Genomic DNA, 112900 nt, shown 5'->3' on the forward strand with positions numbered 1-112900 from the left:
ATGATGCGCGGCAGGAGGCGCGCCTGCTGCTCGGCGCTGCCGTACTTCATCAGGACCGGGCCGATCATGGACAGGCCAAAAGGCAACAGGCGCGGGGCGCCGGCCTTGAAGCATTCCACCTCGAAGATCAGCCGCTGCAATGCGTTCCAGCCGGTGCCGCCGTGCTCGACCGGCCAGTTCGGCGCGCCCCAGCCCTGGTCCGCCAGGATGTTGTGCCAGCGCACGTAGTCCTCGCGCTCCAGCCGCTGGTGGCGCAGCACCTTGTCGCGTATGTCCTGCGGCAGCTTGTCCGTGGCGAATGCGCGCACTTCTTCGCGGAATAGCCGCTCCTGCGGCGTCCAGGTCAGGTTCATGGTCGGGCTCCTTTTGCGGTATCTAGCCACGGTCCTGCACGCCGGACAATCTGCCTCTTCCGAAGACGGGCTTCGCGCAGGACATAGGGCGTCCCACTACGGGCCGGCGGAAGGCCAGCTTCAGCAATGAAGAATGGCCGAAGCCGCCGCCAGTGCGGACACTTGCAAGCGTCATCCACTGGAACCCGTAGGCATCATGACCGTTCCCGATCTGCAGGCCGGCACGCCGCAAGGCGTAGAGGCGCAGTACCGCCAGGCGCTGGACCAAGGCCGCTTCCTCATCCAGCATTGCGCCGGCTGCGACCGCGCCGTGTTCTACCCCCGCATGATCTGCCCGCATTGCGGCGCGGACAAACTCGCCTGGACCGCGCCCGACGGGCGCGGCGAGGTCTATTCCACCACCGTGGTGCGCCGCAAGCCCGAGGCGGGCGGCGACTACAACGTGGCGCTGATCGATCTGCGGGAGGGCGTCAGGCTGATGAGCCGGGTGGAGGGCGTCGCGCCCGATGCTGTGCGCATCGGCATGGCGGTGCGCGCGCAGGTGGCGCAGCAGGATGGCCGCGGCCTCCTGGTCTTCGTACCCAACAAGGAGGCGCAATGACGCTGAACGATCTGCGCGGCGCCGTGGCGGTGGCCGGCGTGGGCCACGCGGGCCTGGGCCAGGCCGCGGGCTACACCGAAATGGAAATCCTGGTGCAGGCGGCGCAGCGCGCGGTGGCGGACGCCGGCCTCACCATGCGCGACATCGACGGCATCTGCACCGCCAGCGTGGCCGCGCCGATGTGGGCCATGCCGGTGATCGAACACCTGGGCATCCGCCCCAGCTTCATCGACAGCACCATGCTGGGCGGCTCCAGCTTCGTCGCGCACCTGCTGCCCGCGCTGCACGCGCTGGCTTCCGGCCAGTGCAACGCGGTGCTGGTCTGCTATGGCAGCACGCAACGCACCTCTAGCTTGAGCCGCGCCGAGATCGGCCGGGTGCGCAAGCAGTTCGATCCGCAGCCGTACGAAACGCCCTACGAGCCGCTGAGCCCCCTGTCGTCCTACGCGCTGGCGGCTGCGCGCCACATGCATCAGTACGGCACGCGCCGCGAACACCTGGCGCAGGTGGCGCTGGCCGCCAACCAATGGGCCCAGCTCAATCCCGAAGCGCAATTGCGCGAACCCGCCACGCTGGAGCAGATCCTCTCGGCGCGCATGGTGTCCGACCCCTTGAGCGTGCGCGACTGCTGCCTGGTCACCGATGGCGCCGGCGCCTACGTGCTGGTGCGCGCCGAGCGCGCCCGCGACCTGCCGCGCCCGCCCGTCTATGTGCTGGGCAACGCCACCGCGGTCTGGAACCGGCAGATCTCATCCATGGAAGACCTGACCGTGACCGCCGCGGCCGAATCCGGCAAGCGGGCCTTCGAGATGGCGGGTGTTGCGCCCCGGGACATCGACGTGGTGGAGCTGTACGACGCCTTCACCATCAACACCCTGCTGTTCCTGGAAGACCTGGGTTTCTGCGCCAAGGGCGAAAGCAAGGACTTCATCGCCAATGGCGCCATCGCGCCGGGCGGCACTCTGCCAGTCAACACCAACGGCGGCGGGCTGTGCTGCGTACATCCCGGCATGTACGGCGTCTTCATCATGATCGAAGCCGTCCGCCAGCTGCGCGGCGAATGCGGCGTGCGCCAGATCGCCGACGCGCACCTGGCCCTGGTGCACGGCAACGGCGGCACCCTGTCCAGCCAATCCACCGCCATCCTGGGAACCCAGGCCACGCTTTGAACGACGCAACCATGTCCCCGGCAGCCCCTCTTACCCGCATCCATCAATTGCTGGCGCAGCAAGCCGGCCAGCGGCCCGACGCCACCTTTCTATACGAGGAGGGCGGCGGCAGACTGAGCTACGCGCAGTTCTGGCGGCGCGTACAGGCCGCGGCCGCATGGCTCGAAGAACAGGGCGTGCGTCCAGGGCATCGCGTGCTGATCGCGGGTGAAAACTGCGCGGCCATGATCGCAGCGCTGTTTGCCTGCAGCGCGGCCGGGGCCTGGCCCGTGGGCGTGAACGCACGCCTGTCCACGCGCGAGATCGACGCCATCCGTCTTCATGCGCAACCCGAACTGCTGCTCTACACCAGCGGCGTCTCGCACGCCGCCGCAGCCCATGCCGAGCATGCCGGCGCCACCGACGCCGATCCCGACGTCTGGGGACCCGGCGTGCAGGCTGCGCGTGCGGACAGCCCCACGCAAGCCGAGACCGGCGATTCCGCCGCCTTAGTGGCCACCGTGATCTATACGTCCGGCACCACGGGCGCCCCCAAGGGGGTCCTCGTGCCGCATCGCGGCCTGCTGCATTTTGCCCGCGTGTCAGCCGCCTCGCGCCGCCTGACGCCGCAGGACATCGGCTACGCCGCGCTGCCCATGTCGCACATCTTCGGCATCGCCACCGTGCTGATGGCCACGGTGCACGCCGGCGCCAGCCTGGTGCTGCGCAGCCGCTTCGACGCCACCGACGCCTTCAAGGCCCTGGCGCATCCGGGCGTCAGCATCCTGCAGGGCGTGCCCACCATGTTCAGCCGCATGATGGCGGTGGCGCCCCCACGCGCGGAACTGCGAGCGCCGGCCCTGCGCTACCTGTACACGGGCGGCGCGGCGCTGGACCCCACGCTCAAGCGCGATGCCGAGCGCTATTTCGGCGTCGCCATGCACCACGGCTACGGCATCACCGAATACGCGGGCTCCATGTTCGTCACCCGCATCGATGCGCCGCGCAGCGACTGCTCGGCCGGCCACGCCGTCGAAGGCGTGGAAATGCGCATCGGCAGCCCCGACGGCGGCAAGCCCGCGCCGGGAGAGCGCGGCGACATCCTGATCCGCGGTCCGGGCGTCATGCTGGGCTACTACCGCAATCCCGAACAAACCGCGCAGGCGCTGCTGCCCGGCGGCTGGCTCAACACCGGCGACATCGGCTACGTCGACGAACAGGGCGCGCTGTACATCGCGGGCCGCTCCAAGGACCTGATCATCCGCTCCGGCTTCAACGTCTATCCGCTGGAAGTCGAGTCCGTCATCAACGCGTTCCCCGGCGTGCGCCTGTCGGCCGTGGTCGGCCGCCCCACCGCCGATCAAAACGAAGAAGTCATCGCCTTCGTCGAGCCCTTGCCCGGCGCCACCGTGGACACCAACCTGCTGATGCTGCATCTGCGCGCGCAGCTGGCGCCGTACAAGCGGCCCGCCCGCATCATCCCCATCGACACCATTCCCACCACCGTCAGCGGCAAGATCCTCAAGCAGCCGCTGAAAGAAAGGCTGGCGTAGCCGCGGACCCGCTGTTCCGCTGCACGACCCGCCACTTACCCACAAGGAGACTACAGCGTGAACATCAAGACCCTGCTCGCCGCGGCCGCCGCCACGGCGACGCTCGCCACGGCTTCTAACGCCTGGGCCGACGCCTATCCCGAACGCCCCATCCGGCTGCTGGTCGGCTACGCCCCCGGCGGCCCCGTCGACACCACCGCCCGCGTCTTCGCCAAGTACTTGGGCGACAAGCTGGGCCAGTCCGTGGTGGTGGAAAACCGCGCCGGCGCCAGCGGCATGATCGCCTCTGACGCCACCGCCAAGGCTGCGCCCGACGGCTACATGCTGGGCTTCGCCGCCAGCCCCTCCCTCACCATGTCGCCGCTGGTCCAGCGCAGCACGCTGTTCGATCCGCGCAAGGACTTCTCGCTGATCGGACTGGTGGTGGACTACGCCAACGTTTTGCTGATCGGCCCGCAGATCCCCGCCAAGAACGTCGGCGAACTGGTCACCTACGCCCGCGCCCATCCCGACGCCGTGTCCTTCGGTTCCGCCGGCATCGGCGCGTCCAACCACCTGTCGGCCGAGCTGCTGAAGAAGCAGGCGGGCGTGCCCATGCTGCACGTGCCCTACCGCGGCAACTCGCCCGCCATGGTGGACGTGATCAGCGGCAAGATCACCTTCATGTTCGACATCACCAGCACCGCCATCCCCTTCGTCAAGAGCGGCAAGGCGCGCGCCCTGGCGGTCACCTCCAAGACCCGCAACCCCGAGCTGCCCGACGTGCCCACCATGGTCGAAGCCGGCATGAAGGACTACGAGGTGGTCGGCTGGTACGCGCTGGTGGGGCCGAAGAAGCTGCCCGACGCCGTCGCGGCCCGCCTGACCCGCGCGTTGAACGAAGTCTCCAGCGATCCGGCCTTCCGCCAGGCCATGACCGATGGCGGCTACACCATCAACACCGGCGACTCCAAGGCGCTGCAATCACGCATCGACCGTGAGTACGCCCTGTGGTCCGACGTCATCCAGAGCGCCAACATCCAGGCCAATTGAGTACTACCGGAGCATCCAGATGAATCCCCCGCTCGCGCTGCACGCCCAGACCCGCCTGCCCCTCATCGGCGCCCCCATGTTCCTGGTCTCCGGACCGGACCTGGTGGTGGCGCAATGCGCGGCGGGGATCATCGGCACCTTTCCATCGCTCAACGCCCGCCCGCAGGAACAGCTGCACGACTGGCTCACCCGCATCGAACTAGGCCTGGCCGCGAAACGCCAGGCTGCGCCAGACGCCACGATCGCGCCCTACGGCGTCAACCTGATCGTCCACCCCAGCAATCCGCGCTGGCAGGGCGACCTGGCCATCTGCGCCGAGCGGCGCGTGCCGCTCATCATCACCTCGCTGCATGCCCCCGAAGCCGTGGTGGCCGCCGCGCACGGCTACGGCGGGCTGGTGTTCCACGACGTCACCAACGTGCGGCATGCCAAGCGCGCGCTGGACGCCGGCGTTGACGGCCTTATCCTGGTGGCGGCGGGCGCGGGCGGCCATGCGGGACAGCTAAGTCCATTCGCGCTGGTCAACGAGATCCGCGCCTTCTACGACGGCCCGCTGGCGCTGTCCGGCTGTATCAGCCACGGCAAGGACATCCTGGCCGCGCAGGTGCTGGGCTGCGACTTCGCCTACATGGGTACGCGCTTCATCGCCACGCGGGAATCGCTGGCCGGCGACGCCTATCGCGAAATGGTGCTGCAGGCGCAGGCGGCGGACGTGACCTACACGCCTTATTTCTCGGGCGTGCCCGCGAACTACCTGTCGGCCAGCATCCAGGCGGCAGGGCTGGATCCGTTGGAACTTGCCAGGAACGGCGTGGCCCCGCCCGCGAACATGGACAAGAGCTCGCGTCCCAAGGCCTGGAAGGATGTGTGGAGCGCAGGCCAGGGCGTGGGCGCGGCGCAGGAAATCCTGCCCGCCGCGATGCTGGTGGATCAGCTGGAATCCGAATATCTCGCCGCGCGCGACGCCCTGCGCCGGTTCTAGTCCAGCTTGATGTTGGCCGTCTTGATGACGTCGCGCCATTTGGCGATTTCATCACGCACGAATTCGCCGAATTGCTCTGGAGTGCCGGGCTTGGGCTCGGCGCCCGCTGCGATCATGCTCTGCGCGGTGGCCTGATCCGACAGCACCTTCACCAAATCCGCATTCACGCGTTTGACGATGTCGGGCGGCGTTCCTTTGGGCGCCATCACGCCGCTCCACGAGTACGCCTCGTAGCCCGGCAGGCCGGACTCGGCGATCGTCGCCACGTCGGGCAGCATGCTGGAACGCGTGGGGTTTCCCACGCCCAGCGCGCGCACCTTGCCGCCCTTCAGATGCGGCACGGCGGAAGGCCCATCGGCGAACATCACCTGCACCTGTCCACCCAGCAGGTCCTGCATGGCGGGCGCGCTGCCGCGGTAGGGTACGTGCTGGATGCGCACGCCGGCCATGGCGTTGAACAATTCGCCGGCCAGGTGCGTGCCGCCGCCCGTGCCTGACGAGCTGAACGACAGCTTGCCCGGGTTGGCCTTGGCATAGGCGATCAGCTCGCTGACCGAATTCACGGGCAGCGTCGCGTTCACCACCAGCACGATGGGAAACACCGCCGCCATGCCGACCGGCACGAAGTCCCGCGTAATGTCGTAGCTCAGATTGCCGCGCAGGCTGGGCAGCACCGCATGGTGGATGGAGGCGAAAAAATAGTTGTAGCCGTCGGGCTCGGACTTGGCCGCGAACTGCGCGCCCACGATGCCGCCGGCGCCCGACTTGTTGTCCACCACCGTGGGTACCGACCACAGCTGTCCCAGCGGCTGCGTGGTGAAGCGCGCGGTCGTGTCCACGGGACCGCCCGCAGGAAACGGCACGATGAAATTCACGGCATGCGCAGGCCAGGCGGCGGCGCGGGCCAGCCTGGGGAACAGCGCGGGCACCGCGGCGGCAGCGCATGCGGCGCCCAGCCGCGCAACGGCGCGGCGGCGTAGTAGATCGGTCACGGCAGTCTCCTGGTTCTCGGTTTTATGGGCGGCCAAGCTCTAGGACTGCTGCCTGACGCCTTTTTTATTATTTGCCGAACCTGCGGAGCCGCCGCTACACATTTGCAAAAGCCCCTCTTCGGGAGGCGCTACAGGCCGCGCGCCGCGCGCTGCACGTGTTCGATGAAGCATTCCGCGAAACTGGGCAGATCGCGTCCACGCTGACGGCACAGCAGGCGGTCGCGCAACGCCCAGGGATCGTCCAGCTTGAGCACATGCAGCGCGTCCGGACGGCTGTAGCGCGCCGCGCAGGCGCGCGGCACCACCGCGATCCCCGCGCCCGCCTCCACCATGCGGCACACGGCTTCGAAGCTGCCCACGTGCACGCGCTGGCAGATGCGCTTGCCCAGGCCGCTGGCGATGTCTTCCAGGAAGGTCTGGATGGCGCTGTCCGGATGGATGCCGACGAACTGATACGCGTCCAGCAGGTCGGCGAAATGCGCGGACTCCGACGCGGCCAGCGGATGGTCCAGCGACGTCACCACGGTGAGTTCATCGCGGAACAACGGCGTGACGTCCAGGCCCGACACGTCGATATTGCCCGCCACCAGCCCCAGGTCTCCCTGACCTGCGCGTATGGCAATGACGATATCGCCGGAAATCTTTTCTTCCAGCTCCACATCCACATCCGGGTTTTCCGCAAGAAACGTGGACAGCGCGTCGGCCAGAAAGGAATTGGTGGCCGTGGTGTTGGCCAATAGGCGCAAGCGGCCCTTCAAGCCGCTGGCGTAGGGTTGCAGGTCCGCATTCAAGCATTCCAGCTGCCGGAACACGGCGTTCGCATGCTTGAGCAGCACTTCACCCGCCGGCGTCAGCGCCACGCCCGTGGCCATGCGCACCAACAGCCTGGCCTTGAAGGCCTCTTCCATGTTCTTCACCCGCGCGCTTGCCGCCGGCAGGGACAGGAAGGTGCGTTCCGCAGCCCGGGTCAGATTGAGTGTTTCCCCCACGTTCAGAAACAAACGCAGGTCCGTCAGATCGTGTCTCATGTTCCACCACGCAGAAGGGGGGCATATCTAATTTTGAATTCTTCGCATGCCTCGTCGAATCTACCATGGTGCATCCCCTCAAACCAGGGCGTTTGATGCGGAACTGTTTTCCACACGGCGCGCGCGCCGCAGCACAGGAGTCAGCTTCAATGAGCGGCATAGTTTCCGGAAAAGTGGTGATCGTGACGGGCGCGGGCGGCGGCATCGGCCGCAGCATTGCGCTGGCCATGGCGCAGGCTGGCGCCAAGGTGGTGGTGAACGACATCGGCGTCTCGCTCACCGGCGAAGGCGGCGCGGAGGGTCCCGCGCAAGCGGTCGTCAAGGAGATCGTCGCGGCCGGCGGCCAGGCCGTCGCCAACACCGACAGCGTGGCCGCGTACGACAGCGCCAGCCGCTGCGTGCAGACGGCGATAGACGCCTTTGGCTGCATCGATGCCGTGGTCAACAACGCCGGCAATCTGCGCGACCGGGTTTTCCACAAGATGAGCGAAGAGGAATGGAGCCAGGTGCTGGGCGTGCACCTCAACGGCTCCTTCTTCATGAGCCGCGCGGCTGCGCCCTACTTCCGCGAACAGGAGTCCGGCGCCTTCGTGCACATGACCTCCACGTCCGGACTGATCGGAAACTTTGGGCAGGCCAACTACGCGGCGGCCAAGCTCGGCATCGTGGCCTTGTCGAAATCCATCGCCCTGGACATGGCGCGCTACAACGTGCGCTCCAACTGCATCGCGCCGTTCGCATGGAGCCGCATGACCAGCTCCATTCCCGCAGAGACCGACGAAGAAAAGGCCCGCGTCGAAAAGCTGAAGAAAATGGAAGCCGGCAAGGTCGCGCCCATGGCCGTCTACCTGGCCAGCGACGCCGCCAGCGAGGTCACCGCGCAGATCTTCGCGGTGCGCGCCAACGAGATCATGCTGATGAGCCAACCGCGCCCGCTGCGCACCGTGCACCACGGCGAAGGCTGGACGCCCGAGCGCATCGCCGAGATCGCCGTGCCCGCCATGCGCAAGCACTTCTACGCGTTGGAGCGCTCGCCCGACGTCATCGACTGGGATCCCATCTGAGGCCGCCATGCCCCTGGACTACGCAACCGTGAAGAATTGGCGCTTCGACGAGGTGCGCCAGCGCTACGACGAAAAAGACACCATGCTGTACGCCCTGGGCATAGGCCTGGGGCAAGACCCCGAAGACACCGGACAGTTGCGCTACGTGTACGAAAAGGGCTTGCAGTCTTTTCCCACCATGAGCGTGGTGCTGGGCTATCCGGGCTTCTGGGTCCAGGACCCGCGCACCGGCATCGACTGGGTACGCGTGGTCCACGGCGAGCAGCGGCTGACCATGCATGCGCCCCTGCCCGCAGCCGGCGTGGTCACCGGCAGGAGCCGCAACACGCACGTGATCGACAAGGGCGCCGACAAGGGCGCCATCATCATCACCGAGCGCACCCTGCATGGCGAAGACGGCGCCTGCCTCGCCACCTTGCGCCAAAGCACCTTCTGCCGCGGCGACGGCGGCTTCGGCCAGGGAGACGACAGCCCTGCCGCCCTGCCCGCGGCGCCCGACGGCGAACCGGACCTGCGCTGCGAGATCCGCATTCCCGCCAGCGCCGCCCTGCTGTACCGGCTGAACGCCGACCGCAACCCGCTGCACGCAGACCCCGAAGTCGCACGCGCGGCCGGCTACCCCAAACCCATCCTGCACGGACTGTGCTCCTACGGCGTAGTCGCGCACGCCATCGTCAAAAGCTGCTGCGGCTACGACGCCTCACGCCTGGTCAGCCTGAACACGCGCTTCTCGGCGCCGGTGTATCCCGGCGAAACCCTGCAGTGCGACATCTGGCGCCTGCCCGGCGGCCAGCTCCGCTTCCAGGCCCGCGCGCAAGAACGCGGCGTGATGGTCATGAGCCACGGCACCGCGGAGCTGAAGCCATGACTCGCGCGCCCGCATTGACCGGCATCCGCGTACTGGATCTATCGCGCATCCTGGCCGGCCCCTGGTGCACGCAGAACCTGGCCGACCTGGGCGCCGACGTCATCAAGATCGAACGCCCCCGCGTGGGCGACGACACCCGCGCCTGGGGTCCGCCGTTCCTCAAGGACGGCAACGGCCAGGACACCGAGGAATCCGCCTATTACCTCAGCGCCAACCGCAACAAGCGCTCGGTGGAAGCCGATATGGCCACGCCCACAGGCGCCGCGCTGATCCGCGAACTGGCGGCCGCCAGCGACATCCTGGTCGAGAACTTCAAGGTCGGCGGGCTGGCCAAGTACGGCCTGGACTACGACAGCCTGAAGCAGATCAACCCGCGCCTGATCTATTGCTCGGTCACCGGCTTCGGCCAGGACGGCCCCTATGCGCAGCATCCTGGCTACGACTTCATGATCCAGGGCATGGGCGGCCTCATGAGCATCACCGGGGAACGCGACGACCTGCCCGGCGGCGGGCCGCAGAAGGCCGGCGTGGCGGTGACCGACATCATTACCGGCATGTATGCCACCGTCGCGATCCTGGCCGCCTTGCAGGAACGCCACAACAGCGGCCTGGGCCAACACCTGGACATCGCCCTGCTGGACAGCCACGTCGCCCTGCTGGCCAACCAGAACTCGAACTACTTCAACTCCGGCGTGGCACCCCAGCGCGCCGGCAACGCCCACCAGAACGTCGTGCCCTACCAGGTGTTCGCCGCCAGCGACGGCCACCTGATCGTGGCCACGGGCAATGAATCGCAGTACCGCGCATACTGCCGCGCCATCGGCGCACCCGAACTGGGCGACGACCCGCGCTTCGCCACCAACCGCATGCGCCTGGCCAACCGCGAACTGCTGGTCGGCCTGCTGACCGAGATCATGCGCCAGGGCAAACGCGACGACTGGATCGCCAGGCTGGAGGCCGTGGGCGTGCCTTGCGGGCCGATCAACGATATCGCGCAGGCCCAGGCGCATCCGCAAGCGCAGGCGCGGCAGCTGCGCCGCGACATGCCGCATCCGGCGGGCGGCGTGGCGGCGGTGACGGCAAGCCCGCTGCGGCTGTCGGCCTCGCCGGTCGAGTACCGCCGCGCGCCGCCGCTGCTTGGGGAGCATACGGAGGAAGTGCTGCGGGAGGTGTTGGGGAAGACGCCAGAAGCGATCGCGGCGTTTTGCGCGGGATTGAGGAAGGAGGGATGAGCAGGTTGCGCGCGGGGTGAGGCGGAGATTTGGCTGCCGTGTAGCGGAGGCTGGAGATGTGGGCGTTCGCGCAAGCGAACACCATCACAATCAAATAAATCACGTATGTCTTTATCGGCCGCCCGGGCGGCCTACGAAGCACCAGGCACTAAAGCCAAAAAAAAACGGCCGCCAGTCCCCTGGCAGCCGTTTTTCTCCCAACCTACGGAATCAAGCCACAGCGACAGGAATCTTCCCGATCTTGGCCTGCCATTCCTTGGGCCCCGTGGTATGGACAGAGGTACCCTGAGCATCAACCGCCACGGTCACCGGCATGTCCTTCACGTCGAACTCATAGATGGCTTCCATGCCCAGGTCCGCAAAACCCAGCACCTTGGCGCCACGGATAGCCTTCGACACCAGGTAGGCCGCGCCGCCCACCGCCATCAGGTAAGCCGAGTTGTGCTTCTTGATGGATTCGATCGCCACCGGACCGCGTTCCGACTTGCCGATCATCGCGATCAAGCCCGTCTGCTCCAGCATCATGTCGGTGAACTTGTCCATGCGCGTAGCGGTCGTGGGACCCGCCGGGCCGACCACTTCGTCGCGCACCGGATCCACCGGACCCACGTAGTAAATGACGCGATTCTTGAAATCCACCGGCAGCGGCTCGCCCTTGGCCAGCATGTCCTGGATGCGCTTGTGCGCCGCATCGCGGCCCGTCAACATCTTGCCCGACAGCAGCAGCGTCTGACCCGGCTTCCAGCTGGCCACTTCTTCCTTGGTCAGCGTATTCAGGTCCACCTGCTTGGACTTGTTGTAGTCCGGCGCCCAATGCACTTCCGGCCACTCCGACAGCGACGGCGGATCCAGGCGCGCCGGACCCGAGCCGTCCAGCTCGAAGTGCGCATGACGCGTCGCCGCGCAGTTCGGGATCATCGCCACCGGCTTGGAAGCCGCGTGCGTGGGGAACGTGCTGATCTTCACGTCCAGCACCGTCGTCAGGCCGCCCAGGCCCTGCGCGCCGATACCCAGCGCATTGACCTTCTCATACAGCTCGATACGCAGCTCTTCCAGCTTGTTCTGCGGACCGCGGGCCAGCAGCTCGTACATGTCGATGTCTTCCATCAACGACTGCTTGGCCATCAGCATGGCCTTCTCGGCCGTGCCGCCGACGCCAATGCCCAGCATGCCCGGCGGGCACCAGCCCGCGCCCATCGTCGGCACCGTCTTGAGCACCCAGTCCACCAGCGAATCGCTCGGATTCAGCATCGCGAACTTCGACTTGTTTTCCGAACCGCCGCCCTTCGAAGCGACTTGCACGTCGACCTTGTCGCCCGGGACAAGCTCGACGTGCAGGATACAGGGCGTGTTGTCGCGCGTGTTCTTGCGCGCGAACAGCGGATCGTCCAGCACCGAAGCGCGCAGCGGATTGTCCGGGTTCAGATAACCGCGGCGCACGCCTTCGTCACAGAGTTCCTGCAGGGTGCGCTTGGTCTCGAAGCGCACGCCCATGCCGACCTTCAGGAAGACGTTGACGATGCCCGTGTCCTGGCACAGCGGACGCTTACCCTCGGCGCACATGCGCGAGTTGGTCAGGATCTGCGCCATCGCGTCGCGCGCGGCGGGGCTTTCCTCGCGCTCATAGGCGCGGGCCAGGTGGCGGATGTAGTCGACGGGATGGTAGTAGCTGATGAACTGGATGCCATCGGCTATCGACTGGATGAAGTCTTCTTCTTTAATGATGACTGACATGGCGATATGCGGGTGTAGATGATGAAAACGTGAAAACGCGGCCGGCAGGACTAGCGCGGCGCAATGGAGAAAGAACTATTTTGCCGCCGGGCCGCCCCAAGGCAAAATGCGCCCCCCTCGGGGGGCAGCAAGCCCCGCAGGGGCGCGGCGTGGGGGCATTTCCTATTTGCCTTGCCACACGGGCTTGCGCTTCTCGGCGAAGGCGGTCGCGCCTTCCTTCGCGTCGGCCGACGAAAAGATGTGGGCGATCAGCGGACGCTGCTGGTCGAACATGCTGGCCTGGTCCCAATCGCCCGACTGCGCCACGATGCTCTTGGCGGTCTGTACCGCCAGCGGGCCGTTCTCGACGATGGCGCGGGCCAGTTCCAGCGCGCCAGCCAGGGCGGCGCCCGGCTCGGTGATGCGGTTGACCAGGCCGAAGGAGTAGGCGCGCTCGGCCGTCAACATTTCGCCCGTCAGGATCACTTCCATGGCGATGTGGTACGGCAGACGGCGCGGCAGGCGCAGCATGCCGCCGGCGCCGGCCACCAGGCCGCGCTTGACTTCAGGCAGGCCGAACTTGGCGTTGCTGGCGGCCACGATCAGGTCGGAAGCCAGCGCCATTTCGCAGCCGCCAGCCAGTGCGTAGCCTTCCACCGCCGCGATCAGCGGCTTCTTGGGCGGCCGCTCGTTCAGGCCGGCGAAGCCGCGGCCTTCCACGTAGGGACGCTGCCCCGACTTGGCGAAGGCCTTCAGGTCCATGCCCGAGGAGAACGTGCCGCCGCCGCCCGTCAGGATGCCGATGCGGATGTCGTCGCGGCTGTCCAGCTGGTCCAGCGCCGCGGCCATGGCCTGCGCGGTTTCCAGGTTGATGGCGTTCTTGGCCTCGGGACGGTTGATCGTGATGATCTGGATGCCGTCGGTGACTTCTACCTTGATCAGGTCTGACATGGGACTGCTCCTTCCGGGAATTCTCGGAATCGGGTTCCGGGTTTTATATAAGACTTGGTACGCAACCTGGAATCATACGATCATTGGTTTCCAGGCGCAGCGACAGGCCCGCGCGGCGTCCACCAGCGGCACACTGTCCCCCTTGTGAACCGCCCAGAAGTCCTAGATGTAACCGTCCGCCCGGCATTCGGGAACCGGACCGCCCCGGGCCAGTTAAAATGTCGGGTTTCCCACGCCCAGGGCAAGCCTTGCCCGGCGGCCGAATTCCAAGAATCCTATGCTCACCTTTCAGCAAATCATCCTTACGCTCCAGGAATACTGGGACAAGCAGGGTTGCGCCCTGCTGCAGCCCTACGACATGGAAGTCGGCGCCGGCACCTCGCATACCGCCACATTCCTGCGCGCGATCGGTCCGGAGCCCTGGCGCGCCGCCTACGTGCAGCCCTCGCGCCGCCCCAAGGACGGCCGCTACGGCGAAAACCCCAACCGCCTGCAGCACTACTACCAATACCAGGTGGTGCTGAAGCCCGCGCCCCCGGAAATCCTGGACCTGTACATCGGCTCGCTCAAGGCGCTGGGCATCGACCCGGCCCAGCATGACATCCGCTTCGTCGAGGACGACTGGGAAAACCCCACCCTCGGCGCCTGGGGCCTGGGCTGGGAAGTCTGGCTGAACGGCATGGAAGTCACCCAGTTCACCTACTTCCAGCAAGTGGGCGGCCTGGACTGCACGCCGACCACCGGCGAAATCACCTACGGCCTGGAGCGCCTGGCCATGTACCTGCAGGACGTGCAAAGCGTGTACGACCTGGTCTGGACCGAAGGCGCCAACGGCAACCGCGTGCTGTATCGCGACGTGTTTCACCAGAACGAGGTGGAGCAGTCGACCTACAACTTCGAGCATTCGTCGGCCGAGATGCTGTTCTCGCACTTCAACGACTATGAAGCCGAGGCCAAGCGCCTGATGGACGTGCCGCTGGCGCTGCCCGCCTACGAGGCCGCGCTGAAGGCCGCGCATACGTTCAACATGCTGGACGCGCGCGGCGCGATCAGCGTCACCGAGCGCGCCGCCTACATCGGCCGCATCCGCAACCTGTCGCGCGCCGTCGCGCAGGCCTATTACGATTCCCGCGAACGACTGGGCTTTCCCATGCTGGGCCGCGACAAGGCCGCCGGGGAGGCTGCATAAATGACGACGAACATCCGCCCGCTGCTGGTCGAACTGCTGACCGAAGAACTTCCGCCCAAGGCCCTGCAGAAGCTGGGCCAGGCCTTCGCCGAAGGCGTGCGCGCCACGCTGGAGCGCCACGGCCTGCTGGCCGCCGGCTGCGCCGCCACCGCGTATTCCACGCCGCGGCGCCTAGCCGTGCACCTGTCCGCCGTGCTGGCGCAGGCGCCCGACCAGCCCTATGCCGAAAAGCTGATGCCGGTAAAGATCGGCCTGACCGAAGACGGCAAGGCTACCCCCGCGCTGCAAAAGAAGCTGGCCGCCAAGGGCCTGGAAAACATCGATCTGGCTACCCTGGAGCGCGAATCCGACGGCAAGCAGGACTACCTGGTCGCCCGCGGCACCGCTCCCGGCGCCCAACTGGCAGCCGGCCTGCAGGAAGGCATCGACGCCGCCATCAACGGCCTGCCCATTCCCAAGGTCATGCGCTACCAATTGGCCGACGGCGTCACCACCGTCAAGTTCGTGCGCCCGGCGCACGGCCTGGTCGCGCTGTTCGGCGCCGACGTGGTGCCGGTATCCGCGCTGGGCCTGGCCGCCGGCCGCGACACGCTGGGCCACCGCTTCATGAGCGCGGGTCCCGTGTCCATCGCCGACGCCGACGCCTATGCCGCCACCCTGGCCGAAAAGGGCCGCGTGATGGCCTCGTTCGAAGGCCGCCGCGACGAGGTCCAGCGCCAGCTGCTCGACCATGCCGGCCGCCTGAACGCCGCCCTGGGCGACGATCCCGAAGTGGCCGCGCTGCTGGACGAAGTCACGGCCCTGGTCGAACACCCCACCGTCTACGTGGGCCAGTTCGAAGAGCAGTTCCTGCAAGTGCCGCAGGAATGCCTGATCCTGACCATGCGGCTGAACCAGAAGTACTTCCCGCTGTTCGATCCGGCCAGTGGCCGCCTGACGCACCGCTTCCTGATCGTCAGCAACATGCACACCGACAATCCGGTGAACATCGTCGAAGGCAACCAGCGCGTGGTGCGCCCGCGCCTGGCGGACGCGCAGTTCTTCTTTGAAACCGACCGCAAGACCCCGCTGGCGGCGCGCGTCGAACAACTGGGCTCGATCGTCTACCACAACAAGCTGGGCACCCAGCTCGAACGCGTGGAGCGCGTGCGCGCCATCGCCCGCGGCGTGGCCGAACAACTGGGCGGCGACGTATCCGCCGCCGACCGCGCAGCCATGCTGGCCAAGGCCGACCTGGGCTCGAACATGGTGGGCGAATTCCCCGAGCTGCAAGGCGTCATGGGCGCCTATTACGCGGCCGGAGACGGCGAACCCGACAGCGTGGTGCAGGCCCTGCGCACGCAGTACCGCAACCGCTACGACGCGCCCGTCACCGCTGAATCGCTGACCGCCGCCATCCTGTTCATCGCCGAGCGCGTGGAAACCATGGTCGGCATCTGGGCCATCGGCCTGGCGCCCACCGGCGAACGCGACCCCTTCGGCCTGCGCCGCGCCGCGCTGGGCCTGATCAGCGCGTTCGAGCAATTGGCCGCAGGCGGCTGGCTCAAGATCAGCTCGGCCGGCCCCCTGTCGCTGGACGGCCTGCTGCAACTGGCCGCAGGGACCTTCCCCGCCGGCAAGATTCCCGCCGACACGCTGGCCGAGGTCCGCGCCTTCATCTACGAACGCTACCGTAACCAGCTGATCAACGACTTCGACCGCAACGCCGTCGAAGCCGTGATCGCGCTGACCCCGCCGCTGCACCAGGTGGCCGAGCGCGTGCGCGCTGCCGCCGCCTTCGCGCTGCTGCCCGAGGCCGCCAGCCTGGCCGCCGCCAACAAGCGCATCGGCAACCTGCTCAAGAAGGCCGAAGGCGAGATCGGCGCGGTGAACGACGCCGCGCTGGTGGAACCGGCCGAAAAGGCGCTGGCCGCCGCCGTGTCCGCGCTGCGCCCCAAGGCCGAGGCGCAACTGGCCGCGGGCGACTTCGCCGGCAGCCTGAGCACGCTGGCCCAGGTCCGCGAACCCGTGGACGCCTTCTTTGCCGACGTCATGGTCATGGCCGAGGACCCGGCCGTGCGCGCCAACCGGCTGGCCCTGCTGGGCCAGTTGCATGGCCTGATGAACCAGGTCGCTGACATCTCCAGGCTGGCACAGTGAAGCTCATCATCCTAGACCGCGACGGCGTCATCAACCAGGACAGCGATTCGTTCGTCAAGAATCCCGACGAATGGATCGCCCTGCCCGGCAGCCTGCACGCCATCGCCCGGCTGACGCAGGCGGGCTGGAAGGTGGTGGTCGCCACCAACCAGTCGGGTCTGGCGCGCGGCCTGTTCGACATGGACACGCTGACGGCCATCCATACCAAGATGCGCCGCGAACTGGCCGCCGCAGGCGGCAGTATCGACGCGGTCTTCATGTGCCCGCACGGCCCCGATGACAACTGCGCCTGCCGCAAGCCCAAGCCCGGCATGTTCGAACAGATCGGGCACCGCTACGACGTCGACCTGGCCGGCGTGCCGGCGGTGGGCGATTCGCTGCGCGACCTGCAGGCCTCGTCGTCGGTCGGCTGCTCGCCCTGGCTGGTGCTGAGCGGCAATGGCAAGAAGACGCTGGCCAAGGGCGGCTTGCCGGACAATACCCGCGTCTGCGACGACCTGTCGGCCGTGGTCGACGCGCTGCTGCAGGACCATTGATCCGATGGCCCGCCTACGTTCGCTGCTGTACTTCCTGTTCCTGGCCGTCACGGTCATCCCCTACGCGTTCGCTTGCATCCTGTGGGCGCCGCTGCCGCTGCACTGGCGCTATAAGTTGACCGTGGGCTGGCCGCGCCTGGCCATCTGGGGCGCGCGCTTCTTCTGCGGCATCCGCTGGCAGGTCAAGGGCTGGGAAAATCTGCCCGACGGCCCGGCGGTGCTGCTGTCCAAGCATCAATCGGCCTGGGAAACGCTGTTCTTCCCCGCCCACATGCCGCGCGAAGTCTGCTTCGTCTACAAGAAGGAACTGCACATGGTGCCGTTCTTCGGCTGGGGCCTGGCGCTGCTGCGCATGATCCCGATCGACCGCGCCAAGGGTCGCGATGCCTTCGACCAGGTGGTCAAGCAAGGCCAGACCCGCCTGGACGAAGGCCGCTGGCCCCTGCTGTTTCCCGAGGGCACCCGCGTGCCGCCCGGCAAGACCGGCCGCTTCAAGATGGGCGGCGCGCTGCTGGCCTCGCGCACCGGCGCCGCCGTCATCCCGGTGGCGCACAATGCCGGCGAATGCTGGCGCCGCAACGCCTTTGTGAAGTATCCGGGCATGGTTACCGTGTCCATCGGTCCCGCGATAGAATCCAAGGGACTCTCCCCCGAGGAACTGAACAAAAAGGTTCAGGACTGGATCGAAGGGGAAATGCGGCGTCTCAATCCAGAAAGGTATGGCCAGCACTGATCAGCTCGAACTCCTGTTCGACGAACAGCAGCACGACGCGCCCACGGGCGCGCCGCCGCTGAACGCCGCGCCGAAGGCTCCGGCCGCACCTAAGCCGGCCGCGCCCAAGCCGGCCGCGCCCAAGCCCCTCTTCCCCGATCTGCCCCCGGCTGCCGCCCCTGCGGGCGAACCGCTGCTGACGCTGTCGCCCAACGCGGCCTCGCTCGTCCCCACGCCCTGCCCCGACCCGCTGCCGCCCGGCGCGCGCTGGCGCGAAGTCTCGACCGAGCAGCAGCCCATCGGCTTCGTGCTGCTGCGCTCGCGCCGCCGCAGCATCGGCTTCGTGATCACCGACGACGGCTTGCGCGTCACCGCCCCGAACTGGGTCACGCTGACGCAGGTGGACGACGCCGTGCGCGAGAAAGCCCGCTGGATCCTCACCAAGCTGCGCGAATGGCACGCCCGCAAGCAGCAGCTTGCCATGGCGCACACGCGCTGGCAGGCGGGCGGCGAACTGCCCTACCTGGGCAAGCGCATTGTGATCGGCGTAGGCGGCGACAGCCGCCAGGCCAACCTGTCGGGCGACGCCGACGCCCCGCAGGATGGCGACACCTTGTGGCTGGCGCTGCCATCCTCGGCGGACCAGGGCCGCATCCGCGATTCGGCCCAGGCCTGGCTGCAACAGCGCGCCGGCGCCTGGTTCGGCGCGCGCCTGGCCCACTTCCTGCAGGTCAGCGGCCTGAAGATCCAACGCTGGCGCCTATCCTCGGCCGCCACCCGCTGGGGCTCCTGCACCAGCGACGGCAACATCATGCTGAACTGGCGCCTGATCCATTTCGCGCCCGCCATCATCGACTACGTCATCGCGCACGAGCTTGCCCATTTGCGCGAAATGAACCACAGTCAGGACTTCTGGCGCGAAGTGGGGCAGATCCTGCCCGACTTCGAAGACGCCAAGAACATCCTGCGGCGTCACGACCCCGCATCCTTGCCTCAGTTCTGAGGCATTCTGGAGACACGAAAATGTTGCTGCTGATTCCGGGCCCGGTCACGACCGACGCGCGGGTGAAGGCCGCCATGGCGCAAGACTATGCGCCGTGGGACAACGATTTCCGCCAGACCTACCGGCAGGTCTGCGATGGCGTGCTGCGCGCGGCGCTGGCGTCGCCCGACGAGCACGCCGCGCTGGCGCTGCCGGGCTGCGGCCACTTCGCGGTGGAAGCCGCGATCCGCAGCTTCATCCCCGCCGGCGGTCGCCTGCTGGCCCCCTCCACCGGCGCCTACGCCGCCCGCCTGCAAAAGCTGGCCGGCGATGCCGGCCGCGTCGCCGTGCCGCTGCCCGTCGGCCCCACCGAGCGGATCGATCCGCTGGCGGTCGCCCACGCCCTGGAACAGGATCCCACGCTCACGCACCTGGCGCTGGTCTACAGCGAAACCGGCAGCGGCATCTGCCATGACGTGCCTGAACTCGCGCGCATCGCGCACGGACTCGGCCGCCGCGTCATCGTCGACGCCGTGTCCGCCTTCGGCGCGCTGCCCCTGGAGCTGCGCGCCCTGCCCGCCGTGGAAGCGGTGGTGCTGACCGCCAACAAGTGCCTGGAAGGCATGCCCGGCGCCGCCTTCGTGGTGGCGCGGCGCGACAGCCTGGAAGCGGCGCGCGGCGTCGCCGGCAGCTGGTCGCTGGACCTGGCCGACATCTACCAGCAAAGCCTGCAGCCCAATGCCGGCCCGCGTTTCACGCCGCCCGCCCCCACGCTGGCGGCGCTGGCCGTGGCGCTGGAACTGCACCGCGAAGAAGGCCGCGAGGCCCGCCTGGCACGCTACACCGCCAACATGCGCACGCTATATGATGGCGTCAGGGAGCTGGGCCTGGCGCCTTACCTGACGCCTGCCCTGCAGGGCCCCATCGTCGTCAACGTCCGCGCCCCTGACGCGCCGACCTGGAACCTGCAATTGTTCGTGGACGCCCTCAAGCGCCGCGGCTACGTGCTCAGCAACTTCTACAACACCGAACAACCTTCGTTCCGGGTCGGCTGCATCGGCGCCTTCGGGCCCGACCAGATGCGGCAGGCAGTCGACGCCATGGGCGGCGCGCTGCGCGACATCGGCATCACCCGGGAAGCCGCCGGCAGCGGCGGATTCTTCCCGCTCCCCCTCACCGCTTAAGGAAAACATCCCATGCGTATGCTCCACACCATGCTGCGAGTCGGCAACCTCGACAAGTCCATCGACTTCTACACCAACGTGCTCGGCATGCGCGTGCTGCGCCGCAATGACTACCCCGAGGGCAAGTTCACGCTGGCCTTCGTCGGCTACCAGGACGAATCCGAAGGCGCCGTCATCGAACTGACCCACAACTGGGACACGGACAAGTACGACCTGGGCACCGGCTACGGCCACATCGCCCTGGAAGTCGACAACGCCTACGAGGCCTGTGACAAGGTCAAGGAAAAAGGCGGCAAGGTCACGCGCGAAGCCGGCCCGATGAAGCACGGCAAGACCGTCATCGCCTTTGTCGAAGACCCCGATGGCTACAAGATCGAGTTCATCCAGAAAAAGGGCCGCCAGGACTGAGCCCCCCGCGCGGCCGACGCCAGGAAGACATTCCATGATCCACACCATCCTGAAAATGGGCGATCCGCGGCTGTTGCGCGTGGCCGCGCCCGTGGAACGCTACGACACGCCCGAGCTGCACGCGCTGATCGACGACATGTTCGAAACCATGGCCGCCGCGCAAGGGGTGGGCCTGGCCGCGCCGCAGATCGGCGTGGACCTGCAGCTGGTGATCTTCGGCTTCGACCGCAACGAGCGCTATCCGGACGCGCCCGCCGTCCCGCAGACCATTCTGTGCAATCCGGTCATCACGCCGCTGTCTGACGAAATGGAAGACGGCTGGGAAGGCTGCCTGTCGGTGCCGGGCCTGCGCGGCGTGGTGCCGCGCTACCGCCACATCCGCTACAGCGGGCGCGATCCCTACGGCCAGCTCATCGAGCGCGAGGCCGAGGGGTTTCACGCCCGGGTGGTGCAGCACGAATGCGACCACCTGATCGGCCGGCTCTACCCGTCGCGCATCCAGGACTTCAGCAAATTCGGGTTCACTGAAATCCTGTTCCCCGACATGGATCCGAACCAGGACGACTAAGGCCTTGCTCCCGCCTTGCGGGAGCTTGCGTCTCTTCCCTACGCCTCTCCCGAACCCGCCTTGGCGGCCTGCGGCGACAGCTCTTCAGGCGCGAAATCGTCCACCTGCAACACCCGCGACACCAGCGCTTCGGCCTCTTGCAGCGAGGCCGCCTGCGCGTCGGTAATGGCGCCGCGCTGGTGGGCTTCACGCCAATCGCGCACGCCGGACTGGCGCAGGCGGTCGCGCAGCGGCTGCACCGCGTCCGCCAGCGCGAAGGCGCGGGTCAGGAGACCCACCGGATCGTCGCCGGCGGCGCCGGCCTCGCGATGCAGGTCGGCCGCCAGGCGCACATGCGTGGGCGAAGGCTTGAGCAGCAGTTCCGCGCATTCCCGCGTCAAGGCGTCGCTCGGCCCCTTGGCCAGGCGCAACGGCAGGATGGCTGTGCGCAGCCCCCATGACAACACGCGGCCCGGCAGGTTGCGCAAGACCTGGTCCATGCCTTTCTCGATGCTGGCGTAGCCCTGCTCCAGGCACCAATGCACCAGCGGCAGGTCGTCGTGCTTGCGGCCCTCGTCTTCCCAGCGTTTGAGCACCGCCGACTGCAGATACAGCTCGGACAGGATGTCGCCCAGACGGGCGGAGATCATCTCGCGGCGCTTCAGCCCCCCGCCCAGTTGCGCCAGCGTGGCATCGGCCAGCAGCGCGAAGCCCGAGGCATAGCGGCCCAGCCGCCGGTAGTGGCCGGCCACGGGGCCGGATGAAGGCGCAGGCGCCAGCACTCCGCCAGTCCAGGCGCGGCCGATGGCCCGCAGCGCGTTGATGCCCGTGTGGCGCAGATGGCGCCAGAACACGTCGTGGAAGACCTCCATGCCGCGGTCTTCGTCGGGGTTGCCCAGCGCCAGGATTTCCGGCATCAGGTAAGGGTGGGCGCGGATCGCGCCCTGGCCGAAGATGATCAGGTTGCGCGTCAGGATGTTGGCGCCCTCGACCGTGATGGCGATGGGCACGGCGCGGTACAGCGCGCCCAGGTAGTTGCTGGGACCGTCGATGACGGCGCGGCCGGCATGGATGTCCATCGCGTCGTTGACCGAGCCGCGCATGCGCTCGGTGGCGTGGTACTTCATGATGCCCGAGACCACCGCCGGCTTGACGCCCTGGTTCAGCGCGGCGCAGGTCAGGCGCCGGGCGGCTTCGACCAGATAGGCATTGCCAGCCAGCCGGGCCAGCCCTTCCTGCACGCCTTCGAACTTGCCCACGGGAATGCCGAACTGTTCGCGCACTCGGGCATACATGCCCGTGGTGTGCGCGCACATCGCGGCGGCGGCGGCCGATAGCGAAGGCAGGGAAATGCCCCGCCCCGCCGCCAGCGCGCTCATCAGCATCTGCCAGCCATGGCCGGCGCGTTCTGCGCCGCCGATCAGCGCATCCAGCGGCACGAACACGTCGCGTCCGCGGTTGGGGCCGTTCTGGAAGACCTGCATGGCGGGCAGGTGGCGGCGCCCGATCTCCACGCCGGGCGCTTCGGTCGGCACCAGCGCGACCGATATGCCGATGTCCTTGGCGCCGCCCAGGATGCCGTCGGGGTCCGACAGCTTGAAAGCCAGGCCCAGCACGGTCGCCACCGGCCCCAGCGTGATGTAGCGCTTGTGCCAGTTGAGCCGGATTCCGATCAGTTCGCGCCCGTCGACCACCTGGCGGCAGACCACGCCCGTGTCCACCATGGACGCGGCGTCCGAGCCGGCCTCGGGACTGGTCAGGCCGAAGCAAGGCACCTCGCGCCCGTCCGCCAGCCGCGGCAGCCAGTAGTCGCGCTGCGCCGGGGTGCCGAACTGCATCAGCAGTTCGCCCGGCCCCAGCGAGTTGGGCACCATCACGGTAACGCCCGCGGTAATGGAATAGGCCGAGATGCGCCGCACGACCTCGGAGTGCGCGTAGGGTGAAAAGCCCAGGCCGCCGTAGCGCCGCGGAATGATCATGCCGAAGAAGCGTTCGGCCTTCAGGAAGTCCCATACCTCGGGCGGCAGGTCGCGCCGGTTCCAGGTGATGTCCCATTCGTCCAGCATGGCGCAAAGCCGTGCCAGCGGGCCATCTATGAAGCGCTGCTCGTCCGCGGTCAACGTGGCTGCCGGCACGTCCAGCAGCTTGCGCCAGTCGGGATTGCCGGTGAACAGATCCGCATCCCACCAGGTGTCTCCGGCCTCGATGGCTTCGCGCTCCGTCGCCGACATGGCGGGCAGCGCGTTGCGCGCCCAGCGGTAAGCAGGTTCCGAGATGCGGCGCCGGCGCCACGCGTTGAAGTCCATGAGTGTTCCTCACTGTTATGGCCCCAGGCTCCAGGGCGTATCAGGTCAAAGTACCAGAATTGGCGGCGCCGGGCCAAGCTGCGGCCTGCCGACTCTGCGACAATGGGCCTCGGCGCGCAGCGCGCAATCCATCGCTATCCGGGCAGTCTCCGCATGCTGAACAAACTCTGGCTGGGCTTTTTCCTTACCGCGGCCGCGGCGGCGCTGTACCGCTGGCTGGTCATCGGCGATCCCGAAGTCTTCCGCATGATGGTCGCCAGCCTGTTCGACATGGCCCGCGTGTCCGTGGAAGTGATGGTGCTGCTGTTCGGCACGCTGACGCTGTGGCTGGGCTTTCTGCGCATCGCCGAAGGCGCGGGCCTGGTGGAAAAGCTGGCGCACGTGCTGGGACCGCTGTTCGCGCGCCTGATGCCGGGCGTGCCGCGCAACCACCCGGCCATCGGCTTGATCACGCTGAACTTCGCCGCCAACGGACTGGGCCTGGACAACGCCGCCACGCCCATCGGGCTGCGCGCCATGCGCGAATTGCAGTCGCTCAATCCCACGCCCGAAACCGCCAGCAACGCGCAGATCCTGTTCCTGGTGCTGAATGCCTCATCGCTGACCCTGCTGCCGGTGACGCTGTTCATGTTCCGCGCGCAGCAAGGCGCGCCGGACCCGACGCTGGTGTTCCTGCCCATTCTGCTGGCCACCAGCGCATCGACCCTGGCCGGGTTCCTGGCCGTGGCGGCCTGCCAGCGGCTGCGCCTCATCGATCCCGTGGTCATGCTTTGGCTGGGCGGCGCGGCGCTGCTCATGGGCGGATTCATGGCCTTGCTGGCCAGCATGTCGGCGGCGGCCATCGCCTCGCTGTCGTCGCTGCTGGGCAACCTGGTCCTGTTCGGCATCCTGATCGCCTTCCTGGTGGCGGGCGCCTGGAAGAAGGTGCCGGTCTACGAGGCCTTCATCGAAGGCGCCAAGGAAGGCTTCGACATTGCCAAGAGCCTGCTGCCCTATCTGGTCGCGATGCTGTGCGCGGTGGGCGTGCTGCGCGCCTCGGGCGCGCTGGATTTCCTGCTGGACGGCATCCGCTGGCTGGCGGTGCAGGCCGGCTGGGACACGCGCTTCGTGGACGCCTTGCCGACGGCCCTGGTCAAGCCCTTCTCGGGCAGCGCGGCGCGCGCCATGATGCTGGAAACCATGACGCATTTCGGCGTGGACAGCTTCCCCGCGCTGCTGGCCGCGGTGGTGCAAGGCAGCACCGAAACCACCTTCTACGTGCTGGCGGTGTATTTCGGATCGGTGGGCATATTGCGGGCGCGCCACGCGGTGGGCTGCGCCCTGATCGCCGATCTGGCCGGCGTGCTGGCGGCCATCGGCGTGTGCTACTGGTTCTTCGGCTGAAAGCCGCCGCGCGGCGGCGGGAAGCGCCAGGGTGGCGCTCCCCGCCCCGCCGTATCAATCCACCAGCAGGATCTTCATGCCGTTGGTGCCGCCGCTGTCGCGGTAGAAGTCGCCCTTGGTCAGGATCACCCAGTCGCCGGTCTGCACCAGGTTGCGCTTGCGCAGTTCATCGATGGCGGCGTTGCTCAAATCGGCAGGCTCGTAGTCCGACGGCGCGAACGGAATCGTGTAGACGCCGCGGAACATGGCCACGCGGTTTTGCGTGATGCTGTGCGGGCTGTAGCAGTAGATCGGCACGCCCGAGCGGATGCGCGACATGATCAGCGGCGTGTGGCCGCTTTCGGTCAGCGAGATGATGGCCTTGACGCCGGGGAAATGGTTGGCCGCGTACATGGCCGCCAGCGCGATGGTCTCGTCGCAGCGCGTGAAGGTCTCGCCCAGGCGGTGATGCGACTTGGTCGAGGTCGGGTGCTTTTCCGCGCCCAGGCAGACGCGGGCCATGGCCTGCACGGTTTCCACGGGATACTGGCCCGACGCGCTTTCCGCCGACAGCATGACGGCGTCGGTGTAGTCCAGCACCGCGTTGGCCACGTCGGACACTTCGGCGCGCGTGGGCATGGGGCTGGAGATCATCGACTCCATCATCTGCGTCGCGGTGATGACGACCTTGTTCAGGGTGCGCGCGTGCTGGATGATGCGCTTCTGGATGCCGACGAGTTCGGCATCGCCCACTTCCACGCCCAGGTCGCCGCGCGCCACCATCACGCCGTCGCTGGCGCGGATCAGCGCGTCCAGCGCTTCGTCGTCGGCCACGGCTTCGGCGCGTTCGATCTTGGCGATGATCCAGGCCTGGCTGCCGGCGGCCGCCAGCAGCGTGCGCGCCTCGTCGATATCGCTGCCATAGCGCGGAAACGACACGGCCACGTAGTCAAGTTCCATCTCGGCGGCCAGCTTGATGTCGACACGGTCCTTGTCGGTCAGGCTGGGCGCGGACAGGCCGCCGCCGCGGCGGTTGATGCCCTTGTTGTTCGACAGCGGACCGCCCACCGTCACGGTGGTGTGGACCTCGTCGCCTTCGACGCTGTCCACCACCAGCACCACGCGGCCGTCATCCAGCAGCAGCTCGTCGCCGACGCGGCAGTCCTGCACCAGTTCGGGGTAATCGATGCCCACGATGCTGGCCGTGCCCTCTTCCTTGGGATGCACGCGCGACAGCGTGAACGGCTGGCCGATCTGCAGCTGGACCAGTTTGTCCTTGAAGCGCGCGATACGGATCTTGGGGCCTTGCAGGTCGCCCATGATGGCGACGAAGCGGCCCTGCTTGGCGGCGATCTCGCGCACCATGCGGGCGCGCTCGCGATGGTCGTCCGCGCTGCCGTGCGAGAAGTTCAGGCGGGCCACGTCCAGGCCCGCGCGGATCAGCGCTTCTATGCGTTCAGGCGTCGAAGTCGAAGGTCCCAGGGTGGCGACAATTTTGGTGCGGCGCAATACGGGCATGACGATCCACTCTCGCTAAAACAACAAAAACGCTATGGTACGCCGGCCGCGCCCGCGCAGGTATCATGGGCATCACCTCAACCGAAAAACGAGCTCGACTGAACCCGTGAAAATCGTCATCGCCCCCGACTCTTTCAAAGAAAGCGTGTCCGCTCCCGATGCCGCAGCAGCGATTGCCCGCGGCGTGAAGGCCGCTGTTCCCGGCGCCCACACGGTATGCATTCCGATGGCCGACGGCGGCGAAGGCACGGTCGAAGCCGTGCTCGCTGCGACCGGCGGCAAGGAATGCCAGCTGACGGTGAACGATGCCTTGGGCTACAAGGTCGACGCCGTCTGGGGCTTGCTGGAGGACGGCACGGCGGTGATCGAGATGGCTGCGGCAGCGGGTCTGGAACTGATCGCGCCTTCCAGGCGCGATCCCATGCGCGCCAGCAGCCACGGCGTGGGCGAACTGATGCTGGCCGCCCTGAACGCGGGCGCCACGCGCATCATCCTGGGCCTGGGCGGCTCTGCCACCAACGACGCGGGCGCAGGCATGCTGACGGCCCTGGGCGTGCGCCTGCTGGACGCGGATGGCCGCAGCCTGCCGCCCGGCGGCGGCGCGCTGGGCAAGCTGGCCAGCATCGACACCCGCGGCCTCGACCCGCGCCTGACCGGGATCCGCATCGACATCGCCTCCGACGTGGACAACCCTTTGTGCGGTCCGCAGGGCGCCTCGCATGTATTCGGCCCGCAAAAGGGCGCGACGCCTGAACAGGTGCTGGTCCTGGATCAGATGCTGACGAATTTCGCCGACGTGTGCGCCAGGCACCTGGGGGCCGATCACCGCGACCACCCGGGCGCGGGCGCGGCGGGCGGTCTGGGGTTCGCGGCCAAGGCTTTCCTCAATGCGCAATTCCGGCCCGGCGTGGAGATCGTGGCGGAACTGGGCGGCCTGGCCCAGGCGATCGAGGGTGCGACCCTGGTGTTCACGGGCGAAGGCCGCATGGACGCGCAGACCCTGCGCGGCAAGACCCCTGCCGGCGTGGCAAAAATCGCGCAGCGCGCCGGCGTGCCCGTGGTGGCGCTGGCCGGCTCGCTCGGCGAAGGCTACGAAGCGCTGCACGCCTGCGGCATCAGCGCCGCCTTCAGCCTGGCGCCGGGCCCCATCACGCTGCAGCAGGCGCTCACCGACGCCGAAAAATTGCTGGCCGACCGCGCCCGCGACGTCATGCAGCTATGGATGAGCGCGCAGAAACGCATGCTGTAGGCATCCACGTAAAAAAGCCCGCTTGCGCGGGCTTTTTGATTTCGGGGTCCGACGTCACTCGGCCTGCAGCACGCCGGCCGCCACCAGCGCATCTGCCAGGCGGATATACCGGTCCACCGAAATATCCTCGGCGCGCGCCGTGGGCGCGATGTCCAGCGCTTCCCAGGGCACTTGCGGCGCCCAGTCCGCCAGCACCCGGCGCAGCATCTTGCGCCGCTGCGAGAATGCCCGCGCCACCACCGTTTCGAAGGCCCGCTCGCTGACCGGACGCAAACGATCCGCCGGCAAGGGCACCATGCGCACGATCGCCGACACCACCTTGGGCGGCGGATCGAAGGCTTCCGGCGGCACGTCGAACAGCTTGTGCATGCGGTAGCGCGACTGCAGCATCACCGACAGGCGGCTGAAGTCGCCCGAACCGGGCTGCGCGACCATCCGGTCGATCACTTCCCGCTGCAGCATGAAATGCTGGTCGCGGACGTGATCGGCCCAGGTCATCAGATGGAACAGCAGCGGGCTGGAGATGTTGTAGGGCAGGTTTCCCACCACGCGCAGCGCGGGTCCGAACTGGGAAAAATCCACCGTCAGCGCGTCGGCCTCGACCACGGTCAGGCGGCTGGCGTCGAACTGCTTGCGCAGGCGCGCCGCCAGGTCGCGGTCGATCTCGACCGCCGTCAAGTGATCCAGGCGTTCGAGCAACGGCCGGGTAAGCGCGGACAAGCCCGGGCCGATCTCGACCACGGTATCGTCGCGGGCGGGCGAAACCGCCCGGACGATGGACTCGACCACGCTCTCGTCGGTCAGGAAGTTCTGGCCAAAGCGCTTGCGCGCCTGGTGCTGGGACATGTAAAGCCTGTAATGCGTTTAGCGGTTGTTCTGCTGGATCTTCTGCTGCTTTTCCAGACGATTGTCGATGTACGCCTGGGCACGCAGCTGCTCCAGCCAATCCTCGAAAGCGGGCTGGGCACGGCGTTCGAACAGAATCTGGCGTGCCTTCATGCGGGCCATGTCGTCGGTGGCGTCGTGCTGGCGGCGCTCTTCCACTTCGATCAGGTGCCAGCCGAAAGGCGATTGCACCGGCTGGCTGATTTCACCCGGCTTCAGGGCGTTCATGGCAGCCTCGAACGGCGGCACAGTTTCGCCCGGGTTCAACCAGCCCAGCTCGCCACCTTGCGGAGCGGTCGCGTCCTGCGAATACTGCCGCGCCATGTCCTCGAACTTGGCGCCGCCGCTCACCAGGCGCTGGCGCACCTGCTCCAGGCGCTGACGCGCCATTTCGTCGCTCATGACGGTGGAGGTCTTGATCAGGATGTGGCGTGCGCGGGTCTGCATCACTTCCACCGGACCTTGATGCGCAGGCGCCTGCGCCGGCGCGGCGGCAGGTTGCGGCGCCTGGGCCGGCGCCGGGGCGCGGGCCGTGCGGGCGGGCGCCGGCTGGGCGGTGCCGCGGTCCATCACCTTGATGATGTGGAAACCGTTGCCGCTCTGGATCAGGCCGCTGACCTGGCCTTTCTGCAAGTTGCCGACGGCCTGTACGAACAGGTCGGGCCAGCCGTCCAGCGGGCGCACGCCCATGACGCCGCCTTGCAGGGCTTCCGGGCCGTCCGAGGCCGCGGCAGCCAGGCTGGCGAAGTCGTCGCCGCGCTTGGCTTGCGCCAGCAGGCCTTCGGCCTTCTTGCGCAGCGCGGCCAGTTGCTCGGGCGACGAACCTTCAGGCACGCGCACCAGGATCTGGGCCAGGGCATAGAGCATCGGGCCCGAGGGCGCGGCTGCCTGCTGCGGTTCTGGCTGCGGCTGAGCCTGCGGTTGCGGGGCCGCCTGCGGTGCCGCGCCGAATGCCGGATTGCGGCGCTGATCCTTCAGGAAGGCGTCGACTTCGGCATCCGAAATCACGATGGTGGAATCCACCGCGCGTTGGCGCAGACGATCCGTGCGGATCTCATCGCGCAGCGCCTTGCGGTAGCCGTCCCAGCTGGTGCCGGATTTTTCGATTTCCTGGCGCAACTGAGCCACGGTAATCTTATTGCGGGACGCAATGGTCTGGATCGCTTGGTCGATTTGCGCGTCATCCACGCGTATGCCCAGGCGATCCGCTTCATGGCGCTGCACGCGCTCCATGATCAGACGTTGCAACACCTGGTGTTGCAGGGTCTGGTCATCGGGCACCTGGATGCCGCGGGACTTCAATTCGCCTGAAATGCGCAAGGACGCATCGCGCAGTTCGCGCAGCGTGATCACGTCCTTGTCCACGACTGCGGCAATCCCGTCGACGAACTGCTCGCGCTGCGGCGCGGGCGCGGCGTTTTTTTGCGCAGCGGAATTCGGCTTGGCGCCATTGTTCGCGGCCTTGCCGCCCTGCTCGGCCGCATGGGCCAGGGGCAAGCCGGCGCACACGGCCAATAGCAGCGCATTGCCGGAGAGGCGGCGCAAAGAGTGCAACCTACGCATCATTCATACCTTTCAAATGTGGTCCCGGTGGGCACAGGCGGCGTAATGCGCGAGTAGCCGGGGATACTTCTGTTCAGCAGATTCATCGGGTCGGTTCCCAGGGAACCCAGACCGGTCAGCTCAAGCTGGAAGAATAGTGCCGAGTTGGCGTCCGTGGCGGAGACCGCATATCGCTGGTAGACCATGCGGCCCACCCAGCAGCAATCTCCCTTGTACTCCAGGCCGGCAATGGCCTGCGTGACACGTGGCGAATCCGTTGTGCCGGCCACCGTGCTGGACGGACCGTTGCGCAGCGAGTAGTCCACCCGCCCGACGCCGTACCAGCGCTTGGAGAACGGCCACTGCATGGCCAGGCTCACCTGGTTCTGCCCCTGCGCCTGATACTGAACGCCGGGTTGAGGATCGCGTTGGTAGCGGTACGACACGGCCACCGTCGTCAAGCGCTGCGGCGACCAGCGCGCGCTGACCAGGCCGCGCGACCAGTTGCTGTCGTAGGGGTTGTATTGCGCGGCGATCTCGGTGCTTAGCGTATCGGTCAGGGCCGCGCTCGCGCCCAGGAGGAAGTCGGAACGCACATTCTCGCGCGGTACCTCGCCAGGCAACGTGACCTTCTGGTCTGCAAAGTACAGCCGCTGCGCGATGCCCAGCGACATGCGCTCGAAACCGGTGTTGGCGTCCAGCCAGCGCGTCGTCAACGCCGCGGTTAGTTGGTTGGCGTTGGCGATGCGGTCCCAGCCGCCGGTATAGATGTTCTCTTCGAACGCCTGCGAAAAGCTGAAATCAGCCAAAGAGGTGTCGTAGACAGGCAGTTTGGACTGGTCGCGGTACGGCACGTACAGGTAGTACAGACGCGGCTCCAGGGTCTGCGTGGATGCCTTGCCGAACAGCGAGGTGTCGCGTTCGAAGACCAACCCCGAATCCAGGGACAGGATCGGCACCGATCGGGATTGCGAACGCGGCGTCCCCGGGCTCAGGTCGTACCAGTCGGTGTTGTACTGGGTGTAATTGACGCCTGCCTTGGGAACGATGAACCAGCCAGGCTTGACGATGGGGTAGGAAACCGTGGGATAGGTCTGGAAGCGGTCGCCGTTGGGGCCTTTGCGCTCACCTTCGAATAAAGACCTGCGGAAACGCACAGCTGTGGAGGTCCAGTCAACGTCAAGACCGCCCCAGTCATAACGTGCGCCCCGGAAGAAAAGCTCCGGCTCCTTGTCATAAGGAGGCAGCAGTGGCGCATCGGGATCCTGCAGCGTCTGGTACTTGTAGACTTGCGCGTATGCACTCCAGTAACCGGACGCGGACGACCAGCCCACGCGTGCGCGTTGTGGCAGATATGTCGTCGAGGCCTGATTCAAACCCAGTTGGGAAATATCGCGAAAATAGTTGTCATCCGATACCTTCGCGACATCCCAGTCCGCATAGAACCCATAAGGCAGCATCTGCTGGTGGCGCCACCAGTACATCCAACGGTCGCTGTCGGTCAGCTTGTCGTTGGGCAGGTAGGCGCCATCCATGATGCCGCTGTAGCCGTAGCCGAGATAGCGGAACTCACCCCCCAACTGCAGCCCGCGCTTGGAGAAGTAGCGCGGCTGCACGGTCATGTCATAGTTCGGCGCCAGATTCAGGTAATACGGAATCGAAAAATCGAGACCGCCCTGGCTGGTCGTGCCATACGTCGGCATCAGGAAGCCCGACTTGCGCTCCTTCTTGACCGGAAAGGTCATATAAGGCGACGCCAGGATGGGCACGTCCTTGAAATACAGCACGCCGCTGCGCGCCACGCCTTCGTTTTCGTCGAAGTCGATGTCGACGGTCTTGGCCTTGATGTACCAGGACGGCGTTTCGCAGGCGCAGCCGCTGTACGTCACGGTTTGCAGCCGCATCTGCGACCGGCTGAAGATGTCCGCATGCTCGGCGACGGCAAAGCCGCCGTTGGCGCCCATCCAGAAATTGGGCTTTTCGACCTCACCCGAGGACTTGTCGACGTTGAACTTGGCGCTCGGCCCGATCACCAGGGTGCCGTCGCGCATCATGCGCGCGCTACCCTGGACGTCGACTTCGCCGGTGTCCTTGCGGTAGTTGATGCGGTCGCCCTTGATCACGCTGTCGATGCGGCGCACCTGGGCGTTGCCGGTCAGGGTCAGATCCGAATCAGGATCGCCATCGATGGTGTCCGCCTCCATGAAGGCGGGAATGCTGTCGTCCGGCAAGCGGTGGATCCGCAAGCCCGGCGAAGTGCGCAACACGGGAGTCGCCGAGGTCGACGACGCGGCGGGAGCGCTGCCCTGGCTGCCTTGGGCCTGGACGGCTCCGGCGGCGACACTGACAGCAGAGAGGATCAACCATCGAACCTTGCGCACGAGTGAAAACAGCCCTTTTTGACGATGGTGGGAACGCGACACCGGCACCCACGAAGGGCCAATGCTAACGGAAACGAGCCGGTATTATAGAGAAGCCGCGCCATAGGCCCAGACTTATGTGCCCGGGACACAATTCTCAGCAATATTGCCTTTCTGACACGGATCTTCCTTGAAAAACGATCACGACCCCCGCCTGGAGCAGATCCGCCACTGGCTGGGCGGCCTGCCCGCCAGCCTGAACCTGGCCATCGACACGCTGCGCCCGGCGTCCGCCGACGCCAGCTTCCGCCGCTATTTCAGGCTGGACGCCGGCGTACGCACCTTGATAGTCATGGACGCCCCGCCCGCGCACGAGGATTGCCGCCCCTTCCTGCACGTGGACCGTTTGCTGGCGGATGTCGGCCTGAACGTGCCCGCCGTGCTGGAACAGGATCTGGACCAGGGCCTGCTGCTGTTGTCCGACCTGGGTGAACAGACCTATTACCAGCGCATTCAGGCCGGACTGCCGGACAGCGAACTGCAGACGTTGTATCGCGAGGCCCTGGCCGCCCTGGTCCGCCTGCAGCAGGCCTCCACTGCCGGCCTGGGCGCTTATGACACCGCCCGCCTGGCCGACGAGCTCAAGCTTTTCCCCGAGTGGTACGTGCAGAAGCATCACGGCGTGACGCTGGACGACAAGACCGCAAACGCGCTGGAAAAGATCTTTGCCTTGCTGTCCGCCAGCAACGGCGGACAGGCCCAGGTGCTGGTGCACCGCGACTACCATTCGCCCAACCTGATGGTCTGCGACCGGCCGCAGTACGGCCCCAACCCGGGCATCATCGACTTCCAGGATGCGTTGGCCGGCCCCATCACTTATGACCTGGCCTCCCTGGTGACGGATGCCCGCACGACCTGGGAAGAACCCCAGCAATTGGACTGGGCCATCCGCTACTGGGAAATGGCGCGGGCGGCCGGCCTGCCGGTGGACTCGGATTTCGCCGAATTCCACCGCGCCTACGAGTGGATGGGCCTGCAGCGCAACCTGCGCATCCTGGGCGTGTTCGCCCGGCTGCATCATCGCGACGGCAAGGCGCACTACCAGGCTCACATGCCGCGCGTCAGCGGCTACGTCCGCCAGGTGGCCCAGCGCTATGGCGTCTTCACGCCCCTGCTGCGCCTGCTGGACCAGCTGGAAAACCGCCAGGTCAGTGTCGGGTACACGTTCTGATGCGGGCCATGATCCTCGCCGCGGGACGCGGCGAACGCATGCGCCCCCTCACCGACCGCTTGCCCAAGCCCCTGCTGTCCGTGGGCGGCCAGCCGCTGATCGTCTGGCACCTGCGGCGGCTGGCGGCCGCAGGCATCCGCGACATCGTCATCAACCACGCCTGGCTCGGCCACGAAATCGAACGGGCGTTGGGCGACGGCAGCGCGCATGGCGTGCGGATCCGCTATTCGGCCGAAGCCTCCGCGCTGGAAACCGCGGGCGGCATCGTCCAGGCGCTGCCGCTGCTCGGCGACGAGCCCTTCCTGGTCGTCAACGGCGACGTCTGGTGCGACTGGGATCCCGCCGCGGCCACCGGCCTGGCGCGCGCCCTGCCCGGGAGCAGCGCCTGGCTGCTGCTGGTGGATAACCCGCCCCAGCATCCGGCCGGCGATTTCCGCCTGGCTGCCGACGGCAGCGTGCATGCCCAGGGCGAACCTCGTTTGACCTTTGCGGGTATCGGCGTCTACCATCCCTCGTTGTTCGCCGACGTCCCCCGGGGCGCGGCGGCGCCTCTGGCGCCCTTGCTCCGGCAGGCCATGGCCCGCGGCCTGGCGCGCGGCGCGCGCCACGCAGGCGAATGGACGGATGTCGGCACGCCGCAGCGGCTGGCGGACCTGGACGCCGAGCTCAACCGCCGGGTCCGCTGACACCCACATATTTCACAATATCAAGGTGCGCAACCAGGCTTGTCCGCGCACCCAACGGTCCCGGCTAACGGGGTATTCTCTAGCGCTTTGACCTGCGCGCGCAGCGTGCGGGCGAGCAAACACACAGGAAGTTTTCTAGGAATGGGGATGTTTGGAAGATCGCAACGGGCTGTATTCAAGCCCTCCGTGTACCAGCCCGGCCAACGCACGCGCCGCATGCCGCGCTGGCTGGTCCTGCTGCTGGTGGGCATCGCCCTGGGCGCCGGCGGCGTGCTCTTCCTGCAGACCAACTACGGCCCGCAACGCCTGACCGTGGAACAGTCCGAGCAGCTGCACAGCGAACTGAGCACCGCCAACCTGGAACGCCAGCGCCTGCAAAGCCAGCTCGAGGAAGCCACGCAACAACGCGACGCCAACAAGTCCGGCCATGAAAAGCTGACTTCCGACCTTGCAGAAGCCCGCAGCAAGATCGAAACGCTGAACAAGGAACTGGTGCTGTTCCAGGACGCCATGCCGGCCGATCCGCGCGGCGGCAACCTGGGCATCCGCTCGGCCACCTTCAAGCGCGCGCCCGGCCTGCTGGACTACCAGGTGCTGGTCATGCGCGAGGACCGCCAGGGCGCGCCGTTCAAGGGCACGCTGACCTTCTCCATCGACGGTACCTACCCCAACGGCCGCGCCGCCACCGTCACGCCGGAAGGCCCCGCCCTGAACGTCGACCGTTACGACTACGCGCTGGGCCAGCTGAAGCTGCCCGACGGCTTCACGGCCAAGGTCGTGGTGCTGCGCGTAATGGACGGCGCCCAGAAGCAGCAGGCGATGCGCATCTACTACGTGCGCAACTGATAGATACGCCACGCAGTCACCAAGACCCGCCCTGATCCGGCGGGTTTTTTCTTGCCCAAAAAATATAGTTGCGCACGCAACCTCTTAATAATATAGTTGCGCAAACAACCAATACCTGGAGACAACATGCCGCTCCCCGCGCACGTTCCCGTCCTGATCGCCGGCGGCGGCCCCGTCGGCCTGACGCTGGCCGCCCTGCTGGCCGAATACGGCATCGCCTCGCTGACGCTGGAGGCGGACGACGACTATTGCAGCGGCAGCCGCGCCATCTGCATCTCGCGGCGGTCGCAGGAAATCATGGGCTGGGTCGGCGCCGACCGGCCCCTGACGGCCACCGGCCTTGCCTGGACCGGCGGCCGCAGCTATTTCCGCAACAGCGAGGTCCTGCATTTCGAGATGCCGCACGATCCGCTGCAGCGCTACGCGCCCATGGTCAACATCCAGCAGTACGCCGTCGAGGAGTACGCGCATCAGGCCATGCAGCGCCATCCGGCGCTGGCCGAACTGCGCTGGTCGGCACGGCTTGCCGGCCTGCGCGCCGACGCGGACGGCGTCACGGCCGAAGTGGACATCGAAGGCGGCCGTCAGACCGTGCGCGCTGACTGGCTGATCGCCTGCGACGGCGGCCGCAGCACCGTGCGCGAGGCCATGGGCCTGAAGCTGGAAGGCATGCAGTACGAAGGACGCTACGTCATCGTCGACATCGAACAGGAGTCCAGCCGCCCCGTGGAGCGCCTGGCCTGGTTCGATCCGCCCTCCAATCCCGGCTCCACCCTGCTCATGCACCGCCAGCCCGGCAATGTGTGGCGGGTGGATTACCAGATCCGCGACGACGAAGACCCCGAAGAGGCCGTCAAGCGGGAGAACGTGCTGCCGCGCGTGCAAAGCCATCTGGACATGATCGGCGAGACCGCACCCTGGAAGCCCTTGTGGATCTCGATCTATAACGCCAAGTGCCTGACGCTGGACAGCTACCGCCACGGACGCGTGCTGTTCGCCGGCGATGCCGCCCACCTGGTGCCTATCTTCGGTGTGCGGGGCCTGAACTCGGGACTGGACGACGCCGGCAACCTGGCCTGGAAGCTGGCCTGGGTGCTGCGAGGCCAGGCCTCCGACAGCCTGCTGGACAGCTACAGCGTGGAGCGCGTCCACGCCACCCGCCAGAACCTGGCCTACGGCGCGAAGAGCACCGAGTTCATGGCCCCGCCGGACTTCGGCTTTCGCCTGATGCGCGAGGCCGCCCTGCGCCTGGCGCTGTCGGATGAGCGGGTGCGTCAGCTGATCAACCCGCGGCAGTCGGCGCCCATCTCCTACGATGCCTCGCCGCTGAACCTGAATGACGGCGCGCCGCAAGCCGGCACGGCCGCTGCGCCCGGCCAGCCTGCGCCCGAAGCGCTGCTGCACGATCACGGCGCGCAGCTGCACCTCAGCGCATGCTTTGGCGCCGGCTTCGTCGCGCTGTCGCTGGCTCCCGACGCCCGGCTGGCGGCCGAACTGGACGCCCTGGCTGCCGCCACCCGCGATGCCCCCCAGCCGCTGCGCGTGCTGAAGACGGGCGATGACGCCTTGCAGGACCCGCACGGACAGCTACGCCAGCGCTACGGCGCGCAAGCCGGCACCGTCTACCTGCTGCGGCCTGACGGCTACGTGCTGGGACGCTGGACCAACCCGTCGGCCGCCACCCTGCGCGCCGCGCTCAAGCCCTACTACCCCTCGATCGCACGCGACGCGCACAAGGAAGAGCTAGCATGAACAACGATGAACTGGACCAGATCTATACCGCCATGGCGCAGACCCTGACGCGCGTCGGCGAGGAACAGGCATCGCTCTTCCTGTCGATCCTGAGCCTGTCGCTACTGGCCCGCTTGAGCGATACGCGCGACGCCGCCACGCTTTTGGCCCAGGCGGAAGCCGCCTGCCTGGCCAACGGTCCTGTGGCACACTACTCCGCCTCCGAACCTGCCCGCCCGACGTGAACCCGCCCGCCCTCGAACGATTCCTGACCTACCGCCTGCACGTGCTCAACAAGATCACGGACAGGGACACGAATCGCGCCTATCTGGAAGCTTGCGGGATTCCTCTGGGCGAGGCCCGCTGCCTGGCGGCCATCGGCCGCTACGCGCCCTTGTCGGTCAACGACCTGGCGCGGGCGGCCAATCTGAACAAAGGCCAAGCCAGTCGCTCGGCGCAGGCCCTGGTGGACCGCGGCCTGGTGGAAAAAACCATGTCCGCCTCCGACGGGCGCGGCGTGGTGCTGGCGCCCACCCCGGACGGCCTGGCGCAATATCAGCGCGTCATCGACCTGATCGCCCGCCGCAATGAAGAAATCTTCGGCTGCCTCAGCGCCGACGAGCAGCGCCTGCTGGGCGACATGCTGGACCGCGTGAACAGCCATTTGCAGCCTGACGCGGACAGCGCGGAAGACCCGCTCCCGCCCACGCCGCCGCAAAACGCGCCCTAAGCCTTGGGCGCGGTGGCGCCCAATTGCGCTGCCGCCTCGTCCATGAACTGCGCCATGCGCACATCCAGCTCGGTCACGCCGCCGGCGTCGTGCGTGGTCAAGGTCACGTCCACGCGGTTGTAGACGTTGGTCCATTCCGGATGATGGTTCAGCTTCTCCGCGAACATGGCGACGCGCGTCATGAAGCCGAATGCCGTATTGAAATTGGGGAAGCGGAAGCGCTTTTCGATGGCGTCGCGCATCGCCACGGCCTGCCAGCCAGACAAGGCGGCCACGGCGATATCGGTGCCGATGCGGGCGGGAGGGAACATGCTCATGACGGACTCCAAAAAAACAGGCGGCGGCGCATCGCGCCAGCCGCCTCGGACACTGGGCTGGCCCAGGCTTACTGCTGGACCGCGTACAGGTAGATCTCCACGCGGCGGTTCAGCGCACGGCCTTCGGCGGTCGCATTGTCGCCGATCGGATCGTTCGGCCCGCGGCCCTCGACAGTCAGGCGGCCCGCGGCCACGCCCTGCTTGCTGAGGTAGTCGGTCACGCTCTTGGCGCGATTGACCGACAGCGTCTGGTTGTGCGCCAGGGCGCCCGTGCTGTCCGTATGGCCGACCACCTTGGCCCGCAGTTCAGGATGCTGGTTGAGCGAGCGCGCGACGCTGTCCAACACCGGCAGCAACGCGGGTTTGAGCTGCGTCTTGTCGGTATCGAACGACACGCCGCTGGGAATGTTGACCTTGAGGCTGCCATCGGGCATTTCGACCACGTCGATGCCCAGCGACGAAGCGCCCGACTTCTGCACGTCTTCCTTGACGACCTTCCAGTTGTAGCCGACCAGGCCGCCCGCCACCGCGCCGATGCCGGCGCCGATGGCCGCGCCCGTGCCATGGCCCACCAGGGCTCCAATACCGGCGCCGATCGCCGCGCCGGCGCCCGTGCCCACTGCGGTATTGGTCTGCTGCTGCGTGGCGCAACCCGCCAGCAAAGCCCCCGACGCCGCGACAACGGCGATCCGGTTGAATATTGTTCTTGAGTTCATGGAAACCTCCACTATCCCGTCGGTGCGCCGGATCATTCCGGCCAGATCATGCTAGCAAGCGCGGGGCGGGAGACAGGCAACATTTTGTATTGCCCGGAGGATGGCAAAAATGGCGCGGCCGCCAGCCGTAACAGCTAGCGGCCGCGCCGCGCAACAATAGGCTACATTCCGCCCGCAGCGGAGCCGGCCTCCGGTGAGCAGGCCGGCGCCAGCCGCCTAGCGCTGCTGGAAAGTCCGGCGCGCCACGTTCAGCGACACCATGGCCATGAGTGCAATGGCCAGCAGGTAGTAGCTGGGCGACAGCTTGGAATCGGTGGTCGCAATCAGCCAGGTCAGGATGAACGGCGCAAAGCCGCCAAAGATCGTCACGGCAATGTTGTAGCCCAGGGACAGGCCGGTGGTGCGCACCTGCACCGGGAAGATGGCGGACATCAGCGCTGGCATGGGCGCAAAGTACGCCGTCGCCAGGACGCCCAGGATGACCTGCACGATCATCAGCACGCCCACGGTCGGATACGACACCAGCAAATAGAACAAGGGGTAGCACAGCAGCGCGGTCGCCAGGGCCGCGGCCGTCATGATGCGCGCGGGCCCGATCCGGTCTGCCAGGGTGCCGACGAAAGGCGCGCCGACCGTCATGATGACGCCCGTGACCAGCGTCGCCAGAAAGCCGATGGTAGGCGGCAGACCCAGCTGGCGGATCGAGTACGTGGGCATGTACAGGGCCAGGTAATTGCCCACCGAGCCCAGCGCCACGAAGCCGACGGTAACGAGCAGGCGCAGCTTCTGCCCCGCGAACATGTCGCTCAGCGGCGAGGCCGACGCCTCTGCCGCGCTGAACTCCGGTGTTTCATCCATGTGATGGCGGATGTAGTAGCCCACCGGCGCGATCAGCAGGCCGAACACGAACGGAATGCGCCAGCCCCAGCTTTCCAGCTGGGCCTGGGTCAGCGTCGCATTGAGCACCGCGCCGAACAAGGCGGCCAGCAGGATCGCCGCGCCCTGGCTGGCGACCTGCCAGCTGGCGTAGTAGGCGCGCCGGTCCGGCGCATACTCGATGAGGAAGGCCGTCGCGCTACCGAATTCCCCGCCCGCCGAAAAGCCCTGGATCAGGCGCGCGACCAGAATGATGATCGATGCTGCCACGCCGATCTGCGCATGCGTGGGCACCACCACGATGATCAGCGTGCCTATCATCATCAGGAAAATGGACGCCGTCAGCGCCGCCTTGCGGCCCGCCCGGTCGGCATAGCTGCCCAGCACGATGGCGCCCAGCGGCCGCATCAGGAACGACACGCCGAAGGTGGCCAGCGCCAGCAGCAGCGAGGAACTCTCGCTGGCGGACGGAAAGTACAGCTTGGCAATGATCAGCGCGAACGTGCCATACGCGATCATGTCGAACCACTCCAGCGCATTGCCGATGGATGCGGCAATCACCGCGCGCCGCGCCTGGGCGCGCCGGTCGCCCGCCGGCGACGCCTTGTTGCGAGCGGTGGCCGCCCCATTCCATGTCTTCTCCGAATAAGCCATTTTTCCCTCTGTTTTTTTAAAAATTAACTATCGATCAACGCATCGTCAGTCAGGCCATCGCAAGATGGCCCGCCAGCTTTTCCATGAACTGTTCGCACAGGCTGATCTGCGACAACGCGACATACTCGTCCGGCCGGTGCGCCTGCTGCAGGTTGCCGGGGCCGCAGATGACCGCCGTCATGCCGGCCCGCTGGAACAGGCCGGCCTCAGTGCAGTAGGCCACCTTCTCGGTGCCGCGCGCGCCGGTCAGCGCCTGCACCAGCCGCGCAATCTCGGCGGTCGCGGCGGTATCGAAACCGGGCACCTCGGCCAGCGCTTCCAGTTCGATATCGGCCTGCGGGTTCTCCGCCTTGATGCGGTCGCGCAGTTCGCCGGTGATGTAGCGGCGCAGGCCGCCGATCACGTCTGGCGCCAGCACGCCCGGGATGGTGCGGAATTCGAACTCGAACTGGCAGCGGTCCGGGATCGTGTTGACGGACAGGCCGCCCGAGATCGTGCCGGTGTTCGCGGTGGTGTACGGCACCTCGAAATCGTGGTCGAAGGGCCCTTTCTGGCGATGGCCGTCCGCCATGTCGCGGATATGGCAGATCGCCCGCGCCGCATACTCGATCGCGTTGACGCCGCGCGGCGTTAACGATGAATGCGCGGCATGGCCGTGCACGGTGCAGCGGTAAAGATTGCTGCTCTTGTGCGCGGAGATGACGCGCATCTCGGTGGGTTCGCCCACGATGCAGCTGTCGGGCCGGATGTCCAGCTTCGCCAGCTCGCGCAGCATGGCATCCGCGCCCAGGCAGCCGACCTCCTCGTCATAGCTCAGCGCCAGGTGCAGCGGCACGCGCAGCCGCCGCGACGTGAACGACGGCAGCATGGCCAGCGCCACGCCGATGAAGCCCTTCATGTCGCAGGTGCCACGGCCGTACAGGCGGCCGTCGCGCACTTCAGGCGCGAACGGATCGCTGCTCCAGGCCTGGCCGTCCACCGGCACCACATCGGTATGGCCGGACAGCACCACCCCGCCCTGGGTGCCGCCGTCCGCGGCAGGCACAGTCACGAAAAGATTCGCCTTCTTGCCGTCGGCGTTGTAGATCAGCCTGGGCGCCAGGCCGGCCGCGGCCAGGTGGTCGCGCACCGTTTCGATCAGACCCAGATTGGACAGGCGGCTGGTGGTGTCGAAACGCACCAGCCGTTCTATCCATTCCAGGGAACGGGGAAGCTCTGCAGTATTCATGGGTCGCACCCTAAGGTTGAGGCCCGGCGCTCAGGCAGCCTTGCCCCGCGCCGCGTCCAGAAAGCGCGCTAGTCTAGCCACGCCTTCATCCAGCCGCTCATGCGCGCTGGCATAGCACCAGCGCAGATAGCCCTCGCCCTCGGGTCCGAACGCCATGCCCGGCGCCAGGCCCAGCCCGCCGCGCACGACCAGGTCCTTGCAGAACGCCAGGCTGTCAGACACGCCGCGGATGCGGAAGAAGGTGTACATCGCTCCCGGCGCCGCGCCGGCCAGTTCAACCCCAGGCACCTGCGACAGCTTCGATGCCAGATGGTCGCGCGCCAGCCGCAGCCGCTGCACCGTGCGCGCGATGACGGGCTCGCCCTGTTCAAGCGCGCACATGGCGGCGGTCTGCACGAAACCCGGCGTGCAGGTGTTGCTGTATTCGATCAGCTTGCCGATTTCCGGCAGCAGGCCGCGCGGCACCACCACCCAGCCCACGCGCCAGCCGGTCATCAGCCAGGCCTTGGAAAACGAATTGCAGCTGACCACGCGGTCGTCCGGAGCCGCGATGTCCAGGAAGGTGGGCGCCACGGCGCCTTCGTAGTAATAGCGTTCGTAGACATCGTCGGCGATGATCCAGATGCCGTGCTTGCGGCAGTGCTCCAGCACGACACGCTGCTGCTCCGCATTCATCACCCAGCCCGTCGGATTGTTCGGCGAGTTCACCAGCAGCGCCCGCACGTCCGGCGTCAGCGCGGCGAGCAAGGCATCCAGGTCCAGGCGCCAGCCGCTCTCGGAAAACGACAGCGGCACGGTCGTCACGCTCGCCCCCAGCACCTTGGGCATTTCCACCAGGTTGGGCCACAGGGGCGTCACGGCCACCACGTGATCGCCCGCGCCCACGATGGCCTGCACCGCGGTCATCAGCGCCGAGGTGCCCGAGCTGGTCACCGCGATATTGTCGACTTCGCGCCGGCCATGCAGGCCGCTGACGTAGGCCGCCAGGCGTTCGCGCAGCGCGGGCACGCCCAGGGTCTGCACATAGAACGTCTGCCCCGACGCGATGTGGGCGATGGCCGCATCGCGAAACGCGGGCGGGGTCTGCTCGTCGGGCTCGCCGAACCAGAACGGCAGCACGTCGGCGCGGCCCATGCCTGCATTGGCGACCTCGCGGATCTGCGACGAACGCAAAGTCTGCACGCTGGCGCGCGCCGTCGAGCTGAAGCCGCCGGAAGATACTGCTGTATTCATGCCTGTTCCTGTCGTACCAGATGAAAGTGATCGCGCCGCCGGCTCAGCGGCATGCGGCGTCGAACTGCGCGCGCGCCTGGCGGGCGCCCCGGGCCAGCCAGGCCACATCGGAATGCAAGGCGATGAATTGCACGCCCAGCTTGCGGTAGCGCGCCGCTTCCTCGGGATCGTTGGCGAAGATGCCGACGGCCTTGCCCGCCGCCTTGCCGGCCGCGATCACGCGGTCGACGGCCTCGCGGACTTCGACGTGGGTCATGTCGCCCAGGCGACCGAGACTGGCCGCCAGGTCGGCCGTGCCCACGAACAAGCAGTCCGCCCCCGGCAGCGCGGCGATGGCTTCGACGTCGCGCACCGCCTGCGCCGACTCGATCTGCAGGATCGCGCAGGCCTGTTCATTGGCCAGCTTGACATAGGTGGGGTCCTGTCCGTACATGCCCGCCCGCACCAGGCCGGCCACGCCACGCACGCCGCCATTGCCTGCCGACGGGAAACGCATCGAGGCGATGGCGTTGCGAGCGTCCTCGGCCGTGTCGATGTTCGGGAAGATGACCGTCCGTGCGCCGCAATCCATGGCGCGCTTGACCAGCGCCGCATCGTTCACCGTCACCCGCACGACCGGATACGCGGTGGCGCCATGCGCGCGCGCCGAGTCGATGGCCTGTAGTTGCGCCGTCAGGCCCGCCACATCATTGGGCGCATGCTCCATGTCGACGACCAGCCAGTCGAAGCCGCAATGCGCAATCGCCTCGGCCACCGCCGGGCTCGCCAGGGTCAGCCAGCACCCCTCGGTAGGCTCCAGGGCCAGCAGCGCCTTGCGTACCGGATTCGAATCTTTCATGTCTGCTCCATATGTGATCAAACGGGGAGCATTCCTGGTGCCGACGCCCCCTCTAACAGCCAAGCAAAGATACAGGAACGGATTGGCGAAGATTTCCGATTTTTCGACGTAAATGTGTAATATTTTGGATTGAAATTAGCGAAACTCTCTATTCATTGGAAGAATCGTGCAAAGCAAGAATTTCGACCCCACCGACCTGCAAATCCTGGCCGCCCTGCAGGCCGACGGACGCCTGTCCAGCGCCGACCTGGCCGAGCGCGTATCGCTCACGCCTTCGCCCTGCTGGCGCCGGGTCAAGCGCCTGGAGGACGAAGGCGTGATCCGCGGCTATCGGGCCGAAGTCGACGTCAAGAAGCTCGGCTTCGGCGTGACGGCGTTCGTCTGGATTTCCCTGGACATGAAGGGCGCTGAACACGTCAAGGCGTTCGAGGACGCCGTCAGGCAGGTACCGGAAGTGCTCTCCTGCCACTGCGTCTCGGGCCGCTACGACCATCAGCTGACCGTCATCGCCCGCGACCTCGACGCCTTCGGCGACCTGGCGCGCTACGTACTGGGTGCGCTGCCAGGCGTGAAGGAGGTCTACACCTCGTTCGTGCTGAAGGAGGTCAAGGGGCTGGGGGATGCGATTTCCTTGCCAGCGGCTTGATGCGCGCAACTGGCGGGCAGTGCGGTGCGCAGTGGCTTGCCGTCAGGCGGCGTTGAATCGCTCCAGCCACGGCAGCGCCGCTTCCAGCCGCGCGGACTCCAGTTCCGGCCGCGCCGCGCCTTCCGGCAACGCCAGCCCCACGCGATTGTGCCAATACGTGCGCAGGCCGACCTTGCTGGTGCCGAACATGTCGTAGCCAGAACCTGCAATGAACGCGGCTTGGGCGGGCTGCACCTGCAACTGCGCCAACGCCTGTTCATAAGGACGCGGATCGGGCTTGTAGTAGCCCGCCTCCTCCGACGTCACCACCACGTCCCAGTCCACGCCCAGCAGGCTCGCGGCTCGGCGCCCGAGACGCGCTGAGCAATTGGTAACCACGGCCAGGCGGCAATGCGGCCGCAAGGCCTGCAGCAATTCGCGAGCGCCATCCCAGGCGGGCAACTCGTCCCAGCCAGCCTCCAGCGCGTCCGGCGCCGTCGCGGGTAAACCAACCGCGGACGCGGCCTCCCGCAGCAGCTGTTCGTAGGGCTGATAAGCGCCGCAGCCATACGTGCGCCGCAGATATTCCGCGCGCCACGCCCGCCCGGCGGCCTCGGAACCGGCGGCGCGATTCCATATGGTCCAGGAGTCGAGCAAGGCGGTCAGCAAGTCGAACAACACAGCCCGGGGATAGGCGGGTATGGCAGCGGGACTGGACATGCGTGGCTCTCTCGGTTGGAAACGAGTCCACTATAAAGGACATCAACTCCGCCGTGATTCAGCGGACGTTTACCCTGTGTTAAGCCGTGACTTAAGCGATCCGCCTACCTGGTTTACTGACATCCCCATTGGGAATCTGTTCATTGGCGACCGTATCGCGGGCCTGCATCCGCCCGTGGCGGGGTTCACGGAGGCCTTGTCTCTGCCCGCGATCCGGTCGACAGCGGCCATTTCCAAGCGGGCGATGGCGCAGGTCTGTAGCCGGTCTTTGCGCAGCGTCTGGGCAAGCCGGCCGAAACTGTGGAGATGGCGCTACGCGCCAACGAGTACTAGCCGCTCTGCTCGTCGCTATTGGACGACAGCCGCAGATTGGACTTCAGCATGTTGTAGACGTGGCGGGTCAAGGGGTTGATGTGATCCCGTCGTATCCAAAGGTAGTAATTGACATCGGGCAGCCGGGGCAACCCCTCTTTCTCTCCCAGCACCCGCATATCCGAGCCCAGCAGTTCCACGCTGCGCGCAGTGATGCCAAGGCGCGCACGCAAGGCGGCCTTGATGGCCACCAGATTGGGCGCAACATAATTGGTTTGCGAGCGTAGCTGTGATTGCTCCAGCGCATTGAGCGCAATGCGGCGAAAAATGCTCGGCTCATCGGCAAGCACCAGCGGCAAGGGAGCGTTGATGTCGTGCACGTAGTCTGCCGAGCACAGCCATACCGTGGGGGAAGTGCGCAAGACCACGCCTTCGAACTCCTGATCAAAGCGAGTCGACACTGCCAGATCCACCTCACCCTTACGCAAGGCCGTCATCAGATTGGGGCTGCGGTCCACCCGGATTTCCAGCTTGATGCGAGGGAAGGTGCGCACCACATGGATCAAGAGGCTGGGCAGAATGCTGTCGGCCACATCGTGCGGCGACCCCAGACGCAACTCGCCTTCGAGCAGACTGTCTTGCAACGAGCGCAGAGCTTCATCATTCATGGCCAGCATATGGCGCGCATACGTGACCAGCTTTTCGCCATGGCTGGACAACCGCTTATTGCGGCCGCGCTTTTCAAACAGCGGTAGATCGACCAGGCTCTCCAAGCGCAGCATCTGCTGCGTAACAGCAGATTGGGTCTTGTGCAGACTTTCCGCCGCAGCGGAGAATGAATCGTGTTCGGCGATAGCCACCAGAGTGCGCAGCAGCTCCAGATCCAGATTGCGCATGGACTTTCCTTGACGTGACAGCCGGAATATGGCGCGCCTGCCTCATCTGGATCAATGACGCACATCCTCCAGGAACTTGCAGGCACGCGGATGCTTGGGTGCCGTGAAGAAGGCCTCGGGTGTGCTGTCTTCCAGAATGGTCCCGGCATCCATGAACCAGATGCGATCAGCGACCTCGCGCGCAAAGTCCATTTCATGGGTGACGATCACCATGGTCATGCCCTCGGAAGCCAGAGTCTTCATGACATTGAGCACTTCGGACACCATTTCGGGGTCCAGCGCGCTAGTCGGCTCGTCAAACAGTATGACTGGCGGCCGTTGTGCCAGCGCGCGCGCAATCGCAACGCGTTGCTGCTGGCCGCCCGACAGATTGATGGGCATGGCGTCTATCTTGTGCGCCAAGCCAACCTTGGCCAGCAGCGCTTCGGCCATCTGGTCGGCCTCGCGCGTCGGCATGCCAAACACCTTGCGCGCCGACAGCGTGATGTTCTCGCGCACCGAATAGTGCGGAAAGAGATTGAACTGCTGGAACACAAAGCCAATGGAGGCACGCAGCTTGTTCAGATCCGACTCGCGGTCGTAGATGCTGGCGCCATTGATGGTGATGTCGCCTTTCTGAATCGACTCCAGACGATTGAGCGTGCGGATCATGGTGGACTTGCCCGAGCCGGACGGCCCACAAACCACCAGCACCTCGCCTTTCTCGATACGGCCGCTGACGTCATTGAGAGCGTGATAGTCGCCATACCATTTGTTGACGTTCTTCATTTCGATCATGTCTTTTCCCCTTATCGCTGCTTACGCCAGACCCAGGCGGCGGCGTTGTATGCGTGATTCGATGCGCTTGGCCAGCTTGGACAAGGCCAGGCAGATGACAAAGTAGATGCCCGCCAGGATCAGATAGGTTTGCAACGCAGACGTCAGTTCGATGCTGTTGATCTGCTGGCCGACGAACGTGACTTCCTCGACACCGATGACATAGACAATGGAGGTCGCCTTGATGGTCGATACAAACTGGCTTACCAGCGACGGAATCATGTTGACAAGCGCCTGCGGCAGGATGACAAATCGCATGCTTTGCCAGTACGACAGGCCGGCCGAACGCGCCGCTTCGGTCTGGCCGCGCGGCAGGCCCTGCAGGCCGGCGCGCACGATTTCCGCCAGAAAAGCGCTTTCGTACAGCACGATGGCCACCAGGGCGGTCTTGAACGGCGAGATCGTCATGCCCGTGACCATCGGCACGGCGAAATAGGCCCAGAAGATGATCATGATGAGCGGGACGCCGCGAAACGCCGTGACCCAGCAGGTCGCCAGAATACGCAGCACGCGGTAGGGTCCGATACGGGCAAAACCCAGCAGCACCGCAATCGGGAAGGCCAGCGCCAGGCCCAGAACGGCCAGCAGCAGCGTGGCTGCAAAACCGCCCAGGGGGCCATTGGGCCAGGATCCCACCATGAACATCGTGCCGTATTTATGCAGTAGCTCCAGCATGCTTTACCCCTTGTAAGCCGATGGATAGGCCTTCTCGACCCGGCTGCCGATGAGCATGATGGTGATCGAGCACAGCAGGTAAATCAGCGTGGTGACGGCGAAGACATCGAAGGTGCGGAAGGTCAGGTTGTCGATGTTCTTGGCCAGATAGGTCAGCTCAGCCACACCGATGACCATAGTCAGGCTGGTGTCTTTGAACAGGATCAGCGATCGGTTGACCAGCGGCGGCAGACCGATGCGCAAGGCCTGTGGCAGCACGACGTAACGCATGGCCTGCAGAAAACTCAAGCCAATGGATCGTCCGGCTTCGATCTGCGCGGCCGGGATGGCCTTGAGACCGGAACGAAGATCCTCCGACATATAGGCGCTGACATTGAGCGACAAGGCCACCACCGCAAACAGGATCTCGGTGTTGCTGGCATTGACGAAGGCGCGGATGTCGGGCGGCAGCAGTTGCGGAATGCCGAAGTACCACACCATAATCTGCACCACGGTGGGCACATTGCGGTGGTATTCGACGAACAGCGACATCAGCGCGTCGAGCGGTTTGAAGGGGATGGCGCGCAACAGCACGATGGCGATCGCCAGCGTCATGCCGAGCACCCAGGCCAGGGCAAATACCAGCAACGTGGTCATGAGCCCTGACAGCAGCAGGGCGCCATATTGCCCATGCAACAAGAAAGAGATGTTCAGATCCATATGCAGCGATGGCGGCTCTCGCGAGCCGCCGATTCATCCTCAATTGGCAAGAGCGACTGGTTCGACCTTGAACTTGCGAGTCAACTGGTAAATCGAGTCTTTGCCCAGCCACTTGGCATAGATGGCGTCGAGTTCGCCATCGCCATCCATCTTGCTGATGACTTTATTGATGGCCTCGATCAGTGCGGTATTGCCCTTGGAAGCCACTACGCCCATGCGCTCGGTGAACAGCGGTTCATCGATCAGCGTCGCGGCGCTGCCAGATTTCGCCGACTCGATTTCAAATCGCTTGAGCGTCAGTTCGCCGGCCGAGATGCCGTCCACCTTGCCGTTCTGCAGGCCCAGATAGCAGGTGGCCAGATCCTGATACGTCACGATCTGCGACTTTGCCAGCACGCGCCCGGCAATGGCGGCCGACGACGATCCCTTGCTGGCGCAGATGCGTTTTCCTTCCAGCTGCGCCAGCGTGCCGAGCTTGTCGTCCTTGCGCACCAACACTTTGATATTGCCTTGCAGATACTGGACGCTGTAGTCCACCTGCGCGGCGCGTTCTGGCAAATAGGCCATGGAGCCCGCCACCACATCGACGCGGCCCATCTTCAGCTCCGGAATTCGGGCTTCGGTAGACAGCGGCTTATGCACCAGCTCCACGCCCAGGCCTTTGGCCAGCGCCTGGCATATATCAACGTCGTAGCCTACAAACTTGCGCGTGGCCGGGTCTTGGTAGGCATAGGGTTCGCTGGCGCTTTGCGTGCCGCAGACCAACTGTTTCTTGCTCTTCACATCATTCAAGTCACCGGCGTGAGCAGCGGTGGCCAACAGTGCAAGAGCGATGGCGACGACGGGTTTCATGGGTTTTCTCCTTGGTTTATGCGTAACGGCGCGAGAATCGTGTCCCGCGCCGAGGGATGGAAACGTCAGGGTTGAAAGCGATATGCCGCACGTTCGCGCGCGTCGATCTGGTTGACCAGATTGGTTTCCCATTCCAGATATTTGATAGCCGCGGCCTTGTTGCCGTGATGGCGGTCATGCACGAAGAACAGGAAATCAATGCACTCTGCGTCGGACGGAAGATCCGGCGTCTCGGCCAGCGGCAGGCCTGCGGCCTGCCATTGCGCCGGCGTATCCAGCAAGAAGTAGAGCGGGCCGCTGCCGGCCAGCTCGCGGGCATACAGCTCAGCCACGCGGGCATCGTCGGCCACAAGCACGGTGACGCCATTCAGCGCGTCGGCGCGGCTGCGTATGCTCCAGCGAGCGCCGTCGATATGGCTTGCTCGATAGCTCATGCTGGGCCGCACATCGACCAATGCCGCGCCTTCATCGCGCAGACGAGCTGCTGTCTTGCTGTCCACTCGAGCAAGTCGATTTTCGACCTGCGCGTCGGCCGATACCGGCGCGCCACCGGCAACTGCGTCTAGCACATAGACTTCCCAGCCCAGTTGGCGCAACCAGCTGGCGACGGCGGGAGCGCGCACGCCTTCGCTGTCGACCAGAACCAACCGCGCATTGCGCGTGCCCACGTATTGGTCGGTGGCCTGGATCAACTGGCCGCCTGCGGCATGAGCTGCGCCGGCATAGGTACCCTGGGCATATTCTTCCGGCGTACGCACATCAAAGACGTAGGTACTGCGCTCGGGATCGGCTAGCAAGGAAGCAAGCTTTTCGGGCTTGATGTTGGGTATGCCGTGACGGGCGGCCAGTGCTTGCGCGCGCGCGCGCGCCCGGTCCAGTGTCAGCGGCGCGGCGTCGATCGCGTGGCGGCGGCTCTGACCTTGATCCAGCGGATAGTCTTTCAGATACCAGCCCTGCGTGCCGTTTTCCAGCGCGTAGATCGGGTTCTTCACGCCCAGATTGATCAGTGTCTGCGCGCCGATGATGCTGCGCGTCCGGCCGGCGCAATTGATAACGATGGTGGTGCTCTCATCCGGCACGAGCGTATCGATATGCAGGGCAAGCTCCCCGTTCGGGCAGCAGGTCGCCGTTGGAATGCTCATCTTCTGGTATTCGGTGAACGGCCGTCCGTCCAACACCACCAGGTTTTCGCCAGCGGCGATACGGCGGTTCAATTCTTCAGCGCCGATGGCCGGCGTGTGCAGCTCGTGCTCGGCGAGTTCGCCAAAGGTCTTGCTGGGCAGGTTGACGCCCGCAAAGAGGGCGTAGCCCGCCGCGTCCCAGGCCTGCACGCCGCCATCGAGGACGCCTACCTGGGTATAGCCCTGCTGACGCAACGCCTGGGCGGCGCGCTCGGCGACACCGTCATTGTTGTCATAGACGACAACACGGGTGGTCTTGCGCGGTACGAGGCGGGCCACTTCGAATTCCAGGCGGCTATAGGGAGCGTTGACAGCGTAAAAAAGATGGGCTTCGCCGTACTGACCGTGTTCGCGCACGTCCAGCAAGGCGATTTCCTGACCGTCATGCAGCCAGTCTTTGAGCGTGGCGGCGTCTTCGCGTGCGCGAATAGTGTGGTTGGTTGCCATGGGTTCTACAGAAAGGAAGGGTGCCGGCCGCAGCTGGCGACACAGCTAGGAAAGATGGGCGTCGAAGGCTTGTTGCAGGTCCGCGATGATGTCCGCCGGTTCCTCTAGGCCGATGTGAAAGCGGCACATGGCCCCGCGCGCCTTCCAGTCCGACAGACTGCGCGCCGACACCATATTCATGGGAACAACAAGGCTCTCGAATCCGCCCCAGGATGCGCCAATGCCAAAAAGGCGCAGCGCGTCGATCATGGCCTCCATCTGCCGTGCGCTGATATCCGCCTTGAATTCCACCGATACCAGGCCATTGCTGCCCTTGAAGTCTCGCTGGAAGATCCCGGCCTGCTCGCCCTCGGCCAAGCCTGCGGCGTAGACGCGGGTGACGCGTGGATCATTGCGCAACCAATCGGCCACCCGCAGCATGTTTTCCTGGTGAGTGCGCATGCGTACTGGCAGTGTGCGCAGGCCGCGCAGCATCAGCCAGGCGTCATCGGCGCCGACAGTCTGGCCATAGTTGACCTGCACCGTCTCCATCTCCTGCCAGACTTCCTTGGTAGTGACCACGGTACCCATCATGATGTCGGCATGGCCGCTAAGGTACTTGGTGGCCGCCATCAGCGAGATGTCTGCTCCCAGCGCCAGCGGTTGATGCAGAATGCCAGAGCCCCACGTGTTGTCGACAACCAGCAGGCAGCCATGCTGCCTGGCCAGCGCCGACACCTTGCGCAAATCCATCAGCTCATAGATCAACGAGCTGGGATTCTCGGCATAGATCATGCGCGTATTGGGCTGAATCTTCTCGGCCAGATCGCTGCCATCCGGACGATAGAAGCTGTGCGTGATGCCCAGGCGAGACAGGCTTTGCGCACACAGTGCGCGTGCCGGCTCGTAGACGCCGTCGGTGATCAGCACGTGGTCGCCGGACTTTAGATAGGCCAGGAATACCATGGCGATGGCCGCCAGACCGGTCGGGAAGACCTTGGCGCGATAGCCGCCTTCCAACAGGACCAGGGCATCTTCCAGCGCATAGGTGCTGTCCGTGCCGCGTGCGCCGTACGAGGCCAGGCGTTCCTGGTCGCGCCGCTGACGCGTTTCGCGCCATTCGCCCACGCTGTTAAACACATAGGTGCTGGCACGCGTGACGGGCGTGTTGACCCAGCCTTGATGGGGACGGCCCGCGCGCAGCAGACGAGTGTTGAAGCCATCTTCTTGCGCAGGCGTGGTCTGATCCTTGAGCATGGCGCGCCTCACTTGCGGGTTTGCACGCCGATAGCCATTTGCTGGCAAGTGCCATTCTCCAAATCGAAGGAGATGCGGCGATCCAGCGTTTCCAGCGCGCGGCCGTAGAAGTGCAGATGACGGATCACGTCCTGGCCTTCGATATGTACGGCATGGATGTCATCGGCCATCAGCGCAATGCCGCTTCCTGGCTCGACTACCACGGTGCCGGTCTTTTCCAGCTGCGCGCGTCCGGGCTCGCTGCCGTCATCCTTGCGATCATAGGTGTAGTTCAGCTCCACGCCTTCGACCGCGGCGATACATGCCCAGGTCGTATGGTTATGCGGCACGATTTTTTTGCCCGGGCGCATGACGTTCAGGTACAGCGCATACGACTTGTCGGCATCTTCCTGGATCAGGTAGCGGGCCTGCAGCTCACCGGCTTCAGGCGCCGGGTAGTGCGACTCGTCCCACCAGTCTTTGTTTGCGGCCAGACCGATCAGTTTGGACAGCGTTTTTTCCAACGTCGCCCGGTTTTCACCTTCTTGGCTGAACAGCGTCTTGACCTGTTCGATGGTGGTGCCGATCTGTTCCGATCCCGGGTTTTTTTGCTGCGGCATTGCGAATCTCCTTGTAGAACGGCGTATGAGTTGCAGCCGATCTTAAAGAGCCATGCCCAGCCATTCAAATTAATGTTGCAGGAAAATGTATTGAAAAAGCTAATGGATTGCCTGTCGTCATAGAGTGAGAGCGCCAGCGCCGCGAGCGCTTGATTTCTTTCGGTAAGGGTAAGTACTAGATCGTTGACAGCGAATTTGCCACCGACGACAGCCCTGTGATTGTGCAGGAACCGTAATGGATTTTGAGGTGGCGTTTTGCAGTGGACGTACAGGGAAATCGGACGATCTCCAGCGAAGGTTGAACTAGTTGAAATTCGCTCTAAATCAGTAAGCGTGCTGATTTTTGCTGAACTGGTGGAAGCAACGCTCTGTACTGGTACTGCGCCGACATCTCGATGCTGTCTGCCAGACAAGCGCTCTGTTGTTTGGCGAAGAACCGAGAGCAGTACATTTCCGGCGCGGTATCGAACGCGGCCCGTGATGTAGCCGCAGCGACGCGCTATTGCGCCTGAGATTTGAGGCCCGCCGCTGTTCTTTGAGCTGCGTGAGCCATTACGCGCCGCTGAAGCGCACGCGGGCCTGGAGGCTCTCGAAGACCTGCCGGATCACCGGATTGACTACGTGGCTGCGAATGTAAAGCCTATAGACCAGGTCCGGCAGCGGCGGCATGTTGTCGCCTGCACCCAGCACGCGCAGACCCGGATCGAGCTGCTCCACACCGCGGGCCGTGACGCCCAGTCCGGCGCGCAGCGCCGCGCGGATGCCGACCAGGCTGGTCGAGGTATGGCTGGGCGTCCAGGGAATGCCGGCGGTGTCCAGGGCTTCGCAGGCCAGCCGGCGAAAGATGCTCGGACCGTCCGCCATCACTAGCGGTATGGGCTTGAACGGATCGTGCGCATAGTTGGCGCCGCACAACCAGACGGTGGGGCTGGAGCGCAGGACAAAGCCCTCGAAGGCCTCGTCCTCGCGGTTGGAGATCACCATGTCCATCTCGCCCTGCTTGAGCGATTCCATCAGGAACGGGCTGCGCCCGACATGGAGATCGAACTGCATGCCGGGAAAATTCAATGCAATTTCCTGCAGCACGGGTGGCAGCATGGTGTCGGCCGTGTCGTGGGGCGCGCCGATGCGCACCAGGCCCTGAACCTGCCGGTGCTGCAAATTTCTAAGCGCCTCGTCATGGATCGCGAGCATATGCAGCGCATAGCCCAGCAGACGCCGGCCATGATCGGTCAGGCGCTTCTGCCGCCCTTGTTTCTCGAATAGTTCATGACCAACCTTGTCTTCCAGGCGCTGCATCTGCTGCGTGATGGTGGACTGCGTGCGCCCGAGCTGCAACGCAGCCGCGGCGAAGCTGCCTTTGTTCGCGATGGTCGCCAAAGTCCGCAGAAGTTCCAGATCAAGCATGTCCATACTTTAATTATATTGAAGTATTAACTTGAACTCCCCAGATTGTTTGACATCGGGCGCGGGACTAAATTGGCCTTCAACGACCAGAAGGAGCCCGTCTTGAACAACATTGCTAAGCGACGAGAACAAGCCGTGGCCTCGGCTGTTTCCGCCATGAGGAGTGCCATCGGCGCCGGTCCAGCCACGCGTGAAAACCTGGACGCGGTATTGCACCAGTTGCTGGATCTCGCGGCACGGCGAGATCTGTGGCAACCCGCCGATTACCCAGCTCCCGAGGCCCGCGAGCACCAGGCACGCTATCTGATCGCCGAGGATCCAGACCATAGCTACGCGCTGTATCTCAATGTGATGCGCCCCGTCAAACGCATCGCGCCACACAATCACACGACCTGGGCCTGTATCGCCGCCGTGGAGGGTAGCGAGCACAACCGCGTCTATGAACGCTCCGACGACGGTACGGTGCCCGGCGTCGGAACGCTGCGCGAGACCGAGATGGTGATGGTGACGCCGGGACAGGGCATCGCGCTGATGCCCAACGATATCCATTCGGTGGAAATCCGCGGCGCGCAAATCATTCGCCATTTACACGTGTATGGCCGAGCGCTGGAAACCCTGAACGAGCGCGTCAGCTACGACCTGGAAACTGGCACCTACCGGCCCATGCCGATCGGCGTACAGACACGCCGCTGAGCGCAGCACCGGATCTCCACCGCGTGCGTGCGCGTCAGTGCATCACTCTGCCTCCATCTACCGACTCCCTTCATGCCTATTTCCGTTTCCGCTTCCACCCTCAAATCCTGGCTGCACGATGGCAGGGAGATCGCCTTGCTCGATGTGCGCGAGCACGGCCAATACGGCGAATCGCACCTGTTCTATGCGACCTCGCTGCCCTATAGCCGGCTGGAGCTGGAGATTGCACGCCTGGTGCCGCGCAAGCAGGCTCGCGTCGTGGTGTATGACGGAGGCGAAGGCGGCAGCGCGGGCGTGGCCGAGCGCGCGCGCCTGCGCCTGGAGGCGCTGGGCTACACGCAGGTCGCCATTCTGGAAGGCGGCACCCGCGCCTGGCGCGGGGCGGGCTATCAATTGTTCGCCGGCGTGAACCTGCCATCCAAGACTTTCGGCGAGCTCGCAGAACACGTCTATCGGACACCCCGTCTCACCGCGCGGCAGTTGGCGCAAAAACAGGCCGAGGGAGCGCCGTTGGTGGTGCTGGATGGGCGTCCCGTGTCGGAGTTCGGCAAGATGAATATTCCGGGCGCCATCTGCTGCCCAAACGGCGAGCTGGCCTATCGCATCCGCAACCTGGCGCCCGACGAGTCGACGCCTATCGTCATCAATTGCGCCGGCCGGACGCGCTCGATCATCGGCGCGCAGACCTTGATCAACCTAGGTGTTCCCAACCCAATCTACGCGCTGGAAAACGGCACGCAGGGCTGGTATCTGGCAGACCTGCCGCTCGAGCATGGTGGAACCCGGCGCTATGCCGACGACTCCGGCGGACAGTCCCTGCAGACGCAGGCCCGGGCCCTGGCGGCGCGCTTCGACGTGCCCTACGTGGACGCGCCAACCGTAAGGACCTGGTTCCAGGACGTCGGACGTTCCCTCTTTCTCTGCGACGTGCGCACGCCGGAAGAGTTCAAGGCCGGGTCGCTACAGGGCGCGCAGCATACGCCGGGCGGCCAATTGATGCAGGCGAGCGACCAGTATGTCGGCGTGCGCGGCGCGCGCCTGGTGCTCTTCGACAGCGACGGTGTGCGCGCGCCCGTAGTTGCGAGCTGGCTGCGCCAGATGGGCCATGACGCCTGCGTGCTGGCCGGCGGGCTGAACAGCGGCCTGGCGCTGGATGTCGAAGCAAGCCCGCCCGCTCCGGCGCTGGCCAGCATCTCGGTTCCGGAATTGGCGCGGCGCCTGCAACGGCAGGACGTGGCGGTGGTGGACCTGCGCCCAGGCATGCGCTACCGGGCCGCGCACATACCCGGCGCGCGCTGGTCGATCCGCCCAAACCTGGCGCGCGACCTCGTAGCCGAACCCCGCCAGATCGTGCTGGTCGCGGACGAGGCCGCGCTGGCGCAATGGGCTTCGCTGGAACTTCCCCAGGCACCGCTGCTGCTCGAGGGCGGCATGGGCGCCTGGCAGCAGGCGGCCATGCCGGTCGAATCGAGCCCTGATCGCCCATCGGATGAAGCATGCCTTGATTACCTGTTCTTTGTGCACGACCGGCACGATGGCAACAAGGAGGCGGCCCGCCAATACCTGGCCTGGGAAACCGGTCTGGTACCCCTGCTCGACGAGCGGGAATTGGCGGCCTTCCGCCTGCCACCCGCCGCCAACTAACCCACGCCACGCATGGCTGCCATAACCGGCAGGTAGCAACATCATGCGCACGATCTTCTTCCCGATCCGATCTCTGTCAACCCCGTCAGTCCAGATGGTTTCACGATGAAAGACGAACACTCTCTGTCCAGGAAATGGAGTACGCAAACCCGCCTGTCCCACACAGGAAAGGCCCCGGCGTACATCGGTGGCACGGCCGTCAACCCGTCGATCGTGCGTGCCAGCACGGTCGTCTTCGAAAATACCGCTCACCAGCGCGAAATGCGCGAGCGGCGGGGCCAGGAACGCATCTTCAGCTACGGCGCCCGCGGCACGCCCACCACCTTCGCGCTGGAGGACGCAGTCAGCGAACTGGAGGGTGCCTACCGCACCCGCCTGCTCCCGACCGGACTGGCGGCCATCGGCATGACGCTGCTGAGTTACCTGCGGCCCGGCGATCACGTGCTGCTGACCGACAGCGCCTATCAACCGGTGCGGCACATGGCGCAGCAGTTCCTGCAGCCCTACGGTATCGAGTACACCTTCTTCGCAGCCGACGGCAGCGATGCCGAGGCGAAGATGCGTCCCAACACCCGCATGCTCTACGCCGAGTGCCCCGGCTCGCTGGTCTACGAAATGTGCGACTTGCCCGCACTCGCCGCCATGGCGCACGAACGCGGCGCGATCGTGGTGGCAGACAACACTTGGGGATCGGGCTACCAGTACCGGCCGTTGCTGCTGGGCGCGGACGTTTCGGTGATGGCCGCGACCAAGTACCTATCCGGCCATTCGGACGTGATGATGGGAACCGTGGCTACGACCGAAGCAGCCTGGGGCGCGCTAGCCGAGCGCTGCGATGCCTTCGGCATGACTGTCAGCCCCGACGATGCGTGGCTGGTGCTGCGCGGCATGCGTACCCTGGCAGCGCGTCTCCAAATGCATGAACAGCACGCGCTGACGGTGGCGAAGTGGTTGCTGGAGCAGCCGGCGGTGCGGACGGTATTCTGCCCAGCCCTGCCGTCGCATCCCGGACATGAATTGTGGCTGCGCGATTGCCAAGGCACCAATGGACTGGTGTCTTTCGAATTGCCCGAAGGCACACCTCAAGCCAACGTTGACCGCTTCATCGACAGCCTGCGGCTGTTCGGCTTGGGTGCATCCTGGGGAGGCTACGAGAGCCTGGTCACAGGCGCGCACCTCACCCAGGCGCGTAGCGTCACAGACTGGAGCGGCCACGGGCCGGTGGTGCGCTTGCACATCGGCCTCGAGAATCCGGCCGATCTCATCGAGGATCTCGCACAGGGCTTCGAACAGGCGGCTCTTGCGAAATAGCGCGCGTCCACGGCTGCCGAGCGTCCGTCCGGTCGCGACAAGCACTCGCATACGGCGAGCGCATACACACACACAAGGAGAAAACCATGAGAAATGCCTATTCCAGACTGCTCGCCGTGTCCGCTTGCGCTGTAGCAGCCTACTTCGGAGGCGCAGCCCAGGTCTGCGCCGCCTATCCGGAAAAGCCGATCACCATCACCGTACCGTTCCCCGCCGGAGGCGGCGTGGACGTGGTCGGCCGACTCTACGCGCAGCAGATCACCGAGAGCACAGGGGCGAGCATCGTCGTGGAGAACCGTGCCGGCTCGGGCGGCATCATCGGCGTAGGTGCGATCGCTCGTTCGAAGGCGGACGGATACCAGTTCGTGATGGGCAGTCCGGGCAATATCAGTATTGCCCCGAGCGCCTACCGCTCGCTCAGCTACGATCCCGCGAAAGACCTGCAGGCCGTGGCCATGGGCGTGCAGATGCCCATCCTGCTGGTGGCCAGGCCGGATGCGCCGTTCACCACAGTGGCCGAACTGATCAGCTACAGCAAGCAGAATCCGGGCAAGCTCACCTATGGTTCCGGGGGCACGGGGACCTCGCTGCACCTCGCGGGCGCCATGTTCGCCCAGATGGCTGGAATTAACGCCCTGCACGTGCCGTATAAAGGCTCGACCCCGGCATTAATCGACTTGATGGGCGGGCGCGTCGACTATATGTTTGTCGACACGTCTGCGATGGCGAATGTGAACGCAGGAAAGATCAAGCTGCTGGCAGTCACCAGCGGCAAGCGTTCGACTTTGCTGCCGGATACACCGACGGTCGCGGAATCGGGGCTTCCGGGCTACGAAGCCATCAATTGGTATGGTTTCTTCGCGCCCGCCGGCACACCTCCCGAAGCGGTGCAGTGGCTGCACGACAAGATACAGGCAGCCCTGGCCGAGCCAGCCCTGGCGAATAAGCTCAAGAGCCAGATGGTCGAGCTACCGCCCGCCATGGACAGCGCCGCCTTTGCTCAATTCGTTGCCGGCGATACAGCCAAGTGGTCGCAGCTGATCAAGGCAATGAACCTGAAGCTGGATTAAGGGCGGAGGCTCGCATGATTCGTCCCGTCGCGCGCATCGGCGTGCTACTGCCGGAAGGCAATATCACCTGTGAAGTCGAGTATCCCCGGTTGGGGCAGTCCGATGCCAGCTTCCATTTCCAGCGGTTGCATCGCGACGGCGCGGCGCTATCGGCCGAGTCTCTGCTGACGCTGCATCGCGGTGTCGACGCGGCGCTGGCCGCGTTGCGCGACACGAGCCCGCGGGCGTATGTGTTTGCGTGCACGTCCGGGACCTTCCTGGCAGGACATGACAGGCATGACGATGCCGCTGCGCGGATCCGCGCAGCCACCGGGTGCCCGGCCATCACGACCGCCAGCGCGCTATTACAGGCATGCAGCGCCCTGACCGTGCGTCGACTCCACATGCTGGCGCCATATCCCGACGCGATCACTCGCCAGGAGGCCGAATTCCTGGCGTTTCACGGCGTCGACGCCAGCCACTACGACACCCTGGAATGTCGCGACGGCAATGCCATACGCGGATTGGACGAGAGCACGGTGTACCAGCGTCTGATGGCACGCGCCGACGACGCGCGTCGCGCTGACGCTGTCTTCCTGAGTTGCACCAATATGCCAACGCTAGGTCTGATCGAAGCACTAGAAGCCGATCTGGGCGTGCCCGTTTTTTCGTCGAATACCGCCACGGCCTGGGCGGGCCTACGACTGGCGGGCGTCGCCGGCGATACCCCAGCGATTGGCGTGCTCGGCCGGCAGGCACTGCCCGAGCGCGCGCACTTTTCTACCACTTTCGATACAAGGAACCATGATGGGCGTCATCCGTGATTTTCTTTCTGATTTTTCGGGCCCCGCGCTCAAGCAGGGCGCGATCGACGTGGGGACCATGGCATCCGGCATGGCCGTGGAGCTGCCTTTCGTAGCCATTCGTGGTGCCCGACCAGGCAAAACGCTATGGCTCAATGGGCAGGTCCATGGCGATGAGATCAACGGCATCCTGGCGGCCCTGCGCTTCGCGCGCAGCCTGGACCCAGCCACCATGAGCGGCAATGTGGTGGTCACTCCCACGGCCAATCCCCACGCACTGGACAGCCGTCGGAAACGCAATCCATATGACGATCTCGATCTCGACCAATGCTATCCCGGCAACCCGGGCGGCCTGATCTCCGAGCGGCTGGCACATGCACTGATGCAGGAGATCCGCGGCACCGCCGACCTGCTGATCAACCTGCACACCATGAACGCGCTATTCGATTCACGGGTCTACGCAGTCTACAAGGTGCATCCGGACAGTCCATTGTCTGAAGAGGCGCTACTGGATCTGATTGCGCTGTTCGAACCCAACGTCGCCTGCCGCATGGATGTGGGTGGCAAGGGTGAACTGCCGGGCAATATCGCCGGCGCACTCGACTATCAGTGCCTGGCGTTGGGTATACCAGCATTCATGCTGGAACTGGGAGGCGGCAGCCGCTGCGAGATCGCCAACGTCGACCAGGCCGAGCGCGGTTTCGCCCGGCTGGCTGCACGCCTGGGAATCCTTGACGGTCAGGCCGACGACTTCGTCGCCAAGCGCGTGCGACGCGTGACCCGGCGCGGCTGGTTGACCTTTGCGCATGGCGGCCTGTTCATGCCGGCGGTCGAAGCCGGCGTCACGCTGCCGGCCGGCAGCCTGCTTGGCGCGACCATGGATCTGCACGGCAATCCACTCGAGAGAATCGAGCTTGCGCATGATGCCGTGGTCATCGGCTTGCGCCGTGATCCCGTCGTGCACACGGGCGAGCGCGCCGCGTTTGTCGCGCGAGAATGGGAGGAAGTCGAAACTAATATTGCACGATAAGCGCCACGCTTCATCTTGATGGCACGGATGCGTTTGCGGTCACCGGCCGCATTCCGCCAAGAGCTGCCTGTACTTCTGACCATTCTTCGCATCGGGCCGGCTCTCGCCTATTCCCATGGCATCCCGCTCCTGATGCTGAAAGAACTTGGGGCTGGGAAACCATCGATATGGTGAAGCGCCATGCACGCCTGGCGCCAAGCCACCTTGCAGCCCATGCGCCACGGTCAAGTTTTGGTCAAACTCGGCGGGGTAATGAAAAACGCCCTAGTCGCTTAGCGACTAGGGCGTTGATTTCATTATGAATTCTGGTGGGCTGTGAGTGGCTCGAACACTCGACCTACGGATTAAGAGTCCGCTGCTCTACCAACTGAGCTAACAGCCCTGCAACTTCACTCAGTTTCGTCCGCTTTGCTGCGCGTTTTTTAGTCCGCTGCCGCTGCGTTTCGTTATGTGTGTAGTGCGAAGAAGAAAGATTATATGCAGCTTTTTTGGTTTGTGCAAGTCACCTGGAAAAAAACTTTTCCCAGGCCTGCCTCAAGCCGCAAATCCGCCATCCACCGACAGGCTCGCGCCCGTGACGTAGCGCCCTTCCGGCCCGGCCAGGAACGCCACCATGCCGGCGATATCACGCGCCTCGCCGTAGTGCGGCAGGGACAGTACCGCCACCAGGTCCGCCGCATGCGCGCCGTCGGCGGGATTCATGTCGGTGTCGATCGGGCCGGGGTGCACCACATTGGCGGTAATGCCGCGTGCGCCCAGGTCGCGCGCCAGGCCCTGGGTCAGGCCGACCAGCGCGGACTTGCTGGCGGCATACAGCGCAACGCCTGCGCGGCCCGCGCGGCCTGCCAGGCAGCTGCCGATGTTGATGATGCGTCCGCCGTCCGGCATGGACGCCTGTGCCGTTTGAATGGCGACGAACGGCGCGCGAACGTTGACGTCCATGGTGCGCTCGTAGTCGTCGAGGCTGGTTTCGCCGATCGTGCCGGTCAGGAAGATGCCGGCGTTGTTGACCAGCACGTCTATCGGTCCCAGTTCGGCGACGGCCCGGTCGACCGCGCCGCGAACCGCGGACGCGTCCGCCGCATCTGCCTGGATGGCGAGCGCGCGGCGCCCGTCCACCGACAGTTCGCGTACCAGCGCCTGCGCGCCGGCGGCCGAGGAAGCGCTCACATAAGTGAAAGCCACGTCGGCACCATCGGCCGCGAGGCGGCGCACGATGGCGGCCCCGATCCCCCGGCTGCCGCCGGTGACGAAGGCAATTTTTCCAGTCAGATTCGGCATTGCGATATCCACATTTGTAGTGATCAATACAAATATATTCGCCGAGCGCAGTGACGTCCGTCAACTATTTTTTTATCGACCACCACAAAATTCTCTGACGAGTAAAATCACGCCCATGGCAGAACGTGGGCGCCCCAGGAACTTCGATCGTGCCCAGGCCTTGCGCAAGGCCATGGACGTCTTCTGGTCGAAGGGATATGACGGAGCATCGCTGACCGACCTCACGGCGGCGATGGGCATCAATTCGCCCAGCCTTTACGGCGCATTCGGCTCAAAGGAAGGACTATTCCGCGAAGCGGTGGAGCTCTACCGCGAAACCGAGGGCAGCTCGGCGCGACGCGCGCTGCAAGAAGCGCCCACGGCGCGCGAAGCCATCCAATCCATGCTGCTGGCTTCCGCAGAACGCTTCACCGCTCCGGGTACGCCGTCGGGCTGCATGATCGTGCTGAGCGCGCCGGCAGGCTGCGTGAATCAGGCCGGCGTGGGCGACTTCCTGGGCGACAACCGCCGCGACATGCAAAGCCGCATCCTGGCCCGCCTCAATGCTGGCGCATCCGATGGCGAACTGCCCGCCGGCGTCGATCTCAAGAGCCTGGCCGCCTTCTACACCACCGTGCTGCATGGCATGTCGATCCAGGCGCGCGACGGCGCCAGCCGCAAGACCTTGCAAGCCGTGGCCAGACAGGCGATGAGAGCCTGGGACGCGCTGACCGAAAGCATACCTAACGGATAACGCCATGTTCCGGATCAACCTGCGGCATCTCATCCTGTGGATCAGCTTGCTGTCGGTTCTGCTCGCGCTGATGGGCAGCCTGCATGCCAGTTACCTGGTGCAGCGTGATCTTCTGCTGCGCACCGCGCTGGAACTCAACCAGGCCTACGCCTCCAAGCTGGCTTCCGTGACCGACGTGTTCCTGACCGACCTCAGGAACTATCTGTCGTATAGCGCGGAGATGCTGGCCGACATGGAAGTGCATCCCGAACACATGGCGGCCGAGACGCAGCGCCAGGAACGGCAGCTCGGCCAGTTCAACTCCACGTTTGTCGTGTCGCCACAAGGCACGGTACTGGCGGCATCGACCTCGGACCGCGCGTTGCTGGGCCAGCAACTGAACAGCGAGGCCGTCAGCCGCGCGCAGGCGACCTTGCACCCGACGGTCAGCGCCCCGTTCATGGACCTCAAGAACCGCTGGCTGATCCTGTACACCCACCCGATTTTCTCGGCCGACCACCGCTATCTGGGGTTTCTCGGCGGCACGCTCTACCTGCATGAGCACAACATGCTGGATCACCTGCTGAGCCAGCACTTCTACCGCGGCGACTCCTCTCTTTACGTCATCGATCGCAACGGCACCCTGATCTATCACCCCGACCCCGGCCGCTTGGGACAGAGCGTCTCCAAATCCGACGCGTTCGCCCCCGCCTTGCGAGGCGAAACCGGCGAAATGCGCTTCACCGACGACGACGGCCACGCGTTGCTGACGGGCTATGCGCCAGTGCCCAGCATGGGCTGGAGCATCATCGCGCAACGCCACGTCGACGCGACCTTGCAACCTCTGGGCGATCTGCTTCTGACCACCGCTCTCCATACCTTGCCGCTGCTGCTGCTTTCAGTGGCCTCCATCTGGCTGCTGTCGCGCTGGATCGCCCGGCCGCTAGGCGAACTGGCCGGCATCGCCAAGCACATGCAGAACGCGGATTCAGCGGATCGCATCCGCAACGTGCGCTCCTGGTACTTTGAAGCCGCGCAACTCAAGCGCGCGCTGCTGGCGGGGCTGTCCTCGATCCACCACAAAATCCGCGACCTGCGCCGTGAAACCACTACCGATACCTTGACAGGCCTCTTGAACCGGCGGGGAATGGACGAGGCGCTGGCGCTGCTGCAAGCCGAGAAACAGCCGGTGGCGGCCGTAGTCATCGACATTGACCACTTCAAGCACATCAATGACCGCTACGGCCACGCGGAAGGCGATCGCGCGCTGCAATCCCTGGCCAAGCTGATGAGCGACGGTTCGCGCAGCGGCGACACCGTGGCGCGCGCCGGCGGCGAGGAGTTCGTCATGCTGCTGCCCGGCGCCCCCCTGGAAGCCGCCATCGCCCTGGTGGAGCGGCTGCGTCAGCGCATTGCCACCGAGCCGGGCGCCGTCGCCACGCCCTTCACCATTTCGGCGGGAGTAGCGGCCTACCCCGCGCATGGCGCGACGCTGGACGCCGTACTGCAACGCGCCGACCAGGCGCTCTACTACGCCAAGAACCACGGCCGCGACGCCGTCTGCGTGGCGGACGACGACGCCCAGGCCGGAGCGCGCCGGGCCTCGCCGGCCTGAGCTCTATTTGCCTTTGGACGGAGCGGGCGGCGGCGCCTTGGGCGGCACGCGCATCTGCTTCAACAAGGGACCGCAGGCATTGTCGTCGGTGGTGCTGGGCGCAACCAGCGCCAGCAACCCGGCGGCCGGCGTCAGCAGTACGCCCAGGGCCACCATGCCCGCGCCGCGCGCCGCCAGGGGCAGCACATGCACCCCCACGTCCGGCGAGCCGAAGGTGCCCCGTACATACAAGGGAGAGCGCAGCGAGAAGATGCGGAAGCCCTTGCTGTCCGGGGTGATGTCCAGGTCCATCTTCTCGTTCTTGAAGTCAGCCGTGCCGGTGATGCTGATCAGCGCGTTCTCGGTGTCGAACACGAACACGCGCGGCGTCATCACGCCGTTCTTCATTTCCAGGTCGGCCGCGCCGCAATTGATCTTCACCTCGTCGTCGCCGAACAGCTTGGAGACGACGTAGTTGCCCACGTTGAGCCCCGCGATCTCCATCAGGCTGCGGCTGATCACGCCATCGTTGACCAGCATCTTCACATCGCCCGTCGCGGTGCCCAGCAGGGCTGCGACCGAGTTCCCCGCGCCGCTCAGCGCCATGTCGCCATTCAGCTCGCCCAGCGTTTTCTGCATGGCGGCGGTGGAGGGGAAGAGTTGCTTGAGCCGCAAGCGGCGCGCGCTGATGTCCACACGCCCGGTCAGGGTCGAGCCGGAGCCATCCAGCCGTATGGTCGAATTGATATTGCCGCCAGCCATGCCGAAGCGCAACGGTTCCAGCGTGAGCTTGCCATCCTGCAGCACCAGGTGCACGGACAGGTCCGACAGCGGCAGCTTGCTGTCATGCACGATGCGGCCGGCATCCAGCGCAACGTCGGCATCCATGTCACGCCAGCGGTCGGTACGGAATGCCTGCGTGGGCAGCACCTTGCCCCCCTTCGGCTTGGCCGGCGCGTCCTTGGCCTTGTCCGTTTCGGCGCCCGCTACCTTGCCCGATGGCACGCCGATCAGCGGCCCCAGGTCCTCCATGCGCAACTGTTTGGAGGAAAGCTTGCCGGTCAGCTTGGGCCGGGGCATGCCCAATGCGAAACTGATGTCGCCATGCAGATCGCTGTTGCCCACCTTGCCGTTGAAATCCTTGTAGTCGAACACTGCCCCGCCGGGATTGCGCAGCTTGGCCACCAAGTGGCCGTCGGTGGAATACGGCGGCGTGTCCGGCAGCGTGACGCCCGTCAGCGGATATAGCTGCGCCATGGACGCGCCAGACAGCTTCAAACGCAGATCCAGCGAGCCGAGGTTGACCGGATCGGTCAAGGTTCCCGCGATTGAAGCCCGGGTACCGCCGATGGTTACGTCCGCCTGCACAGGAAAAGGCTGCCTGGCGTCCTGCAGGGCCAGCATGCCGCCGACCTTGCCTTCGCCCTTGGTGGCCAGGCCCTTGAACTTGCCGTCCAGCTTCCAGCCGAATACGTAGTCGCGCGGCGACGGTGCGGCCCCGCCCTCTTCCGCTGCAAAGGCTGCCCCGGCCACGTCGGCGAACGGCACCGGCTTGCCCAGGGGATCGACCAGCACGGTCAGGTCCGCCTTGAGGACTTCGTCCATCAGCGCCACCCGGCCCTTGTCGAAGCCAATCTCGTTGATGTCCAGCACCCAGGGCGAAGGCTCGCCGGTTTCTGGCAGCGTGAACTCCCAGTTGGCGCGGCCGTCGGCCAGGCGCTGCAGATCGGCGGCGGGTTCGGTCAGCTGGATGCGGCGGATGACCACGCGCTGGCGCAGCAGCGGCAGGAGCGCCAGGCTGAACTCGCCGCGCTTGAGGGTTGCGAACTGGGGCGCCTTGGCCCAGGGCGCATTGGCCACGGAGATATCGTTGGCAATGACATGCGGCCATGGCACCCAGGCCCGCCAGCCCCCCTCGTCGGGTTCGCGCGTCCATTTGACGCTGAGATCGCCGTTGATGGCGAAGGAGCGCCCGACCGCGGCGCTGGCCCGCTCATTGATGAAAGGCTTGGCGCGATTCCAGTCGAAGGTGGCGATCACGGCCACCAGTACCGCCACGAGGAGCGCCGCTCCCCCTACAATCCCGATCGCTATTTTTCCTGAGCGCGTCATGGTTATTATCCTTGGCATTGCGGCCGGCGTACCGCTGCCGGCCCTCGTTACCGTCAAGGGTATCGCGGCCTGCGGCGCCGGCCAGGCTTTCCGGCCCCATAATGTGTGCGGATTTTTCCTCGCCAGGCTCTCCAGGCAGCGCCACCCGGCACGCGCCAGCCGGGGTTTGCCCAGCATGGCGCGTGCCCGGCCCCGTGGCGGCCGGTTACAAAACGAAATAGCTCCGCGCGGCGAAATGTGACCCAGGCATCGGCGCCTACCGAATTTTCGACGCCGGCAACGCTCAAATGCCTGAACGACAGACCCCGGCCCCTCGGACCGGGCAGCAGAACAACCTGGAGGCCCGATGCGGCATTCGACCTTGATTTTCGTGGTGGCGGCATTTGCGCTGCTGACGCTCAGTCGCCTGGCGCTCGCCGCTTGGCAGTCCAAGCGCGTGCGCGATGCCGGGGGGCTGATCCCCCTGCTGCTGGGAGGGCTGCGCATCGATGCGCACCAGATCGCCGTGCTGGCGGCGCTGCCGGCCGTGCTGTCGCCCTTGTTCGGCCACATCCCGCTGGCCGCCACGCTGGCCGGCTACTGGTACTTGGTCGCCTTCATCCTGCTGGCCTTTCTGGAAGTCGCCACCCCGCCCTTCATCCTGGAATACGACTCCCGCCCCAACCGCCTGTTCGTCGAATACCTGAAGCATCCGCGCGAAGTCTCCGGCATGCTCTGGCGCGGCTACAAGGGCGCGCTGGTGGGCGGCCTTGCCGTGGTGGCCCTCATTGGCTGGGGCGCCTACAGCCTGTTCGGCCACGCCCAGCCCGACGCGCAACTGAGCTGGTGGCAGATGCCGCTGGCCAGCCTGGCCATTCTCGCCATCGTCATCCTGGCCATCCGCGGCACGCTGGGCCACCGCCCGATCAACCCGTCCTCGGTCGCCTACAGCTCGGACGGCATGCTCAACACGCTGGCGCTGAACTCGCTCTACAACGTGTTCTACGCCATTTACAGCATGAAGAACGAAAAGTCCGCCTCGGCCGTATATGGCGGCATGGACGACGACAAGATGCACGGGACGGTGCTGGCCCAAGCCGGCCTGCCCAACCCGCCCGCCAACCCCGACTATCCCAGCCTGCACCGCCAGGTGGCCACGCGCAAGACGGCGCGGCCGCTGAACCTTGTGATCATCCTGGAAGAAAGCCTGGGCGCGCAATATTGCGCCGGCCTGGGCGGCGCCGACCTGACGCCGGAACTGGACGCCCTCGCGCGCGAGGCCTGGACCTTCACCCGCGCCTATGCCACCGGCACCCGCTCGGTGCGCGGGCTCGAAGCGGTGGTCACTGGCTTTCTGCCCACTCCCGCCCAGGCGGTACTGAAGCTGCCGCGCTCGCAGCGCGGCTTCTTCTCGCTGGCCGATCTGCTCGGACGCCATGGCTACCATTCGCGCTTCATCTACGGCGGCGAATCGCACTTCGACAATATGAAGGGCTTCTTCCTGGGCAACGGCTTCAAGCAGATCGTGGATCGGCCCGATTTCGTGGACCCGGCCTTTGTCGGCACCTGGGGCGCGTCGGACGAAGACATGTTCAATCAGCTGGATCGGCTGCTGCGCGAAGATGGCGACCAGCCCACCTTCACGCTGGCCTTCAGCGTGTCCAACCATTCGCCCTGGGAGTACCCGGCAGGCCGCATCCAGACCGACGGCAACCCGGCCACCGTGGAAAACACCGTGCGCTACGCCGACTGGGCGCTGGGCCGCTTCTTCGAACGCGCCAAGGCCTCGCCGTACTGGGAAAACACCGTGTTCCTGATAGCGGCGGATCATGATTCCCGCGTCTTCGGCGCCAGCCTGGTGCCCGTGCGCCACTTCCATATTCCGGCCGTGATCCTGGGCGCCGGCATCGAGCCGCGCCGCGACGACCGCCTGATCAGCCAGATCGACCTGGCGCCGACCCTGCTGTCGCTGATAGGCGTGGACACCGAGCACCCCATGATCGGCCACGACCTCACCCGCAGCACGCCGGGCCGGGCGATCATGCAGTACGACAACACCTACGGCTATCTGAAGGAAGACGAGCTGCTGGTGATGGCGCCCAACAAGACGCCGCTGCAATATCGCTACACGGCACCCGAGGAATACGCGCCCGTGCCGCTGGACCCGGAGCTCGCCGCCGAGGCGCTTGCGCACGCGCTGTGGCCCAGCTGGGCCTATCGCGAAGGCCGCTACAGCCTGCCGGAACAGGCTGGCGCATCATCCGCCCCCGGCGACAGGCCTGCCGCCTGAGCCCCCTGCCCCGCGGCCGCTACGCCGGCCGCTTGAATGCCTTGCGGGCTTTCTCGCTGGCGGCGTGGCAATGGCAATCAGGGCTGTGGTCATTCACCATGCCCACCGACTGCATGAATGCATAGACGGTGGTGGGCCCGACGAACTTCCAGCCCAGTTTCTTCAGCGCCTTGGACAAGGCCTCGGATTGCGCCGAGGTCGAGGCGCCGCGGGTCGACGGTGTCCCCTTCGGGGCTTCGAAACGCCACAGGTAGGCGCCCAGCGAGCCTTCGCGCTCGATCATTTCCAGCGCGCGGGCGGCATTGTTGATCACGGCTTCGATCTTGCCGCGATGGCGCACGATGCCGGCGTCGTCCAGCAGCCTCAGCACCTCTTTTTCGCCGAAGCGCGCCACTTTCGCGGGCTCGAAGTTGGCAAAGCCGCGCCGAAACGCGTCGCGCTTGGACAGGATGGTGCGCCAGCTCAACCCCGACTGGAATCCCTCCAGGCAAAGCTGCTCGAACAGCGCCCGGTCGTCGCCCTCGGGGTAGCCCCATTCGGTGTCGTGGTAGGCCATGTACTCGGCGGAGGTGTCCACCCAGCCGCAACGGATCAGACCGTCGGGGGATTCGGTATTGGCGTTCAAGGCAGGCTCCTGGGCGCTATCGGGGCTACCGATGCTACCGCAGCAACGTCCCCGATAAAAGTCCGCCCATGCGCAAAAAAAGCATGGCGGCCGCCGATCATATCCCGCTACTATTTGCAGCCCTGATCCCGCGCCGGCCCTGTCCGCGCGCGTCCCGGCGCTGTACGGGGGGTCTGCGTCATGCGGCCCGTTTTGCGAGCCAGCCGGGGCCTGGACAGGTTTTCAGCCTTCCGCGCGCCATGTCCCTGCTAGAGTCCTCTCTCATTTCCTTCGTCTCGCCTGCCGTCCTGGCTGGCGATGACCCGGCCGCCAACCCCTGTCTGGACTGCGGGGCATGCTGTGCGCATTTCAGGGTGTCGTTCTATTGCGGCGAACTGGCCGGCGAGAACGGCGGCCATGTGCCGGTGGAACTGGTGACCCAGATGAGCCCGCTGCGCGCCTGCATGAAGGGTACGGAAACCGGCGGCGGCCGCTGCATCTCGCTGCGTGGCGAGCTCGGCCAGCCCGGCATCCATTGCGCCATCTATGAAAATCGCCCCACGCCCTGCCGGGAATTCGACATCTGGATGCCGGACGGCTCGCCCAATCCGGATTGCCAGCGCCTGCGCCTGGCGCTGGGCCTGGCCCCGGTGCCGCCCCGGCCGGACGCCGAGAACGACCCGCAAGGCCCCCTGCACCCCAACCAGCCCGCCGCGGCCTGAGGCAGCGGGTTTTCAGCCGGCGCAGGAATGGCTGGCCTGCGCCAGCATCGCCTGCCCGGAGCAAACGTCGGCGGCGGGCGCCGGAACCCGCTTGCGCATGCGGACGATGTTCGGATCCTTGCCCAGAAAGCCCAGCACATTGCGCATCACCCGTTCGCGCTCCTGGTCCACGCAGATCATGTGATAGCTGTCCTGCAGCATCACCACCGTCGACTGGGCAATACGCTGCTCCAGGAAGCGGGCTGAGCGCGGGCTGGTCAGTTCATCCTCTTCCGCGTGCATGATCAGGGTCGGGCAGCGCATGCGCTCCAGCCCGCGCCGGACCATGGCGCGCAGCCGGTCCACCTGGCGCACGCAGGCCAGCGGCACCCATTGGTAATGGAACCCGTCGCCGCGCGCAAAGCCTGCCTTGATGAAGGCGCGCACCAGTTCACTTTTGACGCCATATGGATCTTCCTCGCGCACCCGGATCCGCCGCCGCAGGCCCGGCAGACGGTACGCCAGATAGCGCACGGCCCGGTACCAGGGGGTGCTCCACCCATCCAGGAACACTGGCGCGGACAGCGATACCAGCGCGCCGCGCGCGTGCGATTCGCGCTTGCAAAGCTCCACCGCCAGCAAAGCGCCCAGGCACATGCCGATCACGTGCAGCACCTCGTATTGCGCGCAAAGTTCGCGATAGCGCTGCGTGACCACCGCCATCCAGTCCTCGACCGTCACATCAAGCAGATCTTCCGGACAACCGGCGTGGCCGGGCAAGGTCACGCCGTGGGGTTCGACCCCGGCGCGCGCCAGCACCTTGTGCATGGCGCCCATGTCGAATTCGGTGCCGCCCAAGCCGTGGATAAGCAGCGCGCCAACGCGTTGCTGGCTCACGGCGCACTCCTGGCCGGCGGCAACGCCAATAAAAACAAGTCATTCATGAAACACCCCTGAAGCATGGCGGGCAGGACGAAAAGGCCTGTCCGACCCTGGCGTCATACTAGGCAGGGGGTGTCCGGGAAGATCGGCAAAACTGTCGGAGAACAGTGAAAATCCGTAAAGCCCGCGGCCGGGGCCGCGCTACTCGCGTTCAGCCAGGTAGCGTGTGGGCGTCACGCCGAAGGCGGCGCGGAAGCTGCCGATGAAGGCGCTGGTGCTCTCGTAACCCACAGAGAGGCCGGCCTCGGTGACGGAGCCGCCGCGGCAAAGAAGCTCCAAGGCGCGCAACAAGCGCGCCTGCTGGCGCCATTGCCCCAGCGTGACGCCCGTTTCCTGGCGGAAGCGGCGCATCAATGTGCGCGAGGACATGCTCAGGCGCTGCGCCCACTCATCGATGCCGGCGGTGTCATCGGGCCGGTCCAGCAGCGTATTGGCCAGATCTTGCAAACGCGGATCGGCAGGCATGGGCAACAGCACGGGTTCATGCTCGCGCTGCTTGAGTTCTTCCAGCAGCACGTCGAACAACTGTTCCTGGTAGGCGGGAGACAACGTCGTGTTCGGCTGGACCGAGGTAAAGCGGTCCATCAGGGCTTCGATCAGCCTGGAAGCGGGCCAGGAGCGGCAGCGGTCCGGCAGGCGCTCGCAGGCATCGCGGCGCACATACAGGAAGGACCCGCGCGCTTCGCCGAACCAGCGTGCGCCGTGCTGCACGCCCGGCGGAATCCAGCCCAGGCTGCCCGGCATCACCGTCCAAACCTGGGCGCCCGCCTGCACCAGTACCAGCCCTTCGTGCACGAGCACCAGCATGCCCTCGTCATGGACATGAGAAGGTACGGCAATGCCTTTGGATTCACGCCGTCCCTGGACGCTGAACGGCGTCAGCAATACGTCCGGCAGGGGAGGCGCCACGGCCACGTGAAGCATGGTTGGCAGGTTTGAGCTACAGGTTGACGGTTTCCGGTGAGCGGGCCCAGTTGGAAATGTACATCATTCTCACCTGGATATCAGCCACGCAAGGAAAACCTCCCATGGACCACTCAAGACTGCGCCATGCCGGCATCAAGGCCACCTTCCCGCGCATGAAGATCCTGGATCTCTTCTATCAACATGCCGGCCTGCACATGAGTCCCGCCGACATCTACCGCAACCTGCTCTCGGACAGCAGCAACATCGGCCTGGCCACGGTTTATCGCGTCATCACGCAACTTGAAGGCGCCGGCCTGCTCAAACGAACTCAGCTCGACGCCCACACCACCGTGTACGAGCTCAACGACAAGGGACACCACGACCATCTGGTCTGCACCGATTGCGGACGGATCCTGGAGTCCAGCGACCCGGCCATGGGCCAGCTGGTCCGGAAGATCGCCAAGCGCAGCGGCTTCCTGCTGGACTCCTACAGCCTGGTGCTTTATGGCCACTGCGGCTGCGGCAAGAACGCCGCCGCCCTTCCTCACGGAGAATTCGAATGAACCACGAACAGTTTTTCTTCCACGACCTATCCCAGTTTCCCATCGTCACGTCCAGGCATGGCGGCGCGCCCGACGGCTATTCCGCCAGCTGGATACGCGAAATGGAGATGCTGGTGGACAACCCCCAGAGCTTCGTCATGGTCGTGCCCGACATGCGGCAGGAAGCCGGCCAGGCCGACCGCAAGGCCATGATCGAATGGCAGACCGCCAACATGCCGCGCCTGAAGGCCCGTTGCCGGGCCTTCATCGCCGTGGAGGGCAATGCCGAAGCGCTGGACAAGATCCGCAAACGCGGCGAAAAAATGACCCGCGCCTTCGGCGTGCCATTCCTGGCCGTGGCCACCGCCGGCCAGGCGGCGCAATGCGCCCGTGAACTGCTCGGCCAGTCCGGCCCGGGGGGCTTTATCGTGGACTAGAAGGCTCCGTCGATTTAAGAGTTGGCCGCCAGCGCCGTTGTCCATTGATGTCAAGGCGCTGGTACCCGCCGGGTAACGCGCCCCCTCAACCCAGGACCGGCCGCCCAGCATGAACCGCGCACTCGCCTGCATTTTTTGCCAATCGACGCTTGCGCAAGGCGCCCCGCTGCTTGAACAAAACGGCGCAGCCATCTGCAAGACCTGTGCCGACAGCTTCTCGGCCCGGTTCGCAGAACGCTCCTGGACCATGGCGGCCACCCTGCAGGAACAGCTCGACGTGTTGCTGGAGGAAAGCCGGCGCGCCCTGGCGCACAGTGAATTGATGGCGGAGCGCGCCCGCAGCTGCGGCCTCAATCTGCATGATCTGTCGGCCATGCCGGCGCGCACCCTGTCCTGAAATCCCCAACCGTCAGCGCCCGCTTCCCGCGATTTCCACACGCTGGTCGATGGCGCCGAACGGCGCCTCGCCATCTGGTCCGCGCGCCAAGATGCGGACGCGGTCGCCATGCCGCAGATAGGGCGGCAGCTGCGCTTCGGGCACACCGTCGAGCTGGGCGCGGACCCGCGCCTCGGTAATGCAGGCGCTGCCCGCGCCCGGATCCGCATTGCTGATGGTCCCTGCGCCGACGATGCTGCCCGCCGCCAGGCTGCGCGTTCTGGCAAGGTGCGCGATGATCTGGGCGAAGTTGAAGACGATTTCGCTATTGGCGTGGGGCTCGCCGAAGCGCTCGCCGTTGATTTCGATGCGCACGGGCAGGTCCAGCATGCAATCCTTCCAGGCGGCGCCCAGCGCGTCCGGCGTCACCGCAATAGGCGCGAAGCTGGTCGCCGGCTTGCTCTGGTAGAAGCCGAAGCCCTTGGAGAGCTCACCCGGAATCAGCCCGCGCAGGGACACGTCGTTGAGCAGGACCACCAGGGCGATCAGATCGGCTGCCCGGGCGGCATCGGTGCCCATGGGCACATCCTTGGTGATCACGGCGACCTCGGCTTCCAGGTCGATCTGATGGGCCTCGTCGACCGCCACGATGGCATCCTGCGGCCCGATCATCACGTCCGACCCGCCCTGGTACACCAGCGGCTCCTCTTCGTAGCGCGGCGGGATTGGCTCCCGGCGCCACTGGTAGATCAAGCGCGCATGATTGCGGTAGACGGAGGCATCCGCCCACTGATAGGCCCGTGGCAACGGGGCCATGCACTGGCTGGCGTCGAACGCGCCCGCTCCCGCCCACTCGGCGGCGTCGAGCTCCTGCGCGCGGCGGGCGAGCTGCGTCGCCAGCGCGTCCCAATCATCCAGCAGGGTTTGCAGCGTAGCGGCGCAGCTCCCCGCGGATATCCATCGCAGGCCCGACGGGCTCACCAGCATCAGCTCGCCGTCACGCGTGCCGTTCCTGCGCGTTGCCACGCGCAATGGCAAAGCAAGCTTGCTCATGCCAGCCTCCCCGGCGCCGCCGCGACGCCACGCTTGTGCTCGGTCCAGCGGTCCAGCGCCGCGCGGGCCTCCCCCACATAACCTTCGACGACTTCCGGCGCGGCCACTTCGACCGTCAGCTCCAGCCGCAAGCCGTTGGGATCGAAGAAGTAAATCGATTCGATGTAGCTGTCGTGATCCGTAACGCCGACCACCTCCACGCCGTGAGCCTCCAGCCTGGCCTTCATGGCAAGCAGATCGTCGCGCTGCGGCACCCGCAGGGCAATGTGATTGACCCATCCGGGCGTGTTCGGCGACGGCAGCGCCGCGGTCTGGTCGCCCAAGTCGAAGAACGCCATGCAGGAGCCGTCCCGCATGCGGAAAAAAATATGCACGTAGGGGCAGTATTCCCCAGTGCTGGGCACGGAGTCCTTCTTGATGACGTGCACCAGCGGCAAGCCCAACAGGTCTTCGTAGAAGCGCCGGGTCTCCTCGGCGTCCCGGCAGCGCCAGGCGAAATGATGCAGTCCCTGCACGGGACGGGCGGCAGTATGGTCCATGCGATTCCTCAATCGAGCGATATCTTGTTGGCGCGGATGACTTCGCCCCAACGGGCAGATTCGGCACGCGCCAGGGTCCTGAACTCATCGGGCGTTCCGGGCAGCGGCTCGAAACCGAACTCGGCAAAGCGCTTCACCACCGCAGGATTGGCCAGCGCCGCATTCAGTTCCTGGTTCAGACGCCCAACCGCTGGCGCCGGCATGCCCTTGGGGCCGAGCATGCCCTGGAACGCAAACACCTCGGCGTCCGGCACGCCCAGTTCGGCCAGCGTCGGCACCTCCGGCAGCAACGGCGAACGGGCCTGCGAGCCGATGGCCAGCGGCCGCACCTTGCCGGCCTTGATGATGGATGCTCCCGAAGCCAGGTCCAGGAACATCACCGGCACCTGCCCGCCCATCACGTCCTGCATGGCAGGCGCGGCGCCGCGGTAGGGCACGTGCGTCAGGCGCACGCCAGTGCGGCTCTGGAACAGTTCCATGGCCAGATGATGCGGCGAGCCGTTGCCGACCGAGGCGTAGTCCACCTTGCCCGGCTCCGCCTGCACGCGCTCCATGAACGCCCTGAAATCCGCAGCGGGAAACGCCGGGTTCACCACCAGCACCAGCGGGAACTTGCCAATGGCGCCGATATACGTGAAGTCCTTTTCCGGACTGAAGGCCAGCTTGCGGAACAGGTGTTCGTTGAAGGCCAGCACGCCGTTGTCCGCCGACATGACGGTGTAGCCGTCAGGCTTGGCATTGGCGACCTGCTCCGCGCCGATGTTGGTCGCGGCGCCCGGCCGGTTGTCGATGATGATCTGCTGGCCCAGCGCGGCGCGCATGGACTCGGCCAGCGTGCGCGCAAGGTTGTCGGTGCCACCGCCCGCGGGATACGGCACAACCCACTTGATCAGTTGGTCGGGATACTTGGCCTGGGCGCGGGCCAGCGGCGTGGCGGCGGCCAGGGCCGTGGCCCCCAGCGCCTCGAGGAAATGGCGTCGGTTCAAGTCTGTCTCCTTTGGAATGGTCGTCGCCGATCAGTCGGCTGAAAGCGAGGGATCGGGCAGGTCACGCAAAGCCTGCTCGATGGCGTCCAGGCAACGCTGCTCGTCCTGGACCTGCTCGAACAGCAGCAGGGCCAGGCGCGCCAGAAACAGGGACTCGCGTCCGCGCCCGGCGGTTGCAATGGCATTGCTGCAGCGCGCATAGATGCGGTCCTGAACCGCGGCGTCGGCAATCATTGAATGGCTCCTTGCGCCCCGCAGGCGCGTTCGATGGCGGACAGCACCGTATCCAGCGATGGCGAGCGCCACCGGCCGCAGACATGGCCGTCGGGCCGCAAGAGGTAGGCCGTGCCGGCCTGCGGCGACTCCGCGTGCGCCGCTGGCGCGGCACAGCGGCAAGGCAGAAACCGCCACTCGGGCGAAGCCGTCAGCGCTTCCAAGGCCTGTTGTTCCGGCCAGCCGTCGAACGCCAGCAAAGTGAAACTGCCGGGGGTCAGCAGATCGGTCAGGTGCCCGCCGTCCTCCGTCCCGCCATCCGCCAGCGGCGCGCCCGGCGCCCAATCGCCGCCGTCCTCGTCATCCGTCGACAAGGGCGATCCCGCGTAGGCGATGGCTCGCGTCTGCCGAGGATTGACCAGGCGCGCAATGCCCGGATGCCGGCCCGCCAGCGACAGGCTGGCCTCGCGCATCAGATCGAAGCCGCGATGCGGCGGCGACATGAACTCGGTGCTGCGCATGGCGTTCTCGGCATTGATGTGGAACGCCTGCCGCCGCTCGCTGCAATAGCTGTCCAGCAACGTATCCGTGCCCTTGCCTTGCAGCACGGCCGCCAGCTTCCAGACCAGGTTGTCGGCGTCGTCGAAACCCGAATTCAAGCCGCGCACGCCGAAAATCGGCATGGCATGCGCGGCGTTGCCTGCGAACAGAATGCGGCCATGGCGATAGGCGTCCAACGTCATCGCGCCGGCGCGGTACACCGAAGTCCACACCGGCTTCCATGGCAGATGTCCTTCGCCGATGGCGTCCAGATGCGTCTGCACGAATGCCCGCACCTGATCCGGCTGCAGGGCTTGCGCGGCATCCGCGCCGGCCGCCAGTTGATAGTCCACCCGCCAGATGTTGTCCGGCTGTCGATGCATCAGGATGGTGGTCCCGCGCGCCCAGGGCGGGTCGAACCACGCGCGTCGTTGCGCTGGGTACTCGCTGGCGAGCTCGATATCGACGATCGCATAGCGGCCTTGATAGCCCGTACCCTTCAGCTCCAACCCCAGGCTGGAGCGTATGAAACTCTGGCCGCCATCGCAGGCCAGCAGCCAGTCGGCGCGCGTCTCGTAGCTGCCCAGCGGATTCTCGATCCGCAAGCTCACGCCTTCAGCGTCGGCACGGCATTCGGCCACCTTGCTGGCCCAGCGGATATCCACCCACCCCGGAAAGCGGCCGTTGATCTCGTCGATGGCGTCCAGCAGGAACTGCTCGATGTAGTACTGCTGCAGATTGATCATCGGCGGGTACTTGTCGCCCGGCGCCGACGGCATGTCGAACACCAGCACTTCCTCGGTGCCGTAATAGCTGCGGCCCCGGGTCCAGGCCAGGCCCTTCTCCATGAAGGCCGGCGCCACGCCCAGGCGGTCCAGGATTTCCAGGCTGCGGCGCGAGATACAGGCCGCCCGGCTGCCCTCGCAGACCGAGTCGTCGGCCTCGATCACGACGCTGTCCAGGCCCAGTCGGGCCAAGCCCAGCGCGGCCGCCAGCCCCACCGGACCGCCGCCCGCAATCAGCACGCGATGAGGCCGGGCCTCACCGCCTTCCGCGTTGAGCCGGGGCAGCGACGGCGGGAAGCGCCGGTACTCGAAGGGTCCGATTCTTTCTAAGGGCATGCGCAAGTCCTGTCATCAAAAGCCCGTATTGGCTTGCGTCATATTCTGCGGGGCCGGACTGGTTAATATGTCCTAATTAATCAGGACAGACTAACCCGCTATGAAGCTGCTGCCGCTGCCGCCGCGTCCCCTTCCTTCGGGCCAGGCGCTGAGCATCGCACTGATGAATGCAATCGGCGCCGAAAACTTCGCCGCCGGGGTGCTGGACGCGCTGGGCACGACCTTGCCCGCCAGCCATTGCACGGTGTTCGCACTGCGCAGCAGCGGGCGCGTGGAAGCCGTTTCGAGCGCCAGCGCCATCGGCGAGGTCGCGACGCTGACCGCCATCGAGTACCTGCGCCTGGGCTTCGACAAGCAGGACTCCAACATGGTCTGGCTATCCCGGCGCAAACCCGCCAAGGCGCGCCAACTCTGGATCGGGCATCAATTCGCCAAAGAGGTTGCCGATGCCCACTACCGCCGAGTGTGCTACGACGACCCTGGCATACGCGAACGGATGTCGCTGCTGGCCGTGTTTCCCGACGGCTACCGGGTCGCAGTCAGCCTGCACCGGAACTTTTCGTATCCGGACTACGGTTCCAAGGACTTCGAACGCATGTCGCAACACGCGTCCCTGATTGCCGCAGCGGTCATGCGCCATGTCCAGGTAACCCGGCGCGCGCCTGCAGACCAGCCGCTGCAGGTTCAGCTCATGACCAAGCTGTCCGGACGGGAGCGGCAGTTGATCACCCATGTGCTGGACGGGCTGACCACCAAGGAGGCCGCGCGCGAAATGGGCGTGTCGGAAACCACCGCACTGACGTACCGCTACCGGGCTTTCCAGCACCTGGGGGTGCGCAACCATCGGGAGCTCATGGTGCTGTTGGGAGCGAGCGTGCCAAGACGAGGCCGGCCGACTCGCTGAATCGGGTCGACAAGAGCGTCGTCATCATGAACAAGCTAGTCGTGCTCTATCCCAGGAGCCCGAACCTTCCGCCTCGACCTCCCCGCCTTGCTGGAAGCAACCATGGCGTCGCGAGCCTCAATCAGACACTCGATGAAGCATTCGGCCGCCGGCGTAGGTGGCGACTCCTTCCGAGCAAGAATCGAGATGCGGGCGGAGGGAAGCTCATGCGTCAATTGCATCATGCGCATGTGCGATGGCAGCAGCTCGTGTTCAAACAGCGGGCGCACAAAAATGCCCAGCGCATCGCTTTTTGCCATGATGGCCAGCGCGACGGCTACCGAGTGGCACGAGATGATGTCGCGCGGCAAGGGTAAACCGTGAGCGGCGAAAGCCATTTTCACCAGGTTCGCGGGAGCTCCCGTGTTTCCCGGCACCAACCAGGGCGCGTCGTGCAATTCAGTCAGGCTGCGGGCCCGGCGCAGTGGATGGCCTAGGCGCGCGCCTATCGCAAGCGGCAGGGTGAACAGAGGCCGATGCGCGAAGCCATCGTTGATCTCCCCGTCGTATTCCGTTTGCACAAGAAAATCATAGCGGCCTGAATCCAACTGCTCATGGCTGTAGGGTGGTCCCACTTCGTTGAACGCAACGGCCACCCGCGGCATGCGCGCGCGGAAAGCCACAAGCGCGTCCGGCACGACGACCAGCGCCGCGGAACTTACGGCCAGGCTCAGAGTGCCTCCCTCGCCGTCGCGCATCTGGCCAATTTCATCGCGGGCCCGGCGGGTCTCCTGCAGGATGACGATCGCCCGCTTGTACAAGGCTTCGCCATAAGTGGTCAGCTCCACGCCTTTGACACTGCGGCGTACCAGATCTACTCCCACGCTCTGCTCAAGTTCGCGCAAGCTGCGTGTCGCAGCAGGTTGGGTCACCGCGAGCGCACGCGCAGCCGCTCGGATGCTGCCATGCTCGGCAATCAGCGCGAAGGCGCGCAATTGGCGTAGGTTCATGCATTCGGCTCCGGTAGGTCCCGCGGGGTATATAAAAAAAAAGAAAGAACGGAACAAAATTTCTGTCTTTTTTTATTCTATGGCATCCGTATAGTGCCTGCGAAGGGAAGCCCAAGGTCTGGATCCACGGACCGGCAACCCACTAAACAGACCAGGGGAAACCAATGTCTATCGCAATCGCAACGGTCGCACCCGGCGCGCTGCATACGCCGTCCATGCGCCGGCGGGTCATTGCCGGCACCACCATTGGCAACGCACTAGAGTTCTTTGATTTCACCGTTTTCACTTTTCTTATCCTCGTAATCGGCCCTCTGTTTTTTCCGGCCGCCTCCAGCTATGGCCAACTGCTGCTGACCACCGCAACTTTCGGCGTAGGCTTTCTGATGCGCCCCGTCGGCGGCATGCTGATCGGCTCCTACGCCGACCGCCACGGCCGGAAGGCAGCCATGACGCTGACGCTGTCGATGATGGGCCTGGGCTGTGGCCTGATCGTCGTGGCTCCCACCTATGCACAAATGGGCATGGTCGGGCCAATCATGATGGTGATGGCTCGCCTGATCCAAGGCTTCGCCGCCGGCGGCGAAGTCGGGGCCTCGACCACCCTGTTGGTCGAACACGCTCCGCGCGGCAAACGCGGCTTCTATTCCAGCTGGCAGTATGGCAGCCAGGCCCTAGGCGTAATGGTCGGGGCGTTGGTCGTGACGCTGCTGACCCACGCACTGAGCGCGGAACAGATGCAGGCCTGGGGCTGGCGCCTGCCATTCGTGATCGGCATCCTCACCGTACCCGTGGGCGCGTACATTCGCCGCAATCTCGACGAAACGCTGGAGCCGCCGCCCCCGGCATCGGGTCAACCGGCCCTCGTGGCCACGCCATCAACGGCCGGCCGCCAGCCCCTGCGCAACATATTCAGCAATTACAAGCTAACTATGTTGAAAGGCGTGCTGTTGGTCACAGGCGGGATGGTCTGCATTCAGGTCATCAACTTCTATATCCCCACGTACGCCCGCCGCGAACTGGGTCTCTCAGCTACCTCCGCGCTGTGGGCAAGCGTGGTCTTCAGCGGCATCAGCTTCGTCGCCGCGCCGTTCGTCGGCATGCTGGCCGACCATTACGGACGCAAGCGCGTGATCTTCTGGTCACGCCTCGTGATGCTCATCATGCTGCTGCCTTCTTTCCACTGGCTGATCGTTGCGCCCAGTGGTGAACGACTGATCGTTCTGCTTGCTGTGCTCTCGCTGCTGGTGGCCCTTCAGACCTCACCTGCGTTCACCATGGTGCCCGAGTTGTTCCCCAAACAGGTACGCACCACTGGCCTGTCCGTCGTATTTGGACTCGGGATTTCGATACTTGGCGGGTTCTCCCAGTTTTTCGTGACTTGGCTGCTCCACGTGACCGGCGACTCCATGGCCCCGGCATGGTTCCTGATGGTGACCATGACGCTTTCTACGGTGGTGCTGTTCTGGATCAAGGACCGCACCCATGACGACATCGACGCCTCGTAAATCTGAGCCAGAGCAATTCAATCGCCCTTCACTGGAGCACAAGAAATGGCAACTGCATCCGCACAATCCACGCGCACCGTGCTGGAATGTGGCTTCAAGATCATCCCCGGCAAAGAGGACAAGTTCGCCGTATTCAACGACGCTCTGTACCCTGTCGCAATAAGCCAGGACGGATTTGAATCCGTGTATGGCGGAGATATCCACAACTCGACCTGGCGTTATGTGGGGGTCCGCTACGCCAGCGCCGAACAAATGAATGCGTGGCATCACCACCCGCGGCACAAGGCCGCCCAAAAGGCGGCATACGACCGCTGGTGGACGGCGGTCTACATGCGCAAATGGCGCGAGACCGCGCCAGGCGAATCCCTGACCGGGAAAGTCATGAATGAAACTCGTCTTGCCATGCCAGCCCCTCTGCATGACACGCAGCTTCATGCCTTGCAAAAAAACCTATCCACTCTGGAAGATCTTGGCGCGTCCCCGTTCGAAACCCTGACGGGAGAATATGAAGCCCAACCCTACCAGCTGATCGGCCCCAACGAGGCCGCCCCGGAGATCGGTGGGGTCTTCTATCTGCTTATCACCCATTGGCCCTCGCCTGCGGCTGCCGACGCCTGGAAAGGTTCGTCGGCATACAAGGCGCTCCAGGAACTCGGCGCACTTACCTCGGACACATTCATGGCTCTGCCTGAGGCCTTTTCTCGCGACCACCTGCGCGAAGACAAGCTGCAACGTGAATGGCAGCTTGAGGCCCATGGCTAGACGATGACGGCGCGCTACAAATAAACACTACGAGGCACGAGCAATGCAAGTCAGAGTCCAATCAACCCGACGGACTGCGGATGACATCGTCGCAGTCGAACTCGTCTCGCTTACGGACGATGCCTTGCCAGCTTTCGAAGCCGGTGCGCACATCGACATCCAACTGCCGGGCAGCATCACTCGTCAATACTCAATCTGCAACGCTCCTCAGGACCGTTCACGCTACGTGCTGGGAGTACTGAAGGCCAGGGAATCCCGGGGAGGATCCTTGGCAGTCCACGCATTGCAGCAGGGCGACATCATCGAGATCGGCAAGCCACGAAATCAATTTTCGCTTGCACCCAAGGCCCGGCACTCCATCCTGATCGCGGGCGGAATCGGCATCACGCCGATACTCTCGATGGCGCAGGCCCTATCCGCTGAAGACGCTTCATTCGAACTGCACTATTGCGTCCGCGCCCGTGGCCAGATTGCATTCTCGGAGCAACTTGCCTCGGCTGCCTTGGCAGCCAAGGTTTTCATCCACGTGGACAGCGATCAGCCCGCAAACACGCTTGATCTGGATGGGTTGTTGGATCGCGCGGCGCCTGACATTCATCTCTATGTATGCGGGCCAGTTGGTTTCATCGAGATGGTCATCGAGCACGCGAAACGTCGAGCCTGGGCTGCTGAATGCCTGCACCGCGAGTTCTTTTCCCCGGTCGCAAGCTCTGCTGACGACTCCTCGCCGTTCGAGCTCGTTATTGCCGGCTCGGGCCTGCGCATCCCGGTTGCATCCCATGAGACCGCCTTAACCGCGCTGCGGTCGGCCGGAATCGATATTCCAACAGCATGTGAACAGGGCATCTGCGGCACTTGCCTGACACACGTTATCGAAGGAGAGCCGGATCATCGCGACGAGTTCCTCACCGAGGAAGAAAAGGCACGCAACGACCAGTTTCTCCCATGTTGCTCACGCGCACGGACGAGCCGTCTGGTCATAGATCTTTGATGACGCCTCGCCGAACAGATACGGTCAGCCATGCCATTTCATAACGCCGGCAAGACAACGCCACCAGGATTCGAGATTCAGATGTGTTCGTACCCTGAATATCCTGGCCCATTCGCCCTATAAATAAAAGTATTCATTGGAACGCAAATTCTGTCTTTTTCTTATTTCTGCGCGTCCGTATAGTGCCCTCGAAGAAGGTACCCAAGGCCGGGAATCAGCGGCCAACAACCTTCTCAACAGACACTAGGGGAAAACATGTCTATCGCAATCGCAGCGGCTGCGCCCAATGCGCTCCATACGCCGTCCATGCGCCGGCGGGTCATCGCCGGCACCACTATCGGTAATGCACTCGAGTTCTTCGACTTCACCGTCTTCACCTTCCTGATGCTGGTGCTGGGCCCACTTTTCTTTCCAGCCGCCTCCGGTTACGGTCAATTGCTATTGACCACCGCCACTTTCGGCGTGGGCTTCTTGATGCGTCCTGTCGGCGGCATGCTGATCGGCTCCTACGCCGACCGCCACGGTCGTCGCGCGGCCATGACGCTGACTCTGTGGATGATGGGCCTGGGCTGTGCCTTGATCGCCGTGGCCCCCACGTATGCCCAAATGGGCATGGCCGGCCCGGTCATGATGGTGCTGGCGCGCCTGATCCAGGGTTTCGCCGCAGGCGGCGAGGTCGGCGCCTCGACCACCCTGCTCGTCGAACACGCGCCACGCGGCAAGCGCGCCTTCTATTCCAGTTGGCAATTCGGCAGCCAGTCGCTGGGCGTAATGCTAGGCGCGCTGGTCGTGACGGCGCTGACCATGGGGCTGACAACGGAACAGATGCAGGCCTGGGGCTGGCGCGTGCCATTCGTAATCGGCATCCTGACCGTGCCCGTGGGCGCCTACATTCGCCGCAACCTCGAAGAAACCCTGACCAGCTCGTCCCCGGACATCGGCAAGCCGCAACTCGCGACTGCGCATCGCGCCGCCGATCACCAGCCTTTGCGCCGCATCTTCGCCGACTACAAGATCACCATACTCAAGGGCATCTTGCTGCTGATCGGCGGCATGGTCAGCACGCAGATCCTCAGCTTCTACATGCCAGCGTACGCCAACCGCGAACTGGGCTTGCCGGCGACGTCCACGCTGTCGGCCAGCGTCGTGTTCGGCGCGGTCGGCTTTCTGATCGCCCCCTTTGTCGGCATGCTTGCCGACCGCTACGGCCGCAAGCGCGTGATCTTCTGGTCGCGCCTGGCGACCCTGATCGTCCTGCTGCCCTGCTTCCAGTGGCTGATGGCCGCGCCCAGCACCGAACGGCTGATGCTGCTCGTCGCCCTGTTCGCGCTCCTGGTGGCGCTGCAGTCGGCGCCGGCATTCACGATGCTTCCCGAACTGTTCCCCAAGGCCGTTCGCACGACCGGCATGTCGGTCGTGTATGGACTGGGCATCTCCGTGTTCGGCGGCTTCGCGCAATTCTTCGTGACCTGGCTGCTGCACGTGACCGGAAACTCAATGGCGCCGGCATGGTTCCTGATGGTGGCCATAGCGCTTTCAACGGTGGTGCTGTTCTGGATCGACGACCGCACCCATGACGACATCGACGGACAGGAGGCCTGATGCAGCTCGGCTCCAGCTATTTCTCACGCAGCTACGAAGAGGCTCGCCACCGTTTCGTGCTGGCGGCCAAACCGCTGGCCACGCACTTTCAATCCTACGTCATCGAACCAGTCGGACGCGCAGGCGAAGCGCTGGCCACCGATGTCGCGTTGATCGGCCCGTCGGACGCGGAACGGCTGTTGATCATGACCTCCGCCACGCATGGCGTGGAAGGCTTTTGCGGCTCAGGCTGCCAACTGGCTCTGCTGGACGATGCCGCCATGCTGGAACGTGCCCGCAGGGCTGGCGTGGCCTTGCTGCTCGTGCACGCCATCAACCCGTACGGATTTTCCTGGCTGGCGCGCACGAATGAAGACAATGTCGACCTGAACCGCAACGACCAGACCTTCGACGGACGCCCTCTGCCGCAAAATCCCGGATATGCGGAGATTCATGATCTGCTGCTGCCCAAGGAATGGCCGCCCACGACGTCAAACATCACAGGAATCGATGCCTACATCGCCGAGCATGGCCAGGCGGCCTTTGCCCAGGTCGTGACCCGCGGGCAGTACACGCACGCCGACGGCCTGTTCTACGGTGGCAACCACACAACGGCGTCGCTACTGAATCTTCGCCATATGCTGCGGCAGCACGGCAGTCGCAGCAAGCATATCGGCTGGATCGATGTACATACCGGATTGGGGCCTCGCGGCCACGGCGAAAAAATCTACGCCGGCCGTCGCGACGCAGCCGCAGTCGCCCGGGCCCGCCAATGGTGGGGCAGCGACATTGCGGTCCCCTACGAAGGCAGTTCCGCGTCGGTGGACATTACCGGCCAGTTGGCAGGCCTGATCTACCAGACTTGTCCCGACGCCTTGCACACGCCGATGGCGCTGGAATTCGGCACCGTGCCTCTTGATGCCATGATCGAAGCGCTGCGCGGCCGCAACTGGCTGCTTGCTCATCCAGAGGCCGACGACGCCATGCGCGACGCAATCCTGCGCGCCACGCTGGATGCGTTCTACAGCAACGCCGCCGATTGGCACGGCATGGTCCTAGGTCAGAGTCGCGTGGCGGTTCTACAGGCCCTGTCCGGTTTACAGGAGGCCTGATGCGAACCAGCGCGAGCTACTTTTCCCGCAGCTATGCCCAGGCGCGCGAGCGCTTTTCGCAAGCGGCCAGGCCGCTCGCCGACTCGTTCCACTCCTATGGCATCGACCAGACCGGCAGCGAAGGCGAAGCACTGAGCACAGATGTCGCCTACATCGGCGACCCCGACGCCGATCGGATCCTCATCATGACCTCCGCCGTGCTGGGAGTGGAAGGGTTCTGTGGCTCCGGATGCCAGCTCGCGCTGCTCGACGATACCGTCATGCTGGCCCGCGCACGAGAGGCCGGCGTGGCCTTGCTGCTGGTGCACGCGGTCAATCCATACGGTTATTCCTGGATCGCCCGCACCGACGAATGCAACATAGACCTTAACCGCAACGGATTGCCCTTCGACGGGCGGCCGCTGCCAGCAAACCCCGAGTACGCAAGGCTGCACGACCTGCTGCTGCCCGAGGAATGGCCGCCAACGCAATCCAACCAGCAACTGATCGCCCAGTACATCGCCGAACACGGACAGTCCGCTTTTTCGCAGGCCGTCTCGCGCGGCCAGTATTCGCATGCCAACGGCCTGTTCTATGGCGGCGACCGCCCAGCGGCATCGCTGCAGAATCTGCGCCGCATCCTGCACGAGCATGCCCGCAAGCGCACCCATATCGGCTGGATCGACGTACATACAGGGTGGGGACCGCGCGGCCATGGAGAGAAGCTCTACGCCGGCCGCCATGACGACGCCGAAGTCGCGCGCGCGCGCCAGTGGTGGGGAAGCGACATCACCGTTCCCTACCAAGGCAACTCGGTGTCGGTCGACATCTCCGGCCAGCTTGCCGATCTGATTTATCAGGCTTGCCCGTTATCGCTTCCGACCTCGATGGCCATTGTTTTCGGGGCCGTCCGTTTCGACGCCATGGTGCATGCGTTATGTGGCAGGAACTGGCTGCACGCGCATCCGGAAGCGCCCGACGATTTGCGGCGAACCATCCTGCAAACCACGCTGGATGCGTTCTATTGCAACGAGGCGAACTGGCACGGCATGGTGCTGGGGCAAACCCGGGTTGCGGTGCTACAGGCCCTACGCGGCTTGCAGGCAGCTTGACGCATTGAGTCAAAGCGATTGCGCGACGGCGTATGCCGTTCTCGGTTTGAATGGAATTGGCTTCATCTCAGAATACGGAAAGGTGCTTAACATGGAGCGGTCGGGCTTTTCAGAAGAACAGATCAGGCATGCACTGAAGCAGGCGACGCTTGGCACGCCGATGTCTGACATCTGCAAGCGCATGGGTGTAAGCGAAGCGACCTTCCACGCGTGGAAGGTCCACTACGACGGTCTCGCATCCTATGAGATGAAATTGCTGAACAGGCTCGAAAACGAGTGCAACCGGCTTGAACGCTTGATCGCCATCCTGGCGCTCAACAAAGTGATACTGCAGGACACGCTGGGGGCAAAGGAGTGAGCCCCACGCATTGCGGCAAGTCTGCGGCGACGCCTCCAGCCCGCTGAAATCTCTTCGTCTGCACTGTTCTTTTGAAATCTCTGAACCGCTACACAGTGGCATATGTCATCGGCGTTCTCATCCCGGTGAGCGCGCTGATAGGCATTCAACTTACGCATAGCTGGCGCGCCCACGCGGCGGCGCGTGATGCGATGTCGAGCCTGCACGTCGTCCAGGGCACGCTGGAGGCGATGGCTGCCGTCCTGATGGAACGCGGATCGATGAATGCCGCGCTGATCGACGGTTTGCCCGTATCCGAGACCAGACAGCACGAACTGCTGCTTGCGCGCAGTGCCAGCGATAGCAGGATCGCCGAGCTGCTGGAACTGCACCAGACCAGCAGCTGCGACAGCTGCAGGGACGTTCGAGGCACCATCCAACACATTGCGCGGACCCTGGTCCAACAGCGCGCCGCCGCGGATCGGCTCATCGCCAGACAGCGCGCGCTGATCAGCGCGCAAGAACTGAACGACGTGGTGGTGATCATGGCCGGACTAATCCCGGCGCTCGAGGAAACCGCGCTCGACAACTCAGCCGTCGTGATCCGGCATGAAGTGGAAAATCCCGGCCTCATGACCATTGCCATGCTTGCGGCAGGACTGCGCGAGCAAGCCGGTCTGCTGGGATCCTCCTTCATGCCTGCACAAGTACAGCACCGCCCTCTCAGCGACGTGGAAACGCAACGCATCGAACAACAACTGGGTCGCGTTTCCCAATTACGGGCGCTGCTTGAAGTACAGCTCTCCACCCATGCGGACCTCGAGACGCGCGCATATCCTCGAGTTCAGTATGAGTACTTTGGCGCAGGCCTGGAGTACATCGCGGCGTTGCGTCATACGCCGCCGTCAACCGCCGGCTCGTCGAATCTGAAGGGAGGCATGCAGGAGCGCTATGTTCCGCTGATGCAATCCATCGTCGACTTCCGCGATGAAGTATTGAGCTTGTTGGGAAAACTCCTGGAACACCAACGCGTCAACGCGGTGACGGAGCTGGTCACGACCACCGCGGTGGCCATCGTACTGCTGCTGGCCGCCACCTGGGGGTTCACCAAGTTCCGCTGGCGTCTGATACGGCCATTCGTCGTAGCCACCGAAATCATCAACTCCATCAATGACAACGCGCCCGCGCCGATCTCCGGCGCCGGCTATCGCAAGGAAGTTCTCGGCCTGTTCGACGCCATCCAGAGATTGAAGGAAGACGCCATCGCCAAGTCCCAGACGGAGCATGAACGCGAGCGGCTCATCGCCGATCTGGCGACGTTGGCGGAGACGGACTTCCTCACGGGACTGCTCAACCGGCGTGCATTTCACGCCCGCGCCGCAGCGTTGTGCGCGAGCCTGAACCAGCCGGAACAGATGCTGACTTTAATCGTCTTTGATATCGATCATTTCAAGCGGATCAATGATTCCTACGGCCACGCCGGCGGCGACAATGTTCTGGTGGCGGTGGCGCAGGCATGCCATCAGACATGGCGGCGCACCGACATCGTGGCGCGCATCGGCGGTGAAGAATTCGCTGTGCTGTGCACGGTACCCAGCATGGCGCAAGCGAGCGCAATGGCGCAGAGCATGCGCCGCCGCATCGAACGCCTGGCGGTGCCGTCCGACGGCAAGACCATAGCGTCGATCACCAGCAGTTTTGGAGTGGTCTGCGCGCGGACAGATGAAATCATCGATGTCGACGCACTGCTGAAGCACGCCGATGAGTTGCTCTATCGCGCCAAGGCCTCTGGCCGCAACTGCGTCATTACACAGTCTGACGACGCGGCGTAATCGATCGATAGACAGCTTGCGCTTGCGCGTTGCAGCGCTTGCACGGTGATCTGCGGTCATCCGCAAAATAGGAAAAGTGCTTGGCGGAACAAAATTTCTGTCTTTTGTCGTGCGCAGCGCGTCCGTATAGTCCGGACAGCGTGAACCGAATACAGAAATTCCATTCTTGAAAGCGAAATTGAAATGAAGCCATCAAAGCTGAAAATGCGTACTCGCCTTGCCATGGGTTTTGCGATGATCATGGTGGCGCTGCTGGTGTCCGGCATTCTCGGTGCGTTTGGCATCCGCGCGCTGGAGCAGGATGTCTACCAGATCACCGCTATCAACAACGAACAACGGCGCCTGGCGATCGATATGCGCTACCAGGTCCAGGAGCAGGCCATCGCAATCCGCAACATCCTGATCCTCACGGATCCGTCAGTGCTGAAGGCCGAAGTGTCGCGGGCGAATGAAGCGGATAAGCTCTACAACGAATCTCGAGACAGGCTCGGCGGCATGTTCTCGAGCCGTTCTGGCACCACCAACGAGGAAAGGCGCCTGTTCGCCGCCGCAGGCGTTGCGCAACAAGACATGCGTTCGCAGTTCATGCGCGTCATGGAAGAAGGATTGAATGGCGACCGCCAGAACGCGCAACATCTGCTGGAAGACGAACTGCGGCCCAGGCAGCGCGTACTCCAGGAAACGCTATCGACATTGGCTGCGCTCGAAACGAAGATCAACGATGCACGCGCGGAAGACACCCGATCTCTCGCGAGCCAGTTGCAATGGGCCGTCGGAGCGACCGTCTTGACCGCGCTGCTGCTTGGGGTATTTGCGGCCTTTCTCACCGCGCGCAGCATCCTGCGCCAGTTGGGCGGCGATCCCGGCGATGCGCAACTTCTGGCAGTGAACATCGCCGATGGCGACCTGACCAGCCGACTGCAGCTCGATTCCCGCTACGACCATAGCTTGATGCATGGCCTGGAATCCATGCGCTCGCGTCTCTCCAGAATCGTCGATGCAATCAAATCATCGGCTGCGTCGATTTCGACGGCTGCAGGTCAGATTGCCCAAGGCAATGCCGATCTGTCACATCGTACCGAGGAGCAGGCCGCGTCACTGGAAGAGACCGCGGCCAGCATCGAACAGCTGACGTCCACCGTACGGCTGAATCAAGACAATGCGGCGAGCGGCGACGAAGTGGCCAGCGAAGGAGCCAAGGCCGCGGAGAAAGCGGGTGGCGTCGTATCCGAGATGCTCGCGGCCATGACGGAAATTTCCGCCAACTCGGAAAAGGTCGCACAGATCGTGTCGCTGATCGAGAGCATTGCATTTCAGACGAATATTCTTGCATTGAACGCCGCGGTGGAAGCCGCCAGGGCCGGAGATCAAGGCCGGGGCTTCGCCGTGGTGGCCGGCGAGGTCCGGGCGCTGGCGCAACGCAGCGCCACATCCGCAAGGGAAATCAAAGACCTGATCGAGACCTCCACTTCCGTGGTCCAGGCCGGACGGGATCTCGCCGCCCGAGCGGGCCGGGACATGGAAGAAGTCGTGACCTCCGTGATGCGCATGAAGACAATAACGGGAGAGATCGCCACCGCGTCTCGCGAACAAGCCATCGGTATCGAACAGGTCAACGTCGCCATCGCGCAACTGGACTCCGTAACGCAGCAAAACGCTGCGCTGGTCGAGGAATCTGCCGCAGCGGCGCATTCCATGGCGGAACAGGCGCGCGATCTGCTGCAGGCAGTCGAAGTGTTCAAGACGGCATCGTCCCTGTCCCCGCGGCATGTGCCGATGGCAGAGCCGACGCTCATCGCGTTTGCAGGCTCTACGTAAAGAGAGCAACACAAATGGACCAACCGCGACGCGCGCCGGTCCAACAGCGGCTTCAATCCGGCCACAAGCCGAGTCCATGGCCGGGTCATGAACCACGATGACCGAGAAGCAAAAAAAACGCCGCTAGAAATAGCGGCGTTTTTCTTGAGTACAGCAATGCTTGGACAGCCATTGCTTGGTACAGGAATTGGGTGGTGGGTTGTGCGAGACTCGAACTCGCGACCAACGGATTAAAAGTCCGCTGCTCTACCGACTGAGCTAACAACCCGACCGAAGCCAGAAATTATGGCCGATTTGGCGCCGTTTGTCAAAATTCGATGCAAGGCCCCAGACCAAAACGCTGTCCCTGCAACAAAAACGGCCGCTCGCGGCGACCGTTCCTGAGGCTGACGGTGCTGGGCTTACCAGGCGGCCACCACCGCACCCTTGTACTTGGTCTCGATGAACTGCTTCACGGCCGGGCTGTGGTAGATCGCGATCAGTTTGGCGAACTCGGGGCGATCCTTGTCCTTTTCACGCACGACCAGCACGTTGGCGTAAGGCGAGTCGGGCGATTCCTGGGCGATGGCGTCCTTGGCGGGGTTCAGGCCCGCTTCCAGCGCGAAATTGGTGTTCACGGCCGACGCGTCGGTGTCGTCCAGCGAGCGCGGCAGTTGGGCGGCGTCCAATTCAATGAAACGCAGCTTCTTGGGATTTTCGACCACGTCGATCGGGGTCGCCTTCAGGCCGACGTCGGGACGCAGCTTGATCAGGCCGTTGGCCTGCAGCAGCAACAGGGCGCGGCCGCCGTTGGTCGGGTCGTTCGGCAGCGCGATGCGAGCGCCTTCCTTCAGCTCGGACAACGACTTGATCTTCTTGCTGTAGATGCCGATGGGAAAAATCACCGTCTTGGCGATGCTGACCAGCTTGTAGCCGCGGTCTGCGTTGGCATTGTCCAGGTAGGGCTGGTGCTGGTAGCTGTTGGCGTCCAGGTCGCCCGCGGACAGCGCGACATTGGGCTGCACGTAGTCGGTGAATTCGATGACCTGGATGTTCAGGCCCTGCTTGGCCGCTTCCTGCTTCACCACATCAAAGATCTGGGCGTGCGGGCCCGCGGTCACGCCGATCTTCAGGGGCTTGTCCTGGGCCAGCGCGGGCTGGGCGAATACGGCGGCGCCGAGCGCGAACGCGGCCAGCGACTTCAAAACCTTGATGCTCATGTTGCAGTATCCCGAATGTCGGAAGTGAGGAGAAATAAGTGCGGCGCCGGCAGGATCAGCGATGCGAGATGCGGCGCACGTAGCGGTCGCCCAGGCTTTGGATTACCTGGACCAGGACGATCAGCACGATGACGACTGCGGCCATCACGTCGGATTGGAAGCGCTGGTAGCCGTAGCGGATGGCCAGGTCGCCCAGGCCGCCTCCGCCGATGGCGCCGGCCATGGCCGAGTAACCGATCAGGCTGACGATAGTGACGACGGTCGCGGCGATGAGACCGGGCAAGGATTCGGGCAGCAGCACCTTCATGATGATCTGCATGGGCGACGCGCCCATGGCGCGCGCCGCGGTGATCAGGCCCGGGTCGACTTCGCGCATGGCGTTTTCGGCGATGCGGGCCATGAACGGAATCGCGGCCACCGACAAGGGCACGATGGCTGCCGTGGTGCCGATGGAGGTCTGGGCCACCAGGCGCGTGAACGGAATGATCGCGACCATCAAAATGACGAACGGCACCGAACGCGTGGCGTTGATCACCGCGCCCAGCACGTGGTTGACGGATTGGTTCTCGAGCATGTTGCCGCGGGCCGTCACCGTCAGGATCACGCCCAGCGGAATGCCGACCACCACCGCGATGGCGCTGGCCACGCCCACCATCAGCAGGGTGTCAAGCAGCGACGTAATAAGCAGGTCGATCAGTTGCGGACTCATGAGCTATTTCTTCAACGGTAATGTCACGGGCGGCCAGCGCGGCAATCGCGTCCTTGACCGATGCGGGCGCGCCTTGGGCCAGCACGAACATCGTGCCCACGGCCACGCCCTGGATGTCTTCCACGCGCGCCTGGATCAGGCCCACATCCAGCGAATACTGCTTGTACAGGTCGGACAGGAAGGAACCCGACGCGTCGGTGCCGGTCAGCGACAGGCGCAGCAGCCGCACGGCCTGGCCCGGCTTGGCGGCGGCAAGCGCCTGGATGCGCTCCTTGACTGCCGCCAGCGTGGCGTCGGTCAGGTCGGACGCGGTGGCGGCCGACACCATGGCGCGGGTCACTTCGTGGCGCGGCTGCGCGAACACTTCGCGCGTGCTGCCCATTTCAACCACTTCGCCCTGCGACAGCACGGCGACGCGATCGCAGACCTCGCGCACGACTTCCATCTGGTGCGTGATCATGACCACGGTCACGCCGGTCTTGCGGTTGATGTCGCGCAGCAAGGCCAGGATGTTGTGGGTGGTTTCCGGATCAAGCGCGGACGTGGCTTCGTCGCTGAGCAGCACGTCCGGGTTGTTGGCCAGGGCGCGGGCAATGCCGACGCGCTGCTTCTGGCCGCCGCTGATCTGGCTGGGATAGCGGTCGCGCAGATGTTCCAGGCCCACCAGTGCCAGCAGACGCTCGACGCGGGCCGGAATCTCGGCCTTGGCCACGCCGGCGATTTCCAGCGGCAGCGCAACATTGCCGTACACGGTGCGGCGCGACAGCAGGTTGAACCCCTGGAACACCATGCCGATGCGACGGCGCTGCTCGCGCAGTTGCGCTTCGTTCAGGCCGGTCAGGGACTGACCGCCGATGGCGATCGAGCCTTCATTGGGCCGCTCCAGCAGGTTGATGCACTGGACCAGCGTGCTTTTGCCGGCCCCGCTGGGGCCGATGATGCCGAAGACCTCGCCCTGCTGGATATGCAGGTTGATGCCGCGCAGCGCCTGGAATTGTCCGTGCGGCGTGGCGTAGGTCTTGGATAGGTTCTCGATCTGAATCATGGCAAGCGATTTTGTATCTTTTCTCTTCTACAGAGAACGACTGTTTCTTTCATTTTTAATAACCACAAGTAATATGAAGGCCCGAACCCGCGCCCGGTTGCGTCCCCAAGGAGCAATGCCATAACGCGGAAAGGGCAGTCAGGAAGGAAAGCCTTCCTGACTGCCCATTTTGTGCCGGACCGGCCGCAGCCGGTTTTTTCAGCGTGCGCGCGAGATGCGGACTTCCGCGCCGCGGCGCTTGACTTCCAGGCCCTCGGACGGAGAGATGCGCAAGCCTTCCAGCCCCTTGATGTAGCTGGAGCCCTGCATCTGCATCACGCGGATCTTGTTGCGCATGACGACCGGGTTATGCACCGGCATGCCGAACATCCAGACCTCGTCCAGGATACGAGCCGAGTTGAACTCGCCCGTATGCTGCGCGGCCGGTCCAAGACAGAGCATGTGCCCTTCGCGGCCGAAAACCGGGAACTGGCCCAGTTCGCAATCGATGGTCCAGGTGGTGCCGCCTTCGTAGCGGTGCCCGGTGTTCAGGTCCCACCAGGCTTCGCCCTTGGGCAGGTACACGCGCACCTGCTTGCCGGGTTCCGTCACGGGCGCCACCAGCAGGGCCGGACCCAGCAGGTATTGCAGGTCCCAGTCGTGCGCGTGCGGATCGTTCGGGAACGACATGGCCATCGAGCGCTGCACCGGCAGGCCGGTGCGCGCCGAGTCCTCGATGGCGCCAAGCACGTAAGGCACCAGGCGGTAGCGCCACTGCATCCAGGTCTTGGCATGCGCCAGGGTCTCTTCGCCGAAGTCCCAGGGCATCAGGCCTTCCACGCCCTGGAAGGCGAAGTTCGACGAGAACACGCCGGCGGTCAGCCAACGCAGGTACAGCTCGGGCGTCATGCCGGCACGGTCGCGCGCGGCCGAGCCGATGCCATGCACCTGGACGGGCAAGCCGCTGGCGCCGATCGACAAGGCGGTACGCAACGTATGCCGCAGCCCTTCCCAGGTGTTTTCAGCCTGCGGCCCCACCTGCCACGGCAGGCGCTGGGCGGCGGGGAACAGGTCGGAGCTGGGCACCACGCCTTCGGGCGGCACCTTCAGGCCTGCGACCGCATCGAACAGCGCACGGCGCACCAGCAGCGGATACATGCTGCGCAGCGCGGGGCCGGTTTCGCCGTTGCGGGCGGTGACGCCGTCGGGGATGGCGATCTGGGCGTCGCACGCAGGCGCGTCCAGGCCGTCTTCGACCAGTTGGCGATGGCGCTCCACCCACAGGTTGTAGATGTCGCGGTAGGTCAGGTCCAGCAGGCCGTAGGGCTGTCCGGAGGTGGCGGCGTTGCCGTCGAACACCTGGGCCGAACCGTCGTCCTTGGCCAGCAGCCAGCCGCGGTCTTCAAGTTCCTCGAACAGCGGGCTGGTCTTCAGCACGCCCGGGAAGCCGGAAGCGGCGACATGCACATGGTGCTTGTGGAACAGCGCCAGCATCTGCTTGGCGTCCGGGAAGCGCTGGGCGTTCCATTCGAAAACCGTCTTGTCCGACTGGAAGCCCCAGGCCGCCGGCTGCGCCAGCGTCACGGCATCCACCGGAATCTGGTTTTCGCGCATGCGGGCGACCAAGGCCACGGTGTCCGTGGGCATTTCGCCCGGGGCCTGCTGCAGCCAGGCGCCCATTGCCCACAACGAGGGCTGACCCGCGCGGCCGGTCAAGGCGGTGTACTGGTTGAGGATCTCGCCCGGTTCGCCAGCGAACAGGAACATGTCCAGCACGACATCGTCCACGGTCAGCACGTAGGCGGAATCCGCGGGTGCCACGCCCACCGAATGCTCGACGCGGCGCATGGTGTTGACATAGACGCCCCAGCCTCGCGGGCTCCATGCCAAAGGCAGGGCGCGGTGCTCGGGGTCGTCGGACACCACGGATTCTTCGCGGCGGTTCAGGTCGCCCGGGGTTTCGCCCAGGCCGTATACGCGCTCGTCGGACTGCAGCGTGAAGCCCGCCGTCCAGACGGCGTCGTCGGCCTGGTCCAGCGCGTTGTGCCCGAATGCGGGCGTATGCGCGGATACCTCGGACTCGAACACCCGTTCATCGTTGCGGTAGATCGCGACGCGCACGGGGTTGGACAGGATTTCCAGGGAGACGTCGCCCTGGGTGATCCGCCAGCCCTCCCCGTCGTCGCGCGGAGCGATAACGGCTTCGCCCACGGCCTCCTGGCGCGCGAGCAGCATTTCCGCCACGGCGCGCGCACGCGCGCCGGGCTTGTCATCGGTAAGGTGATTAGCCTCGCCGCAGCGCAGGCGAAAGACGCCCGGCGCATGCGCCTCGACTACCAGGTGCAACCCATCGCCCGCGTCGAAATCGATGCGACTGGGGCGGGACGTCAGCAGCTCGACGGTTTCGAGCTGGGTAGTATGGGCAAAGTCGAACTTGGGCGGCACAGAGCATCCCCCGGCTTAAGCCAAAAACCATCAAAAGACGCTATTTTGACGGATTTGGGCTTTGAAATAAACTCGGTCCCTCATTTGGACTGCGATCTCATCCATAAAAGGGGTCTAAAGCCTTCGGCCAGCGCCCCCCAAAAGGAGCGGCCGTCGAGCCGCCAAAATGCCAGGTTCGCGGCCAACTCAGGCCAATTTGGCGCCAAATCCCGGCAATTCCTGCCATTCTACGCCACCTGGGACATGTCCCCGACGCCGCTTCCGGCTTTTTTTCATCGTGGCGAAATAAGTTGCGCCAGGTCCGTTTCCAAGGGGGACGGCTCCCCCGCCAGACGCGCGGCGATCAGGTCGCCCATGAGCGCCGACCACGACAAGCCCCGCGACGCATAACCGACGGCCAGCCACAGGCCCGGAGCGTGAGGCAGTTCTCCTACCGCTGGCAAGCGCCCTGGCAGCACGGCCCGCCAACCGGCCCAGCCCGGCAGGCTGCCGGGTTCCAGGGATTCGAAGTCGGGGAAACCGCCGCCCAGCAGGCCAGCCGCCTTGCCCAGGGTGACACGCTGGCCGTCGGCGCCGACCCGCGCTTCGGACGCGCCATGCACGTAGGTGCTGCCGGCCACGCAGCCCGAGCCCACATCGGGCAGCAGATAGCCCTCGCCTCCGACGATGCAGCGGGGGCCGCCGCCCAGCGCCTGCGCGGGCACCAGCGTGACCTCGCCTGCCAGCGCGTGCATCTGGCCCACGCGCGGCAAGGGATCCAGCAGCCCACTATCGGCCAGCACGGCGCGCGCGCCGAACGCATTGGCCAGAATGACGGCATCGGCGCACGCCAGTTCGGCGCCGGCAACATCACGCACGCTCCAGCCCGCGCCGATGCGCTCGACCCTGGCAGCCGTGCCGGGCAAGAGAGTCACGCCGTCCGTCGCCAGCAGGGCTTCTATCAGCAGGTCAGGCCGCAGCAGCATGCCCTGTCCGAAATACACGCCGCCGCGCGCCACCGGCAGGCCGGCCAAGGCGCTGGCTTCGTCGCGGCTGACCTGGCGTACCCAGTGTTCGGGAAAAGCCAGGGTCTCCAAGGTGCCGGCCAAGGCCGCGGACCGGCCTTCGTCGCGTTCCAACTGGACCGTGCCGCAAACCAGGGGCGCCGCGCCTGCCGGCAAACCCTGCCAGCGCGCCAGCGCCCGCAGGCTGCCGGCGCGCGACAGGCGCGCCCGCGCGTTGTCATCGCGCGCCACTACCGGCGTCAAGGCCGCGGCGACATGGCCTGCATGCGCCGCCGCGCCCTGCGCCCGGCCCGCGTCTATCACGGTCACGCGCCATCCGCGCGCGGCCAGCGCCTGGGCGATGCCCGAACCCGCCAGCCCCGCCCCCACCACCACGGCGTGGCGGGACACCCCGTCCGGGCCGCCCTGCGCTGCGCTGCCAGCCGCAACGGCGGTCGCCACCGTCATATGCCATTTGCCGCCGTAGCCTGGCGCGCGCCGCGCCTCGAAACCCGCCGTCCGCAAGGCCTGGCGCAGTTCGCCGGTGCAGGCCCAGGTGGCCAGCGTGGCGCCCGGCGCCGCCAGCCTGGCCAGGTTGTGCAGCAAAGGTAGCTCCCACATGCGCGGATTGCGTTCGGGCGCGAAACCGTCCAGGAAAAATGCGTCCACACCGACGCTCAGGCGCGACGCCAGAACCTGCGCATCGCCCAAGCCCAGGGTCAGCGTGACTGCGCCGCCCTCGAACTCCAGGCGATGCAGTCCGGGCAACAAGACCGGCCATCCCGCCGCCAATTGCCGCGCCAGGCCGGCCAAGGGCTCGGGGGCATAACGCGCCAACAGAGCAGCAAGGTCTTCGCGTTCAAAGGGATGCGCTTCCAGCGACACCACGTGCAGCGCGGCGCTGCGCTGCGGATCGTCGCGCCATGCTTTCCAGAGGGCCAGGAAATTCAGCCCCAGGCCGAAGCCCGTTTCGCAGACGGTGAACGCGCGGCGCCCGCGCCAACGCTCAGGCAGGCCGTTGCCCCCCAGGAACACGTGTTCCGCCTGCCCCAGCGCGCCCGACGGCGAATGGTAGACGTCGCCATAAGCCGGACTATAGAGCCGGCCGTCAGCATCGAATTCAGCCTTGGCGGGGATGAGGGGAGCATAGGAAAAGGACATGGAAACGGCGGCGGCAGACGAAATGGAGAATGAAAATCAGCGCGAATGGTTGTATGCAGCCGCGTTGGGCGGACGCCACGCGGCACGGCAGTTTCGGGGCTCAGCCACAGGTTTGACGCATACATAGGCTTACACTGGTTTCATGGATACCTATGATCAGCCCCGTTCGCAGACCTCGCCCATCGACCTGTGCGCCGCGATCGACGCGGCAGTCACTGCGGCCCATGCAGGCGCGGCCATACTGCAATCCTACGCGCATCACCGCGCCGATCTCGTGATCGACCGCAAGGCGCGCAACGACCTCGTATCGCAAGCGGACCGCGAGGCGGAAACCGCCATTATCCAGGAGCTGCAAACCCGCACGCCCAAGTTCGGCATCGTCGCCGAAGAAACCGGCGGCAAGCCCCAGGGCAGCGCCACCTGGTATATCGACCCGCTCGACGGCACCACCAACTTCCTGCACGACATCCCGCACTACGCGGTGTCGATCGCGCTGATCGCGCACGCTGGCACCGCCATCTCGGCTTCCGAAACGCTGGCCGAGGACACGCCCGTGGTCGGCGTGGTCTACGACCCCAGCCGCGAAGAGCTCTTTACCGCAGTCTACGGACTGGGCGCCTGGCTCAACGGCCGGCGCATCAAGTGCTCGCGCACGCCGACCATCGAAGACGCGGTGCTGGCCACCGGCTTCCCGTTCCGCGATTTTTCATTCGCCGCGCAATACATGCCCATGCTGCATGACGCCATCAACCGCGCGCGCGGCGTGCGCCGCATGGGCGCGGCCGCGCTAGACCTGGCCTGGACCGCTTGCGGCCGCTACGACGGCTATTGGGAAATGGGCCTGGCCCCTTGGGACGTGGCCGCCGGCACGCTGATCCTGCGCGAAGCGGGCGGCGCGTGTTCCGACATGCACCGCCAGGATCCCTGGCCCATCGGCGGGCGCGTCGTGGCCGGCAACAAGGCCATCGAACGCGCCTTGCACGAGATGATTGCGCCGCACCTCGACAAGAAGGACTGACGGCCCTAAGCCGCCTTGTCTGCGGGTACGCCCGCCACCGCGTCGGGACGCAGTTCCCGGCGCAATATCTTGCCCACGTTGCTCTTGGGCAGCTCGTCGCGGAACTCCACGTAGCGCGGACGCTTGTAGCCGGTCAGCTTTTCCCGGCACCAATCCTGGATCTGCGCCTCGGTCAGCGTCGGATCCCGCCGCACCACGAACACCTTGACGGCCTCGCCCGAGTGCTCGTCCGGCACGCCGATTGCCGCGCATTCCAGCACACCCGGATGCTGGGCCACGGCCGCCTCGACCTCGTTCGGGTAGACCTTGAAGCCCGAGACCGCGATCATGTCCTTCTTGCGGTCAACGATGCGAGTGTAGCCCTGCTGGTCCATGATGCCGATATCGCCCGTACGGAAGTAACCATCGGCGGTCATGGAGTGGCGGGTTTCTTCGGGCTTCTGCCAGTATCCCAGCATGACCTGCGGGCCGCGGATGGCGACTTCGCCGCGTTCGCCCAGCGGCACTTCACGGCCTTCGTCATCGAGGATGGCCACGTCGGTGGATGGCAACGGCAGGCCGATGGAACCCGAATACGCGGTCGCATTGGTGGGATTCACGGTCGCCACCGGCGAGGTCTCCGACAGGCCATAGCCTTCGATCAGCGGCCTGCCGGTGATCTTCAGCCAGCGTTCGGCCACCTGCTGCTGGACCGCCATGCCGCCGCCCAAGGTCAGCCGCAAGCCGGAGAAATCCAGGCGCGCGAAGTCTTCGTTGTGCGCCAACGCGTTAAACAGCGTATTGACGCCGGGGAACACATTGATCGGCACCTTGCGCCATGCATTGATGAGCGAAGGCTGGTCGCGCGGGTTGATGATGAGCACATTGCGCATGCCCGCATGCAGACCATACAGCCCGCACACGGTCATTGCGAACACATGGTAGAGCGGCAGCGCGCTGATGATGGTGAGCTGCCGGTCCGCGAGGTCATGCACCACCGGCTGCGCCACCGCTTCCGTCTGCAGCACATTGGCCACCAGGTTGCGATGGGACAGCATCGCGCCCTTGGGCACGCCGGTGGTGCCGCCGGTGTATTGCAGCACGGCCACATCGTCCATCGACAGCGCCGGCGGCGCAAAGCGCTGGCGCGCGCCGTCGTGCAGCACGTCGGGCAGCATGCGGGCGCCGTCGATCTGCCACGCGGGCACGATCTTCTTGACGTAGCGCGCGGCCAGGTTGACCAGCGGCGCCTTCAGGCCGCCGAGCAGATCGCCGGGACCCGTCACGACGATGTGCTTGAGCTGCCCGCGGTCCGTGACGCGCTGCAAGGTATGCGCGAAATTCTCCAGGATGACGATGGCCGACGCGCCGCTGTCCAGCAATTGGCGCTGCAGCTCTTCGGCGGTATAGAGCGGATTCACGTTCACCACGACCAGGCCCGCGCGCAGCGTGCCCAGCATGCTGACCAGATAGGCCGGCACGTTGGGCATCATCAATGCCACGCGCTCGCCCTTGGACAGGCCCACGCTTTGCAGCCAGCTGGCGAAAGCCTGCGCGTGCGCATCGAGTTGCGCATAGGTGATGTTGCTGCCCATTGCGGTACACGCAATGCGCGAGGCGTACTGCTTGCAGGCCCGGTCCAGCAAGTCAGTCAGGGAGGCATAACCGTCTGTCGATATCTCCGCCGGAACCCCCTGCGGATAATGGGCAAGCCACGGACGCGTCATGGTATTTGTCTCCATTAAATTGGTTTTTGATTGATGATACCCTTGTTGCGTTCCCTTTTTTCGCCCGAGAGCCCCATGAAACTGCTCGAACCCATCGTCGCGTGGCATCACGACATTTCCAAGATCCGACGCGACATCCACGCGCATCCCGAACTGGCGTTCGAGGAGTTCCGCACCGCCGACGTGGTGGCGGCGAAACTTGAAGAATGGGGCATCGAAATCGACCGCGGGCTTGGCGGCACCGGCGTGGTCGGCATCATCCGCGGCAATCTGCCGGGCGACCGCGCCGTGGGCCTGCGCGCCGACATGGACGCGCTGCCCATGCAGGAGGTCAATACCTTCGAGCATGCCAGCACCCACGCCGGCAAGATGCACGCCTGCGGTCACGACGGCCACACGGCCATGCTGCTGGCCGCCGCGCAATACCTGTCGCAGCACCGCGATTTCGCCGGCACGGTCTATGTGATCTTCCAGCCCGCGGAAGAAGGCGGCGGCGGCGCCAAGCGCATGATCGACGACGGCCTGTTCAAGCGCTTCCCCATGGAAGCGGTGTTCGGCATGCACAACTGGCCCGGCATGAAGGCCGGCCAGTTCGGCCTGACTGCCGGCCCCATCATGGCGTCCAGCAACGAGTTCTCCATCGTCGTGAAGGGCAAGGGCACGCACGCCGGCATGCCCAACCTGGGCATCGATCCCGTCATGGCGGCAGTGCAGCTGGCGCAATCGCTGCAGACCATCATCACGCGCAACCGCAATCCGCTTGACGCCGCGGTGCTGAGCATCACGCAGATCCATGCGGGCAGCGCCGACAACGTCGTGCCCAACCATGCTGAATTGCGCGGCACCGTGCGCACCTTCACGCTGGACGTGCTGGACCTGATCGAACGCCGTATGGAAGAGATCGCGCGCCACACCTGCGCGGCGATGGACTGCGAGGTGCAGTTCACCTTCCAGCGCAACTATCCGCCGACCATCAACCACGCTGAAGAAGCCGCGTTCTGCGCCGACGTGCTGCGCGACCTTGTGGGCGAGGCCAACGTCAACGATCACGTGCAGCCCACCATGGGCGCGGAAGACTTCGCCTTCATGCTGCAGGAATTGCCGGGCTGTTATGTGTGGATCGGCAACGGCACCGGCGAACACCGAGACAGCGGCCACGGCCTGGGCCCCTGCATGCTGCACAACGGCAGCTACGACTTCAACGACGAGCTGCTGCCGCTGGGCGGCACGTACTGGGTCCAGCTGGCGCTCAAGCGCCTGGCCAAGGCCTGACCCTCAAACGCCGTCCGCCGCCCCGACCGCCAGGCACATCGCCAGGAAGCGTTCGGCGGCGCGGGCGGCCGCGTCCGCGTGCGGCACCAGGATGCTCAAGGTCCGCGTCAGCGGCTTGGGCAACAGGCGCAAGGCCGCCAGCGCCCCATCTTCGTGGCGCATCGACATGACGGACACGAAGCCCACGCCCAGTCCGGCACGCACCGCCTGCTTCACGCCCTCCACGCCGGCCAGCTCCAACCCCACCGACGGCGCCAGGCCCGCATCCGCAAACGCACGCTCCACCAGCCGGCGCACGCCCGAACCAGGCTCGCGCATGACCAGCGCCGACGTCGCCAGGTCGCGCAGCATCACCGCCCCCTTGCCCGCCAGCGCGTGGTCCGCGCGCACCACCGCCACCACTTCGTCCTGCCGCCAGGCGTGCACGGCCGTGTCGGCGGGCAGCCCCGCAGGCACGTCGCCCTCGATGAACGCCAGGTCCAGGGCCGGCAGGCGCTCGACTATTTCACGCGTATTGCCGTCCGACAGATGCAGGCTGACCGCCGGAAAGGCATGGCGGAAATCCGCCACCAGGCTGGGCAGCAGATAGCTGGCGGGGGTGGTGCTGGCGCCCAGGCGCAGATCGCCGGTTTCCAGTCCGCGCCAGGATTCGCGCACCGCCTGGGCCTGCCGGTACACCTGGCGCAACTGGCGGGCCTGCTCCGCCAGGCGTTCGCCGGCTTCAGTCAGCGCGATGCCGTGGCCACTGCGGCGGTACAAGGGCTCGCCGAACCATTCCTGCAGCATCCGCAGCTGGCCGGAAACGGCGGGCTGGGACAGGTTCAGCAACTGCGCCGCGCGGCTGATATTGCCGGCATCGGCCACGGCGGCAAAGGTAAGCAATTGGTCGGGCGTCATGGTTGCCGGGTCGGGGCCGCCTAGATATCAGAATTACTGATATTACATATCTGAAATAAAAATTTTTCAAATAGTAGGCGGGAAATTAATATTTCGTGAAGTTATTTAGATATGCCTCCTCCAAAAGGCCAGCCATGAGTACCTCTTCCAGCACCGCCGCCCCCCTGCCCGCCACCCCGGCCTCGCCAGCCGCCGTTCCCGCCGCCACGCCGTGGCGGGACAAACTCAATGGCGTGCTGTTCGTCGGCTTGATGGCCGCCGCGGTGATGCAGCTGGCGGACCTGCCCGCGATCCGCCAGCTGGGCTTTTCGCCGCTGGTCGTGGGCATTGTCTGCGGCATGCTCTACGGCAACTTCCTGCGCGGCACCATGCCCGCCGATTGGGGCGTGGGCGTGAACTTCACCGCAAGGCGCCTGCTGCGCATCGCCGTGGCCTTCTACGGCCTGAACATCAGCATCCAGCAGATCGCCGCCGTGGGCCTGCCCGGGCTGGCGGTTTCGGTAGCGGTGGTGGTGGGCACGCTGCTGCTGGGCACCGTGGTGGGCCAGCGCCTGCTGGGCCTGGACCGCGACACCGCCATGCTCACCGCCGCCGGCAGCGCCATCTGCGGCGCCGCCGCCGTGCTGGCTTTCGAGCCCACGCTGCGGGCCGCCCCGCACAAGAGCGCGGTGGCCGTGGCGACCGTGGTGCTGTTCGGCACCTTGTCTATGTTCCTGTACCCGGTGCTCTATCACGCAGGCTGGCTGAATCTCGACACCCAAGCCCTGGGCATCTATATCGGCGGCACCATCCATGAAGTCGCCCAGGTCGTCGGCGCAGCCAGCAATGTCGACCCCGCCACCACCGAAGTCGCCACCATCGTGAAAATGACCCGCGTGGCCCTACTGGTGCCGGTCCTGTTGATCCTGGGCCTGTATCTGCGCAGCGCGGCCTCGCATGCGGCCGGCGGCCAGGGCAAGGGCGCCAAGCTGCCTATTCCCTGGTTCGCGGTGGGCTTCCTGGTGCTGGCCATCATCAATTCGCTGAACATCATCCCCGCCGACGCCGTGGCCGCCATCCGCCGCCTGGACATCTTCGCCCTGACCATGGCCATGACCGCGCTGGGCATCGAAACCCGCTTTGCCCAGATCCGCAAGGCCGGCCCCCGGGTGATGGCGCTGGGCCTGATCCTGTACCTCTGGCTGTTGGTCGGCGGCTACGCCATCGTCAAGCTGGCGTCCTGATCCCTGGCCCGCCGCGCCCAAGGCCGCGGCGGGCTTTGCGCACGCACGCCGCTGTCGCGTTTTTCCTGCATAATCGGCTGGTTCCCTAGCAGTGGAGTCGGCCGCATGACCTCCAGCACCAAAACCCCGTTTACGACTTTGCCCGCCGATCGCGACGCGGTGTTGCGCGTCATGCCGATGCCGGCGGACGCGAATATCCACGGGGACGTCTTTGGCGGCTGGATCATGTCCCAGGTCGACATCGCCGGATCCATCCCCGCCGCGCGCCGCGCCGCCGGACGCGTGGCCACCGTGGCGGTCAACGCCTTCCAGTTCAAAGAGCCGGTGTTCGTGGGCGATCTGCTCAGTTTCTACGCAGCCATCATCAAGACCGGCACGACGTCGGTCACGGTGTCCGTCGAGGTCTACGCGGAGCGCCAGCGGCTGGACGCCGAGATCGTCAAGGTCACCGAGGCCACGCTGACCTACGTCGCCACCGACGAAGCCCGCCGCCGCCGTCCCCTCCCCACTCTTTGAGCCGTAACGCATGACGCAGTCCGCCGCCGCGCAGAAACCGCCCGCGACGCCCCGCCGCCTCGACCCGGAAGACGCCCAACACGCCCTGGCGGAAGTGCAGGAACGCCTGCGCCGCCAGCAACTGGTTGCCGACCTGGTGCATCGCCAGGAGGAAGGCGACTCCAAGGCCTCGCTGGTCGAGGACCTGGTGCACCGTCAGCACGAGGCCGAACTCAAGACCCTGCTGGACGGGCTGCATCCGGCCGATATCGCTTTCATCCTGGAATCGCTGCCCAAGGACGAACGGCAAGCCATCTGGAAGCTGGTCAGCCCCGAGCACGACGCGGACGTGCTGCTGGAAGTCGAAGACTGGGTGCGGGAATCGCTGATCGAAGCGATGGACCGCCAGGACCTGGTTGCCGCCACCGGCAACATGGACGCCGACGAGCTGGCCGACCTGGCGCCCGACCTGCCGCCCGACGTGGTGGCCGAAGTCCAGAAGGGCCTGACCGAAGAAGAACGCGCGCAGCTGCTGGAAGCCATGGGCTATCCGGAAGACAGCGTGGGCGCGATCATGGACTTCGAGATGGTCCGGGTGCGCGAGGACGTCACCCTGGAAGTGGTGCTGCGCTACCTGCGCCGGCTGCACGAACTGCCCGACCACACCGACCAGATCTTCGTGGTGGACCGCCAGGACAAGCTGCAGGGCATCCTGCCGCTGTCCAAGCTGCTGGTCAGCGAGCCTGAAACCGAAGTGCGCGCCGTCATGAACTCGGATTTCCTGACGCTCAACCCGCTGGATTCCGACGCTGACGCGGCCGGCGCCTTCGAACGCTACGACCTGGTTTCCGCGCCGGTCATGGACGACCAGGGCCGCCTGATCGGCCGCGTGACCATCGCCGACGTGGTGGACGTGATGCGCGAAGACTCCCAGGAGCAGGCGCTGTCGCGCGCCGGTCTGCAGGAAGAAGACATCTTCGCGCCCGTCTCCACCGCCCTGCGCAACCGCGCCCCCTGGCTGCTGTTCAACCTCTGTACCGCCGCCACGGCATCCTTCGTGGCCTCCCAGTTCGAAGGCACGGTCAGCCAGATCGTCATCCTGGCCTTCCTCATGTCCATCGTGGCCGGCATCGGCGGCAACTCCGGCAACCAGACCATGACCCTGATCATCCGGGCCTTGGCGATGGGCCGCATCACCGGCCGCAACCTGTGGCAGCTGGTCAAGCGCGAACTCTTCGTCACTCTGATGGTGGGCCTGTGCGGCAGCCTGGTTGCGGCGCTGTTCGCCTGGGTCATCTCGCACTCGGTGTCGATCGCGCTGGTGATGATGGCCGCCATGGTCTGCAACATGCTGGTCGGCGCGTCGGTCGGCGTGCTGGTGCCGATGGTGCGCGCCCGCTTCGGCAAGGATCCTGCCATGGGTTCTTCGGTGCTCCTGACTTTCGCCACCGATTCGCTGGGCTTCTTCATCTTTCTGGGCCTGGCCACGATTTTCCTGCTGTAGTCCGGATACAACAGCAGGAAAAATCCGCTTCCCTCTGGCAGCGCCTGCTTGACAGCTAGCTGACAGGGTCGAGGACGACTGTTCCATTACAGTAATGGGATTGTCATCTTCCCCCTTTCAGCGCCCACAATGACCGCAAGATTCCGGGCGGCAATCCTTTGCCTGCTGCTCGCCACCTTCGCCGCCACTGCCCAGGCCTGTGACAGCATGCCCTCATGGGCACAGTCCGCCTGTAACCGCCTTGACCAGATCTGGACGGAAGGCGGCAACGACCTGTACTTCACCGGCTATTCCTGGCACAACCGCGCCACCTACAGCAAAGAGAAGATCGACAGCTTCAACGAGCTGGCATGGGGCGGCGGCTACGGCCGCAGCATCTACGACGAAGACGGCGACTGGCAGGGCCTGTACGCCATGGCCTTCCTGGATTCGCACAGCAAGGTCGAACCCATCGCCGGCTACGGTTTCCTGAAGATCGGGCGGGTCAGTGAAAACGTCCGCCTGGGCGCAGGCTACACCGTCTTCCTGACGGCGCGCCACGACATCATGAGCTATGTGCCGTTCCCCGGCATCCTGCCGCTGGTGAGCGCCAGCTACAAGGACACGATGCTCTACGCGACCTACATCCCGGGGTCAGCCGGCGCGGGCAACGTGCTGTTCATGTTCGGCCGCTGGCGCTTCTGACGCTTACCTTCAGGCGTCAGAACGCCTGACCCAGCCTGCGCACCAGATCACCCAGGCGCCAATCGTCGATGCCGTGCGCGCGCAGGGCGCGCTCGGTTTCCACGACATAGTCCAGGCAAGGCCCGGAATGCCCCACGGCATTGCGCACGGACGCCAGTAGACGGTCGTCGCTGAGGCCGGCCGCGTATTCCTGGCAGGCCCGGTTCAGCAGGAACACCAGCCCGCGCACCGGCGCGGCTTCCGTATGGCAGGTAAGCCAGCGCGGCGTGTAGGCGCCGGTGACCATTTCCCGGCGCCACAGCGCCTGGAACACCGCCGGCACGTCGCAGGCGGCGATCTGAAAGGCCACGCCGCGGCAGCAGCCGCCGCGGTCCAGGCCGAACACCAGGCCGGGGTTGTCGGGCGAGCCGCGATGGTCGTGCGACCACAGGCACAGGGACCGGTGGTAGCCGCGCACCGTTGCCAGCCGACGTTCGCGCCAGGTGAAACCGGGATGCCATATCAGGGAACCGTAGGCGAACACCCACAGGTCGTCGACGCCGTTCCAGCCGCCCAGCAGGTCATCCACCGAAAGCGCGCGCCGCGAATTTTCCGTACCGGCGCAGCCGGCGGGTACTGCCAACGACATAGGGTCCTCTGATATCCCGATTCATCCCATGATGGGAGTGCGGATATCCTACGCCGTAGCCTGCGCAAAAGAATTGCGTGATGGGGGCCGGCCGGCGGGCCGAATGGAATTTGCATCCCCGCCGCCCCCTGCCATGGAAAAAAAATTGCGCGCGCCCGCCTACACCGCGTCCAGCGGCAATTCCGTGGTGCTTTTGATGACTTCCATCGAGAAGCTGGCGCTGACGTCCAGCAGGTCCACGGCAGCGATCAGGCGCCGGTAGAAGCGGTCATAGGCCGCCATGTCCTCGACCACGACCTTGAGCAGATAATCGACGTCGCCCGCCATGCGGTGGAACTCCACCACGTTGGGCAAGGCCATCACGGCATTGATCAGGCTCTGCGTCCATTTCTCGTTGTGCTGGCTGGTCTTGATGGAGACGAAGACCGTCAGGTTCAGGCCCAGCGCGCAGGGATCCAGCAAGATGGCGTTGCGGGCGATGACGCCGTCATCCTTCAACTTCTGGATGCGGCGCCAGCAGGGCGTGACGGACAGGTGCACTTGCTCGGCGATCTCGGCGACCGAACAGGTGGCGTCCTTCTGCAGCAAGGCCAGTATCTTGATGTCCGTCTGGTCCATGGGTTTCCTCGGCTGGATCGGCCCCAATCTTGCCCGTTCCGCCTGCCCGCGTCCAGCCTGCGCCCCCGGGGCGCCGGACTTCAGTAGGTCCCGGGGTAGCCGCCGCCGTCGATCAGGATGTTCTGCGCGGTCATGTAGCCGGCCTGCGCGGAACAGACATAGGCGCACAGCGCCCCCAGCTCTTCGGGCTGGCCGTAGCGCCCGGCCGGATTCGCGCGTCCGCGCTCGTCCCAGAGCTGTTCGAAGCTCTTGCCGCCGGCCTGCTCCAGCATGCCCTGTATGTGCCGGACCTGCGCGTCCGTGGCGAAGGCCCCAGGCAGCAGGTTATTGATGGTGACGTTGTGGCGCACGGTCTGGCGCGCCAGGCCGCTGACGAAGCCGATCAGGCCCGAGCGCGCGCCGTTGGACAGGCCGAGTTCAGCATGCGGCGCCTTCACGCTGCGCGAGACGATGTTCACGATGCGTCCGAAGCGCCGTTCCATCATCCCGTCCACGACCCGCCGGATCATGTCGATGGGTCCCAGCATCATGCCGTCCAGCGCCGCGATCCAGTCGTCGTGGCTCCAGTTGCGGAAGTCGCCCGGCAGCGGGCCGTCCGCATTGTTGATCAGGATGTCCGGATGGGGACAGGCGGCCATGGCCGCATCCCGGCCCGACGTCTGCGTCAGGTCGGCCGACACCCAGCCCACGCCTATCCCGGTCTCATGCGATATCTCGGCCGCGGCCTGCTCCAGCGTGGCGGGGTTGCGGGCGGCGATCGTGACCGCCACGCCCTCGCGCGCCAGTTGCAGGGCGCAGGCCCGGCCCATGCCGCGGCTGCCGCCGAATACCAGTGCCGACTTGCCGCTGATCCCCAGATCCATGCCTGACTCCCCTGTCATTGCGCCGCCCGGCGCAGCGTCGCGCCAAAGCAGACCAGTATAGGAGCGCGGGGCTGCCGGGCGGAATGGAATATTTTTCCAATCTGCGGCCCTGACGCGCCGAATTTGGCAAAGGCATTCCAGCGCAAGCTCCTACCATGGAAGCTCTGCCTGGAGGCCTGCCATGTCTTCCATCCAACTCGCCGGCGGCGGCCTGCAATCGCTATGCGCATCGGTGCAGTCCGCCCAATTGAACGCCGCGCGCGCCCTGCTGCGCGACCTGGCCGCCAGCGTCGCCAGCGCCGGCGACATGCTGCAGAACCTGCCCGCGGAGCTGCGCGCCGGACGGGCCGAGTCCTACACCCGCCATATCGCCTACGCCGATCCGCACGGCGCCTTCACGATGGCCTACCTGATCTGGCGGCCCGGCCAATTCAGCCCGGTGCATGGCCACAAGACCTGGTGCACCTATCAGGTGTTGCAGGGCGAACTCACGGAAACCCACTATCGCTGGGATCAGGAGTCCGCCATCGCCCAGGCCTGCGGCACGGTGACCCGCCGCCCTGGCGACATCGTCACCGCCACGCAAGGCCTGCGCCAGATCCACCGCTTGGGCAATGCCGGCCCGGACATTGCCGTGTCGCTGCACATCTACGGCGTGGCCCGGGACGATCTCTGCACCGGCGTCAATCACCTGGTCGACAGCGTCAACCCATCCACTGGCTGACCGGCGCGGCCGCGTCCTGCAGCGGCTGCGCCACCACGTCGATCAGCGCCGGACCGTCGTGCTCCATTGCTGCCTTGATGGCGGCATCCAGCTTGGACGGGTCTTCGACGCGCCACGCCTTGACGCCATAGGCCTCGGCGATGCGGGCGTGGTCGGTGCGGTTGAAATCCACGCTGTAGTAGCGCTTGTCGTAGCCCGCTTTCTGACTGGCCTTGATCCAGCCATAGACCGAGTTCGAGAACACCACCATCAGCAGCGGCGCCTTGTGCCGCACGATGGTTTCCAGTTCGCCCACCGTGAAGCCAAAGCTGCCGTCGCCCATCACCGACACGCACTTGGACTGGGGCCGGCCCACCCAGGCGCCCAGGGCGGCCGACATGGAGAAGCCCAGCGCGCCGTGGGCGCGGTTGGTGATGAAGTGCCGGCCGGGGCGCGACACGTCGTAGTAGGCGGAAAAATACGGGCAAGGCGTGCCGGGATCGGCGCAGACCACCGCGTCGTCGGGCAGCAGGCGGTTCAAGGACTGCACCACACGTTCGGGGCGGATGGGCGCGTCCAGGCTGTGGGCCAACGGCTCCAGCTGCGCGCGGCGCGCCTCCTTGGCGCGGCCGGCCAGCACCGCGCCGTCGGCGGCGTCGGACGGACGGTGCGCCAGGCGCGCCGCCACCTCCACGCCCAGGGCTTCCAGCGCCAGCTTGGCGTCGCCCACCATGCCGACTTCAGTAAGGTAATTGGCGCCGATCACCATGGGGTCGATGTCGATGTGCAGGATGGGCACGTCGCGGTTGGGGAAGCGCCAGTGCTCGGTCGACGTGGAGCCCGCGCGGCAGCCGACGAACAGCACCACGTCGGCAGCGGCCACCACATCGCGCGTCGCCATCACGCCGCCGTTGGAGCCGACCACGCCCGCATTCAGCGGATGGGTGTCGGCCAGGCTGCCCTGCCCGCTCACGGTCACGCAGACCGCGGCCTTGAGCGATTCGGCCAACTCCTGCAGGGCGCCGCTGGCGCCGGCGATGACCACGCCGCCGCCGCAGATGATCACGGGCGCGCGAGCGCCGACCAGCCGCTGCGCGGCGCGCGCGACGTCCAGGGGATCCGGCGCGTAGCGCATGGACGGGAAGCGCCCATGTTCGGGCTGGGCCCAGACATCGGACGCGTCCACCTGCTGCTTCATCACGTCGTACGGAAAGCACAAATGGGCGGCGCCGGGCTTGCCCGTCGTCATCGCGCGGAAGGCCGCGCGCACCATGCCGGGAATCTGGTCCGCGCGGTCGATGGTGCGGTTCCACTTGGTCAGCGGACGGTACAAGGCTTCCTGGTCCAGCTCGGTCAGCGGATACTTGCCGCGCGAGCCCACTGCCACGTCCGAAGTAATGCCGAGCACCGGTATGGACGATTCGTTGGCCTCCACCAGGCCGGGCAGCAGATAGGTCGCGCCGCCGCCGCTGGGGCCTTCACACACGCCGACCTTGCCGGTCACGCGAGCATAGGCGTCCGCCATGTAGCCGGCGCTGCGCTCGTCGCGCGTCAGGATGTGCTGCATGCCGTGGTCCAGCCGGTACAGCGCGTCGTAAAACGGCAGGCTGGTGTCGCCGCACAGGCCGAATATGTGCTTGACCCCATTGTGCTGCAGCATGCGCACCATGGCTTCGGCGCCGGTCATGTTTTCCATGTCATCTCCATTTGTGTTGCACGCATCGCGGCCGCACGGCGCTCCGCCGGCCGCGCCTCGTTCAGTTGTCCAGATTGATGTTGCTGCTCTTGATGAAGGCGCTCCACCGGTCGTATTCCGACTTCACGTAGGCGTCCAGCGCCGGGCCGTCGGAGGCCACGATCTCAAAACCCGCGTCCGTCACCTTCTTGCGGATTTCCGGGTCGGCCAGCACCGCCTTGAAGTCGGCCGTCAGCTTTTTCACGGTCGCTTCCGGCGTGCCCTTGGGCGCGAACATGCCGCTCCAGGAATAGGCGACAAAGCCTGGGAAGCCGGACTCCGCCACGGTCGGCACGTTGGGCAGATCGGGCAGGCGCTTGTCGCCGGCCACCGCCAGCGGCTTGATCTTGCCGGCCTGGATCTGGCCGCGCAGCGCCGCGAAGCTCAGCCAGGTCATGCTGGCCTGGCCGCCCACCACCGCCTGGATGGCCGGTCCGCCGCCGCCGTACGGCACGTGCAGCAACTCCACCTTCGACAGGCGCTTGAGCTCTTCGGGCGCCAGATGGTTCAGCGAGCCCACGCCGGTGGACGCGTAGTTGAACTTGTTGGGCGGCTGCTTGGCGGCCGCGGCCAGGAACTCCTTCAGGTTGTCTCCCGGCACGCTGGGATTGGCGCCCAGCACCAGCGGGAAGCGCACGGTCTGCGAAATGGCGACGAAGTCCTTGAAGGTGTCGTAGGGCAGTTTGGGCTTCACGGCAGGGTTGATGCCGTGGTTGTCGAAGCTGACCAGCAGCGTGTTGCCGTCGGGTTCGGCGCGCGCCACGAAGGCGGTGGCGATCTGGCTGGCCGCCCCCGGCCGGTTTTCGACCACGACCGCACGGCCGCCCAATTGCTGCGACAGGCGCGGCTGCAGGATGCGCGCCAGGATGTCGGTGCTGCCTCCGGGCGGATACGGCACGACCAGCACCAGCGGCCGCTCTTCGGCCGCGGCCGGCGCCGCAATGAAGGCCCCCGCCGTGGCGGACAGTATGCATAGCGCAGCCAGTCCGCGCTTTATCCCGTGATTCATAGCATTTCCCCTGCTTGTATGGTGTTGGCCGGCGCTGCCGTGGCGGGTTCGGCCTGGTCCCGCATGTAGATCGTGGAAAAACCGGTGCGTATGACGTCGGTGATCTGGTCCAGGCGGCGGCCGATGTGCGCGCTCATCAGTCCCGGCAAGGCGTCGATGTCGCGCCGCTCCAGCGCCTCGACGATGCGCAGGTGCTCGCCCTGGGTATGGCTGCGGCGTCCTTGCTGCATGTCGATCCAGCGCACGAAATGAATGCGGGCATTGACGCTTTCCAGCGCGCGCACGAACTCCTCGTTGCGCGAGTAGCGCGCCAGCGTCAGGTGAAAGGCCTCATCGAGCTCCAGCAAGCGGGTGGCGTCGCTGTCCTCGGGTACGTCGCGGGAACGCTCGACGAATTCCCGCAGGCTCGCCAGCTCCTGGTCGGTGGCACGCTCGCAGGCCGCGCGTACGATGCCCGCCTCCAGCACGGCGCGGTATTCGTAAAGGCTGTGGATCTGCTTGGCGTCGAGCAGGCGGGCAATAAAGCCGCGGTTGACCGAACGGGTCAGGAAACCCTCGACCATCAACTGGTTCAGCACCTCGCGCAGCGGCGTGCGGCTGACGTTCAGCCTGCGGGCCAGCTCGACCTCGTTGATGCGTTCACCAGGCTTGAATTCG

Annotated in this window: 105 protein-coding genes and 2 tRNA genes (2 of these 107 only partly in view); 55 read left to right on the forward strand and 52 right to left on the reverse strand. The window is 65.4% G+C overall.

The genetic code is table 11. The features are described 5' to 3' along the window. A protein-coding gene (locus NGK62_RS07130; protein ID WP_251877837.1) for an acyl-CoA dehydrogenase family protein crosses the window boundary here: on the reverse strand, positions 1–353 show its start. 838 nt of this gene lie to the left of the window's left edge; only the first 353 of its 1191 coding nucleotides appear in the window; it begins with the start codon at positions 351–353; its stop codon lies off the left edge, out of view. A 196-nt stretch (positions 354–549) separates the two neighbouring features. Between NGK62_RS07130 and NGK62_RS07135 the strand changes: the two genes are divergently transcribed. From NGK62_RS07135 to NGK62_RS07155, 5 genes are read left to right on the forward strand one after another with little or no spacing between them, the layout of a single operon-like run. Continuing rightward, positions 550–954: a Zn-ribbon domain-containing OB-fold protein gene (locus tag NGK62_RS07135; protein ID WP_251877839.1), complete on the forward strand. Its 405-nt coding sequence runs from the start codon at positions 550–552 to the stop codon at positions 952–954. After that, positions 951–2123 carry a thiolase family protein gene (locus NGK62_RS07140; RefSeq protein WP_251877841.1) on the forward strand — a complete coding sequence of 391 codons (1173 nt, stop codon included), beginning with the start codon at positions 951–953 and terminating at the stop codon, positions 2121–2123. The genes NGK62_RS07135 and NGK62_RS07140 overlap by 4 nt, the downstream gene beginning before the upstream one ends. An 11-nt stretch (positions 2124–2134) precedes the next feature. After that, entirely contained in the window at positions 2135–3655 is a 1521-nt protein-coding gene (locus NGK62_RS07145; RefSeq protein ID WP_251877843.1) for a class I adenylate-forming enzyme family protein, read from the forward strand. Positions 3656–3712: 57 nt separating this feature from the next. Continuing rightward, positions 3713–4687, forward strand: a complete 975-nt coding sequence (locus NGK62_RS07150; protein ID WP_251877845.1) for a Bug family tripartite tricarboxylate transporter substrate binding protein — start codon at positions 3713–3715, stop codon at positions 4685–4687. A gap of 19 nt (positions 4688–4706) precedes the next feature. Next, positions 4707–5669, forward strand: coding sequence for an NAD(P)H-dependent flavin oxidoreductase (locus NGK62_RS07155; protein ID WP_251877847.1), 963 nt, complete (start codon positions 4707–4709; stop codon positions 5667–5669). Here NGK62_RS07155 and NGK62_RS07160 read toward each other — a convergent pair. After that, positions 5666–6661, reverse strand: a complete 996-nt coding sequence (locus NGK62_RS07160; RefSeq protein WP_118932417.1) for a tripartite tricarboxylate transporter substrate binding protein — start codon at positions 6659–6661, stop codon at positions 5666–5668. The genes NGK62_RS07155 and NGK62_RS07160 overlap by 4 nt on opposite strands. A gap of 128 nt (positions 6662–6789) precedes the next feature. Then, on the reverse strand, positions 6790–7689 hold the full coding sequence (locus NGK62_RS07165; RefSeq protein WP_059371537.1) for a LysR family transcriptional regulator: 900 nt from the start codon (positions 7687–7689) through the stop codon (positions 6790–6792). A 149-nt stretch (positions 7690–7838) separates the two neighbouring features. Here NGK62_RS07165 and NGK62_RS07170 point away from each other — a divergent pair, with 149 nt between their 5' ends. The 3 genes from NGK62_RS07170 to NGK62_RS07180 are packed head-to-tail and all read left to right on the forward strand — an operon-like array spanning position 7839 to position 10853. Then, positions 7839–8753 (forward strand): SDR family NAD(P)-dependent oxidoreductase, encoded by a 915-nt coding sequence (locus NGK62_RS07170; protein WP_251877849.1) that lies wholly within the window; start codon positions 7839–7841, stop codon positions 8751–8753. A gap of 7 nt (positions 8754–8760) precedes the next feature. Continuing rightward, positions 8761–9621 (forward strand): MaoC family dehydratase, encoded by an 861-nt coding sequence (locus tag NGK62_RS07175; RefSeq protein ID WP_251877851.1) that lies wholly within the window; start codon positions 8761–8763, stop codon positions 9619–9621. Then, entirely contained in the window at positions 9618–10853 is a 1236-nt protein-coding gene (locus tag NGK62_RS07180) for a CaiB/BaiF CoA transferase family protein (protein ID WP_251877853.1), read from the forward strand. The genes NGK62_RS07175 and NGK62_RS07180 overlap by 4 nt, the downstream gene beginning before the upstream one ends. A gap of 210 nt (positions 10854–11063) precedes the next feature. Here the strand turns inward: NGK62_RS07180 and NGK62_RS07185 are convergent, their stop codons facing one another. Next, complete coding sequence (locus NGK62_RS07185) at positions 11064–12587, reverse strand: fumarate hydratase (protein WP_054457515.1); 1524 nt, start codon at positions 12585–12587, stop codon at positions 11064–11066. Positions 12588–12749: 162 nt separating this feature from the next. Beyond that, positions 12750–13517 (reverse strand): crotonase/enoyl-CoA hydratase family protein, encoded by a 768-nt coding sequence (locus tag NGK62_RS07190; RefSeq protein ID WP_059371533.1) that lies wholly within the window; start codon positions 13515–13517, stop codon positions 12750–12752. A 277-nt stretch (positions 13518–13794) separates the two neighbouring features. Between NGK62_RS07190 and glyQ the strand changes: the two genes are divergently transcribed. From glyQ to def, 8 genes are read left to right on the forward strand one after another with little or no spacing between them, the layout of a single operon-like run. Next, entirely contained in the window at positions 13795–14706 is a 912-nt protein-coding gene (gene glyQ, locus NGK62_RS07195; RefSeq protein WP_059371532.1) for a glycine--tRNA ligase subunit alpha, read from the forward strand. Beyond that, complete coding sequence (gene glyS / locus NGK62_RS07200; protein WP_251877855.1) at positions 14707–16845, forward strand: glycine--tRNA ligase subunit beta; 2139 nt, start codon at positions 14707–14709, stop codon at positions 16843–16845. Then, positions 16842–17381 (forward strand): D-glycero-beta-D-manno-heptose 1,7-bisphosphate 7-phosphatase, encoded by a 540-nt coding sequence (gene gmhB / locus NGK62_RS07205; protein WP_118932407.1) that lies wholly within the window; start codon positions 16842–16844, stop codon positions 17379–17381. The genes glyS and gmhB overlap by 4 nt, the downstream gene beginning before the upstream one ends. 4 nt (positions 17382–17385) lie before the next feature. Then, the gene (locus NGK62_RS07210) at positions 17386–18114 is read left to right on the forward strand and encodes a lysophospholipid acyltransferase family protein (RefSeq protein ID WP_059371529.1); all 729 of its coding nucleotides are present in this window, start codon (positions 17386–17388) and stop codon (positions 18112–18114) included. Continuing rightward, positions 18101–19096, forward strand: coding sequence for a M48 family metallopeptidase (locus NGK62_RS07215; RefSeq protein ID WP_118932408.1), 996 nt, complete (start codon positions 18101–18103; stop codon positions 19094–19096). The genes NGK62_RS07210 and NGK62_RS07215 overlap by 14 nt, the downstream gene beginning before the upstream one ends. A 20-nt stretch (positions 19097–19116) precedes the next feature. Next, complete coding sequence (locus NGK62_RS07220; RefSeq protein ID WP_251877857.1) at positions 19117–20259, forward strand: 2-aminoethylphosphonate--pyruvate transaminase; 1143 nt, start codon at positions 19117–19119, stop codon at positions 20257–20259. Positions 20260–20271: 12 nt separating this feature from the next. Further along, complete coding sequence (gene gloA / locus NGK62_RS07225; RefSeq protein WP_054457526.1) at positions 20272–20667, forward strand: lactoylglutathione lyase; 396 nt, start codon at positions 20272–20274, stop codon at positions 20665–20667. A 34-nt stretch (positions 20668–20701) separates the two neighbouring features. Further along, positions 20702–21235, forward strand: coding sequence for a peptide deformylase (gene def / locus NGK62_RS07230; RefSeq protein ID WP_059371527.1), 534 nt, complete (start codon positions 20702–20704; stop codon positions 21233–21235). A gap of 38 nt (positions 21236–21273) precedes the next feature. Here the strand turns inward: def and NGK62_RS07235 are convergent, their stop codons facing one another. Continuing rightward, positions 21274–23520 (reverse strand): acyl-CoA dehydrogenase, encoded by a 2247-nt coding sequence (locus tag NGK62_RS07235; RefSeq protein ID WP_251877859.1) that lies wholly within the window; start codon positions 23518–23520, stop codon positions 21274–21276. 153 nt (positions 23521–23673) lie between these two features. Between NGK62_RS07235 and NGK62_RS07240 the strand changes: the two genes are divergently transcribed. After that, on the forward strand, positions 23674–24903 hold the full coding sequence (locus tag NGK62_RS07240; protein ID WP_059371724.1) for a spore maturation protein: 1230 nt from the start codon (positions 23674–23676) through the stop codon (positions 24901–24903). Between the two features lie 54 nt (positions 24904–24957). Here the strand turns inward: NGK62_RS07240 and pyk are convergent, their stop codons facing one another. Continuing rightward, positions 24958–26400: a pyruvate kinase gene (gene pyk, locus NGK62_RS07245; RefSeq protein ID WP_054457531.1), complete on the reverse strand. Its 1443-nt coding sequence runs from the start codon at positions 26398–26400 to the stop codon at positions 24958–24960. 106 nt (positions 26401–26506) lie between these two features. On the opposite strand from pyk, the gene NGK62_RS07250 reads away from it, so the two are divergent. Continuing rightward, positions 26507–27649 carry a glycerate kinase gene (locus tag NGK62_RS07250; protein ID WP_251877861.1) on the forward strand — a complete coding sequence of 381 codons (1143 nt, stop codon included), beginning with the start codon at positions 26507–26509 and terminating at the stop codon, positions 27647–27649. A gap of 54 nt (positions 27650–27703) precedes the next feature. On the opposite strand, the gene rsmA is transcribed toward NGK62_RS07250, so the two are convergent. Genes rsmA through NGK62_RS07265 form a run of 3 tightly spaced genes read right to left on the reverse strand, consistent with a single transcriptional unit; the run spans position 27704 to position 32457 of the window. After that, a complete protein-coding gene (gene rsmA / locus NGK62_RS07255) occupies positions 27704–28495 on the reverse strand; it encodes a 16S rRNA (adenine(1518)-N(6)/adenine(1519)-N(6))-dimethyltransferase RsmA (protein WP_118932411.1) in 792 nt (263 codons plus the stop codon). An 18-nt stretch (positions 28496–28513) separates the two neighbouring features. Further along, positions 28514–30100: a peptidylprolyl isomerase gene (locus tag NGK62_RS07260; RefSeq protein WP_187774067.1), complete on the reverse strand. Its 1587-nt coding sequence runs from the start codon at positions 30098–30100 to the stop codon at positions 28514–28516. After that, positions 30097–32457: an LPS-assembly protein LptD gene (locus NGK62_RS07265; protein ID WP_251877863.1), complete on the reverse strand. Its 2361-nt coding sequence runs from the start codon at positions 32455–32457 to the stop codon at positions 30097–30099. Before NGK62_RS07265 ends, NGK62_RS07260 begins: the two co-directional genes overlap by 4 nt. A gap of 169 nt (positions 32458–32626) precedes the next feature. On the opposite strand from NGK62_RS07265, the gene NGK62_RS07270 reads away from it, so the two are divergent. From NGK62_RS07270 to NGK62_RS07295, 6 genes are all read left to right on the forward strand, one after another. Further along, a complete protein-coding gene (locus NGK62_RS07270; RefSeq protein ID WP_059371521.1) occupies positions 32627–33667 on the forward strand; it encodes an aminoglycoside phosphotransferase family protein in 1041 nt (346 codons plus the stop codon). Then, positions 33667–34353, forward strand: coding sequence for an N-acetylmuramate alpha-1-phosphate uridylyltransferase MurU (murU, locus tag NGK62_RS07275; protein WP_251877865.1), 687 nt, complete (start codon positions 33667–33669; stop codon positions 34351–34353). The genes NGK62_RS07270 and murU overlap by 1 nt, the downstream gene beginning before the upstream one ends. Positions 34354–34500: 147 nt before the next feature. Beyond that, positions 34501–35199, forward strand: a complete 699-nt coding sequence (locus tag NGK62_RS07280) for a DUF6776 family protein (protein ID WP_059371519.1) — start codon at positions 34501–34503, stop codon at positions 35197–35199. Between the two features lie 126 nt (positions 35200–35325). Then, entirely contained in the window at positions 35326–36951 is a 1626-nt protein-coding gene (locus tag NGK62_RS07285; RefSeq protein ID WP_251877867.1) for an FAD-dependent oxidoreductase, read from the forward strand. After that, positions 36948–37175 carry a hypothetical protein gene (locus tag NGK62_RS07290; protein WP_059371517.1) on the forward strand — a complete coding sequence of 76 codons (228 nt, stop codon included), beginning with the start codon at positions 36948–36950 and terminating at the stop codon, positions 37173–37175. The genes NGK62_RS07285 and NGK62_RS07290 overlap by 4 nt, the downstream gene beginning before the upstream one ends. Beyond that, a complete protein-coding gene (locus NGK62_RS07295; RefSeq protein WP_251877869.1) occupies positions 37172–37660 on the forward strand; it encodes a MarR family winged helix-turn-helix transcriptional regulator in 489 nt (162 codons plus the stop codon). Before NGK62_RS07290 ends, NGK62_RS07295 begins: the two co-directional genes overlap by 4 nt. Here the strand turns inward: NGK62_RS07295 and NGK62_RS07300 are convergent. The 6 genes from NGK62_RS07300 to NGK62_RS07325 form a co-directional block, all read right to left on the reverse strand. After that, a complete protein-coding gene (locus NGK62_RS07300) occupies positions 37657–37977 on the reverse strand; it encodes a 4a-hydroxytetrahydrobiopterin dehydratase (protein WP_059371723.1) in 321 nt (106 codons plus the stop codon). The genes NGK62_RS07295 and NGK62_RS07300 overlap by 4 nt on opposite strands. Before the next feature lie 68 nt (positions 37978–38045). After that, positions 38046–38693, reverse strand: a complete 648-nt coding sequence (locus NGK62_RS07305; protein ID WP_059371515.1) for a YiaD family glycine zipper/OmpA-like lipoprotein — start codon at positions 38691–38693, stop codon at positions 38046–38048. Between the two features lie 216 nt (positions 38694–38909). Continuing rightward, entirely contained in the window at positions 38910–40223 is a 1314-nt protein-coding gene (locus NGK62_RS07310) for an MFS transporter (RefSeq protein ID WP_251877871.1), read from the reverse strand. A gap of 49 nt (positions 40224–40272) precedes the next feature. After that, positions 40273–41451, reverse strand: a complete 1179-nt coding sequence (argE, locus tag NGK62_RS07315; protein WP_251877873.1) for an acetylornithine deacetylase — start codon at positions 41449–41451, stop codon at positions 40273–40275. A 30-nt stretch (positions 41452–41481) separates the two neighbouring features. Continuing rightward, positions 41482–42684, reverse strand: a complete 1203-nt coding sequence (locus tag NGK62_RS07320) for a pyridoxal phosphate-dependent aminotransferase (protein ID WP_251877875.1) — start codon at positions 42682–42684, stop codon at positions 41482–41484. A gap of 43 nt (positions 42685–42727) precedes the next feature. Then, entirely contained in the window at positions 42728–43522 is a 795-nt protein-coding gene (locus NGK62_RS07325; RefSeq protein WP_251877877.1) for an HpcH/HpaI aldolase family protein, read from the reverse strand. Between the two features lie 166 nt (positions 43523–43688). Between NGK62_RS07325 and NGK62_RS07330 the strand changes: the two genes are divergently transcribed. Then, entirely contained in the window at positions 43689–44168 is a 480-nt protein-coding gene (locus NGK62_RS07330; protein WP_118932644.1) for an Lrp/AsnC family transcriptional regulator, read from the forward strand. A gap of 42 nt (positions 44169–44210) precedes the next feature. On the opposite strand, the gene NGK62_RS07335 is transcribed toward NGK62_RS07330, so the two are convergent. The 10 genes from NGK62_RS07335 to NGK62_RS07380 form a co-directional block, all read right to left on the reverse strand. Next, positions 44211–44867: an HAD family hydrolase gene (locus tag NGK62_RS07335; protein WP_251877879.1), complete on the reverse strand. Its 657-nt coding sequence runs from the start codon at positions 44865–44867 to the stop codon at positions 44211–44213. A 329-nt stretch (positions 44868–45196) separates the two neighbouring features. Continuing rightward, on the reverse strand, positions 45197–46075 hold the full coding sequence (locus tag NGK62_RS07340; RefSeq protein WP_118932642.1) for a LysR substrate-binding domain-containing protein: 879 nt from the start codon (positions 46073–46075) through the stop codon (positions 45197–45199). A gap of 51 nt (positions 46076–46126) precedes the next feature. After that, entirely contained in the window at positions 46127–46852 is a 726-nt protein-coding gene (locus NGK62_RS07345; protein WP_251877881.1) for an amino acid ABC transporter ATP-binding protein, read from the reverse strand. Between the two features lie 21 nt (positions 46853–46873). After that, positions 46874–47566: an amino acid ABC transporter permease gene (locus NGK62_RS07350; protein WP_118932640.1), complete on the reverse strand. Its 693-nt coding sequence runs from the start codon at positions 47564–47566 to the stop codon at positions 46874–46876. Positions 47567–47569: 3 nt separating this feature from the next. Next, entirely contained in the window at positions 47570–48265 is a 696-nt protein-coding gene (locus NGK62_RS07355; RefSeq protein ID WP_251877883.1) for an amino acid ABC transporter permease, read from the reverse strand. Between the two features lie 39 nt (positions 48266–48304). Next, positions 48305–49117 (reverse strand): transporter substrate-binding domain-containing protein, encoded by an 813-nt coding sequence (locus tag NGK62_RS07360; RefSeq protein ID WP_118932638.1) that lies wholly within the window; start codon positions 49115–49117, stop codon positions 48305–48307. A gap of 65 nt (positions 49118–49182) precedes the next feature. Further along, the gene (locus tag NGK62_RS07365; protein WP_251877885.1) at positions 49183–50745 is read right to left on the reverse strand and encodes a rhodanese-like domain-containing protein; all 1563 of its coding nucleotides are present in this window, start codon (positions 50743–50745) and stop codon (positions 49183–49185) included. 45 nt (positions 50746–50790) lie between these two features. Next, positions 50791–51981, reverse strand: coding sequence for a cystathionine beta-lyase (gene metC, locus NGK62_RS07370; protein ID WP_251877888.1), 1191 nt, complete (start codon positions 51979–51981; stop codon positions 50791–50793). 8 nt (positions 51982–51989) lie between these two features. Continuing rightward, positions 51990–52580, reverse strand: a complete 591-nt coding sequence (locus NGK62_RS07375; protein WP_276310543.1) for a cysteine dioxygenase family protein — start codon at positions 52578–52580, stop codon at positions 51990–51992. Between the two features lie 552 nt (positions 52581–53132). Continuing rightward, positions 53133–53993 (reverse strand): LysR substrate-binding domain-containing protein, encoded by an 861-nt coding sequence (locus tag NGK62_RS07380; RefSeq protein WP_118932635.1) that lies wholly within the window; start codon positions 53991–53993, stop codon positions 53133–53135. 150 nt (positions 53994–54143) lie between these two features. On the opposite strand from NGK62_RS07380, the gene NGK62_RS07385 reads away from it, so the two are divergent. The 6 genes from NGK62_RS07385 to NGK62_RS07410 all read left to right on the forward strand — a co-directional run bounded on the left by NGK62_RS07385 (position 54144) and on the right by NGK62_RS07410 (position 60517). After that, positions 54144–54680 carry a cysteine dioxygenase family protein gene (locus NGK62_RS07385; RefSeq protein WP_502802972.1) on the forward strand — a complete coding sequence of 179 codons (537 nt, stop codon included), beginning with the start codon at positions 54144–54146 and terminating at the stop codon, positions 54678–54680. A gap of 72 nt (positions 54681–54752) precedes the next feature. Beyond that, the gene (locus tag NGK62_RS07390; protein ID WP_251877893.1) at positions 54753–56324 is read left to right on the forward strand and encodes a rhodanese-like domain-containing protein; all 1572 of its coding nucleotides are present in this window, start codon (positions 54753–54755) and stop codon (positions 56322–56324) included. 105 nt (positions 56325–56429) lie between these two features. Continuing rightward, on the forward strand, positions 56430–57635 hold the full coding sequence (gene metC, locus NGK62_RS07395; RefSeq protein ID WP_118932633.1) for a cystathionine beta-lyase: 1206 nt from the start codon (positions 56430–56432) through the stop codon (positions 57633–57635). A gap of 86 nt (positions 57636–57721) precedes the next feature. Next, positions 57722–58705 (forward strand): Bug family tripartite tricarboxylate transporter substrate binding protein, encoded by a 984-nt coding sequence (locus NGK62_RS07400; protein ID WP_251877895.1) that lies wholly within the window; start codon positions 57722–57724, stop codon positions 58703–58705. A 14-nt stretch (positions 58706–58719) separates the two neighbouring features. Next, on the forward strand, positions 58720–59508 hold the full coding sequence (locus NGK62_RS07405) for a maleate cis-trans isomerase family protein (protein ID WP_251877897.1): 789 nt from the start codon (positions 58720–58722) through the stop codon (positions 59506–59508). Beyond that, the gene (locus NGK62_RS07410) at positions 59489–60517 is read left to right on the forward strand and encodes a M14 family metallopeptidase (protein ID WP_223283375.1); all 1029 of its coding nucleotides are present in this window, start codon (positions 59489–59491) and stop codon (positions 60515–60517) included. Before NGK62_RS07405 ends, NGK62_RS07410 begins: the two co-directional genes overlap by 20 nt. 306 nt (positions 60518–60823) lie before the next feature. Here the strand turns inward: NGK62_RS07410 and NGK62_RS07415 are convergent. Together NGK62_RS07415 and NGK62_RS07420 are read right to left on the reverse strand one after the other, a co-directional pair. Continuing rightward, positions 60824–60899, reverse strand: a tRNA-Lys gene (locus tag NGK62_RS07415). A gap of 152 nt (positions 60900–61051) precedes the next feature. Further along, entirely contained in the window at positions 61052–61798 is a 747-nt protein-coding gene (locus tag NGK62_RS07420) for a 3-oxoacyl-ACP reductase family protein (RefSeq protein WP_251877899.1), read from the reverse strand. A 115-nt stretch (positions 61799–61913) separates the two neighbouring features. On the opposite strand from NGK62_RS07420, the gene NGK62_RS07425 reads away from it, so the two are divergent. Further along, the gene (locus tag NGK62_RS07425) at positions 61914–62531 is read left to right on the forward strand and encodes a TetR/AcrR family transcriptional regulator (RefSeq protein ID WP_118932628.1); all 618 of its coding nucleotides are present in this window, start codon (positions 61914–61916) and stop codon (positions 62529–62531) included. Between the two features lie 4 nt (positions 62532–62535). After that, positions 62536–64125, forward strand: a complete 1590-nt coding sequence (locus NGK62_RS07430) for a sensor domain-containing diguanylate cyclase (RefSeq protein ID WP_251877901.1) — start codon at positions 62536–62538, stop codon at positions 64123–64125. 3 nt (positions 64126–64128) lie between these two features. On the opposite strand, the gene NGK62_RS07435 is transcribed toward NGK62_RS07430, so the two are convergent. Further along, positions 64129–66216: an AsmA family protein gene (locus NGK62_RS07435; protein ID WP_118932626.1), complete on the reverse strand. Its 2088-nt coding sequence runs from the start codon at positions 66214–66216 to the stop codon at positions 64129–64131. A gap of 346 nt (positions 66217–66562) precedes the next feature. On the opposite strand from NGK62_RS07435, the gene NGK62_RS07440 reads away from it, so the two are divergent. After that, positions 66563–68485 (forward strand): LTA synthase family protein, encoded by a 1923-nt coding sequence (locus tag NGK62_RS07440; RefSeq protein ID WP_251877903.1) that lies wholly within the window; start codon positions 66563–66565, stop codon positions 68483–68485. Positions 68486–68504: 19 nt separating this feature from the next. On the opposite strand, the gene NGK62_RS07445 is transcribed toward NGK62_RS07440, so the two are convergent. Beyond that, positions 68505–69110, reverse strand: coding sequence for a DNA-3-methyladenine glycosylase I (locus NGK62_RS07445; RefSeq protein ID WP_251877905.1), 606 nt, complete (start codon positions 69108–69110; stop codon positions 68505–68507). A 239-nt stretch (positions 69111–69349) separates the two neighbouring features. Here NGK62_RS07445 and NGK62_RS07450 point away from each other — a divergent pair, with 239 nt between their 5' ends. After that, positions 69350–69811 carry a YkgJ family cysteine cluster protein gene (locus NGK62_RS07450; protein ID WP_059373686.1) on the forward strand — a complete coding sequence of 154 codons (462 nt, stop codon included), beginning with the start codon at positions 69350–69352 and terminating at the stop codon, positions 69809–69811. Between the two features lie 12 nt (positions 69812–69823). Here the strand turns inward: NGK62_RS07450 and NGK62_RS07455 are convergent, their stop codons facing one another. Both NGK62_RS07455 and NGK62_RS07460 read right to left on the reverse strand, forming a co-directional pair. Continuing rightward, on the reverse strand, positions 69824–70687 hold the full coding sequence (locus tag NGK62_RS07455) for an alpha/beta hydrolase (RefSeq protein ID WP_251877907.1): 864 nt from the start codon (positions 70685–70687) through the stop codon (positions 69824–69826). 186 nt (positions 70688–70873) lie between these two features. Beyond that, complete coding sequence (locus NGK62_RS07460; RefSeq protein WP_251877909.1) at positions 70874–71656, reverse strand: helix-turn-helix domain-containing protein; 783 nt, start codon at positions 71654–71656, stop codon at positions 70874–70876. A 104-nt stretch (positions 71657–71760) separates the two neighbouring features. On the opposite strand from NGK62_RS07460, the gene NGK62_RS07465 reads away from it, so the two are divergent. From NGK62_RS07465 to NGK62_RS07475, 3 genes are all read left to right on the forward strand, one after another. Then, on the forward strand, positions 71761–72201 hold the full coding sequence (locus tag NGK62_RS07465; RefSeq protein ID WP_054457561.1) for a Fur family transcriptional regulator: 441 nt from the start codon (positions 71761–71763) through the stop codon (positions 72199–72201). After that, a complete protein-coding gene (locus tag NGK62_RS07470; RefSeq protein WP_059373688.1) occupies positions 72198–72617 on the forward strand; it encodes a hypothetical protein in 420 nt (139 codons plus the stop codon). The genes NGK62_RS07465 and NGK62_RS07470 overlap by 4 nt, the downstream gene beginning before the upstream one ends. A 109-nt stretch (positions 72618–72726) precedes the next feature. Next, positions 72727–73014 carry a hypothetical protein gene (locus NGK62_RS07475; protein ID WP_059373689.1) on the forward strand — a complete coding sequence of 96 codons (288 nt, stop codon included), beginning with the start codon at positions 72727–72729 and terminating at the stop codon, positions 73012–73014. A gap of 12 nt (positions 73015–73026) precedes the next feature. Here NGK62_RS07475 and NGK62_RS07480 read toward each other — a convergent pair whose 3' ends face one another. From NGK62_RS07480 to NGK62_RS07500, 5 genes are read right to left on the reverse strand one after another with little or no spacing between them, the layout of a single operon-like run. Continuing rightward, a complete protein-coding gene (locus NGK62_RS07480) occupies positions 73027–74046 on the reverse strand; it encodes a fumarylacetoacetate hydrolase family protein (protein WP_251877911.1) in 1020 nt (339 codons plus the stop codon). Further along, on the reverse strand, positions 74043–74585 hold the full coding sequence (locus NGK62_RS07485) for a VOC family protein (RefSeq protein ID WP_251877913.1): 543 nt from the start codon (positions 74583–74585) through the stop codon (positions 74043–74045). The genes NGK62_RS07480 and NGK62_RS07485 overlap by 4 nt, the downstream gene beginning before the upstream one ends. A gap of 8 nt (positions 74586–74593) precedes the next feature. Continuing rightward, a complete protein-coding gene (locus tag NGK62_RS07490) occupies positions 74594–75571 on the reverse strand; it encodes a Bug family tripartite tricarboxylate transporter substrate binding protein (protein ID WP_118932619.1) in 978 nt (325 codons plus the stop codon). 30 nt (positions 75572–75601) lie between these two features. Further along, positions 75602–75805, reverse strand: a complete 204-nt coding sequence (locus NGK62_RS07495) for a hypothetical protein (protein WP_059373693.1) — start codon at positions 75803–75805, stop codon at positions 75602–75604. Then, positions 75802–77445 (reverse strand): FAD-dependent monooxygenase, encoded by a 1644-nt coding sequence (locus tag NGK62_RS07500; RefSeq protein WP_251877915.1) that lies wholly within the window; start codon positions 77443–77445, stop codon positions 75802–75804. The genes NGK62_RS07495 and NGK62_RS07500 overlap by 4 nt, the downstream gene beginning before the upstream one ends. A gap of 100 nt (positions 77446–77545) precedes the next feature. Here NGK62_RS07500 and NGK62_RS07505 point away from each other — a divergent pair, with 100 nt between their 5' ends. Further along, on the forward strand, positions 77546–78349 hold the full coding sequence (locus NGK62_RS07505) for a helix-turn-helix transcriptional regulator (RefSeq protein ID WP_059373695.1): 804 nt from the start codon (positions 77546–77548) through the stop codon (positions 78347–78349). Positions 78350–78384: 35 nt separating this feature from the next. Here the strand turns inward: NGK62_RS07505 and NGK62_RS07510 are convergent, their stop codons facing one another. Further along, positions 78385–79338: a LysR substrate-binding domain-containing protein gene (locus tag NGK62_RS07510; protein ID WP_059373696.1), complete on the reverse strand. Its 954-nt coding sequence runs from the start codon at positions 79336–79338 to the stop codon at positions 78385–78387. 164 nt (positions 79339–79502) lie between these two features. On the opposite strand from NGK62_RS07510, the gene NGK62_RS07515 reads away from it, so the two are divergent. The 9 genes from NGK62_RS07515 to NGK62_RS07555 all read left to right on the forward strand — a co-directional run bounded on the left by NGK62_RS07515 (position 79503) and on the right by NGK62_RS07555 (position 90367). Further along, entirely contained in the window at positions 79503–80843 is a 1341-nt protein-coding gene (locus tag NGK62_RS07515; RefSeq protein ID WP_118932617.1) for an MFS transporter, read from the forward strand. 45 nt (positions 80844–80888) lie between these two features. Further along, a complete protein-coding gene (locus tag NGK62_RS07520) occupies positions 80889–81605 on the forward strand; it encodes a hypothetical protein (RefSeq protein ID WP_251877917.1) in 717 nt (238 codons plus the stop codon). 43 nt (positions 81606–81648) lie between these two features. Beyond that, a complete protein-coding gene (locus tag NGK62_RS07525; protein ID WP_251877920.1) occupies positions 81649–82596 on the forward strand; it encodes a PDR/VanB family oxidoreductase in 948 nt (315 codons plus the stop codon). 255 nt (positions 82597–82851) lie between these two features. Then, the gene (locus NGK62_RS07530) at positions 82852–84198 is read left to right on the forward strand and encodes an MFS transporter (RefSeq protein ID WP_251877922.1); all 1347 of its coding nucleotides are present in this window, start codon (positions 82852–82854) and stop codon (positions 84196–84198) included. Then, on the forward strand, positions 84198–85289 hold the full coding sequence (locus NGK62_RS07535; RefSeq protein ID WP_251877924.1) for a M14 family metallopeptidase: 1092 nt from the start codon (positions 84198–84200) through the stop codon (positions 85287–85289). Before NGK62_RS07530 ends, NGK62_RS07535 begins: the two co-directional genes overlap by 1 nt. After that, on the forward strand, positions 85289–86380 hold the full coding sequence (locus NGK62_RS07540; RefSeq protein ID WP_251877926.1) for a M14 family metallopeptidase: 1092 nt from the start codon (positions 85289–85291) through the stop codon (positions 86378–86380). The genes NGK62_RS07535 and NGK62_RS07540 overlap by 1 nt, the downstream gene beginning before the upstream one ends. A gap of 4 nt (positions 86381–86384) precedes the next feature. Beyond that, entirely contained in the window at positions 86385–86738 is a 354-nt protein-coding gene (locus NGK62_RS07545) for a transposase (protein ID WP_251877927.1), read from the forward strand. A gap of 71 nt (positions 86739–86809) precedes the next feature. Further along, complete coding sequence (locus tag NGK62_RS07550) at positions 86810–88549, forward strand: GGDEF domain-containing protein (protein WP_251877929.1); 1740 nt, start codon at positions 86810–86812, stop codon at positions 88547–88549. A 183-nt stretch (positions 88550–88732) separates the two neighbouring features. Then, positions 88733–90367, forward strand: coding sequence for a methyl-accepting chemotaxis protein (locus NGK62_RS07555; protein WP_251877931.1), 1635 nt, complete (start codon positions 88733–88735; stop codon positions 90365–90367). 192 nt (positions 90368–90559) lie between these two features. Here the strand turns inward: NGK62_RS07555 and NGK62_RS07560 are convergent. The 6 genes from NGK62_RS07560 to mnmC all read right to left on the reverse strand — a co-directional run bounded on the left by NGK62_RS07560 (position 90560) and on the right by mnmC (position 97888). Continuing rightward, positions 90560–90635 (reverse strand) — tRNA-Lys (locus NGK62_RS07560). 133 nt (positions 90636–90768) lie between these two features. Further along, a complete protein-coding gene (locus tag NGK62_RS07565) occupies positions 90769–91566 on the reverse strand; it encodes a MetQ/NlpA family ABC transporter substrate-binding protein (RefSeq protein ID WP_059373706.1) in 798 nt (265 codons plus the stop codon). A gap of 55 nt (positions 91567–91621) precedes the next feature. After that, the gene (locus NGK62_RS07570) at positions 91622–92275 is read right to left on the reverse strand and encodes a methionine ABC transporter permease (RefSeq protein ID WP_251877933.1); all 654 of its coding nucleotides are present in this window, start codon (positions 92273–92275) and stop codon (positions 91622–91624) included. After that, positions 92232–93320 (reverse strand): methionine ABC transporter ATP-binding protein, encoded by a 1089-nt coding sequence (locus NGK62_RS07575; protein WP_251877936.1) that lies wholly within the window; start codon positions 93318–93320, stop codon positions 92232–92234. Before NGK62_RS07575 ends, NGK62_RS07570 begins: the two co-directional genes overlap by 44 nt. Before the next feature lie 198 nt (positions 93321–93518). Continuing rightward, a complete protein-coding gene (locus tag NGK62_RS07580) occupies positions 93519–95744 on the reverse strand; it encodes a glycoside hydrolase family 31 protein (RefSeq protein ID WP_059373708.1) in 2226 nt (741 codons plus the stop codon). A 272-nt stretch (positions 95745–96016) separates the two neighbouring features. Continuing rightward, complete coding sequence (gene mnmC, locus NGK62_RS07585) at positions 96017–97888, reverse strand: bifunctional tRNA (5-methylaminomethyl-2-thiouridine)(34)-methyltransferase MnmC2/FAD-dependent 5-carboxymethylaminomethyl-2-thiouridine(34) oxidoreductase MnmC1 (protein WP_251877938.1); 1872 nt, start codon at positions 97886–97888, stop codon at positions 96017–96019. Between the two features lie 142 nt (positions 97889–98030). Here mnmC and NGK62_RS07590 point away from each other — a divergent pair, with 142 nt between their 5' ends. Next, positions 98031–98906, forward strand: a complete 876-nt coding sequence (locus NGK62_RS07590; RefSeq protein ID WP_118932607.1) for an inositol monophosphatase family protein — start codon at positions 98031–98033, stop codon at positions 98904–98906. 5 nt (positions 98907–98911) lie between these two features. Here the strand turns inward: NGK62_RS07590 and NGK62_RS07595 are convergent, their stop codons facing one another. Continuing rightward, the gene (locus NGK62_RS07595; RefSeq protein ID WP_059373711.1) at positions 98912–100612 is read right to left on the reverse strand and encodes an AMP-binding protein; all 1701 of its coding nucleotides are present in this window, start codon (positions 100610–100612) and stop codon (positions 98912–98914) included. A 75-nt stretch (positions 100613–100687) separates the two neighbouring features. On the opposite strand from NGK62_RS07595, the gene NGK62_RS07600 reads away from it, so the two are divergent. After that, positions 100688–101884, forward strand: coding sequence for a M20 aminoacylase family protein (locus NGK62_RS07600; RefSeq protein WP_059373712.1), 1197 nt, complete (start codon positions 100688–100690; stop codon positions 101882–101884). A 3-nt stretch (positions 101885–101887) separates the two neighbouring features. Here the strand turns inward: NGK62_RS07600 and NGK62_RS07605 are convergent, their stop codons facing one another. Then, positions 101888–102781 carry a LysR family transcriptional regulator gene (locus tag NGK62_RS07605; RefSeq protein WP_059373713.1) on the reverse strand — a complete coding sequence of 298 codons (894 nt, stop codon included), beginning with the start codon at positions 102779–102781 and terminating at the stop codon, positions 101888–101890. A 134-nt stretch (positions 102782–102915) separates the two neighbouring features. Here NGK62_RS07605 and NGK62_RS07610 point away from each other — a divergent pair, with 134 nt between their 5' ends. From NGK62_RS07610 to pagP, 4 genes are all read left to right on the forward strand, one after another. Then, a complete protein-coding gene (locus tag NGK62_RS07610; RefSeq protein ID WP_251877940.1) occupies positions 102916–104004 on the forward strand; it encodes a YeiH family protein in 1089 nt (362 codons plus the stop codon). A 105-nt stretch (positions 104005–104109) separates the two neighbouring features. Next, positions 104110–104520, forward strand: a complete 411-nt coding sequence (locus NGK62_RS07615; protein WP_054457585.1) for an acyl-CoA thioesterase — start codon at positions 104110–104112, stop codon at positions 104518–104520. A gap of 10 nt (positions 104521–104530) precedes the next feature. Continuing rightward, a complete protein-coding gene (gene mgtE / locus NGK62_RS07620; RefSeq protein ID WP_054457586.1) occupies positions 104531–106003 on the forward strand; it encodes a magnesium transporter in 1473 nt (490 codons plus the stop codon). 129 nt (positions 106004–106132) lie between these two features. Next, on the forward strand, positions 106133–106687 hold the full coding sequence (gene pagP / locus NGK62_RS07625) for a lipid IV(A) palmitoyltransferase PagP (RefSeq protein ID WP_059373715.1): 555 nt from the start codon (positions 106133–106135) through the stop codon (positions 106685–106687). 16 nt (positions 106688–106703) lie between these two features. On the opposite strand, the gene NGK62_RS07630 is transcribed toward pagP, so the two are convergent. The 3 genes from NGK62_RS07630 to NGK62_RS07640 all read right to left on the reverse strand — a co-directional run bounded on the left by NGK62_RS07630 (position 106704) and on the right by NGK62_RS07640 (position 108796). Next, positions 106704–107315, reverse strand: coding sequence for a gamma-glutamylcyclotransferase (locus tag NGK62_RS07630; RefSeq protein ID WP_059373716.1), 612 nt, complete (start codon positions 107313–107315; stop codon positions 106704–106706). 159 nt (positions 107316–107474) lie between these two features. Continuing rightward, positions 107475–107933, reverse strand: coding sequence for an Lrp/AsnC family transcriptional regulator (locus NGK62_RS07635; RefSeq protein WP_042796425.1), 459 nt, complete (start codon positions 107931–107933; stop codon positions 107475–107477). An 80-nt stretch (positions 107934–108013) separates the two neighbouring features. Next, entirely contained in the window at positions 108014–108796 is a 783-nt protein-coding gene (locus tag NGK62_RS07640) for an SDR family NAD(P)-dependent oxidoreductase (protein WP_251877942.1), read from the reverse strand. A 181-nt stretch (positions 108797–108977) separates the two neighbouring features. Between NGK62_RS07640 and NGK62_RS07645 the strand changes: the two genes are divergently transcribed. Further along, entirely contained in the window at positions 108978–109520 is a 543-nt protein-coding gene (locus NGK62_RS07645; protein WP_118932604.1) for a cysteine dioxygenase family protein, read from the forward strand. Here the strand turns inward: NGK62_RS07645 and NGK62_RS07650 are convergent. From NGK62_RS07650 to NGK62_RS07660, 3 genes are all read right to left on the reverse strand, one after another. Then, a complete protein-coding gene (locus NGK62_RS07650) occupies positions 109501–111195 on the reverse strand; it encodes a thiamine pyrophosphate-binding protein (RefSeq protein WP_251877944.1) in 1695 nt (564 codons plus the stop codon). The genes NGK62_RS07645 and NGK62_RS07650 overlap by 20 nt on opposite strands. A 61-nt stretch (positions 111196–111256) precedes the next feature. Next, positions 111257–112243, reverse strand: coding sequence for a tripartite tricarboxylate transporter substrate binding protein (locus NGK62_RS07655; RefSeq protein WP_251877946.1), 987 nt, complete (start codon positions 112241–112243; stop codon positions 111257–111259). Beyond that, positions 112240–112900, reverse strand: partial view of a GntR family transcriptional regulator gene (locus NGK62_RS07660; RefSeq protein WP_059373720.1) — the 3' portion only. The gene runs 95 nt beyond the window's last position; the window shows 661 of its 756 coding nt (coding positions 96–756); its start codon lies off the right edge, out of view — the gene reads right to left on this strand; the stop codon is at positions 112240–112242. The genes NGK62_RS07655 and NGK62_RS07660 overlap by 4 nt, the downstream gene beginning before the upstream one ends.

It is taken from the genome of Achromobacter sp. Marseille-Q4954 (genome assembly GCF_943737025.1).
In the GTDB taxonomy this organism is placed as follows: domain Bacteria; phylum Pseudomonadota; class Gammaproteobacteria; order Burkholderiales; family Burkholderiaceae_B; genus Achromobacter; species Achromobacter bronchisepticus_A.

Excerpts from the sequence above, each read along its gene's own strand:
- NGK62_RS07135 (WP_251877839.1), top strand. The coding sequence starts at position 550 with ATGACCGTTCCCGATCTGCAGGCCGGCACGCCGCAAGGCGTAGAGGCG.
- NGK62_RS07140 (WP_251877841.1), top strand. The coding sequence starts at position 951 with ATGACGCTGAACGATCTGCGCGGCGCCGTGGCGGTGGCCGGCGTGGGC.
- NGK62_RS07145 (WP_251877843.1), top strand. The coding sequence starts at position 2,135 with ATGTCCCCGGCAGCCCCTCTTACCCGCATCCATCAATTGCTGGCGCAG.
- NGK62_RS07155 (WP_251877847.1), top strand. The coding sequence starts at position 4,707 with ATGAATCCCCCGCTCGCGCTGCACGCCCAGACCCGCCTGCCCCTCATC.
- NGK62_RS07165 (WP_059371537.1), bottom strand. The coding sequence starts at position 7,689 with ATGAGACACGATCTGACGGACCTGCGTTTGTTTCTGAACGTGGGGGAA.
- NGK62_RS07170 (WP_251877849.1), top strand. The coding sequence starts at position 7,839 with ATGAGCGGCATAGTTTCCGGAAAAGTGGTGATCGTGACGGGCGCGGGC.
- NGK62_RS07175 (WP_251877851.1), top strand. The coding sequence starts at position 8,761 with ATGCCCCTGGACTACGCAACCGTGAAGAATTGGCGCTTCGACGAGGTG.
- NGK62_RS07180 (WP_251877853.1), top strand. The coding sequence starts at position 9,618 with ATGACTCGCGCGCCCGCATTGACCGGCATCCGCGTACTGGATCTATCG.
- NGK62_RS07185 (WP_054457515.1), bottom strand. The coding sequence starts at position 12,587 with ATGTCAGTCATCATTAAAGAAGAAGACTTCATCCAGTCGATAGCCGAT.
- NGK62_RS07190 (WP_059371533.1), bottom strand. The coding sequence starts at position 13,517 with ATGTCAGACCTGATCAAGGTAGAAGTCACCGACGGCATCCAGATCATC.
- glyQ (WP_059371532.1), top strand. The coding sequence starts at position 13,795 with ATGCTCACCTTTCAGCAAATCATCCTTACGCTCCAGGAATACTGGGAC.
- glyS (WP_251877855.1), top strand. The coding sequence starts at position 14,707 with ATGACGACGAACATCCGCCCGCTGCTGGTCGAACTGCTGACCGAAGAA.
- NGK62_RS07210 (WP_059371529.1), top strand. The coding sequence starts at position 17,386 with ATGGCCCGCCTACGTTCGCTGCTGTACTTCCTGTTCCTGGCCGTCACG.
- NGK62_RS07215 (WP_118932408.1), top strand. The coding sequence starts at position 18,101 with ATGGCCAGCACTGATCAGCTCGAACTCCTGTTCGACGAACAGCAGCAC.
- NGK62_RS07220 (WP_251877857.1), top strand. The coding sequence starts at position 19,117 with ATGTTGCTGCTGATTCCGGGCCCGGTCACGACCGACGCGCGGGTGAAG.
- gloA (WP_054457526.1), top strand. The coding sequence starts at position 20,272 with ATGCGTATGCTCCACACCATGCTGCGAGTCGGCAACCTCGACAAGTCC.
- def (WP_059371527.1), top strand. The coding sequence starts at position 20,702 with ATGATCCACACCATCCTGAAAATGGGCGATCCGCGGCTGTTGCGCGTG.
- NGK62_RS07235 (WP_251877859.1), bottom strand. The coding sequence starts at position 23,520 with ATGGACTTCAACGCGTGGCGCCGGCGCCGCATCTCGGAACCTGCTTAC.
- NGK62_RS07240 (WP_059371724.1), top strand. The coding sequence starts at position 23,674 with ATGCTGAACAAACTCTGGCTGGGCTTTTTCCTTACCGCGGCCGCGGCG.
- pyk (WP_054457531.1), bottom strand. The coding sequence starts at position 26,400 with ATGCCCGTATTGCGCCGCACCAAAATTGTCGCCACCCTGGGACCTTCG.
- rsmA (WP_118932411.1), bottom strand. The coding sequence starts at position 28,495 with ATGTCCCAGCACCAGGCGCGCAAGCGCTTTGGCCAGAACTTCCTGACC.
- NGK62_RS07260 (WP_187774067.1), bottom strand. The coding sequence starts at position 30,100 with ATGATGCGTAGGTTGCACTCTTTGCGCCGCCTCTCCGGCAATGCGCTG.
- murU (WP_251877865.1), top strand. The coding sequence starts at position 33,667 with ATGCGGGCCATGATCCTCGCCGCGGGACGCGGCGAACGCATGCGCCCC.
- NGK62_RS07280 (WP_059371519.1), top strand. The coding sequence starts at position 34,501 with ATGTTTGGAAGATCGCAACGGGCTGTATTCAAGCCCTCCGTGTACCAG.
- NGK62_RS07285 (WP_251877867.1), top strand. The coding sequence starts at position 35,326 with ATGCCGCTCCCCGCGCACGTTCCCGTCCTGATCGCCGGCGGCGGCCCC.
- NGK62_RS07290 (WP_059371517.1), top strand. The coding sequence starts at position 36,948 with ATGAACAACGATGAACTGGACCAGATCTATACCGCCATGGCGCAGACC.
- NGK62_RS07300 (WP_059371723.1), bottom strand. The coding sequence starts at position 37,977 with ATGAGCATGTTCCCTCCCGCCCGCATCGGCACCGATATCGCCGTGGCC.
- NGK62_RS07305 (WP_059371515.1), bottom strand. The coding sequence starts at position 38,693 with ATGAACTCAAGAACAATATTCAACCGGATCGCCGTTGTCGCGGCGTCG.
- NGK62_RS07310 (WP_251877871.1), bottom strand. The coding sequence starts at position 40,223 with ATGGCTTATTCGGAGAAGACATGGAATGGGGCGGCCACCGCTCGCAAC.
- argE (WP_251877873.1), bottom strand. The coding sequence starts at position 41,451 with ATGAATACTGCAGAGCTTCCCCGTTCCCTGGAATGGATAGAACGGCTG.
- NGK62_RS07320 (WP_251877875.1), bottom strand. The coding sequence starts at position 42,684 with ATGAATACAGCAGTATCTTCCGGCGGCTTCAGCTCGACGGCGCGCGCC.
- NGK62_RS07325 (WP_251877877.1), bottom strand. The coding sequence starts at position 43,522 with ATGAAAGATTCGAATCCGGTACGCAAGGCGCTGCTGGCCCTGGAGCCT.
- NGK62_RS07335 (WP_251877879.1), bottom strand. The coding sequence starts at position 44,867 with ATGTCCAGTCCCGCTGCCATACCCGCCTATCCCCGGGCTGTGTTGTTC.
- NGK62_RS07340 (WP_118932642.1), bottom strand. The coding sequence starts at position 46,075 with ATGCGCAATCTGGATCTGGAGCTGCTGCGCACTCTGGTGGCTATCGCC.
- NGK62_RS07345 (WP_251877881.1), bottom strand. The coding sequence starts at position 46,852 with ATGATCGAAATGAAGAACGTCAACAAATGGTATGGCGACTATCACGCT.
- NGK62_RS07350 (WP_118932640.1), bottom strand. The coding sequence starts at position 47,566 with ATGCTGGAGCTACTGCATAAATACGGCACGATGTTCATGGTGGGATCC.
- NGK62_RS07355 (WP_251877883.1), bottom strand. The coding sequence starts at position 48,265 with ATGGATCTGAACATCTCTTTCTTGTTGCATGGGCAATATGGCGCCCTG.
- NGK62_RS07360 (WP_118932638.1), bottom strand. The coding sequence starts at position 49,117 with ATGAAACCCGTCGTCGCCATCGCTCTTGCACTGTTGGCCACCGCTGCT.
- NGK62_RS07365 (WP_251877885.1), bottom strand. The coding sequence starts at position 50,745 with ATGGCAACCAACCACACTATTCGCGCACGCGAAGACGCCGCCACGCTC.
- metC (WP_251877888.1), bottom strand. The coding sequence starts at position 51,981 with ATGCTCAAGGATCAGACCACGCCTGCGCAAGAAGATGGCTTCAACACT.
- NGK62_RS07375 (WP_276310543.1), bottom strand. The coding sequence starts at position 52,580 with ATGCCGCAGCAAAAAAACCCGGGATCGGAACAGATCGGCACCACCATC.
- NGK62_RS07380 (WP_118932635.1), bottom strand. The coding sequence starts at position 53,993 with ATGGACATGCTTGATCTGGAACTTCTGCGGACTTTGGCGACCATCGCG.
- NGK62_RS07385 (WP_502802972.1), top strand. The coding sequence starts at position 54,144 with ATGAGGAGTGCCATCGGCGCCGGTCCAGCCACGCGTGAAAACCTGGAC.
- NGK62_RS07390 (WP_251877893.1), top strand. The coding sequence starts at position 54,753 with ATGCCTATTTCCGTTTCCGCTTCCACCCTCAAATCCTGGCTGCACGAT.
- metC (WP_118932633.1), top strand. The coding sequence starts at position 56,430 with ATGAAAGACGAACACTCTCTGTCCAGGAAATGGAGTACGCAAACCCGC.
- NGK62_RS07400 (WP_251877895.1), top strand. The coding sequence starts at position 57,722 with ATGAGAAATGCCTATTCCAGACTGCTCGCCGTGTCCGCTTGCGCTGTA.
- NGK62_RS07405 (WP_251877897.1), top strand. The coding sequence starts at position 58,720 with ATGATTCGTCCCGTCGCGCGCATCGGCGTGCTACTGCCGGAAGGCAAT.
- NGK62_RS07410 (WP_223283375.1), top strand. The coding sequence starts at position 59,489 with ATGATGGGCGTCATCCGTGATTTTCTTTCTGATTTTTCGGGCCCCGCG.
- NGK62_RS07420 (WP_251877899.1), bottom strand. The coding sequence starts at position 61,798 with ATGCCGAATCTGACTGGAAAAATTGCCTTCGTCACCGGCGGCAGCCGG.
- NGK62_RS07425 (WP_118932628.1), top strand. The coding sequence starts at position 61,914 with ATGGCAGAACGTGGGCGCCCCAGGAACTTCGATCGTGCCCAGGCCTTG.
- NGK62_RS07430 (WP_251877901.1), top strand. The coding sequence starts at position 62,536 with ATGTTCCGGATCAACCTGCGGCATCTCATCCTGTGGATCAGCTTGCTG.
- NGK62_RS07435 (WP_118932626.1), bottom strand. The coding sequence starts at position 66,216 with ATGACGCGCTCAGGAAAAATAGCGATCGGGATTGTAGGGGGAGCGGCG.
- NGK62_RS07440 (WP_251877903.1), top strand. The coding sequence starts at position 66,563 with ATGCGGCATTCGACCTTGATTTTCGTGGTGGCGGCATTTGCGCTGCTG.
- NGK62_RS07450 (WP_059373686.1), top strand. The coding sequence starts at position 69,350 with ATGTCCCTGCTAGAGTCCTCTCTCATTTCCTTCGTCTCGCCTGCCGTC.
- NGK62_RS07460 (WP_251877909.1), bottom strand. The coding sequence starts at position 71,656 with ATGCTTCACGTGGCCGTGGCGCCTCCCCTGCCGGACGTATTGCTGACG.
- NGK62_RS07465 (WP_054457561.1), top strand. The coding sequence starts at position 71,761 with ATGGACCACTCAAGACTGCGCCATGCCGGCATCAAGGCCACCTTCCCG.
- NGK62_RS07470 (WP_059373688.1), top strand. The coding sequence starts at position 72,198 with ATGAACCACGAACAGTTTTTCTTCCACGACCTATCCCAGTTTCCCATC.
- NGK62_RS07475 (WP_059373689.1), top strand. The coding sequence starts at position 72,727 with ATGAACCGCGCACTCGCCTGCATTTTTTGCCAATCGACGCTTGCGCAA.
- NGK62_RS07480 (WP_251877911.1), bottom strand. The coding sequence starts at position 74,046 with ATGAGCAAGCTTGCTTTGCCATTGCGCGTGGCAACGCGCAGGAACGGC.
- NGK62_RS07485 (WP_251877913.1), bottom strand. The coding sequence starts at position 74,585 with ATGGACCATACTGCCGCCCGTCCCGTGCAGGGACTGCATCATTTCGCC.
- NGK62_RS07495 (WP_059373693.1), bottom strand. The coding sequence starts at position 75,805 with ATGATTGCCGACGCCGCGGTTCAGGACCGCATCTATGCGCGCTGCAGC.
- NGK62_RS07500 (WP_251877915.1), bottom strand. The coding sequence starts at position 77,445 with ATGCCCTTAGAAAGAATCGGACCCTTCGAGTACCGGCGCTTCCCGCCG.
- NGK62_RS07505 (WP_059373695.1), top strand. The coding sequence starts at position 77,546 with ATGAAGCTGCTGCCGCTGCCGCCGCGTCCCCTTCCTTCGGGCCAGGCG.
- NGK62_RS07510 (WP_059373696.1), bottom strand. The coding sequence starts at position 79,338 with ATGAACCTACGCCAATTGCGCGCCTTCGCGCTGATTGCCGAGCATGGC.
- NGK62_RS07515 (WP_118932617.1), top strand. The coding sequence starts at position 79,503 with ATGTCTATCGCAATCGCAACGGTCGCACCCGGCGCGCTGCATACGCCG.
- NGK62_RS07520 (WP_251877917.1), top strand. The coding sequence starts at position 80,889 with ATGGCAACTGCATCCGCACAATCCACGCGCACCGTGCTGGAATGTGGC.
- NGK62_RS07525 (WP_251877920.1), top strand. The coding sequence starts at position 81,649 with ATGCAAGTCAGAGTCCAATCAACCCGACGGACTGCGGATGACATCGTC.
- NGK62_RS07530 (WP_251877922.1), top strand. The coding sequence starts at position 82,852 with ATGTCTATCGCAATCGCAGCGGCTGCGCCCAATGCGCTCCATACGCCG.
- NGK62_RS07535 (WP_251877924.1), top strand. The coding sequence starts at position 84,198 with ATGCAGCTCGGCTCCAGCTATTTCTCACGCAGCTACGAAGAGGCTCGC.
- NGK62_RS07540 (WP_251877926.1), top strand. The coding sequence starts at position 85,289 with ATGCGAACCAGCGCGAGCTACTTTTCCCGCAGCTATGCCCAGGCGCGC.
- NGK62_RS07555 (WP_251877931.1), top strand. The coding sequence starts at position 88,733 with ATGAAGCCATCAAAGCTGAAAATGCGTACTCGCCTTGCCATGGGTTTT.
- NGK62_RS07565 (WP_059373706.1), bottom strand. The coding sequence starts at position 91,566 with ATGAGCATCAAGGTTTTGAAGTCGCTGGCCGCGTTCGCGCTCGGCGCC.
- NGK62_RS07570 (WP_251877933.1), bottom strand. The coding sequence starts at position 92,275 with ATGAGTCCGCAACTGATCGACCTGCTTATTACGTCGCTGCTTGACACC.
- NGK62_RS07575 (WP_251877936.1), bottom strand. The coding sequence starts at position 93,320 with ATGATTCAGATCGAGAACCTATCCAAGACCTACGCCACGCCGCACGGA.
- mnmC (WP_251877938.1), bottom strand. The coding sequence starts at position 97,888 with ATGTCCTTTTCCTATGCTCCCCTCATCCCCGCCAAGGCTGAATTCGAT.
- NGK62_RS07590 (WP_118932607.1), top strand. The coding sequence starts at position 98,031 with ATGGATACCTATGATCAGCCCCGTTCGCAGACCTCGCCCATCGACCTG.
- NGK62_RS07595 (WP_059373711.1), bottom strand. The coding sequence starts at position 100,612 with ATGACGCGTCCGTGGCTTGCCCATTATCCGCAGGGGGTTCCGGCGGAG.
- NGK62_RS07600 (WP_059373712.1), top strand. The coding sequence starts at position 100,688 with ATGAAACTGCTCGAACCCATCGTCGCGTGGCATCACGACATTTCCAAG.
- NGK62_RS07605 (WP_059373713.1), bottom strand. The coding sequence starts at position 102,781 with ATGACGCCCGACCAATTGCTTACCTTTGCCGCCGTGGCCGATGCCGGC.
- NGK62_RS07610 (WP_251877940.1), top strand. The coding sequence starts at position 102,916 with ATGAGTACCTCTTCCAGCACCGCCGCCCCCCTGCCCGCCACCCCGGCC.
- NGK62_RS07615 (WP_054457585.1), top strand. The coding sequence starts at position 104,110 with ATGACCTCCAGCACCAAAACCCCGTTTACGACTTTGCCCGCCGATCGC.
- mgtE (WP_054457586.1), top strand. The coding sequence starts at position 104,531 with ATGACGCAGTCCGCCGCCGCGCAGAAACCGCCCGCGACGCCCCGCCGC.
- pagP (WP_059373715.1), top strand. The coding sequence starts at position 106,133 with ATGACCGCAAGATTCCGGGCGGCAATCCTTTGCCTGCTGCTCGCCACC.
- NGK62_RS07630 (WP_059373716.1), bottom strand. The coding sequence starts at position 107,315 with ATGTCGTTGGCAGTACCCGCCGGCTGCGCCGGTACGGAAAATTCGCGG.
- NGK62_RS07635 (WP_042796425.1), bottom strand. The coding sequence starts at position 107,933 with ATGGACCAGACGGACATCAAGATACTGGCCTTGCTGCAGAAGGACGCC.
- NGK62_RS07640 (WP_251877942.1), bottom strand. The coding sequence starts at position 108,796 with ATGGATCTGGGGATCAGCGGCAAGTCGGCACTGGTATTCGGCGGCAGC.
- NGK62_RS07645 (WP_118932604.1), top strand. The coding sequence starts at position 108,978 with ATGTCTTCCATCCAACTCGCCGGCGGCGGCCTGCAATCGCTATGCGCA.
- NGK62_RS07650 (WP_251877944.1), bottom strand. The coding sequence starts at position 111,195 with ATGGAAAACATGACCGGCGCCGAAGCCATGGTGCGCATGCTGCAGCAC.
- NGK62_RS07655 (WP_251877946.1), bottom strand. The coding sequence starts at position 112,243 with ATGAATCACGGGATAAAGCGCGGACTGGCTGCGCTATGCATACTGTCC.